The 114,821-nt window shown below is 61.0% G+C and carries 99 protein-coding genes and 6 pseudogenes (2 of these 105 running past the window's edge); 56 read left to right on the forward strand and 49 right to left on the reverse strand.

Features of this window, described 5'->3' with window-relative positions:
• The 7 genes from BFP99_RS29615 to BFP99_RS29645 form a co-directional block, all read left to right on the forward strand.
• On the forward strand, positions 1 to 854 hold the 3' portion of the coding sequence (locus BFP99_RS29615; RefSeq protein ID WP_065926495.1) for a gamma-aminobutyraldehyde dehydrogenase. It extends 604 nt beyond the left edge of the window; the window shows 854 of its 1,458 coding nt (coding positions 605-1,458); its start codon lies beyond the left edge, outside the window; it ends in the stop codon at positions 852 to 854.
• Positions 855 to 925: 71 nt separating this feature from the next.
• Entirely contained in the window at positions 926 to 2,077 is a 1,152-nt protein-coding gene (gene ydcS / locus BFP99_RS29620; RefSeq protein ID WP_065926496.1) for a putative ABC transporter substrate-binding protein YdcS, read from the forward strand.
• Positions 2,078 to 2,259: 182 nt separating this feature from the next.
• Entirely contained in the window at positions 2,260 to 3,294 is a 1,035-nt protein-coding gene (locus tag BFP99_RS29625) for an ABC transporter ATP-binding protein (protein WP_065948860.1), read from the forward strand.
• Position 3,295: 1 nt separating this feature from the next.
• The gene (locus BFP99_RS29630; RefSeq protein WP_027604529.1) at positions 3,296 to 4,225 is read left to right on the forward strand and encodes an ABC transporter permease; all 930 of its coding nucleotides are present in this window, start codon (positions 3,296 to 3,298) and stop codon (positions 4,223 to 4,225) included.
• Positions 4,215 to 5,024: an ABC transporter permease gene (locus BFP99_RS29635; protein WP_025856826.1), complete on the forward strand. Its 810-nt coding sequence runs from the start codon at positions 4,215 to 4,217 to the stop codon at positions 5,022 to 5,024. Before BFP99_RS29630 ends, BFP99_RS29635 begins: the two co-directional genes overlap by 11 nt.
• An 86-nt stretch (positions 5,025 to 5,110) precedes the next feature.
• Positions 5,111 to 6,535: a gamma-aminobutyraldehyde dehydrogenase gene (locus tag BFP99_RS29640; RefSeq protein WP_065948861.1), complete on the forward strand. Its 1,425-nt coding sequence runs from the start codon at positions 5,111 to 5,113 to the stop codon at positions 6,533 to 6,535.
• Between the two features lie 361 nt (positions 6,536 to 6,896).
• Positions 6,897 to 8,522 carry a glucan biosynthesis protein D gene (locus tag BFP99_RS29645; RefSeq protein WP_065948862.1) on the forward strand — a complete coding sequence of 542 codons (1,626 nt, stop codon included), beginning with the start codon at positions 6,897 to 6,899 and terminating at the stop codon, positions 8,520 to 8,522.
• Positions 8,523 to 8,569: 47 nt separating this feature from the next.
• Here the strand turns inward: BFP99_RS29645 and BFP99_RS29650 are convergent, their stop codons facing one another.
• The 3 genes from BFP99_RS29650 to BFP99_RS29660 all read right to left on the reverse strand — a co-directional run bounded on the left by BFP99_RS29650 (position 8,570) and on the right by BFP99_RS29660 (position 12,270).
• Positions 8,570 to 8,755 (reverse strand): hypothetical protein, encoded by a 186-nt coding sequence (locus BFP99_RS29650; protein ID WP_065926501.1) that lies wholly within the window; start codon positions 8,753 to 8,755, stop codon positions 8,570 to 8,572.
• 270 nt (positions 8,756 to 9,025) lie between these two features.
• Positions 9,026 to 10,132, reverse strand: a complete 1,107-nt coding sequence (locus tag BFP99_RS29655) for an NADH:flavin oxidoreductase/NADH oxidase (protein ID WP_065948863.1) — start codon at positions 10,130 to 10,132, stop codon at positions 9,026 to 9,028.
• A gap of 236 nt (positions 10,133 to 10,368) precedes the next feature.
• A complete protein-coding gene (locus BFP99_RS29660) occupies positions 10,369 to 12,270 on the reverse strand; it encodes a potassium transporter Kup (RefSeq protein WP_027604535.1) in 1,902 nt (633 codons plus the stop codon).
• A 367-nt stretch (positions 12,271 to 12,637) separates the two neighbouring features.
• Here BFP99_RS29660 and BFP99_RS29665 point away from each other — a divergent pair, with 367 nt between their 5' ends.
• The 7 genes from BFP99_RS29665 (at position 12,638) to tsaA (ending at position 17,369) form a co-directional block, all read left to right on the forward strand.
• Entirely contained in the window at positions 12,638 to 12,928 is a 291-nt protein-coding gene (locus tag BFP99_RS29665) for a type II toxin-antitoxin system RelB/DinJ family antitoxin (RefSeq protein WP_065948864.1), read from the forward strand.
• A 75-nt stretch (positions 12,929 to 13,003) separates the two neighbouring features.
• On the forward strand, positions 13,004 to 13,207 hold the full coding sequence (locus BFP99_RS29670) for a type II toxin-antitoxin system YafQ family toxin (RefSeq protein ID WP_065926504.1): 204 nt from the start codon (positions 13,004 to 13,006) through the stop codon (positions 13,205 to 13,207).
• 169 nt (positions 13,208 to 13,376) lie between these two features.
• Complete coding sequence (gene rimO / locus BFP99_RS29675; RefSeq protein ID WP_065926505.1) at positions 13,377 to 14,717, forward strand: 30S ribosomal protein S12 methylthiotransferase RimO; 1,341 nt, start codon at positions 13,377 to 13,379, stop codon at positions 14,715 to 14,717.
• A gap of 99 nt (positions 14,718 to 14,816) precedes the next feature.
• Positions 14,817 to 15,290, forward strand: coding sequence for a GNAT family N-acetyltransferase (locus BFP99_RS29680; RefSeq protein WP_065926506.1), 474 nt, complete (start codon positions 14,817 to 14,819; stop codon positions 15,288 to 15,290).
• A 71-nt stretch (positions 15,291 to 15,361) separates the two neighbouring features.
• Complete coding sequence (locus BFP99_RS29685; protein ID WP_027604539.1) at positions 15,362 to 16,072, forward strand: rRNA pseudouridine synthase; 711 nt, start codon at positions 15,362 to 15,364, stop codon at positions 16,070 to 16,072.
• Between the two features lie 69 nt (positions 16,073 to 16,141).
• On the forward strand, positions 16,142 to 16,603 hold the full coding sequence (locus BFP99_RS29690; protein ID WP_065926507.1) for a DUF1456 family protein: 462 nt from the start codon (positions 16,142 to 16,144) through the stop codon (positions 16,601 to 16,603).
• 70 nt (positions 16,604 to 16,673) lie between these two features.
• Entirely contained in the window at positions 16,674 to 17,369 is a 696-nt protein-coding gene (gene tsaA, locus BFP99_RS29695; RefSeq protein WP_065926508.1) for a tRNA (N6-threonylcarbamoyladenosine(37)-N6)-methyltransferase TrmO, read from the forward strand.
• A gap of 115 nt (positions 17,370 to 17,484) precedes the next feature.
• Here tsaA and fpr read toward each other — a convergent pair whose 3' ends face one another.
• Positions 17,485 to 18,264: a ferredoxin-NADP reductase gene (gene fpr, locus BFP99_RS29700; protein WP_003172178.1), complete on the reverse strand. Its 780-nt coding sequence runs from the start codon at positions 18,262 to 18,264 to the stop codon at positions 17,485 to 17,487.
• A gap of 124 nt (positions 18,265 to 18,388) precedes the next feature.
• Here fpr and BFP99_RS29705 point away from each other — a divergent pair, with 124 nt between their 5' ends.
• Positions 18,389 to 19,315 carry a LysR family transcriptional regulator gene (locus tag BFP99_RS29705; protein ID WP_027604543.1) on the forward strand — a complete coding sequence of 309 codons (927 nt, stop codon included), beginning with the start codon at positions 18,389 to 18,391 and terminating at the stop codon, positions 19,313 to 19,315.
• Between the two features lie 3 nt (positions 19,316 to 19,318).
• On the opposite strand, the gene BFP99_RS29710 is transcribed toward BFP99_RS29705, so the two are convergent.
• From BFP99_RS29710 to BFP99_RS29725, 3 genes are all read right to left on the reverse strand, one after another.
• Positions 19,319 to 19,681 carry a diacylglycerol kinase gene (locus BFP99_RS29710; protein ID WP_065926509.1) on the reverse strand — a complete coding sequence of 121 codons (363 nt, stop codon included), beginning with the start codon at positions 19,679 to 19,681 and terminating at the stop codon, positions 19,319 to 19,321.
• Between the two features lie 75 nt (positions 19,682 to 19,756).
• Positions 19,757 to 20,407, reverse strand: coding sequence for a response regulator transcription factor ErdR (gene erdR / locus BFP99_RS29715; RefSeq protein WP_065926510.1), 651 nt, complete (start codon positions 20,405 to 20,407; stop codon positions 19,757 to 19,759).
• Between the two features lie 252 nt (positions 20,408 to 20,659).
• Positions 20,660 to 21,379: a tRNA-uridine aminocarboxypropyltransferase gene (locus tag BFP99_RS29725; protein ID WP_065926512.1), complete on the reverse strand. Its 720-nt coding sequence runs from the start codon at positions 21,377 to 21,379 to the stop codon at positions 20,660 to 20,662.
• Positions 21,380 to 21,558: 179 nt separating this feature from the next.
• Here BFP99_RS29725 and BFP99_RS29730 point away from each other — a divergent pair, with 179 nt between their 5' ends.
• Complete coding sequence (locus tag BFP99_RS29730) at positions 21,559 to 21,999, forward strand: PA3611 family quorum-sensing-regulated virulence factor (RefSeq protein ID WP_027604548.1); 441 nt, start codon at positions 21,559 to 21,561, stop codon at positions 21,997 to 21,999.
• Positions 22,000 to 22,375: 376 nt separating this feature from the next.
• Complete coding sequence (locus tag BFP99_RS29735) at positions 22,376 to 23,488, forward strand: LOG family protein (RefSeq protein WP_065926513.1); 1,113 nt, start codon at positions 22,376 to 22,378, stop codon at positions 23,486 to 23,488.
• Between the two features lie 205 nt (positions 23,489 to 23,693).
• On the opposite strand, the gene recX is transcribed toward BFP99_RS29735, so the two are convergent.
• The 15 genes and pseudogenes from recX to BFP99_RS29795 form a co-directional block, all read right to left on the reverse strand.
• On the reverse strand, positions 23,694 to 24,161 hold the full coding sequence (gene recX, locus BFP99_RS29740; RefSeq protein ID WP_012722522.1) for a recombination regulator RecX: 468 nt from the start codon (positions 24,159 to 24,161) through the stop codon (positions 23,694 to 23,696).
• An 8-nt stretch (positions 24,162 to 24,169) separates the two neighbouring features.
• Positions 24,170 to 25,228, reverse strand: a complete 1,059-nt coding sequence (recA, locus tag BFP99_RS29745; RefSeq protein WP_065926514.1) for a recombinase RecA — start codon at positions 25,226 to 25,228, stop codon at positions 24,170 to 24,172.
• Positions 25,229 to 25,311: 83 nt separating this feature from the next.
• Positions 25,312 to 25,812, reverse strand: coding sequence for a CinA family protein (locus BFP99_RS29750; protein ID WP_065926515.1), 501 nt, complete (start codon positions 25,810 to 25,812; stop codon positions 25,312 to 25,314).
• Positions 25,813 to 25,893: 81 nt separating this feature from the next.
• Positions 25,894 to 26,394: a lysis system i-spanin subunit Rz gene (locus BFP99_RS29755; RefSeq protein ID WP_065948865.1), complete on the reverse strand. Its 501-nt coding sequence runs from the start codon at positions 26,392 to 26,394 to the stop codon at positions 25,894 to 25,896.
• Positions 26,382 to 26,939, reverse strand: coding sequence for a glycoside hydrolase family 19 protein (locus tag BFP99_RS29760; RefSeq protein WP_065926517.1), 558 nt, complete (start codon positions 26,937 to 26,939; stop codon positions 26,382 to 26,384). The genes BFP99_RS29755 and BFP99_RS29760 overlap by 13 nt, the downstream gene beginning before the upstream one ends.
• 22 nt (positions 26,940 to 26,961) lie before the next feature.
• Positions 26,962 to 27,360: pseudogene (locus tag BFP99_RS29765) on the reverse strand (phage late control D family protein); the annotation flags it as partial.
• Between the two features lie 273 nt (positions 27,361 to 27,633).
• A pseudogene (locus tag BFP99_RS32550) lies at positions 27,634 to 27,752 on the reverse strand (chemotaxis protein); the annotation flags it as partial.
• 196 nt (positions 27,753 to 27,948) lie between these two features.
• The gene (locus tag BFP99_RS29770) at positions 27,949 to 28,272 is read right to left on the reverse strand and encodes a hypothetical protein (RefSeq protein WP_065949013.1); all 324 of its coding nucleotides are present in this window, start codon (positions 28,270 to 28,272) and stop codon (positions 27,949 to 27,951) included.
• Positions 28,273 to 28,280: 8 nt separating this feature from the next.
• Positions 28,281 to 28,466: a Com family DNA-binding transcriptional regulator gene (locus BFP99_RS32555; RefSeq protein ID WP_083221280.1), complete on the reverse strand. Its 186-nt coding sequence runs from the start codon at positions 28,464 to 28,466 to the stop codon at positions 28,281 to 28,283.
• A 373-nt stretch (positions 28,467 to 28,839) separates the two neighbouring features.
• Positions 28,840 to 29,025, reverse strand: a pseudogene (locus tag BFP99_RS29775) (baseplate J protein); the annotation flags it as partial.
• Positions 29,022 to 29,237 (reverse strand): annotated as a pseudogene (locus tag BFP99_RS33400) (phage baseplate protein); the annotation flags it as partial. The pseudogenes BFP99_RS33400 and BFP99_RS29775, both read right to left, overlap by 4 nt.
• Positions 29,235 to 29,663, reverse strand: a pseudogene (locus tag BFP99_RS29780) (phage baseplate assembly protein V); the annotation flags it as partial. The pseudogenes BFP99_RS33400 and BFP99_RS29780, both read right to left, overlap by 3 nt.
• Before the next feature lie 3 nt (positions 29,664 to 29,666).
• Positions 29,667 to 30,182 (reverse strand): hypothetical protein, encoded by a 516-nt coding sequence (locus tag BFP99_RS29785; protein ID WP_065948866.1) that lies wholly within the window; start codon positions 30,180 to 30,182, stop codon positions 29,667 to 29,669.
• A gap of 20 nt (positions 30,183 to 30,202) precedes the next feature.
• Entirely contained in the window at positions 30,203 to 30,547 is a 345-nt protein-coding gene (locus BFP99_RS29790; protein WP_027604569.1) for a phage holin family protein, read from the reverse strand.
• 596 nt (positions 30,548 to 31,143) lie between these two features.
• Positions 31,144 to 31,878 (reverse strand): LexA family transcriptional regulator, encoded by a 735-nt coding sequence (locus tag BFP99_RS29795; RefSeq protein ID WP_083221282.1) that lies wholly within the window; start codon positions 31,876 to 31,878, stop codon positions 31,144 to 31,146.
• Between the two features lie 213 nt (positions 31,879 to 32,091).
• On the opposite strand from BFP99_RS29795, the gene BFP99_RS29800 reads away from it, so the two are divergent.
• From BFP99_RS29800 to fdxA, 3 genes are all read left to right on the forward strand, one after another.
• Entirely contained in the window at positions 32,092 to 32,418 is a 327-nt protein-coding gene (locus tag BFP99_RS29800; protein WP_065926521.1) for a DUF2388 domain-containing protein, read from the forward strand.
• Between the two features lie 203 nt (positions 32,419 to 32,621).
• Positions 32,622 to 35,213: a DNA mismatch repair protein MutS gene (gene mutS, locus BFP99_RS29805; RefSeq protein WP_065926522.1), complete on the forward strand. Its 2,592-nt coding sequence runs from the start codon at positions 32,622 to 32,624 to the stop codon at positions 35,211 to 35,213.
• A gap of 142 nt (positions 35,214 to 35,355) precedes the next feature.
• On the forward strand, positions 35,356 to 35,679 hold the full coding sequence (gene fdxA, locus BFP99_RS29810) for a ferredoxin FdxA (RefSeq protein WP_053137462.1): 324 nt from the start codon (positions 35,356 to 35,358) through the stop codon (positions 35,677 to 35,679).
• A gap of 494 nt (positions 35,680 to 36,173) precedes the next feature.
• On the opposite strand, the gene apbC is transcribed toward fdxA, so the two are convergent.
• Positions 36,174 to 37,268: an iron-sulfur cluster carrier protein ApbC gene (apbC, locus tag BFP99_RS29815; RefSeq protein ID WP_065948867.1), complete on the reverse strand. Its 1,095-nt coding sequence runs from the start codon at positions 37,266 to 37,268 to the stop codon at positions 36,174 to 36,176.
• Between the two features lie 172 nt (positions 37,269 to 37,440).
• Here apbC and metG point away from each other — a divergent pair, with 172 nt between their 5' ends.
• The 4 genes from metG to BFP99_RS29835 all read left to right on the forward strand — a co-directional run bounded on the left by metG (position 37,441) and on the right by BFP99_RS29835 (position 41,633).
• Positions 37,441 to 39,492, forward strand: a complete 2,052-nt coding sequence (metG, locus tag BFP99_RS29820; protein ID WP_065948868.1) for a methionine--tRNA ligase — start codon at positions 37,441 to 37,443, stop codon at positions 39,490 to 39,492.
• A gap of 114 nt (positions 39,493 to 39,606) precedes the next feature.
• Positions 39,607 to 40,569, forward strand: a complete 963-nt coding sequence (rsxB, locus tag BFP99_RS29825) for an electron transport complex subunit RsxB (protein ID WP_065948869.1) — start codon at positions 39,607 to 39,609, stop codon at positions 40,567 to 40,569.
• A gap of 135 nt (positions 40,570 to 40,704) precedes the next feature.
• Complete coding sequence (nth, locus tag BFP99_RS29830) at positions 40,705 to 41,343, forward strand: endonuclease III (protein WP_027604585.1); 639 nt, start codon at positions 40,705 to 40,707, stop codon at positions 41,341 to 41,343.
• Between the two features lie 107 nt (positions 41,344 to 41,450).
• Entirely contained in the window at positions 41,451 to 41,633 is a 183-nt protein-coding gene (locus BFP99_RS29835; protein ID WP_027604586.1) for a PA3496 family putative envelope integrity protein, read from the forward strand.
• 84 nt (positions 41,634 to 41,717) lie between these two features.
• Here the strand turns inward: BFP99_RS29835 and BFP99_RS29840 are convergent, their stop codons facing one another.
• The 3 genes from BFP99_RS29840 to BFP99_RS29850 all read right to left on the reverse strand — a co-directional run bounded on the left by BFP99_RS29840 (position 41,718) and on the right by BFP99_RS29850 (position 45,194).
• On the reverse strand, positions 41,718 to 42,350 hold the full coding sequence (locus BFP99_RS29840; RefSeq protein ID WP_027604587.1) for a response regulator transcription factor: 633 nt from the start codon (positions 42,348 to 42,350) through the stop codon (positions 41,718 to 41,720).
• Between the two features lie 588 nt (positions 42,351 to 42,938).
• A complete protein-coding gene (locus tag BFP99_RS29845; RefSeq protein ID WP_012722490.1) occupies positions 42,939 to 44,156 on the reverse strand; it encodes an argininosuccinate synthase in 1,218 nt (405 codons plus the stop codon).
• A 129-nt stretch (positions 44,157 to 44,285) separates the two neighbouring features.
• Positions 44,286 to 45,194, reverse strand: a complete 909-nt coding sequence (locus BFP99_RS29850) for a flagellar protein MotY (RefSeq protein WP_065948870.1) — start codon at positions 45,192 to 45,194, stop codon at positions 44,286 to 44,288.
• A 156-nt stretch (positions 45,195 to 45,350) separates the two neighbouring features.
• Between BFP99_RS29850 and pyrC the strand changes: the two genes are divergently transcribed.
• Complete coding sequence (gene pyrC / locus BFP99_RS29855) at positions 45,351 to 46,397, forward strand: dihydroorotase (RefSeq protein ID WP_027604589.1); 1,047 nt, start codon at positions 45,351 to 45,353, stop codon at positions 46,395 to 46,397.
• Positions 46,394 to 47,068: a ribonuclease T gene (rnt, locus tag BFP99_RS29860; RefSeq protein ID WP_027604590.1), complete on the forward strand. Its 675-nt coding sequence runs from the start codon at positions 46,394 to 46,396 to the stop codon at positions 47,066 to 47,068. The genes pyrC and rnt overlap by 4 nt, the downstream gene beginning before the upstream one ends.
• 65 nt (positions 47,069 to 47,133) lie before the next feature.
• Here rnt and BFP99_RS29865 read toward each other — a convergent pair whose 3' ends face one another.
• Positions 47,134 to 47,736 (reverse strand): peroxiredoxin, encoded by a 603-nt coding sequence (locus BFP99_RS29865; RefSeq protein WP_003172097.1) that lies wholly within the window; start codon positions 47,734 to 47,736, stop codon positions 47,134 to 47,136.
• A 244-nt stretch (positions 47,737 to 47,980) separates the two neighbouring features.
• Here BFP99_RS29865 and BFP99_RS32560 point away from each other — a divergent pair, with 244 nt between their 5' ends.
• The gene (locus tag BFP99_RS32560; protein WP_074844072.1) at positions 47,981 to 48,199 is read left to right on the forward strand and encodes a bacterioferritin-associated ferredoxin; all 219 of its coding nucleotides are present in this window, start codon (positions 47,981 to 47,983) and stop codon (positions 48,197 to 48,199) included.
• A gap of 201 nt (positions 48,200 to 48,400) precedes the next feature.
• Positions 48,401 to 48,871: a bacterioferritin gene (gene bfr / locus BFP99_RS29870; RefSeq protein ID WP_012722487.1), complete on the forward strand. Its 471-nt coding sequence runs from the start codon at positions 48,401 to 48,403 to the stop codon at positions 48,869 to 48,871.
• Between the two features lie 71 nt (positions 48,872 to 48,942).
• Here the strand turns inward: bfr and grxD are convergent, their stop codons facing one another.
• Both grxD and BFP99_RS29880 read right to left on the reverse strand, forming a co-directional pair.
• The gene (grxD, locus tag BFP99_RS29875; RefSeq protein ID WP_027604591.1) at positions 48,943 to 49,281 is read right to left on the reverse strand and encodes a Grx4 family monothiol glutaredoxin; all 339 of its coding nucleotides are present in this window, start codon (positions 49,279 to 49,281) and stop codon (positions 48,943 to 48,945) included.
• A gap of 86 nt (positions 49,282 to 49,367) precedes the next feature.
• Positions 49,368 to 51,476, reverse strand: a complete 2,109-nt coding sequence (locus BFP99_RS29880) for a molybdopterin oxidoreductase family protein (protein WP_065926526.1) — start codon at positions 51,474 to 51,476, stop codon at positions 49,368 to 49,370.
• Between the two features lie 431 nt (positions 51,477 to 51,907).
• On the opposite strand from BFP99_RS29880, the gene argF reads away from it, so the two are divergent.
• Positions 51,908 to 52,828 carry an ornithine carbamoyltransferase gene (argF, locus tag BFP99_RS29885; protein ID WP_027604593.1) on the forward strand — a complete coding sequence of 307 codons (921 nt, stop codon included), beginning with the start codon at positions 51,908 to 51,910 and terminating at the stop codon, positions 52,826 to 52,828.
• Positions 52,825 to 53,934 (forward strand): ABC transporter ATP-binding protein, encoded by a 1,110-nt coding sequence (locus BFP99_RS29890; protein WP_065926527.1) that lies wholly within the window; start codon positions 52,825 to 52,827, stop codon positions 53,932 to 53,934. The genes argF and BFP99_RS29890 overlap by 4 nt, the downstream gene beginning before the upstream one ends.
• A 63-nt stretch (positions 53,935 to 53,997) precedes the next feature.
• Here the strand turns inward: BFP99_RS29890 and ybaK are convergent, their stop codons facing one another.
• Positions 53,998 to 54,468 (reverse strand): Cys-tRNA(Pro) deacylase, encoded by a 471-nt coding sequence (gene ybaK / locus BFP99_RS29895; protein ID WP_065926528.1) that lies wholly within the window; start codon positions 54,466 to 54,468, stop codon positions 53,998 to 54,000.
• 325 nt (positions 54,469 to 54,793) lie between these two features.
• Between ybaK and BFP99_RS29900 the strand changes: the two genes are divergently transcribed.
• The 11 genes from BFP99_RS29900 (at position 54,794) to BFP99_RS29950 (ending at position 67,158) form a co-directional block, all read left to right on the forward strand.
• Positions 54,794 to 55,648 (forward strand): MIP/aquaporin family protein, encoded by an 855-nt coding sequence (locus tag BFP99_RS29900; RefSeq protein WP_065948871.1) that lies wholly within the window; start codon positions 54,794 to 54,796, stop codon positions 55,646 to 55,648.
• A 76-nt stretch (positions 55,649 to 55,724) separates the two neighbouring features.
• Positions 55,725 to 57,230, forward strand: coding sequence for a glycerol kinase GlpK (glpK, locus tag BFP99_RS29905; protein ID WP_065948872.1), 1,506 nt, complete (start codon positions 55,725 to 55,727; stop codon positions 57,228 to 57,230).
• 95 nt (positions 57,231 to 57,325) lie between these two features.
• Entirely contained in the window at positions 57,326 to 58,081 is a 756-nt protein-coding gene (locus tag BFP99_RS29910) for a DeoR/GlpR family transcriptional regulator (RefSeq protein WP_027604598.1), read from the forward strand.
• Positions 58,082 to 58,305: 224 nt separating this feature from the next.
• Entirely contained in the window at positions 58,306 to 59,844 is a 1,539-nt protein-coding gene (gene glpD, locus BFP99_RS29915) for a glycerol-3-phosphate dehydrogenase (protein ID WP_027604599.1), read from the forward strand.
• Positions 59,845 to 60,156: 312 nt separating this feature from the next.
• Positions 60,157 to 61,083, forward strand: a complete 927-nt coding sequence (locus tag BFP99_RS29920) for a glutamate/aspartate ABC transporter substrate-binding protein (protein ID WP_027604600.1) — start codon at positions 60,157 to 60,159, stop codon at positions 61,081 to 61,083.
• A 194-nt stretch (positions 61,084 to 61,277) separates the two neighbouring features.
• Positions 61,278 to 62,024: an amino acid ABC transporter permease gene (locus BFP99_RS29925; protein WP_024073702.1), complete on the forward strand. Its 747-nt coding sequence runs from the start codon at positions 61,278 to 61,280 to the stop codon at positions 62,022 to 62,024.
• The gene (locus BFP99_RS29930) at positions 62,024 to 62,695 is read left to right on the forward strand and encodes an amino acid ABC transporter permease (RefSeq protein WP_027604601.1); all 672 of its coding nucleotides are present in this window, start codon (positions 62,024 to 62,026) and stop codon (positions 62,693 to 62,695) included. Before BFP99_RS29925 ends, BFP99_RS29930 begins: the two co-directional genes overlap by 1 nt.
• Complete coding sequence (locus BFP99_RS29935; protein WP_065926530.1) at positions 62,692 to 63,426, forward strand: amino acid ABC transporter ATP-binding protein; 735 nt, start codon at positions 62,692 to 62,694, stop codon at positions 63,424 to 63,426. The genes BFP99_RS29930 and BFP99_RS29935 overlap by 4 nt, the downstream gene beginning before the upstream one ends.
• 158 nt (positions 63,427 to 63,584) lie before the next feature.
• On the forward strand, positions 63,585 to 65,486 hold the full coding sequence (locus BFP99_RS29940; RefSeq protein ID WP_065926531.1) for a sensor histidine kinase: 1,902 nt from the start codon (positions 63,585 to 63,587) through the stop codon (positions 65,484 to 65,486).
• Positions 65,483 to 66,820: a sigma-54-dependent transcriptional regulator gene (locus tag BFP99_RS29945; RefSeq protein WP_065926532.1), complete on the forward strand. Its 1,338-nt coding sequence runs from the start codon at positions 65,483 to 65,485 to the stop codon at positions 66,818 to 66,820. Before BFP99_RS29940 ends, BFP99_RS29945 begins: the two co-directional genes overlap by 4 nt.
• The gene (locus tag BFP99_RS29950) at positions 66,820 to 67,158 is read left to right on the forward strand and encodes a GlpM family protein (protein WP_065926533.1); all 339 of its coding nucleotides are present in this window, start codon (positions 66,820 to 66,822) and stop codon (positions 67,156 to 67,158) included. The genes BFP99_RS29945 and BFP99_RS29950 overlap by 1 nt, the downstream gene beginning before the upstream one ends.
• A 218-nt stretch (positions 67,159 to 67,376) precedes the next feature.
• Here BFP99_RS29950 and BFP99_RS29955 read toward each other — a convergent pair whose 3' ends face one another.
• The 6 genes from BFP99_RS29955 to BFP99_RS29980 form a co-directional block, all read right to left on the reverse strand.
• Complete coding sequence (locus BFP99_RS29955) at positions 67,377 to 68,774, reverse strand: sigma-54-dependent transcriptional regulator (RefSeq protein WP_065926534.1); 1,398 nt, start codon at positions 68,772 to 68,774, stop codon at positions 67,377 to 67,379.
• On the reverse strand, positions 68,764 to 70,533 hold the full coding sequence (locus tag BFP99_RS29960; RefSeq protein ID WP_065948873.1) for a sensor histidine kinase: 1,770 nt from the start codon (positions 70,531 to 70,533) through the stop codon (positions 68,764 to 68,766). The genes BFP99_RS29955 and BFP99_RS29960 overlap by 11 nt, the downstream gene beginning before the upstream one ends.
• Positions 70,533 to 71,657, reverse strand: coding sequence for a GNAT family N-acetyltransferase (locus BFP99_RS29965; protein WP_065926536.1), 1,125 nt, complete (start codon positions 71,655 to 71,657; stop codon positions 70,533 to 70,535). Before BFP99_RS29965 ends, BFP99_RS29960 begins: the two co-directional genes overlap by 1 nt.
• A gap of 119 nt (positions 71,658 to 71,776) precedes the next feature.
• On the reverse strand, positions 71,777 to 72,733 hold the full coding sequence (locus BFP99_RS29970; protein WP_065948874.1) for an alpha/beta hydrolase: 957 nt from the start codon (positions 72,731 to 72,733) through the stop codon (positions 71,777 to 71,779).
• On the reverse strand, positions 72,730 to 74,124 hold the full coding sequence (locus BFP99_RS29975; protein ID WP_027604609.1) for an aspartate aminotransferase family protein: 1,395 nt from the start codon (positions 74,122 to 74,124) through the stop codon (positions 72,730 to 72,732). Before BFP99_RS29975 ends, BFP99_RS29970 begins: the two co-directional genes overlap by 4 nt.
• Positions 74,117 to 74,821, reverse strand: coding sequence for an MtnX-like HAD-IB family phosphatase (locus BFP99_RS29980; protein WP_027604610.1), 705 nt, complete (start codon positions 74,819 to 74,821; stop codon positions 74,117 to 74,119). The genes BFP99_RS29975 and BFP99_RS29980 overlap by 8 nt, the downstream gene beginning before the upstream one ends.
• 226 nt (positions 74,822 to 75,047) lie before the next feature.
• On the opposite strand from BFP99_RS29980, the gene BFP99_RS29985 reads away from it, so the two are divergent.
• Positions 75,048 to 75,818 (forward strand): MipA/OmpV family protein, encoded by a 771-nt coding sequence (locus BFP99_RS29985; RefSeq protein WP_065926539.1) that lies wholly within the window; start codon positions 75,048 to 75,050, stop codon positions 75,816 to 75,818.
• Positions 75,819 to 75,871: 53 nt separating this feature from the next.
• Here BFP99_RS29985 and BFP99_RS29990 read toward each other — a convergent pair whose 3' ends face one another.
• From BFP99_RS29990 to BFP99_RS30010, 5 genes are all read right to left on the reverse strand, one after another.
• A complete protein-coding gene (locus tag BFP99_RS29990) occupies positions 75,872 to 76,276 on the reverse strand; it encodes an EamA family transporter (RefSeq protein ID WP_065926540.1) in 405 nt (134 codons plus the stop codon).
• On the reverse strand, positions 76,273 to 76,653 hold the full coding sequence (locus BFP99_RS29995; protein ID WP_065926541.1) for a transporter: 381 nt from the start codon (positions 76,651 to 76,653) through the stop codon (positions 76,273 to 76,275). The genes BFP99_RS29990 and BFP99_RS29995 overlap by 4 nt, the downstream gene beginning before the upstream one ends.
• Complete coding sequence (locus BFP99_RS30000) at positions 76,650 to 77,570, reverse strand: arginase (protein ID WP_065926599.1); 921 nt, start codon at positions 77,568 to 77,570, stop codon at positions 76,650 to 76,652. The genes BFP99_RS29995 and BFP99_RS30000 overlap by 4 nt, the downstream gene beginning before the upstream one ends.
• A gap of 126 nt (positions 77,571 to 77,696) precedes the next feature.
• Complete coding sequence (locus tag BFP99_RS30005) at positions 77,697 to 78,350, reverse strand: DsbA family oxidoreductase (RefSeq protein ID WP_065926542.1); 654 nt, start codon at positions 78,348 to 78,350, stop codon at positions 77,697 to 77,699.
• Between the two features lie 55 nt (positions 78,351 to 78,405).
• The gene (locus BFP99_RS30010) at positions 78,406 to 79,425 is read right to left on the reverse strand and encodes an alpha/beta fold hydrolase (protein WP_065926543.1); all 1,020 of its coding nucleotides are present in this window, start codon (positions 79,423 to 79,425) and stop codon (positions 78,406 to 78,408) included.
• 182 nt (positions 79,426 to 79,607) lie between these two features.
• On the opposite strand from BFP99_RS30010, the gene metR reads away from it, so the two are divergent.
• Positions 79,608 to 80,525 carry a transcriptional regulator MetR gene (metR, locus tag BFP99_RS30015; RefSeq protein WP_027604617.1) on the forward strand — a complete coding sequence of 306 codons (918 nt, stop codon included), beginning with the start codon at positions 79,608 to 79,610 and terminating at the stop codon, positions 80,523 to 80,525.
• Between the two features lie 50 nt (positions 80,526 to 80,575).
• Here metR and BFP99_RS30020 read toward each other — a convergent pair whose 3' ends face one another.
• Genes BFP99_RS30020 through BFP99_RS30030 form a run of 3 tightly spaced genes read right to left on the reverse strand, consistent with a single transcriptional unit; the run spans position 80,576 to position 82,850 of the window.
• Positions 80,576 to 81,082 carry a GNAT family N-acetyltransferase gene (locus tag BFP99_RS30020; RefSeq protein WP_065926544.1) on the reverse strand — a complete coding sequence of 169 codons (507 nt, stop codon included), beginning with the start codon at positions 81,080 to 81,082 and terminating at the stop codon, positions 80,576 to 80,578.
• Positions 81,083 to 81,087: 5 nt separating this feature from the next.
• The gene (locus tag BFP99_RS30025) at positions 81,088 to 81,501 is read right to left on the reverse strand and encodes an NUDIX hydrolase (RefSeq protein WP_065926545.1); all 414 of its coding nucleotides are present in this window, start codon (positions 81,499 to 81,501) and stop codon (positions 81,088 to 81,090) included.
• Between the two features lie 32 nt (positions 81,502 to 81,533).
• Positions 81,534 to 82,850: an HD domain-containing phosphohydrolase gene (locus tag BFP99_RS30030; RefSeq protein ID WP_065926546.1), complete on the reverse strand. Its 1,317-nt coding sequence runs from the start codon at positions 82,848 to 82,850 to the stop codon at positions 81,534 to 81,536.
• 219 nt (positions 82,851 to 83,069) lie between these two features.
• Between BFP99_RS30030 and BFP99_RS30035 the strand changes: the two genes are divergently transcribed.
• From BFP99_RS30035 to BFP99_RS30085, 12 genes and pseudogenes are all read left to right on the forward strand, one after another.
• Positions 83,070 to 84,944: a putative bifunctional diguanylate cyclase/phosphodiesterase gene (locus tag BFP99_RS30035; protein WP_065948875.1), complete on the forward strand. Its 1,875-nt coding sequence runs from the start codon at positions 83,070 to 83,072 to the stop codon at positions 84,942 to 84,944.
• Positions 84,945 to 84,969: 25 nt separating this feature from the next.
• On the forward strand, positions 84,970 to 85,938 hold the full coding sequence (locus BFP99_RS30040) for a cytochrome-c peroxidase (RefSeq protein WP_065948876.1): 969 nt from the start codon (positions 84,970 to 84,972) through the stop codon (positions 85,936 to 85,938).
• 10 nt (positions 85,939 to 85,948) lie between these two features.
• Positions 85,949 to 87,763 carry a DAHL domain-containing protein gene (locus tag BFP99_RS30045; protein WP_065948877.1) on the forward strand — a complete coding sequence of 605 codons (1,815 nt, stop codon included), beginning with the start codon at positions 85,949 to 85,951 and terminating at the stop codon, positions 87,761 to 87,763.
• Between the two features lie 569 nt (positions 87,764 to 88,332).
• Positions 88,333 to 88,416 (forward strand): annotated as a pseudogene (locus BFP99_RS34215) (hypothetical protein); the annotation flags it as partial.
• Positions 88,417 to 88,476: 60 nt separating this feature from the next.
• Positions 88,477 to 89,139, forward strand: coding sequence for a sensor histidine kinase (locus tag BFP99_RS34220; protein WP_370671269.1), 663 nt, complete (start codon positions 88,477 to 88,479; stop codon positions 89,137 to 89,139).
• 208 nt (positions 89,140 to 89,347) lie between these two features.
• Positions 89,348 to 90,928 carry a glucan biosynthesis protein gene (locus BFP99_RS30055; protein WP_256098276.1) on the forward strand — a complete coding sequence of 527 codons (1,581 nt, stop codon included), beginning with the start codon at positions 89,348 to 89,350 and terminating at the stop codon, positions 90,926 to 90,928.
• Entirely contained in the window at positions 90,925 to 93,189 is a 2,265-nt protein-coding gene (locus BFP99_RS30060) for a glycoside hydrolase family 3 N-terminal domain-containing protein (RefSeq protein ID WP_065948879.1), read from the forward strand. Before BFP99_RS30055 ends, BFP99_RS30060 begins: the two co-directional genes overlap by 4 nt.
• 81 nt (positions 93,190 to 93,270) lie before the next feature.
• Positions 93,271 to 94,890 (forward strand): FMN-binding glutamate synthase family protein, encoded by a 1,620-nt coding sequence (locus BFP99_RS30065; protein ID WP_065948880.1) that lies wholly within the window; start codon positions 93,271 to 93,273, stop codon positions 94,888 to 94,890.
• An 11-nt stretch (positions 94,891 to 94,901) separates the two neighbouring features.
• On the forward strand, positions 94,902 to 95,186 hold the full coding sequence (locus tag BFP99_RS30070; RefSeq protein ID WP_065926552.1) for a putative quinol monooxygenase: 285 nt from the start codon (positions 94,902 to 94,904) through the stop codon (positions 95,184 to 95,186).
• A 59-nt stretch (positions 95,187 to 95,245) separates the two neighbouring features.
• Positions 95,246 to 95,542, forward strand: a complete 297-nt coding sequence (locus BFP99_RS30075) for a cupin domain-containing protein (protein ID WP_065926553.1) — start codon at positions 95,246 to 95,248, stop codon at positions 95,540 to 95,542.
• 132 nt (positions 95,543 to 95,674) lie between these two features.
• Positions 95,675 to 96,808: an OpgC family protein gene (locus BFP99_RS30080; RefSeq protein ID WP_065948881.1), complete on the forward strand. Its 1,134-nt coding sequence runs from the start codon at positions 95,675 to 95,677 to the stop codon at positions 96,806 to 96,808.
• A gap of 66 nt (positions 96,809 to 96,874) precedes the next feature.
• Positions 96,875 to 103,366: an NEL-type E3 ubiquitin ligase domain-containing protein gene (locus tag BFP99_RS30085; protein ID WP_065948882.1), complete on the forward strand. Its 6,492-nt coding sequence runs from the start codon at positions 96,875 to 96,877 to the stop codon at positions 103,364 to 103,366.
• Positions 103,367 to 103,413: 47 nt separating this feature from the next.
• Here the strand turns inward: BFP99_RS30085 and BFP99_RS30090 are convergent, their stop codons facing one another.
• Both BFP99_RS30090 and BFP99_RS33850 read right to left on the reverse strand, forming a co-directional pair.
• Positions 103,414 to 104,832, reverse strand: a complete 1,419-nt coding sequence (locus BFP99_RS30090) for an amino acid permease (RefSeq protein ID WP_065926556.1) — start codon at positions 104,830 to 104,832, stop codon at positions 103,414 to 103,416.
• Positions 104,833 to 105,193: 361 nt separating this feature from the next.
• Complete coding sequence (locus BFP99_RS33850) at positions 105,194 to 109,825, reverse strand: hypothetical protein (protein ID WP_065948883.1); 4,632 nt, start codon at positions 109,823 to 109,825, stop codon at positions 105,194 to 105,196.
• 178 nt (positions 109,826 to 110,003) lie between these two features.
• Between BFP99_RS33850 and BFP99_RS30100 the strand changes: the two genes are divergently transcribed.
• Positions 110,004 to 113,099: a transglycosylase domain-containing protein gene (locus BFP99_RS30100; RefSeq protein WP_065948884.1), complete on the forward strand. Its 3,096-nt coding sequence runs from the start codon at positions 110,004 to 110,006 to the stop codon at positions 113,097 to 113,099.
• On the opposite strand, the gene BFP99_RS30105 is transcribed toward BFP99_RS30100, so the two are convergent.
• The 3 genes in view from BFP99_RS30105 to BFP99_RS30115 are tightly spaced (at most 20 nt apart) and all read right to left on the reverse strand, a layout consistent with a single transcriptional unit that may run on beyond the window.
• Positions 113,089 to 113,829 (reverse strand): pilus assembly protein, encoded by a 741-nt coding sequence (locus BFP99_RS30105; protein WP_065926559.1) that lies wholly within the window; start codon positions 113,827 to 113,829, stop codon positions 113,089 to 113,091. The genes BFP99_RS30100 and BFP99_RS30105 overlap by 11 nt on opposite strands.
• A gap of 20 nt (positions 113,830 to 113,849) precedes the next feature.
• A complete protein-coding gene (locus BFP99_RS30110; RefSeq protein WP_141690846.1) occupies positions 113,850 to 114,383 on the reverse strand; it encodes a CS1 type fimbrial major subunit in 534 nt (177 codons plus the stop codon).
• Positions 114,383 to 114,821, reverse strand: the 3' portion of a protein-coding gene (locus BFP99_RS30115; RefSeq protein WP_065926560.1) for a pilus assembly protein. 308 nt of this gene lie beyond the right edge of the window; the window shows 439 of its 747 coding nt (coding positions 309-747); the start codon falls outside the window, past its right edge; its stop codon occupies positions 114,383 to 114,385. Before BFP99_RS30115 ends, BFP99_RS30110 begins: the two co-directional genes overlap by 1 nt.

Here is a 114,821-nt window from a genome sequence, read left to right on the forward strand (position 1 = left end):
GGGTCATCAACATTCTGTGCGGTGGCGGTGAAGGCGTCGGCAGCCATTTGGTCAGCCACCCCAAGGTGCGCATGGTCTCGCTGACCGGCGACATCGTCACCGGCCAGAAAATCCTGCAGGCTGCCTCCAAGACCCTCAAACGCACACACCTGGAATTGGGCGGCAAGGCGCCGGTGATCGTGTGCAACGACGCCGATCTGCAAGCCGTGGTCGAAGGCGTACGTGCCTACGGTTACTACAACGCCGGCCAGGACTGCACCGCGGCGTGCCGCATCTATGCCCAGGCGGGCATCCACGACAAATTGGTCGCCGAGCTGGGCGCAGCCGTCAGCAGCCTGCGCTTCGCCGGCAAGCGCGATGCCGATAATGAACTCGGCCCGCTGATCAGCACACGCCAGCGCGACCGCGTGGCCAGCTTTGTCGAGCGCGCCCTGGGCCAGCCGCATATCGAGCGGGTCACCGGCGCGGCCGTGCATTCCGGGGCCGGCTTCTATTACCAGCCGACGCTGCTCGCCGGTTGCAAGCAGAACGATGAAATCGTCCAGCGCGAAGTGTTCGGCCCGGTGGTCACCGTGACCCGCTTCGACGAACTGGAACAGGCGGTGGACTGGGCCAACGATTCCGAATACGGCCTGGCCTCCTCCGTCTGGACCCAGAACCTGGACAAGGCCATGCAGGTCGCCGCGCGCCTGCAATACGGCTGCACCTGGATCAACAGCCATTTCATGCTGGTCAGCGAAATGCCCCACGGCGGCTTGAAGCGCTCGGGGTATGGGAAAGATCTGTCCAGCGATTCGCTACAGGACTACAGCGTGGTGCGCCACATCATGGCCCGCCACGGCCAGCATCTTTAAAACAACAACTAAGCTCATGCGTCACGGCTTCACACACTGCCCCGACCATAATTAAAGAAGAGGGAACCCCCATGTCTGCGCATAAGACCGCACTGCTCAGTGCCTTGACCACCGCGCTACTGGCCAGCGTCAGTATCCAGGCCGCCGAACCGCTCAAGGCGGTGGGCGCTGGTGAAGGCCAGTTGGATATCGTCGCCTGGCCCGGCTATATCGAACGTGGCGAAAGCGACAAGGCCTACGACTGGGTCACAGGTTTCGAGAAGGAAACCGGCTGCAAGGTCAACGTGAAAACCGCCGCCACCTCTGACGAAATGGTCAGTTTGATGGCCAAGGGCGGTTATGACCTGGTCACCGCGTCCGGGGATGCGTCGCTGCGGTTGATCGTTGGCAAGCGTGTGCAACCAATCAACACGGCGTTGATCCCCAACTGGAAGAACATCGACCCGCGCCTCAAGGATGCGCCGTGGTACGTGGTGGGCCAGCAGACCTACGGCACCCCGTACCAGTGGGGGCCGAACGTGCTGATGTACAACACCACCGTGTTCAAGACCGCGCCCACCAGCTGGAATGTGCTGTTCGATGCGCAGAACCTGCCGGACGGCAAGCCGAACAAAGGTCGCGTGCAGGCCTATGACGGTCCGATCTACATCGCCGATGCGGCGCTGTACCTCAAGAGCACCCAGCCGGAACTGGGGATCCAGAGCCCCTATGAACTGACCGAAACCCAGTACAAGGCCGTGCTCGACCTGTTGCGCGCGCAGCAGCCGTTGATCCACCGCTACTGGCATGACACCACCGTGCAAATGAGCGACTTCAAGAACGAAGGCGTGGTGGCCTCCAGCGCCTGGCCGTATCAGGTCAACGGCCTGCAGAACGAGAAGCAGCCGATTGCTTCGACCATTCCCAAGGAAGGCGCCACCGGCTGGGCCGACACCACCATGTTGCACAGCGAGGCCAAGCACCCGAATTGCGCCTACAAGTGGATGGACTGGTCGCTGCAGCCGAAAGTCCAGGGCGATGTCGCCGCCTGGTTCGGCTCGCTGCCGGCGGTGCCCGCAGCCTGCAAGGAAAGCGAACTGCTCGGCGCCGAGGGTTGCAAGACCAACGGCTTCGACCAGTTCGACAAGATCGCCTTCTGGAAAACCCCGCAGGCCGAGGGCGGCAAGTTCGTGCCGTACAGCCGCTGGACCCAGGACTACATCGCGATCATGGGCGGGCGCTAAGCCATCTGACCCTCAGGGGCCGCTTCGCGGCCCAACGCAGCCTCGTGCCTCGGCAGCTGCTACGGATCTTTACTGCTTCTACACCGTTGGTAGGAGCCGTCGAGTGAAACGAGGCTGCGATTTCTGAGCACCTCCTACGATTTTATTTTTATCCAAAACGCGCCTTTTTGGAGCACCGCACCATGACGCTTGCAGTCCAATTCACCCACGTTTCCCGTCAGTTCGGCGAAGTGAAGGCCGTTGACCGGGTTTCCATCGATATCCAGGACGGCGAGTTCTTTTCCATGCTCGGCCCATCCGGCTCGGGCAAGACCACCTGCCTGCGCCTGATCGCCGGTTTCGAGCAACCGAGCGCAGGCTCGATCCGCATTCATGGCGAGGAAGCCGCTGGCTTGCCGCCGTATCAGCGTGACGTAAACACGGTATTCCAGGATTACGCACTGTTCCCCCATATGAACGTGCGCGACAACGTCGCCTATGGCCTCAAGGTCAAAGGCGTGGGCAAGACCGAACGCCTCAACCGCGCCGAAGAAGCCTTGGGGATGGTCGCCCTCGGTGGCTACGGCGAGCGCAAGCCGGTACAGCTCTCCGGCGGCCAACGCCAACGAGTGGCCTTGGCCCGTGCCCTGGTCAATCGCCCCCGCGTGTTGCTGCTCGATGAACCCCTGGGCGCCCTCGACCTCAAGCTGCGCGAACAGATGCAAAGCGAGCTGAAGAAGCTGCAACGCCAGCTCGGCATCACCTTTATCTTCGTCACCCACGACCAGACCGAAGCGCTGTCGATGTCCGACCGTGTGGCGGTGTTCAACAAGGGCCGTATCGAACAGGTCGACACCCCGCGCAACCTGTATATGAAACCGGCCACCGCGTTCGTCGCCGAGTTCGTCGGCACCTCCAACGTGATTCGCGGCGAGTTGGCCCAGCGCCTCAGCGGCAGTGCGCAGCCGTTTTCGATTCGCCCGGAACACGTACGGTTTGCCGAGGGCCCGCTGGGCGCCGGCGAAGTGGAAATCAGCGGCCTGCTGCACGACATCCAGTACCAGGGCAGCGCCACCCGCTATGAACTGAAACTGGAAAACGGCCAGGCGCTGAACATCAGCCAGGCCAACAACCAGTGGCTGGACATCAGCAGCGGCCATCAGGTCGGCCAGTTCATCACCGCCCGCTGGGCGCGAGAAGCCATGACGCCGCTGACTGACCGCGCAGGCGAGGTGTGACATGAGCCTGGCCCTTTCCCAACCGCCGATGCGCAGGTTTTCCAACCTGCTGTACCGCAAGCCCAACCTGTACCTGGCGATGCTGCTGGTTCCGCCGCTGATCTGGTTCGGCGCGATCTACCTGGGTTCGTTGCTGACCCTGCTATGGCAAGGCTTCTATACCTTTGACGACTTCACCATGGCGGTCACCCCGGACCTGACCCTGGCCAACTTCGCCGCGCTGTTCCAGCCTTCGAACTTCGACATCATCCTGCGCACCCTGGGCATGGCGATCGTGGTGTCGATCGCCAGCGCCATCGTCGCCTTCCCGATCGCCTACTACATGGCGCGCTACACCACGGGCAAGACCAAGGCGTTCTTCTATATCGCGGTGATGATGCCGATGTGGGCCAGCTACATCGTCAAGGCGTATGCCTGGACGTTGCTGCTGGCCAAAGGTGGAGTGGCGCAGTGGTTCGTGCAGCACCTGGGCCTGGAACCGGTATTGCAGTTCGTGCTGGGCATTCCCGGCGTGGGCGGCAGCACCTTGAGCACCTCGCACCTGGGGCGTTTCATGGTGTTCGTCTATATCTGGCTGCCCTTTATGATCCTGCCGATCCAGGCGTCCCTGGAGCGCTTGCCGCCGTCGCTGCTGCAAGCCTCCGCCGACCTCGGCGCCAAGCCGCGCCAGACCTTCATGCAGGTGATCCTGCCACTGTCGGTGCCGGGGATTGCCGCCGGTTCGATCTTCACGTTTTCGCTGACCCTGGGCGATTTCATCGTGCCGCAACTGGTGGGTCCGCCGGGTTACTTCGTCGGCGGAATGGTCTACGCCCAGCAAGGCGCCATCGGCAATATGCCCATGGCGGCGGCGTTCACCCTGGTACCGATCGTGCTGATCGCGGTTTACCTGTCCATCGTCAAACGCCTGGGGGCCTTCGATGCACTCTGAGAAATCATCATTAGGCTTGAAGATCGCAGCCTGGGGCGGGTTGGTATTCCTGCACTTCCCGATCCTGATCATCTTCCTCTACGCCTTCAACACCGAGGAAGCCGCGTTCAGCTTTCCGCCCCAGGGCTTTACCCTGAAGTGGTTCAGCGTGGCCTTCGCCCGGCCGGATGTGCTGGAAGCGATCAAGCTGTCGTTGCAGATCGCCGCCATCGCCACCCTGATTGCCATGGTGCTGGGCACCCTGGCCTCGGCGGCGCTGTATCGCCGCGAGTTCTTTGGCAAGCAAGGTGTGTCGCTGATGTTGATCCTGCCGATTGCGCTGCCGGGGATCATCACCGGTATTGCACTGCTGGCGACGTTCAAGACATTAGGCATCGAGCCGGGGATGTTCACCATCATCGTCGGCCACGCGACGTTCTGCGTGGTGATCGTCTACAACAACGTCATTGCCCGCCTGCGCCGTACGTCCCACAGCCTGATCGAAGCCTCGATGGACCTGGGCGCCGACGGCTGGCAGACCTTCCGCTACATCATCATGCCCAACCTCGGCTCGGCGCTGCTGGCCGGCGGCATGCTGGCGTTTGCGCTGTCGTTCGACGAAATCATCGTCACCACTTTCACCGCCGGCCACGAGCGTACGTTGCCGCTGTGGTTGCTCAACCAATTGAGCCGGCCACGGGATGTGCCGGTGACCAATGTGGTCGCGATGCTGGTGATGCTGGTGACGATGTTCCCGATCCTGGGCGCCTATTACCTGACCCGCGGCGGTGAAAGCGTGGCCGGGAGTGGTGGTAAATAATTTTTTATTGAAGACACCGAGCCCTCTCCCACATTCAGAGCCGGTTTATTCAGTGACATAACGATCGCTTTTTGGAGGACTGAACCATGCAAACCAAACTCTTGATCAACGGCCACCTCGTCGAAGGCGAAGGCCCGGCGCAAGCGGTGTTCAACCCGGCATTGGGCCGCGTGCTGGTGGAAATCAAAGAAGCCAGCGAAGCCCAGGTCGACGCCGCCGTGCGCGCCGCCGATGCGGCCTTCGAAGGCTGGTCGCAAACCGCGCCCAAGGATCGCTCGCTGTTGCTGCTGAAACTGGCCGACGTGATCGAAGCCCACGGCGAAGAACTGGCCAAGCTGGAATCGGACAACTGCGGCAAGCCCTACAGCGCCGCGCTGAACGACGAGATCCCGGCGATTGCCGACGTGTTCCGCTTCTTCGCTGGCGCCAGCCGTTGCATGAGCGGTTCGGCCGGCGGTGAATACTTGCCCGGCCACACCTCGATGATCCGTCGCGACCCGGTGGGCGTGATCGCGTCCATCGCGCCGTGGAACTACCCACTGATGATGGTCGCCTGGAAAATCGCACCGGCCCTGGCCGCGGGCAATACCGTGGTGCTCAAGCCGTCGGAGCAAACCCCGCTGACCGCGTTGCGGATGGTCGAGTTGGCGTCGGAGATTTTCCCGGCCGGAGTACTCAACCTGGTGTTCGGCCGTGGGCCTACCGTGGGCAGTCCGCTGGTGAACCACCCGAAAGTGCGCATGGTGTCGCTGACCGGTTCCATCGCCACCGGTGCGAATATCATCTCCAGCACCGCCGACAGCGTGAAGCGCATGCATATGGAGCTGGGCGGCAAGGCGCCTGTGATCATCTTCAACGATGCGGATATCGATGCAGCGGTGGAAGGCATTCGTACCTTTGGCTTCTACAATGCCGGCCAGGACTGCACCGCAGCGTGCCGGATTTATGCGCAGGCGGACATCTACGACGCCTTTGTGGAGAAGCTCGGCGCGGCGGTCGCCAGCATCAAATACGGCTTGCAGGATGACCCGGCCACTGAGCTGGGCCCGTTGATCACCGCGCAACACCGCGACCGGGTTGCCGGGTTTGTCGAACGCGCCGTGGCGCAGCCGCATATCCGCCTGGTCACCGGTGGCAAGGCGGTGGAAGGCAATGGTTTCTTCTTTGAGCCGACCGTGCTCGCCGATGCGCAACAGGACGATGAAATCGTGCGCCGCGAGGTGTTCGGGCCGGTGGTGTCGGTAACCAAATTCACCGATGAGGCGCAGGTACTGGGCTGGGCCAATGATTCGGACTACGGGTTGGCGTCATCGGTATGGACCGCCGACGTAGGACGCGCCCACCGCCTGGCCGCGCGTTTGCAGTACGGCTGCACCTGGGTAAACACCCATTTCATGCTCGTCAGCGAAATGCCTCACGGTGGTCAGAAACTGTCGGGGTATGGCAAGGATATGTCCATGTATGGCTTGGAGGACTACACCACGGTTCGGCATGTGATGTTCAAGCACTGATCGCCCAAGTGCCGTAACGCTTTATTGTAGGAGCGAGCTTGCTCGCGAAGAACGCAAGCGCACCGCGGTTAGTCAGAATGTCCGCGTTATCGTTGACGTTCTTCGCGAGCAAGCTCGCTCCTACATTTGGATCTTCATAATTCGTGGGTAATGTGTTCGCTCACAGCGTCGGAAATGTCTTGTCGCATTTGCAATGCAATCACCCCGCCATCAATCAATTTTCCTACGTCATCGAACCGCTTAAGCTATCCGGCGTCTGTTTAATGTCCGTTGTGTTTGGCCGAAGGCATGTCCGAACCGTAATTTCTGATCCAGCACGTGCCAGGAACGGCGCGGGATTTGCTCACGACAGGTTGTCTCTATGCACCGCAGGAATTTGCTCAAAGCCTCCATGGCCATTGCGGCCTACACCGGTTTATCGGCCAGCGGCCTGCTTGCCGCGCAGGCCTGGGCCGGGAACCGTGCCGCCGATGGCAAGGCCGTGGCGTTCGATTTTGAAACGCTCAAGGCCCAAGCCAAACAACTCGCCGGAACCGCGTATAAAGACACCAAACAGGTGCTGCCGCCCACCCTGGCGACCATGACCCCGCAGAATTTCAACGCCATCGGCTACGACGGCAACCATTCGCTGTGGAAGGAATTGAACGGCCAACTCGACGTGCAGTTCTTCCACGTAGGCATGGGCTTCAAGACGCCGGTGCGCATGCACAGCGTCGACCCCAAGACCCGTGAAGCCCGGGAAGTGCATTTCCGCCCCTCACTGTTCAATTATGAAAAAACCACCGTCGACACTAAACAGCTGACCGGCGACCTGGGTTTCTCCGGCTTCAAGTTGTTCAAGGCGCCGGAACTGGATCGCCATGACGTGCTGTCGTTTCTCGGCGCCAGCTACTTCCGCGCGGTGGATTCCACCGGCCAGTACGGCCTTTCCGCACGCGGACTGGCGATTGATACCTACGCGAAGAAACGCGAGGAGTTCCCCGACTTCACGCAGTTCTGGTTCGAGACCCCGGACAAGAACGCGACCCGCTTTGTGGTCTACGCCCTGCTCGACTCGCCGAGCGCCACCGGCGCCTATCGCTTCGATATCGACTGCCAGGCCAACCAAGTGGTGATGGCCATCGACGCCCATATCAACGCACGTACCGCCATCGAACAGTTGGGCATCGCCGCCATGACCAGCATGTTCAGTTGCGGCACCCACGAACGCCGCATGTGCGACACCATCCACCCACAGATCCACGATTCGGACCGCCTGGCGATGTGGCGGGGTAATGGCGAGTGGATTTGCCGCCCGTTGAATAACCCGGCCAAGCTGCAGTTCAATGCGTTCGCCGACACCGACCCGAAAGGTTTCGGCCTGGTGCAGACCGACCATGAGTTCGCCAGCTACCAGGACACCGTCGACTGGTACAGCAAGCGTCCAAGCCTGTGGGTCGAACCGACCACCGCCTGGGGCGAAGGCTCGATCGACCTGTTGGAAATCCCCACCACCGGTGAGACCCTGGACAACATCGTGGCCTTCTGGACCCCGAAAAAGCCGGTGGCGGCCGGCGACTCACTCAACTATGGCTACAAGCTGTACTGGAGCGCCCTGCCCCCGGTCAGCACGCCGCTGGCGCAAGTCGACGCGACCCGTTCCGGCATGGGCGGTTTTACCGAAGGTTGGGCACCGGGCGAGCACTACCCGCCAGTGTGGGCGCGCCGGTTCGCCGTGGACTTCAAGGGCGGCGGCCTGGACCGTTTGCCGGCCGGCACCGGGATCGAGCCGGTGGTGACCTGCTCCCACGGCGAAGTGAAAGACTTCAGCGTGCTGGTGCTCGACAACATCAAGGGCTACCGCATCCTGTTCGACTGGTACCCGACCAGCGACAGCGTGGAGCCGGTGGAACTGCGGCTGTTTATTCGCACCCAGGACCGCACCCTGAGTGAAACCTGGTTGTATCAGTACTTCCCGCCGGCACCGGAGCAGCGCAAGTACACCTGATCCAGATCGTTCCCACGCTCGCGTGGGAACGATCCTCGCGCACAGCATCAGAACCGCGACACACTCTTCATCGCTCCAATCAGATACCGCATCGCCACCTGATCGCTTTCGGTCAGCGCGCGATACTGCGCCAGTAATTCGGCTTCGTCCGAACTCAACCTGCGGCCACGCAAGGACACCCTGCGGGTAAAAAAAGACACCACCGCACCCGCTACACCATAGGACTTGGCCATGGACTGTTTCTCCTGATATCGATCAAAAACTCCTGTGCCCACAAACCGTTTCCCGGGGAGCGCAATGCCTCGCTGTACAAACAGACTGACTCCCTGGGCCAGAAATCAGTCGTACCCTAAGCGTAGAAACAATCTCGTTACGTGTGGGATTTTTTTAGAGCATTCACTTAAAAAATCACTTCGGTAACAAATACCTACAACCCCATCCCACAGCAGCAGGCAAAAAAAACCCACCGGTTCAAGGTGGGTTTCGAGGGCGCCGACGCAGGATCAATCCCTCAAGTCAGACTCATGAATCGGTTGGTCCCGATGGGTCGCTCGTTGGTACTGAGCCGGCCAAATGGCCTTGCGCCCACCCAGATCATCATCGGCATGCAACGGCCAGTAAGGGTCACGCAGCAGTTCACGCGCCAGGAAGATGATGTCGGCCTGGCAGGTACGCAGGATGTGTTCGGCCTGAGCCGGCTCGGTGATCATGCCGACGGTGCCGGTGGCGATGCCCGATTCCTTGCGTACACGCTCGGCAAAGCGCGTCTGGTAACCGGGGCCGGTGGGGATTTCGGCGTTGGCGGCAGTGCCGCCGGAAGACACGTCGATCAGGTCCACGCCCAGGTCTTTGAGACGGCGCGCCAGTTCCACGGTTTCATCGGGGTTCCAGCCATCTTCCACCCAATCGGTGGCCGACACCCGCACGAACAGCGGCAGCTCCTGGGGCCAGGCTTCGCGCACGGCCTCGGTCACTTGCAGCACCAGGCGGATACGGTTCTCGAAGGAGCCGCCGTACTGGTCCTGACGCTGGTTGCTGATGGGCGAGAGGAATTGATGCAGCAGGTAACCATGGGCGGCGTGGATTTCCACCACTTCAAAACCGGCGGTCAGGGCGCGCCTGGCGGCGGCGACAAAGTCGGCGATCACTTGCTGGATCTGCGCCTCATCCAAAGGCTTGGGTTGGGTGTGCTGCGGGTCAAAGGCAATCGGCGACGGTCCCACCGGCACCCAGCCACCGTCTTGCGGCTTGACGCTGCCGTGCTTGCCGATCCATGGGCGGTGGGTGCTGGCCTTGCGCCCGGCATGGGCCAGCTGGATGCCCGCCACCGCGCCCTGGGCGGCGATAAACCGTGTGATGCGCCGCAGGGGTTCGATCTGTTCGTCGTTCCACAGGCCCAGGTCTTCGGCCGTGATGCGACCATCGGCGGTTACGGCGGTAGCTTCGGTGAATATCAGCCCGGCGCCACCGACCGCGCGGCTGCCGAGGTGGACGAGGTGCCAGTCGTTGGCCAGGCCATCGACACTTGAGTACTGACACATCGGCGACACGGCGATGCGGTTGAGCAGGGTCAATTGACGCAGGGTATAGGGTTCGAGCAGCTGACTCATGGCGCACCTCTTCTTGGCTTTTGGGCACTTTTGTAGGAACGAGCTTGCTCGCGAAGGCCTCATAGGCGCCGCGTTTATCCAGGATTAACGCGTTACCGTGACGTTTTTCGCGGGCAAGGACTAGGCGTCCCCCCCGCTCCTACACAACAGTGCTTAGAGCCTAGTCGACAACCGTGGATTGCACAGGGTTCAGACGTAAAGCGGGAGCCGATTGCCGGCTCCCGTACCGCGCAGGCTTACATTTCGACCTGGGTGCCCAATTCGATCACTCGGTTGACCGGGAGCTTGAAGAACCGCAGGTTGCCGTTGGCGTTCTTGAGCATGAATGCAAACAACGCTTCGCGCCAACGGGCCATGCCCTTGATGCGGGAGGCGATGACGGTTTCACGGCTGAGGAAGTACGTGGTGCGCATCGGACTGAAATCCAGGCCGTCCAAATGGCACAGCTTCAAGGCTTCGGGGACATCCGGCTCATCGGTAAAGCCGAAGTGCAGGATCACGCGAAAGAACCCCTCGCCGTAGGAATCCACCTCGAAGCGCCGTGAGGCCGGGACACGCGGGATGTCTTCGTAGACCACCGTCAGCAACACCACCTGTTCATGCAGCACCTGGTTATGCAACAGGTTGTGCAACAGCGCATGGGGCACGGCGTCCGGGCGCGCGGTAAGGAACACGGCGGTACCCTGCACGCGATGCGGCGGCTGCACGCGGATGCTGCTGATGAAGATCGGCAACGGCAGGCCACCTTCGTCGAGGCGGTCCACCAGCAATTGCTTGCCGCGCTTCCAGGTGGTCATCAGCACGAACAGCACAATCCCCGCCAATACCGGGAAGGCGCCACCCTGGATGATCTTCGGCACGTTGGCCGCGAAGTACAGCCCGTCCACCAACAGGCAGCAGACCAGGACCGGTACGGCCAGAATCGGTGGCCATTTCCACAGCAACAGCATGACTGCCGACACCAGGATGGTGGTCATCAGCATGGTCCCCGTCACCGCCACGCCGTAGGCCGACGCCAGTGCGTTGGAGGACTCGAAACCCAGCACCAGCAGGATCACGCCGACCATCAGCGACCAGTTCACCGCACCGATATAGATCTGGCCCTGTTCGGCGCTTGAGGTGTGCTGGATATGCATACGCGGGATATAACCCAACTGGATCGCCTGGCGCGTCAACGAAAACGCACCGGAAATCACCGCCTGGGACGCAATCACCGTGGCCAGGGTGGACAACACCACCAGCGGGATCAGCGCCCAACTTGGCGCCAGCAGGTAGAACGGGTTGCGTGCGGCTTCCGGGTCGCCCAGCAGCATGGCGCCCTGGCCGAAATAATTGAGCACCAACGCCGGCAACACCAGGATGAACCAGGCGCGGGCGATGGGTTTGCGGCCGAAGTGGCCCATGTCGGCATACAGCGCCTCGGCACCGGTCAACGCCAGCACTACCGCACCGAGGATCGCCACGCCAATGCCAGGGTGGGCCTCGAAGAAACGCACGCCCCACATCGGGTTCAGGGCATTGAGCACTTCAGGGTGCAGGGTAATGCCATACACACCGAGGCCACCCAGCACCAGGAACCAGGTCACCATCACCGGCCCGAACAGCTTGCCGATGCGGTCGGTACCGTGCTTCTGGATCAGGAACAGCGCCACCAGCACCACCAGGGCGATCGGCACCACCCATTTTTCCAGGCCGTCGAACGCCAGCTCCAGGCCTTCAATGGCCGACAGCACCGAAATCGCCGGAGTAATCATGCTGTCGCCATAGAACAACGCCGCACCGCACAGGCCGCACACCACGAGGAAACTGCGCAACTTCTTGCGCTCCCCCGCCGCCCTTCGCGCCAACGCGGTCAGGGCCATGATGCCGCCTTCGCCCTGGTTATCGGCGCGCAGCACGAACAGCATGTACTTGATCGACACCACCCAGATCAACGACCAGAAGATCAGCGCCAGGATCCCCAGCACACCGTCATGGTTGACCTGCACCCCATAACCGCCGTTGAACACCTCTTTGAGGGTATAGAGCGGGCTGGTCCCGATATCGCCGTAAACCACCCCGACCGCTGCCACCAGCATGCCGATCGGCTTTGCGTTGGAATGCTCGGCACCTGCTGCCTGACTACTTGCCTGACCCATCAACCACTCCTGCCCTTTGACCTGAGGTCTCTTATAAACAGCGCGTCTAAGCTGACCCTAGCATGCGCTGTTTTACTTCTCGTAACAGACGTTTTATTGACCCAAGGGTTTTCCCCGTGCGCAACGGCGCGAAGCATAGCGCAGCAGTCGTCGTATTTCCCTGCATAAAGCTGGAGTCTTTTTGCCTGCATTGACGTCATTTAGTTCCAACGCTAGGTTTTTCGCTTTTTACGGACTTCGCGATTTCCGACGCATGGGTTGCATAGCGGCGTGCTGGGAACAAAAAGCGTTTGATCAAATTTTATGGGCTGTCTCATACTCTGGCTGTAGCCACAACGTAGCTACAACTTTGAGAGGGAGTCATGATATGCCTGCATTACTGAAGACTACTGACGTGCGATGCCGCATCGATGAGGATTTGAAGGAGCGTGCCACTGCTGTGCTCAATGCCTGTGGGCTTAGCCTCAGTGACGCCATGCGTCTTTTCCTCCGCCAGGTCGTGACAACACAGGGAATACCGTTTGAGGTGCGGGTTCCTTCGCAGAAGACCGCTCGTGCCATGGCACAAGCGCATGCGATACGTCGCCAGTTTGACTCGATCGACGACATGCTAAGGGACACTGATGGCGTAACAGGAGAAGAAACAAAAGCGCGCTGACCTGCCAAACCAATGCGCGCAGACGCCTGAGTTTAAAAAGTCTGGGAACGCTACAAACGTGCCGGGCGTCGGGATATGAATGAGGTCCGGGTGGTGATGGTGATGCTTTTTTTAGGCGAACAACTACCCGCCGAGTATCGAGACCATGCGCTTACCGGGAATTGGGACGGTTTCAGAGAGTGCCACATCGGCGGTGATTTTCTGATGATTTATGAACAATCGCGGGCTGACCTGACCACCTTTGTGGACTTGGGGAGTCACGCGGAATTGTTCGCGTAGTGATTGGCGAATCGAATGACGCAGCACTCGTCGCATTTCCCTGCATAAAGCTGGTCAAGTGCGTTGCCCGTCGCTAGAATTGCGCACTTTTTGATCAGAGGCGCGGCAAGCGCCCGTCCGCAGCCCTGTCGTGCCCGACTGGCGGCGTCATTCAATACCGAGGTTAGACATGTCCACCACCATCGCAAAAGCCAACCCCAAGGTTGGCTTTGTTTCCCTGGGTTGCCCGAAGGCGCTCGTCGATTCCGAACGCATCCTCACGCAACTGCGCATGGAAGGCTATGACGTGGTGTCCACTTACCAGGACGCCGATGTGGTGGTGGTCAACACCTGCGGCTTTATCGACTCGGCCAAGGCAGAGTCCCTGGAAGTGATCGGCGAAGCCATCAAGGAAAACGGCAAGGTCATCGTGACCGGCTGCATGGGTGTGGAAGAAGGCAATATCCGCAACGTGCACCCCAGCGTACTGGCCGTGACCGGCCCGCAGCAGTACGAGCAAGTGGTCAATGCCGTGCACGACGTAGTGCCGCCGCGCCAGGATCACAACCCGCTGATCGACCTGGTACCGCCCCAAGGCATCAAGCTGACCCCGCGTCACTATGCGTACCTGAAGATTTCCGAAGGCTGCAACCACAGCTGCAGCTTCTGCATCATCCCGTCGATGCGCGGCAAGCTGGTCAGCCGTCCGGTGGGTGACGTACTCGACGAGGCCCAGCGCCTGGTCAAATCCGGCGTCAAGGAGCTGCTGGTGATCTCCCAGGACACCAGCGCCTACGGCGTCGACGTGAAATACCGCACCGGCTTCTGGAACGGCGCGCCGGTGAAAACCCGCATGACCGAACTCTGCGAAGCCCTCAGCAGCCTGGGCGTGTGGGTGCGCCTGCACTACGTCTACCCGTACCCGCACGTGGACGAGCTGATCCCGTTGATGGCCGCCGGCAAGATCCTGCCGTACCTGGACATCCCGTTCCAGCACGCCAGCCCGAAAGTGCTCAAGGCCATGAAACGCCCAGCCTTCGAAGACAAGACCCTGGCGCGCATCAAGAACTGGCGCGAGATCTGCCCCGAGCTGATCATCCGTTCGACCTTCATCGTCGGCTTCCCCGGCGAAACCGAAGAAGACTTCCAGTACCTGCTGGACTGGCTGACCGACGCGCAACTGGACCGTGTGGGTTGCTTCCAGTACTCGCCCGTGGAAGGTGCCCCGGCCAACCTGCTGGACCTGGCCGTGGTCCCGGATGACGTCAAGCAGGACCGTTGGGAGCGCTTCATGGCGCACCAACAGGCAATCAGCTCGGCGCGCCTGCAACTGCGTATCGGCAAGGAAATCGAAGTGCTGATCGACGAAGTCGACGAGCAAGGCGCAGTCGGCCGTTGCTTCTTCGATGCACCGGAAATCGACGGTAACGTGTTTATCGACGATGCCAGCGGCTTGAAGCCGGGTGACAAGGTCTGGTGCACCGTGACCGACGCTGATGAGTACGATCTGTGGGCTGAAAAGCGCGACTGATCGAAAAAACTTGAAAAACCCTGCTTCTGGACAAGATGCGGGGCTTTTTTAGGTCTATCTTTTGCCCATCAGCGCCAATCATCGCAAGGGGCAGCGGGCATGCGTCAGCATTCGGTTATCCACACACCTAAAGCCAGCGACTACGCGGAGTTGGCGCGCATCTGGGAGGCCTCGGTGCGGGCCACCCATGATTTTTTGCCGGACAGTTACATCATATTGCTGAAAAACCTGCTGCTGACCCGCTACCTGGATTCGGTGATGCTGATCTGCACCAAAGACGCACGCCAGCGTATTACCGGGTTTGCCGGGGTGGCGTGCGGTAAGGTGGAGATGCTGTTTATCGACCCGCAATACCGCGGGCAAGGCCTAGGCCGGCAGTTGCTGCGTTATGCAATCGAGCGCATGAACGCCGACGAACTCGACGTTAACGAGCAGAATCCCCAAGCCTTGGGGTTCTATTTCAAGCAGGGTTTCGAAGTGGTCGGACGCACCGAGCATGACGGCCTGGGCCAGCCCTATCCGTTGCTGCACCTGCGCCTGCGCCAGCAACAACAAAACGCCCGTCAGGGCTAAATGAAATGGGGCCGGGATTAACCGCGCCCACACAGGTACAATAGCCGCCCCCTTTTGTTACGGCCCTTGTCATGACTGACCCCATACGCCTCTCCAAACGCCTTATCGAACTGGTCGGTTGCTCCCGTCGGGAGGCTGAGCTGTTTATCGAAGGCGGCTGGGTCTCGGTGGACGGTGAAGTGATCGACGAGCCGCAATTCAAGATCACCACCCAGAAGGTCGAACTGGACCCGGAGGCCAAGGCCACTGCGCCAGAGCCGGTGACCATCCTGTTCCACGCCCCGGTTGGTGTCGATGCCGAGACGGCAATGGCCTCGATCAGCGCCGAAACCCTCTCGGAGGAACACCGCTTCAGCAAGCGTCCGCTCAAGGGCCACTTCCTGCGCCTGACCGCCAGCGCCGACCTGCAGGCCAAGGCCAGCGGCCTGCTGGTGTTTACCCAGGACTGGAAGATCCTGCGCAAGTTGACCGCCGATGCCGCCAAGATCGAGCAGGAATACGTGGTGGAGGTTGAAGGCGACATGGTTGCCCACGGCCTCAACCGCCTGAACCACGGCCTGACCTACAAAGGCAAAGAGCTGCCAGCCGTAAAAGCCAGCTGGCAGAACGAAAATCGCCTGCGATTTGCGATGAAAAACCCGCAACCAGGCGTGATCGCCCTGTTCTGCGAAGCCGTTGGCCTGAAAGTCGTCGCTATCCGCCGCATTCGCATCGGCGGCGTGTCCATCGGCAAAGTGCCGGTTGGCCAATGGCGTTATCTGTCCGGCAAAGAAAAGTTCTAAACAGCCTCCCCCTTTCCAGGCACCGCCCCACCCGGCGGCGCCCACCGTTGAAAACCAGGATTGCCCACCATGATTCACAACGACGTACTGCGCAGCGTGCGCTACATGCTCGACATCAGCGACAACAAGATGGTCGAGCTTATCAAGCTCGGCGGCATGGACGTGACCAAGGAAGACCTGCTGACCTACCTCAAGAAAGACGAGGAAGAAGGCTTTGTGTTCTGTCCGGATGAGGTCATGGCCCACTTCCTCGATGGCCTGGTGATCTTCAAGCGCGGCAAGGACGAAAGCCGTCCGCCGCAGCCGATCGAAACCCCGGTGACCAACAACATCATCCTCAAGAAACTGCGTGTGGCCTTCGAACTGAAGGAGGACGACATGCACGCCATCCTCAAGGCTGCCGAATTCCCGGTGTCCAAGCCTGAGCTGAGCGCGCTGTTCCGCAAGTTCGGCCACACCAACTACCGCACCTGTGGCGACCAGTTGCTGCGTAACTTCCTCAAGGGCCTGACGCTGCGCGTCAGAGCTTAAGAACAGCCATAAGCTTCAAGCTGCAAGTTAAAAGCTTGTGGCTTGCGGCTTGCAACTTGAGGCTCCAGTCATGGCCTACCAGGTCTCGCCCGTCGGTTTCGTACGCTCCTGCTTCAAGGAGAAGTTCGCCATTCCGCGCCAACCGCAACTGGCGCCTGCCGCGCGGGGCGTGCTGGAGTTGGTGGCGCCGTTCGACCAGGGCGAGGCGGTACAGGGCCTGGAGCAGGTCAGCCATGTGTGGCTGTTGTTTCTGTTCCACCAGGCCCTGGAGGACAAGCCCCGCCTGAAAGTGCGCCCGCCCCGCCTGGGCGGCAACACGTCCATGGGCGTGTTTGCGACCCGCGCGACTCATCGGCCCAACGGGATTGGCCAGTCAGTGGTCAAGCTGGACAAGGTGGAGCCGGGCCGGCTGTGGATCTCCGGGATCGATTTGCTCGATGGCACCCCGGTATTGGATATCAAGCCGTATGTGCCCTACGCCGACATCATCGACACAGCCACCAACAGCATCGCCAGTGGTGCGCCGCAGCTGATTCCCGTGCAGTGGCTGAAGAGCGCACTGCAGCAGGCACAAGGCCATGCCCAGCGCCTTGGGGAGCCGTTGGTGGAGTTGATCGATCAGTGTCTGGCACAGGATCCACGGCCGGCGTACCAGACGCCAGGGCCTGAACGCGAATACGGGGCGCAGTTCTGGGATGTGGATGTGCGCTGGCACTATCCAGAGGCCGGGATGATTTGTGTGTTGGAAGTGGTGCCAGCGGGATAAACCGGAACCCAATGTGGGAGGGGGCTTGCTCCCGATGGCGGTGGATCAGTCAACGTGTATATCGACTGACCCATCGCCATCGGGAGCAAGCCCCCTCCCACATTTTTTACCGCAGTTATTTCTCGACGAACGCGCGCTCGATCAAGTAATCACCCGGCTCACGCATGCGTGGCGAAACTTTCAGGCCGAAGCTGTTCAGTACTTCGCTGGTCTCGTCCAACATGCTTGGGCTGCCGCACAACATGGCGCGGTCGTCCTCGGGGTTGATCGGTGGCAGGCCGATGTCGCTGAACAGCTTGCCGCTGCGCATCAGGTCGGTCAGGCGGCCTTCGTTTTCGAACGGCTCGCGGGTCACGGTCGGGTAGTAGATCAGCTTCTCACGCAGGGCCTCGCCGAAGAACTCGTTCTGCGGCAGGTGCTCGGTGATGAATTCGCGGTAAGCGACTTCGTTGACGTAGCGCACGCCGTGGCACAGGATCACTTTTTCAAAGCGCTCGTAGGTTTCCGGGTCCTGGATCACGCTCATGAACGGAGCAAGGCCAGTACCGGTGCTGAGCAGGTAGAGGTGTTTGCCCGGCTTCAAATCGTCAAGCACCAGGGTGCCTGTCGGTTTTTTGCTGATGATGATCTCGTCGCCTTCCTTCAAGTGCTGCAATTGGGAAGTCAGCGGGCCATCCGGCACCTTGATGCTGAAGAACTCCAGATGCTCTTCCCAGTTCGGGCTGGCAATGGAGTAAGCGCGCATGAGCGGGCGGCCGTTGGGCTGTTGCAGGCCGATCATCACGAACTGACCGTTCTCGAAGCGCAGGCCCGGATCGCGGGTGCACTTGAAGCTGAACAGAGTGTCGTTCCAGTGATGAACACTGAGGACACGCTCGTGGTTCATGTTGCTCATGTACGGGGGACTCCTGGAAATGGGTCTGCGCCAAAGATGAAGTGCGCAATTGCACAGCATTCTAATGGCGGCGACAATATCTGTTAACTGGATTATTAAGATAAGGGTTATCGGTTATATCGATATGCGATTTACTCTCCGTCAACTGCAAGTCTTCGTCGCCGTCGCCCAGCAGGAAAGCGTCTCTCGCGCTGCTGGCCTTCTGGCCTTATCTCAATCCGCCGCCAGCACCTCGATTACCGAGCTGGAGCGCCAATCCAGCTGCCAATTATTCGACCGTGCCGGCAAGCGCCTGAGTCTCAACGCCTTGGGCCATCAGCTGTTGCCTCAAGCGGTGGCGCTGTTGGACCAGGCCAAGGAGATCGAAGACCTGCTCAACGGTAAGTCCGGCTTCGGCTCCCTGGCGGTCGGCGCTACCCTGACCATTGGCAATTACCTGGCCACCCTGCTGATCGGCAGCTTCATGCAGCAGCACCCCGAAAGCCAGGTGAAGCTGCATGTGCAGAACACTGCCAATATCGTGCACCAGGTTGCGCACTACGAAATTGACCTGGGTCTAATCGAAGGCGACTGCAGCCACCCGGATATCGAGGTGCAAACCTGGGTGGAAGATGAGCTGGTGGTGTTTTGCGCGCCTCAGCACCACTTGGCCAAACGCGGCGTGGCCACCCTGGAAGAGTTGACCCATGAGGCCTGGATCCTGCGGGAACAAGGCTCCGGCACGCGCCTGACCTTTGACCAGGCCATGCGCCATCACCGCAGCGCGCTGAATATCCGCCTGGAGCTGGAGCACACCGAGGCGATCAAACGGGCGGTGGAATCGGGTTTGGGCATTGGGTGTATTTCTCGGCTGGCGCTGCGCGATGCATTTCGCCGTGGCAGCCTGGTGCCGGTAGAAACCCCGGACCTGGACCTGGCCCGGCAGTTCTACTTCATCTGGCATAAACAGAAATACCAGACCTCCGCCATGCGCGAGTTCCTGGAGCTGTGCCGCGCCTTCACCGCCGGGGTTCAGCGCAGCGACGAGATCGTGCTGCCGAGCATTGCCTGATCGTCAGGTCAGAATCACGGCCCACACCAGGGTGATCATGGTCAGTGCCACAAATTGCGCGGCGCTGCCCATGTCCTTGGCGTTTTTCGACAGGGGGTGGCGGTCGAGGGAAATACGGTCGATCGCCGCTTCTACCGCCGAATTGAGCAATTCAACGATCAAGGCCAACAGGCACACCGCAATCAGCAGCGCGCGCTCAACACGGCTGACGTGCAGGAAAAAACTCAGCGGGATCAGGATGACGTTCAACAAGACCAGTTGACGGAACGCCGCCTCACCGGTGAAAGCCGCGCGCAGGCCATCCAGGGAATAGCCCCCTGCATTGAAGATACGTTTGAGACCGGTTTGACCCTTGAAAGGCGACATAGACGTAGGCAACTGAACCAAAGGAGTGGGGAAACTAGATCACGCAAAGTCAAAAAAGCGTGAATCGGTAACAACTTAATGCTGAGCAATTGACTCAAGTTGTTGCAAGAGCAGCGCCGCCTGGGTCCGCGTACGCACACCCAATTTGCGAAAGATTGCCGTGACATGAGCCTTGATGGTCGCTTCCGACACACTCAGCTCATAGGCGATCTGCTTGTTCAGCAAACCTTCGCAGACCATGGTCAGCACTCGAAACTGCTGGGGTGTCAGGCTGGCCAAGCCATCACGGGCGGCCTTGGCTTCGTCGGACACGTTGATGTGTTCAAACGCTTGCGGCGGCCAGGACACATCACCGTCCAACACTGCGCGCACGGCCTTCTGAATATCTTCCATCGCGCTGGACTTTGGAATGAAGCCGCTGGCGCCAAACTCCTTGGAACGCACCACCACGTCGGCATCTTCCTGGGCAGAGACCATCACCACGGGGATCTGCGGGTATTGCCCACGCAGGAGCACCAGCCCCGAAAAACCGTAGGCGCCGGGCATGTTCAGGTCGAGCAGCACCAGGTCCCAATCGGATTTTTCGGTAAGGCGGGCTTCCAGCTCGGCAATGCTGGCCACTTCAACCAGGCGCACGTCCGGGCCAAGGCCCAGGGTCACGGCCTGATGGAGCGCACTGCGAAACAGCGGGTGGTCATCGGCTATCAGGATTTCGTATGTGGCCATTGATTAAATGATCCTGTTTTTTATGGCAGCCCCGATGGGTTCGGGGTTCACCAATACACAAGGCGACGGCCAGGCAGCCATCGCCACAGGGTACGTTCAACGTCAAAAGCACTTGGAACGACGTCGAAAACTCACGGTTGCACCCCAATCGGCGCTCAGCATGCCCAGCGCAGCCTGGGGGGTCAAGCACTACGCCCATGGGCATTTTAGCGGCATGCAGGTTTACGGTGCCATCATGCAAACGTCGTCTGGCTATAGCGTGGCTATATAGGGTGCAAGACGAGTATGGACGCTGTCGGTCGGGTCCAATGGCAGCTGGAACTTGGCGGCCAGGTAATGGGTGCTGAATACGTCGAGGTAGGCGTCCAGCACTTCGCTGGCAGCGGTGTCATCGGCCAGTTCCAGGCACAGGGCGGCGACTTCGGCGGTGCAGAAATGGTCATCACGCTTGGAGCGGCGCAGTTTGTAGCGCGAAAGCTGCTCAGGCGCCAGGCTCAATACCGGCAGATACTCCAGATAGGGACTCTTGCGGAACATCTTGCGCGCTTCGCTCCAGGTGCCATCCAGCAGGATGAACAGCGGGCGCCTGCCTTCTGCCACCGTCACGGTACTGACGACACGCTCGGGCGCCACGAATTCGCCGGGGAACACGATGTAGGGCTGCCACTGCGGGTCAGCTAGCAGGGTGAGCAAATCCGGGTCGACTTCGGTGCGCGACCAGGCGAATGCCGTGGTGTCCTCGACCACGTCGGCGATCAGCCAGCCGGTGTTGCTGGGTTTCATCGGTTCGACATCGTGCATCAGCAGGCACATGGCGGACCTGGCCGCGACCTGGGGGCGCCAGGCGCACAGGCAATACTCGGGGATGACCCGGCAGCCGGGGCAGCGTTCAGCACGTGAGCCTCGATTGACGAAGGGCTTGATCGCGCGTGCCAGGCGCTGTGTGCGCAGGCGGGAGACGGCATGGCTCATCGGATGCGCCGTACAGAGGGGTAGATCGACACGGAGAAAACTCGTGGAAGGCTGAAGTGACCGCAGTTTACCAGCGATACGCCTGGCTGTAGTGGCAAGGGGTCACCTATAATTGCGCGCCACTGAACGCACAGCGCAGTGGCTGGTCTATGCACCAGTAACCGAATCAGGAGAGTTTCATGCTGCGTTCCATGCTGCGTCTTGCCGCCCCATCCATCGCACTTGCGCTGGTACTGCCCGTGGGCGCCCAGGCGGCCTCGCTGCTGGAGGCCCAAATGAACCGGAAGCTGCAAAGCGTCGCGACTGAAAGCAACAAGGACCTGCCCCGGGAAATCGACGAAAAAACCCTGGAAGTGGCCTACACCGTTGAGGGCATGCAACTGATTGATCACCTCAGCGTATTGCCTGATCGCGCCGAACAGATGCGCGCCAACCCCAAGGCGGTGTACTTCCAGCTGGGGCAAAGCGTGTGCCTGAACAAAGGTTATCGCGAGCTGATGGCCAAGGGCGCAGTGATGCGCTATGAAATCACCGAGAACAAGACCAATCGTCCTGTGGCATCGGTGAAATTCGTGGAAGCGGATTGCCCGGCACCGGCTGCCGCCAAGAAGAAAAAGTAATCTTCGCTTGCCCTTCGCGCGCTGCTGTCCAGTAGCGCGCACTCCCCTGCTTCATTTCCCTGCAGGCGGCTAAACTCCCTGCTGAGTGACCAATAAGCGGTTGCCAGCCAAGGGTTTTTCGGCCCATGATCAAGTCATCCCGACCGCCCGTTCATCACGGCTTCCACGCCGTTCTGTAACATTTCCAGGGCAAAAGAGGGTTGCCCTCCTGCGACGTGCAGTGCAAAGGTTTTTTAAATCACAAGGAATATACAGAGCCCGTTTGCTGCCTGGCGAACACGTGCAATGCCTTGGTATGCAGCGACACATGCAGTGTCGTGGCCCCCGGACGAATCTCTCGCCGTTGGCCCAGCCTCTGTGAAGAAGGAGAAGTTGAATGCCTTACGAACCGAATGACCGCCTGCTCCGGCATTTTGAAGAAAACGGGGCCGACCTTACGCAACAGGTTGAAGCTCAGCTCCAGCAGATCGCCCCCAACAGCCCGAATATCCCCCTGTATCGCGACATGATCCTGACCGTGCTGCGCATGGCCCAGGACGACCGCAACCGCTGGAACGCCAAGATCACCTTGCAAGCCATTCGCGAACTGGACCACGCCTTCCGCGTACTCGAACAGTTCAAGGGGCGCCGCAAGGTCACGGTGTTCGGCTCGGCACGCACCCCGGTGGAAAGCCCACTGTACGCCTTGGCCCGCGAGGTGGGTGCCGCACTGGCCCGTTCGGACCTGATGGTAATCACCGGTGGTGGCGGCGGCATCATGGCGGCGGCCCACGAAGGGGCAGGCCTGGAGCACAGCCTGGGGTTCAATATCACCCTGCCGTTTGAACAGCATGCCAACCCGACCATCGATGGCACCGAGAACCTGCTGTCCTTCCACTTCTTCTTTACCCGCAAGCTGTTCTTCGTCAAGGAAGCCGATGCGCTGGTGTTGTGCCCGGGTGGTTTCGGCACCCTGGATGAAGCCCTGGAAGTATTGACCCTGATCCAGACCGGCAAAAGCCCGCTGGTGCCGGTAGTGTTGCTGGATGCGCCCGGTGGCGGTTTCTGGCAAGGCGCCCTGGACTTTATCCGTAGCCAGCTGGAAGCCAATCGCTACATCCTGCCCACCGACCTCAAGCTGGTACGCCTGGTGTACAGCGCTGAAGAGGCAGTGGAAGAGATCAATCAGTTCTATGCCAACTTCCATTCCACGCGCTGGTTGAAACGTGAGTTTGTGGTGCGCATGAATCACCCGCTCAGCGATCGAGCGCTGGCTCATTTGCAGAGTGAATTTGCCAGCCTGCGGTTGAGCGGAGAATTCCAGCAGCTTGCCTATACCGGTGAGGAGCATGATGAGCCGAAGTTCAGCCATTTGACGCGGTTGGTGTTCAACTTCAATGGCCGTGACCAGGGCCGGTTGCGGGAGCTGGTGGATTACATCAACTTGCCGGAGAACTGGGCGCAGGCTCAGGGGAAGACGCAACAGCGGGTAGCGCCGCAGCCGGCGTGAAATCCAGAAACGCAGGATCCAGAAACGCAAAAAGGCCCGCTATTTTCATAGCGGGCCTTTTTTGGGGGCTTCAGGTTTGGTGTTTCAGGTTTAGATCGAAGGTGAGGTTATTGGGGCTGCTTCGCAGCCCAGCGCGGGGCAAGCCCGCTCACCACAAGCAAGCCCGCTCGCCATAACAAGGCCGTTCACCGCACAACAAGGTTGTTCAGTCGTCCATATCTCGACCGCTGAGTAAGCGGCTGATCATCTCCATAGAAAAACCGCGATAACTCAAGAAGCGTCCCTGCTTGGCGCGTTCCCTGGCATCAATGGGGAGATGACCCGAGAATTTGCGGCGCCAGGTGTCCTCCAACTGCGCCTGCCAACTGATACCGCACTCACGCAAGGCAAGGTCGATATCGGCGCGCTGTAAACCGCGCTGGCTCAGTTCTTCGCGAATACGCGCAGGACCATAGCCGGAACGGGCTCGGTAGGAGACAAAACTTTCGAGATAACGGGATTCCGAAAGCAGCCCCTCTTCCGTCAACCGGTCAAGGGCGGTTTCGATCATCTCAGGTTCCGCACCGCGCTGACGCAGTTTACGCGTCAGCTCGACTCGACCATGCTCGCGGCGAGCGAGCAGGTCCATTGCGGTGCGCCGAACAGCGACAAGTGTATCCAGTACAACGGTCATCGTTTATTTCAGATGTCAGTGTCGGCTTCTTCTACTTCTTCAACCGGCTCGCGGTTGGCGGCAGCTTTCACGTCTGGTGTTGGGGTCAGCAGTTTGTCGCGGATCTGCTTCTCAAGCGTGGCAGCGATGTCCGGGTTGTCCGCCAGGAACTTGGCCGAGTTGGCCTTGCCCTGACCGATCTTGCTGCCATTGTAGGCATACCAGGCACCGGACTTTTCGACGAAGCCGTGCAGCACGCCCAGGTCGATCATCTCGCCGTTCAGGTAGATACCCTTGCCGTAGAGAATCTGGAACTCAGCCTGGCGGAAAGGCGGAGCCACTTTGTTTTTCACGACCTTGACGCGGGTTTCGCTACCCACAACCTCGTCACCCTCTTTCACCGCGCCGGTACGGCGGATGTCCAGGCGGACCGACGCGTAGAACTTCAGCGCGTTACCACCGGTGGTGGTTTCCGGGCTGCCAAACATCACGCCGATCTTCATGCGGATCTGGTTGATGAAGATCACCAGGCAGTTGGCGTTCTTGATGTTACCGGTGATTTTACGCAGCGCCTGGGACATCAGGCGGGCTTGCAGGCCCACATGCATGTCGCCCATTTCGCCTTCGATTTCAGCCTTGGGTACCAGGGCTGCCACGGAGTCGACCACGATCACGTCGATGGCGTTGGAGCGCACCAGCATGTCGGTGATTTCCAGGGCTTGCTCACCGGTGTCCGGCTGGGACACCAGCAGGTCATCAACGTTGACGCCCAGCTTGCCGGCGTATTCAGGATCCAGGGCGTGCTCGGCGTCGACGAACGCGCAGGTGGCGCCCATTTTTTGCGCCTGGGCAATCACCGACAGGGTCAGGGTGGTTTTACCGGAAGATTCAGGACCGTAGATTTCAACGATACGACCTTTTGGCAGGCCGCCAATGCCGAGCGCGATGTCCAGACCCAGAGAGCCAGTGGAAATAGCCGGGATCGCCTGACGGTCGTGATCGCCCATACGCATTACGGCACCCTTGCCGAATTGACGTTCGATCTGACCCAGGGCCGCAGCCAAGGCTTTCTTCTTGTTGTCGTCCATTAAAGTCCTCACGTAATCAATAAGGCCTGACGGCCAACACCTGTATAAGTAGACAGTATTGTTCCACAAAGATCGGAGATCGCCTACCCCTGATTTTCTATTTCTGCTGCAGCTCGTCGCAACAAGCCCTCCAGCGCGGCCTTCACCGTTTGTCGGCGGACCTCATCGCGGTTGCCGGAGAAGTGCGCAAGCTCGGCCGTGACCTCCTCGCCAACGCCAAAGGCCAGCCACACGGTGCCCACCGGCTTGTCCACCGAACCACCATCGGGCCCCGCCACACCGCTGACCGCCACGGCAAAGCGCGCCAGGCTTTTCTCCTGGGCGCCGCGCACCATGGCCTCCACCACTTCCTGGCTGACCGCCCCAACCTTTGGAAACAAGGTTTCCGGCACATTCAACTGCCGGGTCTTCTGCCGATTGGAATAGGTGACATACCCCGCCTCGAACCAGGCCGAACTCCCCGGGATCCGCGTAATGGCCTCGGCGATACCGCCACCGGTACAGGATTCGGCCGTGGTGACGTGGGCATTGAGCATCTGCAGGCGGCGGCCCAGGTCAGCGGCAAGTTGAGTGATTTCCTTCACGACGGTCTCCAGAAGTGGGCGGGGGTTTGCCTACCCTACAGGAGCAAATCGCTCATGCAAGCGACAGACTGGAACAAGAGATTAGCGGGCGACAGCGTGCACATACGCCTGGCAAGCGCGCAAGGCGATCAGTCCTTGGTCGCCGGCATCGGTGATGCCGATAATTCGCTGAGCATGCGCCGGGTCAAGTCGGGCTCGTGCGGCTGCATGAACCAGGCCGCCGGTGGTGGTGGTACTTGGCACTGCGCAGCCATCGGCGGCTTCGGTGGCGTCGAGAAGGACTGACAACCGCACATCAGCAGTGGCCAGACGGTCGCGCAGAGCAGCCTGGTTACGTTGGGCATCGCTCAACTCCCGAGCATGGTGTTGGTCGCTGGCACTGAGCTGTTGCTCCAGGGCCAGCCGTTTGTCCTGTTCAGCCTGTTGTTGATGCAAGGCCGCCTGGCTTCGCTGGCTGAGCGCCTGTGCATGGGCAGAAGCCTGGCGCTCAAGCTGTACCCCCAAGCGCCAGGCCTGGACCTGCCAGGTCACCGCCACCAACAGGCAAGCACCGATCAGTTGGTAGGCCCCTAGGAAACGCATAACACCGCCTTCGCCCGCGCCCACAGCCGCAAGCGATCCTCCAGCCCATTCAGCCCGCCATTGATACGCCGTGTAATGGTGGTGAACTGGTCCTTGTCGGCCAGCTCATTCAGGCCATTGACCTGCCAGAACCAGGCGGCCGACTCAGCCGCCCCTTGGGGTTGCTCCAGCAACATCGGCTCCCGTAAAAGACGATCATCACCAAACAGCGCCTGGCTGCATGCCAGGTAATTGCGCCGACCGGTGATCTGGATCAGTCCTCGGCCACGGTACAACTGGCCATCGCCATCCGCTTCGGGGCTATTGCCCAGGCGCGCGGCCAGGCTGCCGGTGTCGTATTTGCTCAGGTAGTAATCGCTGCCCAGTTCACGGACGTAACGCAGTTCGGCGGATTCGTGGCCAATCTGGGCGAGGAAGGCGGCGATGCGCTTCGCACAGTTGATCTCGAAACGAACGAAAGCCGCATTCAAGGGCATTAAAAAAACGCCCGCTCTAAGGCGGGCATCCGGCATAACGTCAAGCAGCTGGGGGAGTGTTATCACCATTGGTTTTACTCTCGAAAAGTAGCTATATCGACAACCCACCGGCCGTGATCGAACTGCGGTATCCCGTCGCCGGATCGCCGACATGAACCACCTGCTTTATCGACCAGCGCCCCTGCATATAGGACGGCCAGCTCTCATCCAGCACTAACAGGCCTTCCGCGGCCAACAATGGATTGCCCGGGCAATCGATCAGCAACTTCAAATTTTCACGCCCCACACGACGCAGTTCACCTTCGGCAACGGCGCGGGCTTCGGCTTCGTTCTGGTAGCGTTGGCGCAAGGTTTTGAACGGTGCATTCCCCACCTGGACGACGCGCTGCTTGCCGGCGGAGACATCCCACCAACTGGCACGGCAGCCTTGGTATTTCGAGCGGGATTTTTCGTCGAGCTTGGCGGTGATAAAGCCTTGTTCACCGGGGCGGGGTTTACACCGGTGATCTGGATACTCGGGGCGAGGGTGACTTGCACGTTATCCGTGCGCGCCGCATTGAGTTCCTTGCTCACCGCATTGGGTGCAGGCAGGCGATCCGTTGAGCCGAACAGTTTGTCACCGAGCCAACTGCCTGCCTCGCTGCCGAGCAAACCACCGATTGCGCCACCGACAGCGGTGCTGAGGCCTGAGCCGACGGCGTTTACGCCACCGACAGCGGTGCTGAGGCCTGAGCCGACGGCGTTTACGCCACCGCTGCGTACGCCTTGAACCACATTGACTTGAAGAGAAATTTCTCAGCCATAACAGACCACCGAGCAGAACAGTGCCGGTACCGCCAAGCCACGCGAACGTGTGCCTGGCCCCAGGTCGTTAGGATCCATCGCCACTCCATAGAGAAAGGTGGCCGAAGTACGACCTGTACAAATGAGTTAGCCCCAGCAGCACTCCCAGCTTGGAGCAATGGGTGTGGTGGAGCCGAAAACGAAAAGGCCCCCCACGATGGCGGGGGTATTGGAAAGATTCACGTGGCTTACGTAACAAACAAGATGGCCGACTCTAGAGTCGGCCAGGTCTCGCTTATGGCAGCAGATCGTAGGTCAGGAACAGCGAGGATGAGCCCGAGTTAGTGGCGATCCAAAGCCCATACCCCGCCGGTAAAGTGACGGGGAACTGCAAGGCATTGTAGGTCGCCGCTACCGAAGCCAAAACAACAGGCTTCGTCTTGTCGGTGGCCCCGGTGACGGGGGTTGTGCCAGTTGCGAGGATCGAATACTGCGTACCGAGGAAAGAAGCCGTTCGAAGCACTGCTCCATTGGTGTTCATCGCAGGATTGATGACTTGAACTACGCTGGCACTGGATTCGCCAGAAAACAATTTAGAGCCGATTGGTTGTGCGTCCATGTTTTCACCTATTGAGTCGAATGATTTGTCGCGGAGGATTCCGCTTTCATGTCGCTCAAAGGCGATTGCTCGAGGCTCGTGGCCTTCCCATGATTCAACGTCCCGCATCGGGAACATTTGATCTGGAGCTCTGTAAACCCACCCGTACGGGCGAGAAGTCTTTTGCAGTTACCGCATCTGAGTTCTTTCAACATCTGCAAGTCCGTTTATTTATCTGCTAGGCTCCGTCCCGCTCGCGCGAGCAGTGAGGGCCCTGGCTGGCTTGCAGGCTAGATCTGCGATCTGGCGTCTCCTTAGGGTGTTAGTGCACCCTCTGGAGTCGCCCTCTCTTTTTTCGATCTCAACAAAAAGCCCTGAACTTGTCGGGGCTTTTTGCTTTCTTCCGGGCACAAAAAATCCGACACAATGGCCGTTTTTTGTGAATCATCATGATCGGCCTCAAGGGCTCGAGTATCTGCAGTTGCGCGCACCGGCGCTGTGGAACGCATAGTCGATCCAACTTGGGTTCACGCGGCCGTCCAAGCAAGGGCAGGAGTCGGCGTAGGTTTGCAGCAGTTGCTGCGCGGCCGCTTGGGTCAGCAGTCCGCTTTCGTTGTCGAGGCTGACCTTGAGTCTGGCCGCGCTCTGCGGCGCGCGGGTGGCGACGTAGTCGACGACAAACGCCTTGAACTCCGCCAGCAGTGGTTCGAACTCATCGACCGCGATAATCGCCGGCTCCGCCAGTTGGTTCTGGCCTGGGATCAGCATGCTCATGTCACAACCTCGAAGGATTGTTGGCGGTTTTTCCAGGTGCCGGCAAAACGCAGCAATAACCCGGCGCCCTGGCGGGTGGCGACGATGACCTGGGGCTGGAAGTCGACAATGCCGTTCTGGCTGTTGTAGAACGCTTGCGCGGCATGGCTTTGGGCGAGGATCAACAGGTCATCGCCAAGGTTCTGGCCGAGCAGTTGCGGGATCATCGAGCCGTTAATCCAGTTGAAGGTGTGGCTGGCATCGTCGTAGTCGCTTTGGGTGCCATCCTGATGGCGCCGCCGGGTCAGCGAGGCCACGCTGGACACCGGTGGAAACAGACTACTGTTCAGCCCGAACAGCGCCACAGACTGCATGCCCCCTTCCCCACCGCCGTAGTTGAGCAACAGGCATTGCTCGCCCACCGACGGAATACGGGTTTCGGTCTGCGCACCCGCGCTGGGGTTGAAGAACCGAATCGCCGGGGTAAGCAACTCACCATGGCTGACCTTGCAGGTATTGCTGGCAGCGTCGACCTCCTGGCACACGCCAATGCGGCAGAAACTGTCCGCGCGTCGATACAGGTCTTCGAGCTGGGCTTCCATTTCCGCCAGGCGCTCGACAATCGGCCCCAGTTGCATGCGTAACAACGCGTCGAACATGGACTACTCCTGCAGGGGCCGATATTGATCCGGATCGTCGATGTCCGAGACTTCCCAGGTGCGGGCAAACAGCGGTGTGCCGGTGGGGTCTTCGAGCAACGACGGGCCGAGATAGAGGGTTTGGGTGAAGGACACGGTCCAGGTGTCGTAGTCCGTTTCGGCGCTGGCGAGCCCAGAGGGCGCCGCGACGACGGCCGTGGGTAAATCGCACTGGTCCGACGGCAGGCCCCAGCGGTTATCCAGGGCCAGGTCCATCAATTGGCTGGCCAGGTCGCACGCGTCAAAAGGCGCCGCCGCGCTGGCGACCGTAACCCTGAGTGATACCGACAAGGCATGCGCCTTGCGCCCTTCACGGGAACGCACACCGGGGCCGTTGCGTTCCACGCTGATCAGCACGCCAGTGTGATCCCCGGCGCCGCCAACGTCCTGGTGGTTGCCTACCTGTAATTGTGGGAAGGCACGCTTCAGCGCCCCCTCAATGGCTACAGGCAGTTGGGAGGGTTTTTCGATAAGTGTCATCAGTTGCGTCCTTGCAGCCGTTACTGCTGATCCGAGCGGGATGTCGGCGCTTCGTTGACCCCGATGCGCTTGGCCGCCCAGCGTTCATAAAGGCCGATGGCGACGTCTGCGCCGGCCATGGCCGTCAGGCAACCAATGGCGCCGGCGGTCCAGATCGACATGCCGGCGGCGTAGCACAGCATCAATGCCGAAACCCCGCAGACCATGCACGCCCCGGACCGCAGGGCCAGACGCCGGACCAGCGACCAACCGCGGGCACCCTCCTTGTCGGCACGCCACATTTCGCCGGATACGCCGCCAATCAGCGCCAGTGCGATCACCAGCCAGATAGGCATTTCCGCTAACGCTTGCTGCTCGTTTGTCATGTCACGCCTCCTGGCTGAGCAATGCCGGCAACGCACCGGCTTTTGGGTAAATCCATGTATAGGTAGGCATTCCAAAAAGCCCGGTTGCCCAGGCTTTTCAGTAATGCGGTCCAGCGTCGATCTTTCGGCGCTACTGGCGCGGTACGGATCTTTCCTCGATGTTTTTCCGACCACGATCCCTGTCTGCCGGATAACTGCTTCTGGTGCTTTACGCTGCACACCCGGGTCAGTTGCCAACCCTCTGAACCGTTAAGGCCGGTTCATCGCTGCCTGTTGCTGAAGCGGTGTCACTAAAGAGCGTCGGCATCCTTGCCGGTGTTGCCTGGCATCCCTGCCATCGCTCTGATGGCGTCCTTGCCGATGTTGCGTGCCTTCCTTGTCTTCCTTGGCAGCATCCTTGCCGCCTCCACCAGGCCTTGTTGGCTGGCTTGAGATGAAGGATATGCATGTATGCATATACAGTCAATGCACAAATGCATTTATTTCACCATGATAATGCACTGATGCATTTCATGCCTTGCGGGCAAAGGGTTTGGCGATTTTCCACGGGCGAAAAAAAGCCCGCTCGATGGCGGGCTCTCTCTTACGCAAGGAGGTTAACGGGCGTACATCCCCCACCAGAACACATGACCGAGGATGCTGATCTGCTCATCCTGGATATCCTGGAAGCTGTAGTCCTCATCCGGGTGTTCATCGCGATTGAAACTGCGCAGGCGAATCCCGGAAGGCAGGCGATAGAGCTGTTTAACCCGCAGCTGGCCATTGTGATTGATGGCATACAAGTCGCCATCGACGATGTCGCCGATGCCACTTTTGCCAGCATTCACGCCGACCGTCGCGCCGTCGCGCAGTACCGGCAACATACTGTTGCCGCGCACCGTCACACACTTGGCCTGGTCGAACTGCACACCGTTATGTCGCAGGCTGCGCTTTCCAAAACGCAGGCTGGCCTTCTCGCTTTCCTCGATGACGAATCTTCCTGATCCAGCAGCCAATTCAACCTCGCGCAGAAAGGGGATCGACACCTCGTCATCATTAACGGGGGTGTCATCGTCCCACAGGCTTATATCCTTGAGTTCCGAATGCGTCGGGTCGCGCCCGTCATCGCGCAAAGCCCCCACCGCCGCACGCCCGCGCAGTTGATCGGTGCTGACGCGGAAGTACTCGGCGATACGCGAGATGTGTTTATCCGACGGATCAACGATCTTGCCGCTGAGAATCCGGGACAACGTGGATTGAGGCACGCCGGTACGCCGGTGAAGCTCCGTGGGGGAGATCCGGTCGCGGTCCAGCAGTTCTCTTAAGACGATAGAAACGTTGCGTTTTTGCATAGCGGCGATAGTGACGGGGGTTTTTGGGGTTGGCAAATGCTAATTTGCATCATTCATGCATTAATTATGCACTCGCAATACCTTTCAGTGGACCTGCTTCAATCGAAAGCGCATCTTCAGCGCCGGATTCATTGTGCTCGGCAGCGCCTTATATCTGCAAAGGGACCGCCTCTGCTATCGTGCGGCCTCTCACAGAAATGGAAGCATCGAAGAATGGGCTCATGGAAGACGCTGGCGATCGCTGCCGTGGCAGTGATCGGCAACCCGGTAGCGGCGGCTGAAAACGCCAACCCTTTCGATAAAGCGCTGATGTACACGACGTTCGTGCCCACCATCCTGATTGGGGGAGCCAGCGTTCTCACGACCGATGCGCCAAAGCTTTTCACATCCTCCAAAACCGATGCCCTCGCCTTTATCGGTTCGGACGGCGAGATCCGCGGTGCTGAGTTCGAACAGGCATCTCGGTACTATCGCGCGACCTACGCCTCGCCTCTTATGTCCGACATGCAACTGGCCAAGGCGATCGCCTCATCGTACTGAGGGAGGCATTTTCGGCTGCGCGCCAATAGCGACACGTCCCTGCGCATTTAAACAAATGCGCCATCCCACTTTGCGTTTTACCTATCCGTTTGCGACCTGCGAAGGGCCGACCTCGCGTGTTAACCTTGCAGCCATTGCAAAATCAGCAGGGCCGAGCGCCCCACCTTTGCCCCACTCCTTTCAACGAATTTGCCTATTATCCAATGAGTAAAAACACGTCCGATCTGTCCTCCCACACCCCGATGATGCAGCAGTACTGGCGCCTGAAAAACCAGCACCCTGATCAGTTGATGTTCTATCGCATGGGCGACTTCTACGAGATCTTCTATGAAGACGCGAAGAAGGCCGCCAAGTTGCTGGACATCACCTTGACCGCGCGCGGGCAGTCGGCGGGGCAGTCGATTCCGATGTGCGGGATTCCTTACCACTCGCTGGAGGGTTACCTGGTCAAGCTGGTGAAGCTGGGCGAATCGGTGGTGATCTGCGAGCAGATCGGCGATCCGGCCACCAGCAAGGGCCCGGTGGAACGCCAGGTGGTGCGCATTATTACGCCGGGGACGGTGAGCGATGAGGCGCTGCTGGATGAGCGTCGCGATAACCTGATCGCCGCGGTGCTGGGCGATGAGCGCTTGTTCGGGCTTTCGGTACTGGATATCACCAGCGGCAATTTCAGCGTGCTGGAGATCAAGGGCTGGGAAAACCTGCTGGCGGAGCTGGAGCGCATCAACCCGGTGGAGTTGTTGATCCCGGATGATTGGCCGAAGGATCTGCCTGCGGAAAAACGCCGTGGGACCAAGCGTCGCGCGCCGTGGGATTTCGAGCGTGACTCGGCACTGAAAAGTCTATGCCAGCAGTTCTCGGTGCAGGACCTTAAAGGCTTCGGTTGCGAAACCCTGACCCTGGCCATCGGCGCTGCGGGTTGCCTGCTCAGCTATGCCAAGGAAACCCAACGCACCGCCCTGCCGCATTTGCGCAGCCTGCGCCATGAGCGCCTGGACGACACCGTGGTGCTCGATGGCGCGAGCCGTCGCAACCTGGAACTGGACACCAACCTGTCCGGCGGGCGTGACAACACCCTGCAATCGGTGGTCGACCGCTGCCAAACCGCCATGGGCAGCCGTCTGTTGACCCGCTGGTTGAACCGTCCGTTGCGGGATTTGACGGTGCTGCAGGCGCGCCAGACGTCGATTACCTGCCTGCTGGACGGCTATCGCTTTGAAAAGCTGCAGCCGCAGCTGAAGGAAATCGGCGACATCGAGCGCATCCTGGCGCGGATCGGCCTGCGCAATGCGCGACCCCGTGACCTGGCGCGTCTGCGCGATGCCCTCAGCGCCCTGCCGCAACTGCAAGTGGCAATGACCGAACTGGATACGCCGCACCTGCAACAGCTCGCCGTAACGGCCGGTACCTACCCGGAACTGGCAGCGCTGTTGGAAAAGGCCATTATCGACAACCCGCCGGCGATCATCCGTGACGGCGGCGTGCTCAAGACCGGCTACGACAGCGAACTGGACGAACTGCAGTCCCTGAGCGAAAACGCCGGGCAGTTCCTGATCGACCTGGAAGCCCGCGAAAAAGCTCGCACCGGCCTGGCCAACCTGAAGGTGGGCTACAACCGCGTGCATGGCTACTTTATCGAGTTGCCGAGTAAGCAGGCCGAGTCGGCGCCCATCGACTATCAACGCCGCCAGACACTCAAAGGTGCCGAGCGTTTTATCACCCCGGAGCTGAAGGAGTTTGAAGACAAGGCGCTGTCGGCCAAGAGCCGTGCCCTGGCCCGGGAAAAGATGCTCTACGAGGCGTTGCTGGAAGACTTGATCAGCCAGTTGGCGCCGCTGCAGGACACCGCCGCCGCCCTGGCGGAGCTGGATGTGCTGAGCAACCTCGCCGAACGGGCGCTGAATCTCGACCTGAACTGCCCGCGGTTTGTCAGCGAGCCGTGCATGCGCATCGTGCAGGGGCGCCACCCGGTGGTGGAGCAGGTGCTGACCACGCCGTTCGTCGCCAACGACCTGTCGCTGGACGATGATACGCGCATGTTGGTGATCACCGGTCCGAATATGGGTGGTAAATCCACCTACATGCGTCAAACCGCGTTGATCGTACTGCTGGCGCATATCGGCAGTTTTGTGCCGGCAGCCAGTTGCGAGCTGTCTCTGGTGGATCGCATCTTCACCCGGATCGGCTCCAGCGATGACCTGGCCGGTGGCCGTTCGACCTTTATGGTGGAAATGAGCGAGACCGCGAATATCCTGCACAACGCCACCGAGCGCAGCCTGGTGCTGATGGACGAAGTGGGTCGCGGCACCAGTACGTTTGACGGCCTGTCCCTGGCATGGGCGGCGGCCGAACGGTTGGCGCATCTGCGTGCCTATACGCTATTTGCCACCCACTACTTCGAACTGACGGTGCTGCCGGAAAGCGAGCCGCTGGTGGCCAACGTGCATCTGAATGCCACCGAGCACAACGAGCGCATCGTATTCCTGCACCACGTGCTGCCAGGGCCGGCCAGCCAGAGTTACGGGCTGGCCGTGGCGCAATTGGCCGGCGTGCCGAACGACGTGATCACCCGTGCCCGCGAGCACCTCAGCCGCCTGGAAACCACGGCCCTGCCCCATGAAACCGTGGTGGCCAGCCCTGCCAAGGCCAGCCGCAAACCTGCTGCGCCGCACCAGAGCGATATGTTCGCCAGCCTGCCCCATCCGGTGCTGGATGAATTGGCAAAGCTTGACCTGGACGACTTGACGCCGCGAAAAGCGCTGGAAATGTTATATGCACTGAAGACTCGGATATAACGCTCACGCTTGCAAGCTGATAGACTCTCGCGCGGTTTGGGATGCTGCTGGCTCTTAGCCTGGCCTGCAGACTATCGCTCCCGAACCTCGCGAGCCCTACCACAAAGGGTTTCGCTGCCGCCGCCTGAGGAGAGAATTAGAAATGACCTTCGTCGTCACCGACAACTGCATCAAGTGCAAGTACACCGACTGCGTAGAAGTGTGTCCGGTGGACTGCTTCTACGAAGGCCCGAACTTCCTGGTCATCCACCCGGACGAGTGCATTGACTGCGCCCTGTGTGAACCTGAATGCCCGGCCGTCGCCATTTTCTCCGAGGACGAGGTCCCGGCGGATATGCAGGAATTTATTCAGTTGAACGTCGAGCTGGCGGAAATCTGGCCGAATATCACTGAGAAGAAAGAACCGCTTCCAGACGCGGAAGAGTGGGATGGCAAGAAGGGCAAAATCAAAGACCTTGAGCGCTAACGCGCTGCTGCCCTCCCAAAAAGGCCCCTTGCGGGCCTTTTTTGCATTTAGGGGCAGGCGTTCACTTTTCTACAGGCAAAAAAAGGGGCGGTATGACCCGCCCACATTTTTTCCCTAGTCCCTGTGTTCCTTTTCATCATCCTGATGAATCGCATCCTGCGACGTTCCTTCAACCATCGTTCCTTGATGGCTGTGTCAATCCGTGGACACAGGGCTGATGTTAGAGAGTTCCGAGGGAAGTTCAACGGGATCCAAACTTGGCACTGACAGTTTCCAGCGCCCAGACAAAGATAAATAATTGTTATATTTCAATTAGATAGAAAACTCCCTCAAGGATTAGAGACGCACACGCCCGGCAAAAAAACCAAACACTTACGAGAAAGTAAGCGAATGCTTACGCGCGCCATTGCGTAAAAGCGTAAAAGAAACCCATTGACCGATCTCCAGGCAAGAAAAAGCCCCGACAAGTCGAGGCTTCTTGTCCTTCAGCGAGTTCAGTCGTCGCTGACCGTAATGGTCGGCATTGCCGGGGCCGCCGCTTCCTGCAGGACGATCCGGGCGCCCACATGGCGAGCCAATTCCTGGTAGATCATGGCGATCTGGCCATCGGGCTCTGCCGCTACGGTGGGCTTGCCGCCGTCGGCCTGTTCACGAATGCCCATCGACAATGGCAACGAGGCCAGTAGTTCAACGCCGTACTGGGTCGCCAGCTTCTCGCCACCGCCTTCACCAAACAGATGCTCTGCGTGGCCGCAGTTGGAGCAGATGTGCACCGCCATGTTCTCCACCACACCCAGCACCGGAATGTTGACCTTGCGGAACATCTCCACGCCCTTCCTGGCGTCCAGCAACGCCAGGTCCTGGGGCGTGGTCACGATCACCGAGCCGGCCACCGGGACTTTCTGTGCCAGGGTCAGTTGGATATCGCCGGTGCCTGGCGGCATGTCGATCACCAGGTAATCCAGGTCGCCCCAGGCGGTCTGGGTGACCAACTGCAGCAACGCGCCGGACACCATCGGCCCGCGCCACACCATCGGCGTGTTGTCATCGGTCAGGAACGCCATGGACATGACCTCCACGCCCATGGACTCGATCGGCACGAACCACTTCTGGTCCTTGACCTTCGGCCGCGTGCCTTCGGCGATGCCGAACATCACGCCCTGGCTCGGGCCGTAGATATCGGCGTCGAGAATACCCACGCGCGCGCCTTCACGGGCCAGGGCCAGGGCCAGGTTGGCTGCGGTGGTGGATTTGCCCACGCCGCCCTTGCCGGAAGCGACTGCCACCACGTTCTTGACGTTGGCCAGGCCCGGGATCTGCGCCTGGGCCTTGTGCGGGGCGATCACGCACTGGACGTCGACCTTGGCCGCACGCACGCCGTCGAGGCCCTCGATGGCCATTTGCAGCATCTGCGCCCAACCGCTCTTGAACAGGCCGGCGGCATAACCCAGCTCCAGCTGGACCGAGACCTGGTCACCCTGGACCTCGATGGCGCGTACACAGCCGGCGCTGACCGGATCCTGGTTCAAATAGGGGTCGGTGTACTGGCGAAGAACGGCTTCCACCGCTGCGCGATTGACGGCGCTCATGGGCAACTCCCGAAAAAAGACTGACTGAAACAGGCGGCTATCCTAACCGTTCCAGCAGCGTTACGGCATGCTTTCGCAGGTGCGGAAGATTCTGAAACAGCACCACGGGGTGAAATAAATTTCCCGGCGCTTTATAGTGGCCGACCTCCGTTTCATCAAGTAGCCGAGCCCCATGTCCGAGCCACGCAAGATCCTCGTCACCAGCGCCCTGCCCTATGCCAATGGTTCCATCCATCTTGGCCATATGCTTGAGTACATCCAGACCGATATGTGGGTGCGCTTCCAGAAGCATCGCGGCAATCAATGCATCTATGTCTGCGCGGACGACGCCCACGGTTCGGCCATCATGCTGCGCGCCGAAAAGGAAGGCATCACCCCGGAACAGCTGATCGCCAATGTGCAGGCTGAACACAGCGCCGACTTTGCCGAGTTCCTGGTGGATTTCGACAACTTCCACTCGACCCACTCCGCCGAAAACCGTGAGCTGTCGAGCCAGATCTACCTGCGTTTGAAGGACGCCGGGCACATTGCCACGCGCTCGATCACGCAGTATTTCGACCCGGAAAAGAAAATGTTCCTGGCCGACCGCTTCATCAAGGGCACCTGCCCGAAATGCGGCACTGAAGACCAGTACGGCGACAACTGCGAAAAATGCGGTGCCACCTACGCACCGACTGACCTTAAGAACCCGCGCTCGGCTATCTCCGGCGCCATCCCGGTACTCAAGGATTCCCAGCACTTCTTCTTCAAGCTCCCGGATTTCCAGCAGATGCTGCAAACCTGGACCCGCAGCGGCACCCTGCAGGACGCCGTGGCCAACAAGATCGCCGAATGGCTGGATGCAGGCCTGCAACAGTGGGACATCTCCCGCGATGCGCCGTACTTCGGCTTCGAGATCCCAGGCGAGCCCGGCAAATACTTCTATGTATGGCTGGACGCGCCGATCGGCTACATGGCCAGCTTCAAGAACCTCTGCGACCGTACGCCGGAGCTGGACTTCGATGCGTTCTGGGGCAAGGACTCCACCGCCGAGCTGTACCACTTCATCGGCAAGGACATCGTCAACTTCCACGCCCTGTTCTGGCCAGCCATGCTCGAAGGTTCGGGCTACCGCAAGCCAACCGGCATCGCGGTACACGGCTACCTGACGGTCAATGGCCAGAAGATGTCCAAGTCCCGTGGCACCTTTATCAAGGCACGCACCTACCTGGACCACCTGTCGCCGGAATACCTGCGCTACTACTACGCCTCCAAGCTGGGCCGTGGCGTCGACGACCTGGACCTGAACCTGGAAGACTTCGTCCAGAAGGTCAACTCGGACCTGGTTGGCAAGGTGGTCAACATCGCCAGCCGCTGCGCCGGTTTTATCCACAAAGGCAACGCCGGCCTGCTGGTGGCCGAGAACGCCGCGCCGGAACTGACCGACGCGTTCCTGGCTGCCGCCCCAAGCATCGCCGACGCCTATGAAGCCCGCGACTTTGCCCGCGCCATGCGCGAGATCATGGGCCTGGCCGACCGCGCCAACGCCTGGATTGCCGACAAGGCGCCCTGGTCGCTGAACAAGCAGGAAGGCAAGCAGGACGAGGTCCAGGCGATCTGCGCCACCGGCGTCAACCTGTTCCGCCAGCTGGTGATCTTCCTCAAGCCCGTGCTGCCATTGCTGGCCGCCGACGCCGAGGCGTTCCTCAATGTCGCGCCGCTGACCTGGAACGACCACGCCACGTTGCTCAGCAACCATCAGTTGAATGAATTCAAGCCTCTGATGACCCGCATCGACCCGGTCAAGGTCCAGGCCATGACCGACTCATCGAAAGAAGACCTGGCTGCCAGCCAGACCGATACCGGCGAATCGAAACCGGCCGGTAACGGCGAGTTGGCCAAGGACCCGCTTTCCCCGGAAATCGACTTTGACGCCTTTGCTGCCGTGGACCTGCGCGTGGCGCTGATCATCAAGGCCGAAGCCGTGGAAGGGGCCGACAAACTGCTGCGCCTGACCCTGGATATTGGTGACGAACAACGCAACGTGTTCTCCGGAATCAAGAGCGCCTATCCGGACCCATCCAAGCTCAATGGTCGCCTGACCATGATGATTGCCAACCTCAAGCCGCGGAAAATGAAGTTCGGTATTTCCGAAGGCATGGTGATGGCGGCGGGCCCTGGCGGCGAAGAGATCTACCTGCTGAGCCCTGACAGCGGCGCCAAGCCGGGTCAACGTATCAAGTAAGCGCTGCAAAACAGCCCTGTCGTTTCGGCGACGGGGCTTTTCAACTAGTCCCCCCTTCTCGCTTGCCGGATAATCAAACCCTGTTTGTTCAATCGGCACGCCAATGATCACTCCATGAATCTGATTCAACGTATCGACGCGCTGCTGCCGCAGACACAATGCGGCAAATGTGGGCACCCGGGCTGCAAGCCTTACGCCGAGGGTATCGCCCGGGGCGAGGCAATCAACAAATGCCCGCCCGGAGGACAGGAGACGATCACCGGCCTTGCGCTATTACTGCGTGTACCCATTCTGGAGCTGGATACCAGCCGTGGGGACGCCCCGGCCCAGGTCGCCTACATCCGCGAGGCCGAGTGCATCGGCTGCACCAAATGCATCCAGGCCTGCCCGGTGGACGCGATTGTCGGCGCCGCCAAGTTGATGCACACCGTTATCATCGATGAGTGCACCGGTTGCGACCTGTGCGTCGCGCCCTGCCCCGTCGACTGCATTGAGTTACGCCCACTGGTCACAGGGCTGCCGATCGTCGGCGGCCTGGCAGCGAACGAAAACGAACGCCGTGAACGAGATTTCAAGCGCGACCGTGCCCGGCAACGCTTTGAACAACGCAATGCGCGCCTGCAACGGGAAGAAGAGCACAGGATTGCCCAACGTGTGGCGCGGCCTCAGCGTTCAGCACCAACTCCCCCTTTGCCACTTGACGCAGCGCGAGCCGCCCAGGATGCGGAGGTGAAAAAAGCCAAGATCAATGTGGCCATGAGCCGCGCCCAATTGCACAAATCCTTGCAGGCTTTTGGGCACCCGCCGACCTTTGAACAACAATCCCAACTGATCGCCCTGCAACAGCAGTTCGAGGCAGCGGAGCAGGCGTTGGCAGCCCTGGGCCTGCATCACACACCCGCGACACCGCTGCCTGCCGTCAACAACGCCGACCTCAGGCGCGCCAAAATCCAATTGGCGATGCGCCGGGCCGAGTTGAAGAAAGCCCTCGACCAACAGGCGGATCCGCAACAATTAGCCGACGCGCAACACAAGCTCGATGATGCGCAGCGCCAAGTAGACGCCCATGGCACATGACTGATAATACTGGGGGTTGTTACAGTCCATCGCCGACACCACATTGATATCGTCGGCTTGTCCTGCTCGCAGGACTCCAGGCCTGGGCCCACTATTCGAAACTACGCTGACTGCCCGAAAGGAACCTTCCGCCCCATGAACGCTGCAAAACGCCTGGAAATTTTTCGCAGGCTTCACGAAGACAATCCGGAACCCAAGACCGAACTGGCCTACTCCTCGCCGTTCGAGTTACTGATTGCAGTGATCCTGTCGGCCCAATCCACGGACGTCGGCGTCAACAAGGCCACGGCCAGGCTGTATCCCGTGGCAAACACGCCAGAGGCGATTTACGCCCTGGGCGTGGACGGGTTATCGGAGTACATCAAGACCATCGGCCTCTACAACAGCAAGGCCAAGAATGTCATCGAGACCTGCCGCTTGCTGATAGAACGGCACAATAGCGAAGTGCCAGAAACCCGCGAAGCACTGGAAGCCCTGCCGGGGGTGGGCCGTAAAACCGCTAACGTGGTGCTCAACACCGCATTCAGGCAACTCACCATGGCCGTGGATACCCATATTTTTCGGGTCAGTAATCGAACCGGAATAGCCCGCGGCAAGAACGTGGTCGAAGTGGAAAAGCAGCTCATGAAGTTCGTGCCCAAACCGTACCTGCTTGACTCCCACCATTGGCTGATCCTGCACGGACGCTATGTTTGCCAGGCCCGCAAGCCGCGCTGCGGCAGCTGCCGCATTGAAGACCTGTGCGAATACAAGGACAAGACGTCGGACGATTGAGGGTTCATTGGTTTTCTCGATCAGTCGATTGAAAAAATCTTTTTTACCCATTCATGGATTATCGTTATAAGGAGCGCCAACGGCAGTCTTACTCCGGAGTTAACGTTATGAGCACTGACAAAGAACAGTTGGATGTGGAAGACGACCTCGTTGAATCGGAGGACGATGGCGTGGAAGCACCTGTGGCGGAGGTCGCCAAGACCAATCTGAGCAAACGCCGTACTATCGACAACCTTCTGGAAGAACGACGCTTGCAAAAACAACTGGCCGACTACGACTTCGACCTCTGATCAAGCGGTCGACGGCCGGAAGCCTCCCTGTCGGAGGCTTTTTTCTGCCGGTTGTACGGCCTATGCGCAGTGCTGTGCCCTCACCTATACCAAGCCGTTACGCTGGGCCAGCTCGATCAAGTCCACGAGAGAGCGGGCATTGAGCTTGAGCAGCAGACGAGTCTTGTAGGTGCTGACGGTCTTGTTGCTGAGAAACATACCGTCGGCAATCTCCTTGTTGGTCCTGCCCCGGGCCAACTGCTGCAACACCATCATCTCCCGGCCGGACAGACGCTCGACCATATCGGCCTCACTGGCATTGCCCATGGTGGAGCGTACCGAGTTGAGTGCCTGGTTTGGGAAATAGCTGTAGCCCGACAACACCGCCTTGATCGCGCTGAGCAATTCAGTCAGGTCCTGTTGCTTGCACACATAGCCAGCAGCACCCGCCTGCATGCAACGCATCGAAAAGTGACCTGGAGCCTGGGAGGTGAGCACCAGGACCTTGAACGGGACAGCCTGCTTGGTAGACGAAAGTCGGCAAATAACTTCCAGGCCATCGAGCTTGGGAATCCCAATATCCAGTATGACAATGTCCGGCATATGCTCCCGCGCAAGTTGCAACGCATCGACACCGTTATTGGTCTCTGCAACGACCTCATAACCATGACGCTCCATTAGCATACGCACAGCAAGACGAATGACGGGATGATCATCTACGATCAGCACTTTATTCATGAGAAAGTCCAATTTCGCTGTTCGAATTATTTAGAGCAAACACAATAGCCTAGTCGTTTCCTAGTTGGCATAGCGTTCCCCCCCGAGCAACAGCAAGCAGAGACCCAACCCACAGAGATAAAGGAAACGCCCTACAAAAAAACACCGATACAGATGTTTCCAGTTTTATGAGGCCCTTCAGAACTTTCCGGGACCTCACATATTTTGAGTGAAATTTCCAGCCCCCCCAGGGGATAAGGTAAACGTGCCGCACGCAACTATCAGGAAATGCCCCTTGCCTGTCGACTGCAGGTAGCGGAGCTGGCAGAGAAAAATCGGTAGTTTCAGTTCCATTTAACATATTTACTTACATCCTTATTTCCTACAGAATTTTTGGCTTCTTACATACTCCTCGCACCTACATGAGTGAATTATCTGTAAGACTGGTTCCTACACAAATGATAAAAAACATTCCCCCGACAAAAAACCAGCGTCCCCATCATCAAAAACACTGATTAAACAAGTTTAAAGAAAGTGGACTTAATCAAGAATTCAAGACAAAAAAATGGCCCCTTGAACAAGGGGCCATTTTTACAACCGGCTTGACACTCAGAACAACGAACGACCTTTGTTGGCAGCAATGCGCATGCGCAATGCATTCAACTTGATAAAGCCCGCTGCGTCAGCCTGGTTGTAGGCGCCGCCATCTTCTTCGAAAGTGGCGATGTTGGCGTCGAACAGCGAGTCATCCGACTTACGGCCGGTAACGATCACATTGCCCTTGTACAACTTCAGACGCACAACGCCATTCACGTGGGCCTGGGAAGCATCGATCATCTGTTGCAGCATCAGACGCTCAGGGCTCCACCAGTAGCCGGTATAGATCAGGCTGGCGTACTTGGGCATCAGCTCGTCTTTGAGGTGAGCCACTTCACGGTCCAGGGTGATGGACTCGATGGCGCGGTGGGCACGCAGCATGATGGTGCCGCCCGGGGTTTCGTAGCAGCCACGGGACTTCATGCCCACATAGCGGTTCTCGACGATGTCGAGGCGACCGATGCCGTGTTCGCCACCGATACGGTTCAGCGTCGCCAATACGGTGGCCGGGGTCATTTCGACGCCGTCCAGCGCGACGATGTCGCCATTACGGTAGGTCAGTTCCAGGTATTGCGGCTTGTCTGGAGCGTTCTCCGGGGAGACGGTCCATTTCCACATGTCTTCTTCGTGCTCGGTCCAGGTGTCTTCCAGCACGCCGCCTTCATAGGAGATGTGCAGCAGGTTGGCGTCCATCGAGTACGGGGACTTTTTCTTGCCATGACGCTCGATCGGGATCGCGTGCTTTTCAGCGTAATCCATCAGCTTTTCACGGGACAGCAGGTCCCATTCACGCCAGGGGGCAATCACTTTCACGCCGGGCTTGAGCGCGTAGGCACCCAGTTCGAAACGCACCTGGTCGTTGCCCTTGCCGGTGGCGCCATGGGAAATGGCATCAGCGCCGGTTTCGTTGGCGATTTCGATCAGGCGCTTGGCGATCAGCGGACGTGCGATGGAAGTACCCAGCAGGTACTCGCCTTCGTAGACAGTGTTGGCGCGAAACATCGGGAAGACGAAATCGCGGACGAATTCTTCGCGCAGGTCGTCAATGTAGATCTCTTTCACGCCCATGGCTTGCGCCTTGGCACGTGCAGGTTCGACCTCTTCGCCCTGACCCAGGTCAGCGGTGAAGGTCACCACTTCACAGTTATAAGTATCCTGCAGCCACTTGAGGATCACCGAAGTGTCCAGGCCGCCGGAATACGCGAGAACGACCTTGTTTACGTCGGCCATGCCATCACTCCACGGGGTTGTACGGAAAGGCGTCGATTCTACCGATCAAAACCGTGGATTTACAGGGGCGCGACAGCAAATGAAGATAAAGCGACAGATTATGTCGAGCGAGCGACCGATGGTCGCACCTCAGGAGGTGTGTGCCGGGTTGCTCGGCCCCGTGGCCTGGGGGGCCGGTTTCTCAGGGGCAGCCACGCGTTCGAGCTGAATATTCACACGGCGGTTACGGGCCCGGTTGGCGGCAGTGGTGTTGGGCGCCAAGGGGTAGCTTTCACCATGGAACCGCAGGGTGATCTGAGACTCAGGAATACCGTTGGCCTTGAAGTAGTCCATCACCGCCAGCGCACGACGGCGTGAAACATCACGGTTGCTCAGGCGATTGCCGCTGTTGTCCGAGTGGCCGTTCAATTCGATATGGTTGACGGTAGGGTCCGCCTTCATGAATTCGAGAATCACCGCCAGCTTCTGCTTTGCCGCAGTGTCCAGCTCGATGCCGCCACCGGGGAAGCCCACTTCGGTCTGCTTGACCTGATCGTAATTCATCGGCAGCAACTTGGCGGTGCACAGTTGATAGTCGCTGTAGGCCTTGTTGAATTTCACCGGCAGCAGGCGAATCTCCGAATAGCCACCCTCGCGTCCATAGTGCCGCACAGTGGGCGAGCGTCCATCGAGCAAACCGTTGAAGAGACGCCCGGCCTGGGCCTGAGAGCTGTTGAACAGCACATCACCGCTGCCGGCACGTACGGCGCCGAGATTGATGTCACCCCGACCGGGCTGCCAGGGGGCTGCGGCGGCCAACAAGGTGGCCGACCCTGCGCCCAACGACCCGTTATAGGCTTTCAGACGAAACGTCGCCTGCTCGCCGGCCCGGCGCACGAACTCACCCGAACCGAAGTCGGTGATCGGTTGGCTCAGGCGGCACTCGAACTTGTCCCCCTCTACCTTCCACTCAATGTTCTCCAGACGTGTCTGGAACGTGAGGGCCATAGCAGGCAGGCTGGCGAACACACTGAGCAGGGCTAGATAATGCTGGCGCACGGGAGGCTCCACTGGTTTCTACAACACTTCAAAGCGTCATACATCGATAAGGCATACGAAAGGCTATCGGATGCATCCTGCAAAACTTGATAGCGAGTGCCTGCAAGAGTCTTTTCCGGTAGCATTCCCACCAGATTGACCCGCCTGGAATCCCCAATGTCCGACCGCCTGACCCTGCTGCGTCCCGACGACTGGCATATTCATCTTCGCGATGGTGCTGCGTTGCCCCAAACCGTGGCCGATGTAGCGCGTACGTTTGGCCGCGCCATCATCATGCCTAACCTGGTACCACCGGTGCGTAATGCCGCCGAAGCCGACGCCTATCGCCAGCGCATCCTCGCTGCACGGCCGGCCGGCAGCCGCTTCGAACCGTTGATGGTGCTCTACCTCACCGACCGTACCCAGCCCGAAGAAATTCGCCAGGCCAAGGCCAGCGGTTTCGTGCACGCCGCCAAGCTGTACCCGGCCGGTGCGACCACCAACTCCGATTCCGGCGTGACCAGCATCGACAAGATCCTGCCGGCCATCGAAGCCATGGCCGAAGTCGGCATGCCGCTGCTGATCCACGGTGAAGTCACCCGTGGCGACGTGGACGTGTTCGATCGCGAGAAAATCTTCATCGACGAGCACATGCGCCGCGTGGTCGAGCTGTTCCCGACCCTCAAGGTGGTGTTCGAGCACATCACCACGGCCGATGCCGTGCAGTTCGTCACCGAGGCCTCGGCCAACGTCGGCGCAACCATCACCGCCCATCACCTGCTGTACAACCGCAACCACATGCTGGTGGGCGGGATTCGGCCGCACTTCTATTGCCTGCCGATCCTCAAGCGCAACACCCACCAGGTGGCCTTGCTGGATGCCGCGACCAGCGGTAATCCGAAGTTCTTCCTCGGCACCGACTCTGCGCCCCACGCCCAGCACGCCAAGGAAGCCGCGTGCGGTTGTGCCGGTTGCTACACCGCGTTTGCCGCCATCGAGCTGTATGCCGAAGCGTTCGAACAGCGCAACGCCCTGGATAAACTCGAAGGTTTCGCCAGCCTCAATGGCCCGCGATTCTATGGCCTGCCGGCGAATACCGACCGTATCACCCTGGTCCGTGAAGACTGGACCGCCCCCGCCAGCCTGCCATTTGGCGAGCTGACCGTTATCCCGCTGCGCGCCGGTGAAACACTGCGCTGGCGCCTGCTGGAGGAAAGCAAGTGAGTGAAGACCATTACGATGACGACCAGGAACACGGTGGCGGTGGTGGTTCGCGCCACCCGATGGCCGAACGTTTCCGCGGCTACCTGCCTGTCGTTGTCGACGTAGAAACCGGCGGCTTCAATTGCGCCACCGATGCACTGCTGGAAATCGCCGCAACGACTATCGGCATGGACGAACAGGGCTTTGTGTATCCGGAGCACACCCACTTCTTCCGCGTCGAGCCGTTTGAAGGTGCCAATATCGAAGCGGCAGCCCTGGAGTTCACCGGGATCAAGCTGGATCACCCCCTGCGCATGGCCGTCAGCGAAGAGGCGGCACTCACCGATATCTTCCGTGGCGTACGCAAGGCCTTGAAGGCCAACGGCTGCAAGCGCGCGATCCTGGTCGGGCATAACAGCAGCTTCGACCTGGGCTTCCTCAACGCCGCCGTGACGCGGCTGGACATGAAGCGCAATCCGTTCCACCCGTTCTCCAGTTTCGACACCGCCACCCTTGCTGGCCTGGCCTATGGCCAGACCGTCTTGGCCAAGGCCTGCCAGGCGGCCGGCATCGACTTCGACGGTCGCGAAGCCCACTCGGCCCGCTACGACACCGAGAAGACCGCCGAGCTGTTCTGCGGCATCGTCAACCGCTGGAAGCAGATGGGCGGCTGGGAAGACTTCGGCGACTGAGGTCAAATCCCGCGCATGCAAAAACCGGCCTTCTCAGGCCGGTTTTTTTGTCCCGCGAATCCGGCTTACAGCTTGCCAGCGTTCTCGGTCAGGTAAGCCGCAACGCCTTCAGGCGAAGCGTTCATGCCTTTGTCGCCTTTTTTCCAGTTGGCAGGGCAGACTTCGCCGTGCTCTTCGTGGAATTGCAGGGCGTCGACCAGACGGATCAGCTCTTCCATGTTACGGCCCAGCGGCAGGTCGTTGATGATCTGGGAGCGCACAACGCCCTTGTCGTCGATCAGGAACGCGCCACGGAACGCCACGCCACCTTCGGACTCAACGTCGTAGGCCTTGGCGATGTCGTGCTTCATGTCGGCAGCCATGGTGTATTTGACTTTGCCGATGCCGCCATCGTTGATGGCCGTGTTGCGCCAGGCGTTGTGGGTGAAATGGGAGTCGATGGAAACGGCAACCACTTCAACGTTACGCGCCTTGAAATCGTCCATGCGGTGGTCCAGAGCGATCAGCTCCGAAGGGCAGACGAAGGTGAAGTCCAGCGGGTAGAAGAACACCAGGCCGTATTTGCCTTTGATGGCTTCAGACAGTTTGAAGCTGTCTACGATTTCGCCATTGCCGAGCACGGCAGGTACGTCGAAATCCGGGGCTTGTTTGCCGACGAGTACGCTCATTGGGTATCTCCTGATGTAAGGGTGACGATTGAAGTAAAAGGACCGGCCTTGAGTCTGCCGCATTCAAGCGACAGCCCTGTGACGCAGTCACGCTTCGTGAAGACCGACCATCATACACTGAAAAAACCGTTCGTCAGCGTGAGGGCGGTGCAGGCCAATACCCTACGAATCTACTTTGACAATCATTCTCGTTAACATTAAGATCCATCGCACTTAAGCCTTAAACCCGCGACGGTTCTCCCTTATGTATGTGTGCCTGTGTACCGGCGTCACCGACGGACAAATCCGCGAAGCAATCTATGAAGGTTGCTGCAGCTACAAGGAAGTGCGTGAAACCACCGGCGTTGCCAGTCAATGTGGTAAATGTGCTTGCCTCGCCAAGCAAGTGGTACGGGAAACCCTGACGCAGCTGCAAACAGCACAGGCCGCTGTTCCCTACTCAGCAGAATTTACACACGCCTAAATAGGCGTGTTTTGAAGAACCGGACCGAGTGTCCGGTTTTTTTATGCCTGTAATTCAACTAGTTAGCGCTAAGACGCGGAACACAAACATTCTTATTCCGATTAATTTTCATTTATTATTCAATAACTTAGGTTTGACACTAGGGTTTTCGCCGCTCAAACTCCGCCTTATACACAGCTACTACAGGGCAGGACCCCAGTCATGAAAGGCGACATCTCAGTCATCCAGCAACTCAACAAAATCCTTGCCAATGAACTGGTCGCGATCAATCAGTACTTCCTGCATGCGCGCATGTACGACGATTGGGGCCTGGAAAAGCTTGGCAAGCGTGAATACAAAGAATCCATCAAGGCCATGAAGGACGCCGACGCGCTGATCAAGCGCATCCTGTTCCTCGAAGGCCTGCCGAACGTACAGGACCTGGGCAAGCTGAACATCGGCGAGCACACCCAGGAAATGATCAGCAGCGACCTGGGCTTTGAACGCAAGAGCCACAGCGACCTCAAGGCCGCCATTGCACATTGCGAGACCAAGGGCGACTTCGGCAGCCGCGAACTGCTGGAAGACATCCTGGAAGACCAGGAAGAACATATCGACTGGCTGGAAACCCAACTGGGCCTGATCGATAAAGTCAGCCTGGAAAACTACCTGCAATCGCAGATGGGCGAATAATCCCGTCGCTCTCTCAGGTACAAAAAAGCCCCGCTCTCTCACGAGAAGCGGGGCTTTTTATCGCAGGCGAATCAAGCGTCGGTCTTGGCCGCCGCGTTTGCTGCTGCATCTTTGATCAACGCCTGCAACGAACCATCAGCTGCCATTTCGGTGATGATATCGCTACCGCCGACCAGCTCGCCGGCTACCCACAGTTGCGGGAAGGTAGGCCAGTTGGCGTACTTCGGCAGGTTGGCGCGGATTTCCGGGTTTTGCAGGATATCCACGTAAGCGAACTTCTCGCCACACTGCATAACAGCCTGGGAAGCCTTCGCGGAGAAACCGCACTGAGGAGCGTTAGGTGCGCCCTTCATGTAAAGCAGAATGGTGTTGTTGGCAATCTGCTCTTTGATCGTTTCGATGATATCCATGGAACACCTCGGCTGGAACTTTGCGACTCACAGGTCGGCACGGTGGCGCATTGTAACGCAAAATTCCAACGCGGTGCTCGGGCTCCTTATGCGGCAGCGACTTGGACAGGTACGCCATTCAAGGCCGCATTGCCCGACAACTCATCCAATTGCCGCTCGTCGGTCAAGTCATTCGCGCTCGCCCCGGGTTGCTCGCTGGCGATGGTCATCTGGACGCCAGGACGGCCGTGACCCCAACCATGGGGCAGGCTGACCACGCCGGGCATCATGTCCAGGCTGGCGACCACCTCCACCTCGATCATGCCGATACGTGAACTGACGCGCACCCACTGCCCATCTGCCAACTGGCGACTGGCCAGGTCATCGGGATGCATATGCAACTGGTGCCGAGGCTTGCCCTTCACCAGCCGGTGATAGTTATGCATCCAGGAATTATTACTGCGCACATGGCGACGGCCGATCAGCAGCAACTCGTCAGCCACAGGCATCGGCTGCGCCGCAAAGCGCGCCAGATCCGCCAGAATCACTGCCGGTGCCGCCTGCACCTTGCCATCCACGGTTTTCAACCGCGCGGCGAGATTTGGCTTGAGCGGCCCCAGGTCCATGCCATGGGGATGGTCCGCCAGCTTCGCCACCGACAACTGATGGCTCGACGCATCACCATAAGCGCCGGCGCGCAGGCCGAAGTCGATCATTTGCGCAGGCGGCATGGTGGGCTTGAGCGCCATACCGGTGTGCGCAGCGAATGCCGTGGCCAAGCCGACGAAGATCTCCCAGTCATGCAACGCACCCTCAGGCTTGGGCAGGATCGCGCGATTGAAACGGGTGACATTGCGCACGGCGAACATGTTGAACGTGGTGTCGTAGTGGTCGTTTTCCAGCGCCGAAGTGGACGGCAGGATCAGATCGGCATAACGCGTGGTCTCGTTGATATAGAGGTCGATGCTGACCATGAACTCCAAGCCGTCCAGGGCCTGCTCCAACTGGCGGCCATTGGGGGTCGACAACACCGGGTTGCCCGCCACCGTCACCAGCGCGCGGACCTGTCCTTCGCCGCCGGTGAGCATTTCTTCGGCCAATACAGACACTGGCAACTCGCCGCCGTACTCCGGGCGCCCGGACACGCGACTCTGCCAGCGATTGAAATGCCCGCCACCGGTGGACGCGACCAAGTCCACTGCCGGACTGGTGCATAACGCACCGCCTTCGCGGTCGAGGTTGCCAGTGACCAGGTTGATCAACTGCACCAGCCAATGACACAGCGTACCGAACGCCTGGGTCGACACCCCCATGCGCCCGTAGCACACCGCTTTATCCGCAGCAGCGAAATCCCGTGCCAACTGGCGAATCTGCCCGGCGGGTACGGCACACTGGCGGCTCATGGCTTCGGCGGTAAAGCCGAGGATCGCACGGCGCACATCCTCAAGGCCCTCTACCGGCAAATGACTGTCACGCGTCAGGTTCTCGGTGAACAGTGTGTTGAGTACCCCGAACAGCAACGCCGCATCCCCGCCAGGCCGCACGAACAGATGCTGATCAGCGATCGCCGCCGTCTCACTGCGCCGAGGATCGACCACCACCACCTTGCCACCCCGGGCCTGGATAGCCTTGAGACGCTTCTCCACATCGGGCACGGTCATGATGCTGCCGTTGGAGGCCAGCGGGTTGCCGCCCAGGATCAGCATGAAGTCGGTGTGGTCGATGTCCGGAATCGGCAGCAACAGGCCGTGGCCGTACATGAGGTGGCTGGTGAGGTGATGGGGCAACTGGTCTACGGAGGTGGCAGAAAATCGGTTGCGCGTCTTGAGCTGGCCGAGGAAGTAGTTGCTGTGGGTCATCAGCCCATAGTTGTGCACGCTGGGGTTGCCCTGATACACCGCCACTGCATTCTGTCCATGCCGCGCCTGGATGCCCGCCAGCCGCTCGGCGACCAGGGCAAACGCCTCATCCCACGGGATTGGCTGCCATTCGCTGCCCACCCGCAACATGGGCTGGTGCAGGCGGTCAGGATCATTCTGTATGTCCTGCAACGCCACGGCCTTGGGGCAGATATGGCCGCGACTGAAGCTGTCCAGCGTGTCGCCCTTGATCGAGGTGATCGCCAGGCTGCCGTCTTCGGCTTGGGTGGTTTCCAGGGTCAGGCCACAAATGGCTTCGCACAGGTGGCAGGCACGGTGGTGGAGAGTCTTGGTCATGGCCAGTCTCTTTATTGGGCTTTGGCCTGACTATGGGCCGTGACCATGACAGGCACCAGCATCGTTCGCCCTGTGAATCGATAGCCATCAGGCCAGGCCATGAGCAAACATGAGCAAATGTTACAGAGCCTGTAACCCACGTCTAAAACCGACACAGCCCGGCCTGGGCCCGCCCCTGCACATTGCAAATGGTTGCGAGGCCAGTGTACAAATGACCTGCTGCTGTCTGGAAACCGTCTTCGAATGCGCTCTTGCGCCCTTCTTGAACACCCATAAAACCGTAGCCCTATTGGTAAGACGCGACATTTAATTATAAGATCGCGCCTTCCCCTATTTCGTCGCCCCGTGCGGCTTTCGCCGCAGGTCTCGCCCGTTGTCACAATAAACAAGGCTTTGAGTATCTGCGGTCTGTTGCAAAAAGGTAGTTAATGATGAGCGCAAGGCACTTTCTCTCCCTGATGGATTGCACGCCCGAAGAGCTGGTCAGCGTGATCCGTCGAGGCATTGAGCTTAAAGACCTGCGTAACCGCGGCGTACTGTTCGAGCCTTTGAAAAACCGCGTGCTCGGGATGATTTTCGAGAAGTCGTCGACCCGCACTCGCCTGTCGTTCGAAGCGGGCATGATCCAGCTGGGTGGCCAGGCCATCTTCCTGTCGCCGCGTGACACCCAACTGGGCCGTGGCGAGCCGATCAGCGACTGCGCGATCGTCATGTCGCGCATGCTCGATGCGGTGATGATCCGTACCTTCGCCCACAGCACCCTGACCGAATTCGCCGCCAACTCGCGCGTGCCGGTAATCAACGGCCTGTCCGATGACCTGCACCCATGCCAGTTGCTGGCCGACATGCAGACCTTCCTTGAGCACCGTGGCTCGATCCAGGGCAAGACCGTGGCCTGGATCGGTGACGGCAACAACATGTGCAACAGCTATATAGAAGCGGCGATTCAGTTCGACTTCCACCTGCGCATCGCCTGCCCGGAAGGCTTCGAACCGGCCGCCGAGTTCCTGGCCAAGGCCGATGGCCGTGTGCAGATCCTGCGCGATCCAAAGGATGCAGCGATCGGCGCCCACCTGGTCAGCACCGACGTCTGGACCTCCATGGGCCAGGAAGACGAAACCGCCAAGCGCCTGGCCCTGTTCGCGCCCTTCCAGGTGACCCGCGCCCTGCTCGACATGGCCGCGCCGGACGTGCTGTTCATGCACTGCCTGCCCGCCCACCGGGGTGAAGAAATCAGCCTCGACCTGCTCGATGACCCACGCTCCGTGGCCTGGGACCAGGCAGAGAACCGCCTGCACGCGCAAAAAGCCCTGCTCGAATTCCTCGTCGAACCGGCGTACCACCACGCATGAGCCAGCCATTACTGCTGAACTTGCGCAATCTGGCATGCGGCTACCAGGATCAACGGGTGGTGCAGAACCTCAATCTGCACCTCAACGCGGGCGATATCGGTTGCCTGCTGGGTTCTTCGGGCTGTGGCAAAACCACGACCTTGCGCGCGATTGCCGGTTTTGAGCCGGTGCACGAAGGCGAAATCAGCCTCGCGGGCGAAGTGATCTCCAGCGCCGGTTTTACCCTGGCGCCGGAGAAACGTCGTATCGGCATGGTGTTCCAGGACTACGCACTGTTTCCCCACCTCAGCGTGGCCGACAACATCGCCTTCGGCATTCGCAAACACCCGCAAAAAGACCGTGTGGTCGCCGAACTGCTGGAGCTGGTCAACCTCAAGAACCTGGGCAAGCGTTTCCCCCACGAACTGTCGGGTGGCCAGCAACAACGCGTCGCCCTCGCCCGCGCCCTGGCGCCGGAGCCACAACTGTTGCTGCTGGACGAACCGTTCTCCAACCTCGACGGCGAACTGCGGCGCAAGCTCAGCCACGAGGTACGCGACATCCTCAAGGCACGGGGCACCAGTGCGATCCTGGTCACCCATGACCAGGAAGAGGCGTTCGCTGTGAGTGATCACGTCGGAGTGTTCAAGGAAGGGCGCCTGGAGCAGTGGGATACCCCCTACAACCTCTATCACGAACCCCTGACGCCGTATGTCGCCAGCTTTATCGGCCAGGGTTATTTCATTCGTGGCCAGTTGAGTTCGCCCGAGTCCGTCCACACCGAACTGGGCGACCTGCGCGGAAACCGCGCCTACACCTGGCCTACGGGGGGTGCCGTGGACGTCTTGCTGCGCCCGGACGACATCGTCTACGCGCCGGACAGTGCCTTGAAAGCGCGGATCGTCGGCAAGACCTTCCTCGGCGCATCAACCCTGTACCGCCTACAACTGCCGACGGGTGCGCAGTTGGAGTCGATTTTCCCCAGCCATGCCGACCATCAGGTGGGCGCACAAGTGGGCATTCGCGTGGCCGCGGAGCATCTGGTGCTGTTCCAGGCCTCAGGCAGCGTCGCGGCGCAGGTTCCTCACGCCGAATCCGGCGTACGGCGCTACAGCCCGGCTGGCTGAGTCAATGATCAACGTGTGGGAGAGGCAAGCCCCCTCCCACATTGATTCTCCAGCATATCGGGATTACACCCGGCCAATTTCTGCGAATTTGGCCTGGGTATGTTCCGCCAGCACCGCGGCGGACAACTCCACTTCCAGCCCGCGCCTCCCCGCACTCACAAAAATTGTCGCGAACGGCTGCGCCGTTACATCGATAAATGTGCGCAGCCGCTTCTTCTGCCCCAGTGGGCTGATGCCTCCCAGCAGGTAACCGGTGGAACGCTGCGCCGCTGCCGGATCAGCCATTTCGACTTTTTTCACACCCGCCGCATGAGCCAGGGCCTTGAGGTCCAGACTTCCGACGACCGGCACCACAGCCACCAATAATTCGCCTTTTTCACTGCTGGCCAACAAGGTCTTGAACACCTGCGCCGGGTCGAGGCCCAATTTCTCTGCGGCCTCCAGGCCATAGGAGGCCGCCTTGGGGTCGTGTTCATAACTGTGGACGCGATGTTCGGCGCGAACTTTTTTCAACAAATCCAATGCGGGGGTCATGACCTCTCCGAGCGTGGCAAACAGACGGCCAATTCTAGGCCAAGCCCGCATAAAACGCTCTAGTCCGCCCTCCCCGTCCACAATACTTAACGTGGCGAGCGTGATCATTCATCAAACCAATAGTTGGAAAGTGACTGACAGTTCACTTTCGACCTTTGACAGCCGTCATTCTTGTCTATATTTTTTCGTTTCCGAATACTGTAGGAATACACCTGCAGCGTTCCAGCAGTAAGCCGTGTCTTGGATGGGGATCCTGTCACGGTGAAAATCGCGCAACCGTCCGTTGAGGCAGTGCGCCAGACAAGAACAACAATCGAGGTTTTCCATGACAACTGCTCTTCAACAGCCTTCACTTTCAAGCCAATGCATGGCCGAGTTCCTGGGGACTGCGCTGCTGATCTTCTTCGGTACAGGCTGCGTTGCTGCGCTCAAGGTCGCGGGTGCCAGCTTCGGGTTGTGGGAAATCAGCATCATCTGGGGGATCGGCGTCAGCATGGCGATCTACCTGAGCGCCGGTATTTCCGGGGCCCACCTCAACCCGGCGGTCAGTATCGCCCTGTGTATTTTTGCCGACTTCGACAAGCGCAAACTGCCGTTCTACATCCTGGCCCAAATCGCCGGTGCCTTCTGCTCGGCGGCGCTGGTGTACATGCTCTATAGCAATCTCTTTTTCGATTACGAACAAACCCACCATCTGGTACGCGGCACCCAGGCCAGCCTGGAATTGGCCTCGGTGTTCTCCACCTACCCCCATGCACTGCTGAGCACGGCGCAGGCCTTCCTGGTGGAAATGATCATTACCGCAATCCTGATGGGCGTGATCATGGCCCTCACCGATGACAACAACGGCCTGCCGCGCGGCCCGCTGGCGCCACTGTTGATCGGCCTGCTGATTGCGGTCATCGGCAGTGCCATGGGCCCGCTGACCGGCTTTGCGATGAACCCGGCGCGGGATTTCGGGCCCAAGCTGATGACCTTTTTCGCTGGCTGGGGTGAAATGGCCTTTACTGGCGGCCGCGATATTCCTTACTTCCTGGTTCCGATTTTCGCGCCGATTGTCGGCGCATGCCTCGGTGCTGCGGCCTATCGCGGGCTGATTGCCCGCCACTTGCCGAGCGCCGCACCTGCTATAGCGGAAACAACTGACACGGCTGTCAACGGCAAGACTCGTATTTCCTGAAAGCGCCAGCCTGGTCCCCTGCCCTATGCGGCCCCGGCTGATTTCTGACTTCCTTATTTCGTCCAAGGCAATTGACATGACCGACATCGAGAATAAGAACTACATCATTGCCCTTGATCAGGGCACCACCAGTTCCCGGGCAATCATCTTCGATCGCGACGCCAACGTGGTCTGCACCGCCCAACGTGAATTCACCCAGCACTACCCGCAAGCCGGCTGGGTCGAACATGACCCGATGGAAATCTTCGCCACCCAGAGCGCGGTGATGGTCGAGGCCCTGGCACAGGCCGGCCTGCACCATGACCAGGTCGCCGCCATCGGCATCACCAACCAGCGTGAAACCACCGTGGTCTGGGATAAGGTCACCGGCCGCCCGATCTACAACGCCATCGTCTGGCAGTGCCGCCGCAGCACCGAAATCTGCCAGCAGCTCAAGCGCGACGGCCACGAGCAATACATTAACGACACCACCGGCCTGGTCACCGACCCGTACTTCTCCGGCACCAAGCTCAAGTGGATCCTCGATAACGTCGAAGGCAGCCGCGAGCGTGCGCGCAACGGCGAGTTGCTGTTCGGCACTGTCGACAGCTGGCTGATCTGGAAATTTACCGGCGGCAAAACCCACGTCACCGACTACACCAACGCCTCGCGCACCATGCTCTTCAACATCCACACCCTGGAGTGGGATGCGAAGATGCTGGAGATCCTCGACGTTCCACGGGAAATGCTGCCGGAAGTGAAGTCTTCCTCCGAGATCTACGGCCGCACCAAAAGCGGCATCGCCATCGGCGGTATCGCCGGTGACCAGCAAGCGGCACTGTTCGGCCAGATGTGCGTTGAGGCCGGCCAGGCCAAGAACACCTACGGCACCGGCTGCTTCCTGCTGATGAATACCGGCGACAAAGCGGTCAAGTCCAAGCACGGCATGCTCACCACCATCGCCTGCGGCCCCCGTGGCGAAGTGGCCTATGCGCTGGAAGGCGCGGTGTTCAACGGTGGCTCCACCGTGCAATGGCTGCGTGACGAGCTGAAAATCATCGCCGATGCCACCGACACCGAATACTTCGCCGGCAAGGTCAAGGACAGCAATGGCGTGTACCTGGTCCCGGCCTTCACCGGCCTGGGCGCCCCCTACTGGGACCCGTATGCCCGTGGCGCACTGTTTGGCCTGACCCGCGGCGTACGCGTGGATCACATTATTCGTGCCGCCCTGGAGTCGATTGCCTACCAGACCCGCGACGTGCTCGACGCCATGCAACAGGACTCGGGCGAACGCCTCAAGGCCCTGCGTGTGGACGGCGGTGCGGTGGCCAACAACTTCCTGATGCAATTCCAGGCCGACATCCTCGGCACCCAGGTCGAGCGCCCGCAAATGCGCGAAACCACCGCACTCGGCGCCGCCTACCTGGCCGGTCTGGCCTGCGGCTTCTGGGGCAGCCTCGACGAGCTGCGCGGCAAGGCCGTGATCGAGCGCGAATTCGAACCGCAGCTGGAAGAAGCCGCCAAGGAAAAACTCTACGCCGGCTGGCAAAAAGCGGTGAGCCGCACCCGCGACTGGGAACCCCACGAAGGCGCCGAATAAGCCATGCGCGGGCCCCATATCGGGTTGTAACTGGCAGGGAGCAGATTCCTGCGTCATCATGGGCCACTTTTGTATGGCAGCCCAAAGGACGCCCCATGAATCTGCCTCCCCGCCAGCAGCAAATCCTCGAACTGGTCCGCGAACGCGGCTACGTCAGTATCGAGGAAATGGCGCAGCTATTCGTTGTCACCCCGCAAACCATCCGCCGCGATATCAACCAACTGGCGGACGCCAATCTGCTGCGCCGCTACCACGGCGGCGCGGCCTATGACTCCAGTGTCGAGAACACCGCGTACGCCATGCGGGCCGACCAGATGCGCGATGAGAAACAACGCATCGGCGAAGCCATCGCGGCACAAATCCCCGATCACGCCTCGTTGTTCATCAATATCGGCACCACCACGGAATCCATTGCCCGTGCGCTGCTCAACCACAACCACCTGAAAATCATCACCAACAATCTCAACGTCGCCACCATGCTCAGCGCCAAGGACGACTTCGACGTGTTGCTGACCGGCGGCAATGTGCGTCGTGACGGCGGCGTGGTGGGCCAGGCCAGTGTCGACTTTATCAACCAGTTCAAGGTCGACTTCGCATTGGTGGGTATCAGTGGCATCGACGAGGACGGCAGCCTGCTGGACTTCGACTACCAGGAAGTCCGGGTTTCCCAGGCGATCATCGCCAATGCACGCCAGGTGATCCTGGCGGCGGACTCCAGCAAATTCGGGCGCAATGCCATGATTCGACTGGGGCCGATCAGCCTGGTGGACTGCCTGGTGACGGATCAGGAGCCGGTGCCGGCGCTGGTGCAGTTGCTGAACCAGCACAAGGTTCGCCTGGAAGTCGTATAGCGTCTGCATTGAAGCCATCGGGGGCAAGCCCCCGATGGCGATTTATCCAGCGCCTTTTTCTCGAGCCTTGCCCAGGCTTATGTTCACAAATTTTCCTTTTCCCGCCCTTCGATGAGTTTTTTCAATCGAAGTCGGCTGGCTGTGCCCACGTTTATCAGCTACCATTTTCGCAAATGAACATTAATGTTCGAATTCCAATACGAAAAAGCTCCCGAGGCCAGTCGATGAACCCTTCTACCTTGCCTGCTCCACCGCTTGCCGAAGTCTATGACGTTGCCGTAATCGGTGGCGGGATCAACGGCGTCGGCATTGCAGCAGACGCAGCCGGTCGCGGTTTGTCGGTATTCCTTTGCGAAAAGGACGACCTGGCCAGCCACACCTCCTCCGCCAGCAGCAAACTGATCCACGGCGGCCTGCGCTACCTCGAACATTACGAATTCCGCCTGGTACGCGAAGCCCTGGCTGAACGTGAAGTGCTGCTGGCCAAGGCCCCGCACATCGTCAAACAGATGCGCTTCGTCCTGCCACACCGCCCCCACCTGCGCCCGGCGTGGATGATCCGTGCCGGCCTGTTCCTCTATGACCACCTGGGCAAGCGCGAGAAACTCGCCGGCTCCAAGAGCCTCAAGTTCGGCCCTGACAGCCCGCTGAAAAGCGAAATCACCAAAGGCTTCGAATACTCCGACTGCTGGGTCGACGACGCCCGCCTGGTCGTCCTCAACGCCATGGCGGCCCGTGAAAAGGGTGCGCACATCCATACCCAGACCCGCTGCATCAGTGCCCATCGCAGCAATGGCATGTGGGACATGAACATGGAACGCGCCGATGGCAGCCTGTTCTCGATCCGTGCCCGCGCCCTGGTGAACGCCGCCGGCCCGTGGGTCGCCAAGTTCATCAAGGACGACCTGAAGCTGGACTCGCCCTACGGTATCCGCCTGATCCAGGGCAGCCACCTGATCGTGCCGAAGCTGTATGAAGGCGCCCACGCGCACATCCTGCAGAACGAAGACCAGCGCATCGTCTTCACCATTCCGTACCTGAACCACCTGACCATCATCGGCACCACCGACCGCGAATACACCGGCGACCCGGCGAAAGTGGCGATCACCGAAGGTGAAACCGACTACATGCTCAAGGTGGTCAACGCGCACTTCAAGAAACAGCTGAGCCGCGACGACATCGTCCACACCTACTCGGGTGTGCGCCCACTGTGCAACGACGAGTCGGACAACCCGTCGGCCATCACCCGTGACTACACCCTGTCGCTGTCCGGTGGTACGGGCGAGGCGCCGATCCTGTCGGTGTTCGGCGGCAAGCTGACCACCTACCGCAAGCTCGCCGAATCGGCGATGGCGCAACTGGCCCCGTACTTCACGCAGATGCGTCCCAGCTGGACCGCCACCGCCAGCCTGCCCGGCGGCGAGGACATGACCACCCCAGAAGCCCTGGCCGAGGCCATTGGCAGCAAGTTCGACTGGTTGCCGAGCGAGATCGCGCGCCGCTGGTCCACCACCTATGGCAGCCGCACCTGGCGCCTGCTCGAAGGCGTGCAGTCGCTGGCTGACCTGGGTGAACATTTGGGCGGCGGCCTCTACACCCGCGAGGTCGATTACCTGTGTGCCGAGGAATGGGTAACCCAGCCCCAGGACGTGCTATGGCGCCGGACCAAACTCGGCCTGTTCACCACCCCACAGGAACAGGATAACGTGCAACGCTACCTGTCCAAGGTTGAGCAGACCCGCAGCAAGATCGAAGCGGCCTGACAGGCCCATCGCACAAAAGCCCCTGCGCCGTAAGGCCCAGGGGCTTTTTTATACCGCCTGGCATTCGGTTTTCCGAACGCCACAGGCAAGCCTATTCGGTTTACCGGATCAAACGGTTACATATTTGTCGTCATACAAAATTAATCATCATATAAATCAACTTGTTAAGCTTTTATTTTCGGTCTGGCACGACTCATGCTCTACACTCCCAGACGATTGCCTGGGACGCTTCAGGAGCCGTCACGGGCATTCGCTGTACAAGAGAGCCGTCTAGCCGGCTTCATAAAAAAAACAAATGTCGAGGAAGTATTGATGCGCATCGTTCCCCATATCCTGGGCGCAGCTATCGCTGCTGCTCTGATCAGCACTCCAGTCTTTGCCGCCGAACTCACCGGCACACTGAAGAAAATCAACGACTCCGGCACCATCACCCTCGGGCACCGCGACAGTTCCATTCCGTTTTCCTACATTGCGGATGGTTCGGGCAAACCTGTGGGCTACTCCCACGACATTCAGCTGGCCATCGTCGAAGCCCTGAAAAAAGACCTGAACAAACCCGATCTGCAGGCCAAGTACAACCTGGTCACCTCGCAGACCCGTATTCCGCTGGTTCAGAACGGCACCGTCGACATCGAGTGCGGTTCCACCACCAACAACGCCGAACGCGCCCAGCAAGTCGCCTTCACCACCAACATCTTCGAAATCGGCACTCGCCTGCTGGTCAAGAAAGACAAGGAAGGCAAGCCTAGCTACGCCGACTTCGCCGACCTGAAAGGCAAGAACGTCGTGACCACCGCCGGCACCACGTCCGAGCGCATCATCAAGGCGATGAACGCTGACAAGCAGATGGGCATGAACGTCATCTCCGCCAAAGACCATGGCGAGTCCTTCCAGATGCTGGAAAGCGGCCGTGCCGTAGCCTTCATGATGGACGACGCCCTGCTGGCCGGTGAAGAAGCCAAGGCCAAGAAGCCGGATGACTGGGTCATCACCGGTACTCCACAGTCCTTCGAAGCCTACGCGTGCATGGTTCGCAAAGAAGATCCTGCCTTCAAGAAAGCGGTGGATGACGCCATCGTTGGCCTGTACAAGTCCGGCGAAATCAACAAGATCTACGCCAAGTGGTTCGAAAGCCCGATCCCACCAAAAAACCTGAACCTGAACTTCCCAATGAGCGACAAGGTTAAGGAACTGATCAAGAACCCGACCGACAAGCCGGCGCCTGAAGTAAAAATCTGATTCCTGACTAACCTTATCGCCTGAGGGAGCCAACCCTCCCTCAGGCGTCTGTTACTACCTGCTGGCTATACTTTGGAACACTCGACCGGGCGGTTTTCGAGCCGATCGCGTGTGCCTGGCGTTCATCGCCAGGCGGGAATGGACTTTCCCCAAGCGGGTGCTTGTACATCGATCGATCTCGAGGGGAGACCCTAATGAATTACAACTGGGACTGGGGCGTGTTCTTCAAGTCCACCGGCGTGGGCAGCGAGACTTATCTCGACTGGTACATCGCCGGCCTGGGCTGGACCATCGCCATCGCTGTCGTGGCATGGATTATCGCCTTGCTGCTGGGCTCCATTCTGGGGGTCATGCGCACTGTGCCAAACCGCCTCGTATCGGGCATCGCGACCTGCTACGTGGAACTGTTTCGTAACGTGCCGCTGCTGGTGCAGCTGTTCATCTGGTACTTCCTGATACCCGACCTGCTGCCGCAGAACCTGCAGGACTGGTACAAGCAGGACCTCAACCCGACCACCTCGGCCTACCTGAGCGTTGTCGTGTGCCTGGGCCTGTTCACCGCTGCCCGTGTGTGCGAGCAAGTGCGTACCGGTATCCAGGCGCTGCCACGGGGCCAAGAGGCCGCTGCACGTGCCATGGGCTTCAAGTTGCCGCAGATCTACTGGAACGTGCTGCTGCCCCAGGCCTACCGGATCATCATTCCGCCGCTTACCTCGGAATTCCTCAACGTCTTCAAGAACTCCTCCGTGGCGTCCTTGATCGGCCTGATGGAACTGCTGGCGCAAACCAAACAGACCGCCGAGTTCTCGGCCAACCTGTTTGAAGCCTTCACCCTGGCCACGCTGATCTACTTCACCCTGAACATGAGCCTGATGCTGCTGATGCGCGTGGTCGAGAAGAAAGTCGCAGTGCCCGGCCTGATCTCCGTGGGGGGTAAATAATGGAACTCGATTTCAGCGGCATCATCCCCGCCATCCCGGGCCTGTGGAACGGCATGGTCATGACCTTGAAGCTGATGGTCATGGGCGTGATCGGCGGTATCGCGCTGGGTACGATCCTGGCACTGATGCGCCTGTCGTCCAGCAAACTGCTGTCCCGGGTGGCCGGCGCCTATGTGAACTACTTCCGCTCGATCCCGCTGCTGCTGGTGATCACCTGGTTCTACCTGGCGGTGCCGTTCGTGTTGCGCTGGATCACCGGCGAAGACACGCCGATCGGTGCGTTCACCTCCTGCGTCGTGGCGTTCATGATGTTCGAAGCCGCGTACTTCTGTGAGATCGTGCGGGCCGGCGTGCAGTCGATCCCCAAGGGCCAGATGGCGGCGGCACAAGCGATGGGCATGACCTATGGCCAGACCATGCGCCTGATCATCCTGCCCCAGGCGTTCCGCAAGATGACCCCTTTGCTGCTGCAACAGTCGATCATCCTGTTCCAGGACACCTCGCTGGTCTACACCGTGGGCCTGGTGGACTTCCTCAACTCCGCCCGTTCCAACGGCGACATCATCGGGCGCTCCAATGAGTTCCTGATCTTCGCCGGTGTCGTCTACTTCATCATCAGCTTTTCCGCCTCGCTGCTGGTCAAGCGTCTGCAAAAAAGGTTTGCCGTATGATCTCTATCAAGAACATCAACAAGTGGTATGGCGACTTCCAGGTGCTGACCGATTGCAGCACCGAGGTTAAAAAAGGCGAAGTGATCGTGGTGTGCGGGCCATCGGGCTCGGGCAAGTCCACCCTGATCAAGTGCGTCAACGCGCTGGAACCGTTCCAGAAAGGTGACGTGATCGTCGACGGCACCTCCATCGCCGACCCGAAGACCAACCTGCCGAAACTGCGTTCGCGCGTGGGCATGGTGTTCCAGCACTTCGAGCTGTTCCCGCACCTGACCATCACCGAAAACCTGACCATCGCACAGATCAAGGTGCTCGGCCGCAGCAAGGAAGAAGCCACCAAGAAAGGCCTGCAACTGCTTGAGCGCGTCGGCCTGTCGGCGCACGCCCACAAGCACCCGGGCCAGCTTTCCGGTGGCCAGCAGCAACGTGTGGCGATTGCCCGCGCCCTGGCCATGGACCCGATCGTCATGCTGTTCGACGAACCGACCTCGGCCCTCGACCCGGAAATGGTCAACGAAGTACTGGACGTGATGGTGCAACTGGCCCAGGAAGGCATGACCATGATGTGCGTCACCCACGAAATGGGCTTTGCCCGCAAAGTGGCCGACCGCGTGATCTTCATGGACGCCGGCAAGATCATCGAAGACTGCCCGAAGGAAGAGTTCTTCGGCGACATCAGCGCCCGCTCCGAGCGCGCGCAGCACTTCCTTGAGAAAATCCTGCAGCACTAAAAACAGCCTCACTCCCACCCTGTAGGAGCGAGCTTGCTCGCGAAGAACCCAAGAGCACCGCGGACATCCAGGATGCACGCGTCATCGTTGACGTTTTTCGCGAGCAAGCTCGCTCCTACAGTTGGCCGGAGGGCGGTAGCTGACCCAAGGCATCTGTGATGAAATGCGACCCCAACCTCTATCGCGCCGCACCGCCATCACTTGCCGTGAAACCTCGTCTGATTCGCCAACTGTTCCTGCCGCCGTTGATCATCGCCCTGATGATCGGCCTGGGTTATATCGGCTTCTGGATCAGTGAGTACTACGGCATCCGCACCCTCAGCGACAACGGCGAACGCCAGCTGGAGCTGCATGCCCGCACCGTCGAAAGTGAAATCAGCAAATACACCTACCTGCCCAGCCTGCTGGAGCTGGAGTCGAGCGTCTCCAAGCTGCTGGCCGAGCCGAACCAGGAAACCCGCAAAACGGTCAACGACTACCTCGAAGGCCTGAACCGACGCAGTCGCAGTCGGGCCATCTACGTGATGGACACCACCGGCCGTGTGCTGGCCACCAGTAACTGGCGCGATGCCGACAGTTACCAGGGTGAAGACCTGTCCTTTCGTGCCTATTTCCAGAATGCCGTGCGCGGCCAGCCCGGGCGTTTCTACGGCATCGGCAGCACCAACGGCGAACCCGGCTACTACCTGGCCCATGGCCTGGAGGAACACGGCAAGATCATCGGCGTGGCGGTGGTCAAAGTGCGCCTCGAAGCCCTGGAAGAGCGCTGGCAACGCGCGCGCCTCGAAGCCTTTGTGAGCGACGAGAACGGCATCATCATTCTCTCCAGCGACCCGGCTCGACGCCTCAAGGCGGTGCGACCGCTGAGCGACGAGACCAAGGATCGCCTGGCCCACAGCCTGCAATATTACTGGGCCACGCTCAACGAACTGGAACCCCTGGCCCGTGAGCGCTTGAATGAACGCAGCGAGAAGCTGACTTTCCCGGCCAACACTGAAGTGGTCAACGACGAGCACGAAGTCAGCTACCTGGCGCAAACCCGCCCACTCAATGACACACCGTGGAATTTCACCCTGCTCACCCCGCTCAACGACCTGCGTCGCGCGGCGATCAACCAGGGCATCCTGGTGGCTGTCGCGTTTGGCCTCGTCGCGTTTTTGCTGATTGCCTGGAACGAGCGGCGCAAAGTCATCGCCACCCGCCTCGCGGCGCGGGAAGCCTTGCAGGAAGCCAACAGCCAGCTGGAACGGCGGATCGCCGAACGCACCGCCGACCTGCGCGCCAGCAACGAGCGGCTCAAGGGCCAGATCCGCGAACGGCGCCAGGCCGAAGAAACCCTGCGCCGCGCCCAGGATGAACTGGTACAGGCCGGCAAGCTGGCGGCCATCGGCCAGATGTCCACCAGCATCGCCCATGAACTGAACCAGCCGTTGGCCGCGCTGCGCACCTTGTCCGGCAACACCGTGCGCTTCCTCGAACGCGGCGCGCTGGACACCGCCAGCGCCAACCTCAAGACCATCAACGAACTGATCGACCGCATGGGCCGTATCACCGCCAGCCTGCGCTCCTTTGCCCGACGCGGCGATGACCAGGGCGAAGCCAGCCTGGCCAAGGCGGTGGACGCCGCGTTCCAGGTCCTGGGCCCACGCCTGGACAGCCTGCCGCTGAGCCTGCACCGCGACTTTGCCCCGGCCCAATTGCAGATCGACCAGACCCGCCTGGAACAGATCCTGGTCAACCTGATCGGCAACGCCCTCGACGCCATGCAGGCACAACCGGCTCCCGAGTTGTGGCTGGAAGGCAGCGCCGCCGAGGGCAAATACCGCCTGCTGGTGCGCGACAACGGCCACGGCATCGACGCCGAGGCGCGCAAGCATCTGTTCGAACCCTTCTTCACCACCAAACCCGGCGAGCAAGGCCTGGGCCTGGGCCTGACCCTCTCCGCCAGCCTCGCGGCAGCCACCGGCGGCACCCTCGCCGTGGAGCACCCGGCCGGCGGTGGCACTGCCTTTGTCCTGAGCCTGCCGCTGGTGGGCGCTCAACAAGCTGAGTCGACATGAATATTGATCCTCAAGACCTCACCGTGCTGATCGTCGAAGACGACCCCCATGTGCTGCTCGGCTGCCAACAGGCGCTGGCGCTGGAAGATATCCCAAGCGTGGGCGTGGGCAGTGCCGAGGAGGCATTGAAACGTATCGGCGAGAACTTCGCCGGCATTGTGATCAGCGACATTCGCCTGCCGGGCATTGACGGCCTGGAACTGCTCACCCGTCTCAAGGCCCTGGATAAAAGCCTGCCGGTGGTGCTGATCACCGGGCATGGCGACATCTCCATGGCGGTCGGCGCCATGCGCAATGGCGCCTACGACTTCATGGAGAAACCCTTCTCCCCCGAGCGCCTGGTCGACGTCGCCCGCCGCGCCCTGGAACAACGCGGGCTGGCGCGGGAAGTCTGGTCGCTGCGCCGTCAGTTGGCTGAGCGGGATTCGCTGGAAGGCCGCATCATCGGTCGCTCGCCGGCCATGCAGAACCTGCGCGAGCTGATCGCCAACGTCGCCGACACCTCGGCCAACGTGCTGATCGAAGGCGAGACCGGTACCGGCAAGGAGCTGGTCGCGCGTTGCCTGCATGATTTCAGCCGCCGGCACGCCCACCAGTTCGTCGCCCTCAACTGCGGCGGCCTGCCGGAAAACCTGTTCGAAAGCGAGATTTTCGGCCACGAAGCCAACGCCTTTACCGGCGCCGGCAAGCGCCGTATCGGCAAGATCGAACACGCCCATGAAGGCACGCTGTTCCTCGATGAAGTGGAAAGCATGCCGATCAACCTGCAGATCAAATTGCTGCGAGTGCTGCAGGAGCGCACCCTGGAACGCCTGGGCTCGAACCAGAGCGTGGCCGTGGATTGCCGGGTGATCGCCGCCACCAAGTCCGACCTCGACGAACTGAGCCGCGCCAGCCAGTTCCGCAGCGACCTGTACTACCGCCTCAACGTGGTGACCCTGGAACTGCCGCCCCTGCGCGAACGCCGCGAAGACATCCTGCAGCTGTTCGAACACTTCCTGCAGCAGTCGTCGCTGCGTTTTGACCGCACCGCGCCGGAACTGGACAACCAGACCCTCTCCAGTCTGATGAGCCACGACTGGCCCGGTAACGTACGCGAACTGCGCAACGTCGCCGAACGCTTCGCCCTCGGCCTGCCCGCCTTCAAGAAAAGCGGGGCCAGCAGCGGCAGCCAAGGCCTGGCGTTCACCGAAGCGGTGGAAGCCTTTGAACGCAACCTGCTCAGCGATGCCCTGCAACGCAGCGGCGGCAACCTGACCCAGGCCAGCCAGGAACTGGGCATGGCCAAGACCACCTTGTTCGACAAGGTCAAGAAATACGGGTTGAGCCACTGATGGATCTTTTTTTGAAAGCCGCCCTGGGCGCGGCGGTGGTGCTGATCCTGGCGGCGCTGGCCAAGACCAGGAACTACTACATCGCCGGGCTGGTGCCGCTGTTTCCGACCTTTGCGTTGATCGCCCATTACATCGTCGGCAAGGGCCGTTCGCTGGACGATTTGAAGACCACCATCCTGTTCGGGATGTGGTCGATCATTCCCTACTTTGTGTATTTGGCGACGTTGTATGTGATGGTGGACCGCATGCGGCTGGAGGCCTCTTTAGCCGTCGCAGCGGTAGCGTGGCTGATGGCAGCGACGATCCTGGTGAGTATCTGGGTACGCTTCCATACCTGACCCGACTCGGTCAAAAAATGTGGGAGGGGGCAAGCCCTAATGCCAGTCAGTTAAGGCTTTTTGTAGGAGCGAGCTTGCTCGCGAAAAACTCACAGGCGCCGCGTTCATTCAGGAAGCACGCGTTATCGTTGACGTTTTTCGCGAGCAAGCTCGCTCCTACAGGAGGCGATGTACGCTTAACTGACTGACATTAGGGCAAGCCCCCTCCCACATTTTAATCAGCGGACTATTTTGTCGACCTGGATGCCCAGTTTCTTCAGGCGATACCAAAAGCTCCTTTCGGAAATCCCGATCTTCGCCGCCGCCGCAGCCTGCACGCCATTGCTCTCCTGCAACGCCGCGAGGATATAGGCCTTCTCCACCTCCGCCAGCGCCGCGTCCAGGTCCTGGGGAATCCCCGGCCCGTCGCTGAGGATCGCGGTCACGCCGCCTTCGCTGGGTTTGGAAGCAAACAGATAGCCCGGCAAATCAATGTCTTCGATCACAGGCGTGGCGGCCACGATGGTCGCGCGCTCCACACAGTTTTGCAGCTCACGGATATTGCCCGGCCAGTGATACGCGGCCATGGCCTGCAACGCTTCAGGGCTGAAGCCGGTAATACGCTTGCCGGCAGTGGCGCTGAGGGTCCGGGCAAAGTGACGGGCCAGGGGCGCGATGTCTTCCACGCGTTCACGCAGGGCCGGCAGCGGGATCGGGAACACATTGAGGCGGTAATACAAGTCTTCGCGAAACTCCTTGTTGGCCACCGCCTCCAGCAGGTTCTTGTTGGTGGCGGCGATCACCCGCACATCCACCTTGCGCTCGCGGGGGTCGCCCACAGGCTCGATCACCCGCTCCTGCAAGGCGCGCAGGATCTTGGCCTGCAATGCCAGGGGCATATCGCCCACTTCATCGAGAAACAGCGTGCCCTTGTCGGCCTGCTGGAAGCGCCCGACCCGGTCAGACACGGCGCCAGTAAACGCGCCCTTGCGATGGCCGAACATTTCGCTTTCCAGCAGCCCTTCGGGGATCGCCGCGCAGTTGACCGCCACAAACGGCTTGTCGGCACGGCTGCCGTGCTTGTGGATGGCGCGGGCGACCATTTCCTTGCCGGTGCCGCTTTCGCCGGTCAGCAGGATGGTGGTGCTGCTGTCGCGTACCGAATCCACCGCCTGCAACACTTTGCGAAACGCCGGGCTGTCGCCCACCAGGCTGTCGAACTGCGCCTGCTCATCCAGCTCGGCGCGCAGGCGCGCGTTGTCGCGCATGATGTCGCGAAACTGCAGGGCCTTGGCCACGGTGATGTCCAGCTCGTCGATATCGAACGGTTTGGCAATGTAGTCGTAGGCACCGTTGCGCATCGACTGCACGGCGTTTTTCACCGTGCTGTAGGCGGTCATCACGATCACCGGCACGTGGGGATAACGCACCTTGATCTCGGCCAACAAGGCCGGCCCGTCCATGCCCGGCATGCGCCAGTCACTGATCACCAGGTCGATGTCTTCCTGTTCCAGCACCTTGAGCGCATGCAGGCCGTTGCCCGCAATGAACACTTGCACGCTGTTCTGGCCCAGGGCCGACGCCAGCAGGTCGCAGAGCTTGGGTTCGTCGTCGACTACCAGAATGTTATGCGTCATGACTGTCCTCGTCGTCTTCGCCTGTCGCTGGAATGTACAGGCTGAAGGTGGCGCCGGCATCGTTTTCGCTGGCGCATTCGATGCTGCCGTCGTGACTTTCCATGATCGAATAGACTTTGGCCAGGCCGAGGCCCGTGCCCGAGGCCTTGGTGGTGACGAATGGCGTAAAGATGCGCTCGATCATCTCCGGCGCGATGCCCTGGCCGGTGTCGGCGATGGTGATGACGGTGTTGTCGCCCTCGCTGCGAATCCCCAGGGTCAGGCGCCCGCCTTCAGGCATGGCATCGATGGCGTTGAGAATCAGGTTGAGGCAGGCCTGCTTGAGTTGCTTGGCGTCGGCGTAGATCGTCGCCCCCGGCGCCTGGTCGTCGATCTGCGCGTCGATGTTATGGCTGGCCAGTTCCGGCGCACAGAAGCCCAGGATCTCCTCCACCAATGGACGGGCCGGCTGCAGCACGCGCAACGGTGGGTTGGGTTTGGCAAAATCGAGGAACTCGGTGATCAAGTCGTTGATGCGGCTGACTTCGCTGATCACATATTCCAGGTGGCGCTTGTCGGCGTCCGGCAGATCAACGCGGCGGTGCAACAACTGGGTCGCCGTCTTGATGATGCCCAACGGGTTACGGATCTCGTGGGCCAGGCCCATGGCGACTTCGCCCAGGGCATGCAGGCGATCGCGCCGGCGCAGTTGGGCTTCGAGGTGGTGCAACTCGCCCAGGCGCTCGGTCATATGGTTGAAGGTGCTGCTCAATTGCGCCAGTTCATCGCCGCCGCTGACCAGCACGCGGTGCGCGTAGTTGCCTGAGATCACCGCGCTCACGCCTTCGGACAAGTCCCGCAACGGCTTGGTCAGGCGCCGTGACACCAGCACCCCGGCCGCGAGGGACAATGCCGAACTGAGCAGGAAAATCAGCACGAACAGGTTGCTTTGGTTCACCAGCCCCACCAGGCTGGTATGGCGCAACAGTCCGCTGAAAATCACGCCTTGGAGGTCACCGGCGTCGTTGAAAATCGGCCAGTACAACCCGCTGTAGCTGTTGGTGAACTGCTCGCTGGGCTGCTTGGTACTGCGCATCGCGGTCTCGACACTTTTCGGGATACGCGCCGGGTGATCCACGAAGCGCTGGGTCGAAAATATCTCCGAGAACCCCTCGGGGTTGGCCAGGTACAGGCGCAGGTCGAGGGAATGCACATCGGCCACGCTGGTGAGAAAGCTGCTGTCCAGGTAGGTCGCCACCAACAGGCGGTAGTCGACGCCGTCCTGGCTGGTTTCGAAGGTCGAGACCACAATCCCGGTACTCACCCCCGCCACTTGCACGGTCTGCAGCACCGCGTTGCTGGTCAGGCTGATCTGTTTGACGATGTCATCGGAGGCGGTGCTGAACACCACCTTTTGATCGCTGGTGCGGATCAGCGCCACCACGTCGATGTCGGTGGCATCGGCGATGTCCGCGGTCAGCCGGTCATGCTTGGCCGCCTGCCGGCTCGAGGGCGGGCTGGTGTAGCGCAGGAACAGCTTGGCCATGCGCGCGTTGTCGTGAAGGATGTCGCCGATCTCGTCCTTGACGATCTTGGTCGATTCCTGCAGCCAGATACGCACGTTGCTGTCGAAAATCTGCGACAGCGTGGTCGCCGCCAGCTCCGCCGCGATCATGGTGGGAATCACGCTGACCAGCCAGAACGCCAGCACCAGCTTGCGCTGGACGCTCCAGCGCGAAATGGCAAAGGGGCGGGCTTTCTGGCGGGTCTTGGTGATCATCAGGTTTCGCTTATCGCAGCAGCCATGGCAGGGTCGGAACGATCCGGTCGAATAAACAGTTTTACAAGCGTGAGCAGGCCGTTGACCAGCCGGTTGCGGTGGCGGAAAAACACACTGTTGCCCTGGAACTCGCAGCCCAGGCGCAGCTTACTGGCATACCCGGCCTGGCCGCACTCATACACCGCAATATTGTGTTGAATACAGTAGTCGACGTTGGTCAGCCAGCTGCGGAAGTACAGGTTGTAGTCACGGCTGAACGCAACGTCATGGGCGAAAAACTTGTCCACCAACCGGTGCTCGTCCAGCAGCAGCAGGTTGAACGCCACCAACTGCTCGTCGACCCAGTAAAGAACACAGACGGCGCGATCGCCAAGGCGTTCCAGCACGCCGGTGAAATAGCCGGCAGGCAGGTGTTCGAACTGCAACTCGGCGCGCTTCAATGTGGCTTCGTACAGGCCCATGACCTCGGGCAGCACGTCGTCGATATTGCCGCGCCATTCCACCCGTGGTCCAGGTGCACGCAGCTTGCGGCGCAAGTCCTTGCGGGTGGATTTGCCCAGCGAACCGAGGTAGGCGTCCACCGAACCGTACGGCAGCGGCAACACCCCGGTGGGCAAGCCCGGCATGCTTTGAAAACCCGCCACCCGGCAACTGTCGAGCCAATGGGGATCCTGGCTGGGTGCATCCTTGACCGCCAGCAGGCCGATACCGAAATCATCGGCATCCTGGCGCGCGGCTTCCAGCAAGTGTTTGAGCAACAACGGGCGACGCGACTCGGGCACGCCACTGGCAACCCCGGCGTCGCAACGCTCGGCCACCGGGGAGCCAATGGCATACAGGCCCAATTGCAAAACACCCGGCCACAGCCGCTCCACACGTTCGGCCAAACGCTTGCCGGCGCCCGACACCGTGGTGTCGAGGCGATAATGGGTGATGAAGGCGGCGGCCACGGCCACCAGCGTTCCATTGTCGTAAACCGCCAGGTAGCGCCATTGGAAGTCATCGATGGCGGCGTTTTCCACGGCGACGTAATAGTCCCAGTCTTCCAGGGCACCGGGAAAACAGTCGTTCCAGGCGCTACGCTGGAGGGCCCGGATGGTCGGGAAGGCTTGGGTGGTGATCACATCGTTTCCCTTGTTATGGCTGGCGAGCGACATCTTGTGGTGAGCGGGCTTGCTGTTGTGAGCGCGCTTGCTGTTGTGGTGAGCGGGCTTGCCCCGCGCCGGGTGGCGAAGCCGCCCCATCACTGACACTGCATGCGTCCAGTTAGAACTGAGGTGCCTGGGTTTGGGGCGGCTTCGCCGCCCGGCGCGGGGCAAGCCCGCTCACCACAACAAGCCCGCTCACCACAAAGTAAGCCGGCGTCCACAAACGCGGTGTGCCGCTCGACAAAGTCGGCACTCAACTCGATCACCCGGCGGTATTGCAGGTCGACGGTGATCATGTGGTAGCAGTTGTCCAGCAGGATCTTGGTCACCGGGCCGCCCAGGTGACGCTCCACGTAATCGGCGTTCCAGCGGCTGGTGATGTCGTCTTCGAGGGAGTGCAGCACCAGGGCCGGCACCTTGACCTTGGGCATGCGTTTCCTGACCACGGCATTCATGCGGTGCAACTCGCGCACCGTGATGCCTTCCATGGTCAGCAAACCGGCTTCGCTGCTCTGCCCTTCCTTCATCTGCCGCTCGACGATTGCCCGCAGGCGTTCGTTCTTGATGCCGTAGGGCGGCTTCTCTTCGAAGCGGCAGATATGCACGCCGAACGGAATCTTCATCAGCAACGGCGTGAGGAACGCCAGTTTGTTGATGCTCCAGCCGTCGTACTTGAGGGTGGTGGAATACATCAACAGCCCGGCAACTTGCCCAGGGTGCTCGGCAGCCACGTACATCGACATCACCGCACCCATGGACAAACCACCGACAAACACCTGCTCGTGGCGTTGCCTGACCTGCACGAAGGTCTTGCGCACGCCCTCGTACCAGTCCAGCCAGCCGGTGGCCTGCAGGTCGCTGTTGTCACCGCAGTGCCCGGCCAGGGTGGGCACGTACACCGTGCAGTTACCCGCCTTGACCAGGCCCTTGGCGACCTGGCGCAACTCCGTCGGGGTGCCGGTCAGGCCGTGGATCAACAGGATCCCGACCGGACCTTCACCGAGAACGAAACCGGCACTGCCTTCACCGAGGTCGATCCCGGCGGCGCTCACCGTTGGGTCGCCCGTACCAGCAGTTGCTCGAGCAGCTTCAGGCCCAGTTCGATTTCCGGGTAGCTGATTTCCAGGGACGGTGCCAGGGTGATCACGTTTTTGTAGTAGCCGCCCACGTCGAGGATCAGGCCGAGTTTGCGGCCATCGACGACCATGTCGCCTTTCATGCCTTCTTCGACCATGTAGTCCAGGGTCGCCTTGTCCGGCGTGAAGCCGTCCGGGCCGCAGATTTCGCAGCGCAGGGCCAGGCCCAGGCCGTCGACGTCGCCGATGATCGGGAACCGTTTCTGCAGGTCCTGCAGGCCTTCGAGGAAGAATTTGCCCTTGGCCATGACCATCGCGCCGTAGTCGACTTCGTTGGTCATCTTGAACATTTCCAGGCCCACCGCCGTGCCCAATGGGTTGGAGGCGAAAGTGGAGTGGGTCGAACCTGGCGGGAAGATCTTCGGGTTGATCAACTCTTCACGGGCCCAGATGCCGCCCAGTGGGTTGAGGCCGTTGGTCAGCGCCTTGCCGAACACGATCACGTCCGGTTGTACGTCAAAGTGCTCGATGGACCAGAGTTTGCCGGTGCGGTAGAAGCCCATCTGGATTTCGTCGGACACCATCAGGATGCCGTGCTGATCCAACACATGCTTGAGTTCGCGATAGAAGTTCATCGGCGGGATCACGTAGCCGCCGGTGCCCTGGATCGGCTCGACGTAGAACGCGGCGTATTCGCTCTGGCCGACTTTCGGGTCCCACACACCGTTGTATTCGGTCTCGAACAGGCGCGCGAATTGCTGCACGCAATGGCTGCCGTACTCTTCCTTGGTCATGCCCTTGGGGCCACGGAAGTGGTACGGGAACGGGATGAACTGCGCGCGCTCGCCGAAGTGGCCATAGCGACGACGGTAGCGGTAGCTGGAAGTGATCGACGAGGCGCCGAGGGTCCGGCCGTGATAGCCGCCTTCGAAGGCGAACATCAGGCTTTTGCCGTTGGTGGCGTTACGCACCACCTTGAGGGAGTCTTCGATCGACTGCGAACCGCCGACGTTGAAGTGCACGCGACCGTCGAGGCCGAATTTCTTCTTGGCGTCCACCGCGATCATTTCCGACAGCTCGATCTTGCCTTTGTGCAGGTACTGGCTGGCGATTTGCGGCAGGGTGTCGATCTGCTGTTTCAACGCATTGTTCAGGCGCGGGTTGGCGTAGCCGAAGTTGACGGCCGAGTACCACATTTGCAGGTCGAGGTAGGCCTGGTCTTCGGTGTCCCACACGTAGGAGCCTTCGCAACGGCTGAAAATACGCGGTGGCTCGATGTAGTGAACGGTGTCGCCGTAGGAGCAATACTTGGCTTCTTTATCCAGAAGGATCTGGTCTTCGGCGGTAGCGATGCGGATATCAGACATGATGGAAGAGTTCCTGATTGTCAGAAGAGGTGTTGAAGGTGGTGGCGTTGGCGGCGATGCCCTGAGGCAGGCGGGCCAGCAGCGCAGGCACTTCGGCGAAGGTGTCGAAGCGCGCGTGAGGGATGTTGTTGGCTGCGCAGTACTGGGCGAGGCTGCCTTTGGCAAATACGAAGTCGGCGGTGGAGGCCACGCACATGTCCGACTTGCCGTCGCCGATCACCAGCACGCGCTTGTTGCGCGGGGTGGATTTGCACTTGCAGTTGCCGGACGCCGCACGGCACGCATCGCTGGCATACGGGAAGTCGATGCGCCAGCTGTTCTGGTCGACCTGGCGCAGGCGGTTGGCAAGGATCGGCAGTAACGTCACGTAGTTGCGCGACAGGATCCGCGCAATCCCCTGTTCGATACCGTCGCTGACCACTTCGAGAGAAGCGCCCAGGCCGAGCACGTGATCGACGAAGTCGGGGAAATCCGGGTCGATCTCGACACTGTCGAAATACGCCAGCAGTTCACTTGGGGTGGCCTTGATCAGCGCCAGTTGGCGGCTCAGGCATTCGCGGGAACCGATATGCCCATCCAGCCATTCCTGTTCGATGGTTTCCCACTCGGGGCCGGCGAAGCGTTGGAGGACGTTGTCGATGACATCGGTGGGGGTAATGGTCCCGTCGAAGTCACACACGATATGCCAGTGGATCATCTGCGTTTACCTTGAGGAGCGCGCTGTGTGCGCTTGCCCAAGGGGTAGAGCAGGGAGTGTGCCAACTGGCTGAAGCCCAGCCGGGCTGGGGGTTCTGGCGTTAGCGGTGGAGATATGTGTCGTGCAAGCTACAATTTTTGTAGCTCGCTACAAACAAGATGAGTGCTTGCGCAAGGGATGCCCTTCGCGCGTTCATGCGCGCATGTCCAGATAAGGAACCTGCTCCATGCTCAAACTCACTTGCGCTGTATTCGCCGGTTTACTGGGGCTGTGGGGCATTGCCGACACCGCCCTGGCAGCCCCGGTCACCGGTGAAGCCGGCGCGGGCCTCAGTTATCAACCCCACGACCCCACCGGCAGCCGCTACGAAACCCGCCCCGTGCCCTACCTGGACCTGGACTGGGGCAACGTCAGCCTGAGCACCGATGACGGCCTGACCTGGAGCGCCCTGAACACCAACGGTTTTACCGCCGGCCCCTATATCAACTACCTGCAGGGGCGTACCTCCAACGGTGAGCTGCAAGGCCTGCGCAATGTGTCGGACATGGCGGAAGTGGGCGGCTTCATCCAATACGCGCCGGCCGACTTCTGGCGCGTGTACGCCCGGATGGGCCAGGCCGTGGGCGGCGGGCACTCGCAGAGCGGCGCGCTGGGCAAGGTCGGCGGCGAGCTGGGCTACCCCCTGGGTGGCGGGGTGATCGGCAGCAGCGGCCTGGCGGCGAATTTCGCCGATGCGCGCCAGACCCAGACTTATTTCGGGGTGGACGCCAATGAATCCGCGGCCTCTGGTATTCGTCCGTATAACGCCAACGGCGGCTTCCAGAACCTCACGTTGACCCAGAGTTTCGAATTCCCCCTGGCCTCCAATTGGTCACTGCTGACCAGCGCCAGCTGGGTGCACCTGGTGGGTTCGGCGGCCAACAGCAGCATCGTCAAGGAGACCGGCGACGTGAACCAGGGCCAGGTACAAACGGCGATCAGCTACAAGTTTGATTGATCACTTCGAACAAAATATGGGAGGGGCAAGCCCACTCCCCATGAATTCGTGTTTCAGTTTTCTTCGCCTTCGGCCAGCAGCGCTATACCGCCGATGATCACCGCCACGCCTACCCAATGCAGCGGGCTGATATGTTCCCCCAGCCCCAGCCACGAACCCAGCAACACCACCACAAACACCAGCGAACTCAACGGAAACGCCAGGGACAGGCTGCTGCGCCGCAGGATCAGCATCCACACGAAAAACGCGCCGATGTAACTGGCGATCGCCGCCAGGATCCCCGGGTTACGCGCCACCTCGGACAACCACTGCCAGTTGAAATCCATCTGCCCCAGTTGGTCCCCTGCAACTTTGGTAAACAGCTGCCCGGCACTCTCGGTGCAGATCAGCAAGGCCCACAGCACCACCGTGCCCAGGCGCCCATGCAACCAACCGGTATGCATCGTTTGCGTACTCATGCCTGACTCCCAGCAATCGCTACCAGCATCACACCCAAGGTAATCACCAGCGTGCCCAGCCAACGACGTCGGCTGACGGTTTCGCCCAGTACCACCTTGCCCGCCAGCACCACCCCGCAATAAGCCAGGGCCGCCGCCGGGAATAACAGGCTCAACGGCGCACGAGACAGCGCTTCGAGCCACACGAAAAACTCGATTACATAGGCACCGATCCCCGCCCACAGCAACGGCGCATTGAACACCTGGCCCCAGAACGCATTCAGGCGAAAACCGCCCTCCAGCTCCGGCAAGCGGTCCAGGCCGAGCTTGAAACACAGTTGGCCGATCACATCGAGCACGATGGAAAACGCCACGAGTAACACCACGGTCAGGCTCACGGGAACAGCTCCTCAAACAGGTCGATCAGGGCTTCATTGGTGGCGGCGTTGCGCTGCAGATCCTCCGGGCTCCAGCGCTCCGCGGGCGGCTGGTCGGACTTGGCTTCCCAACGCTTGAACGCGTTGCTGAACGCCGGCGTGGCGAACTCGCCGCACACGTCGATGCCGATGATGCGCTTGCGCGCCGCCAGCGCCCGCAGGGCTTGCAGCAGGTGGGTCAGGCGCATGCCGCCCTGGTCCCAGTTGGTGGCGGCGTCTTCACTGGCGAGCACGTCTTTGTCGATGGTGATCCAGATCGCTTCGGTGGGCAGGCTGCCGATCATCTGCTCGAGAAACGCCGGCCAGTCCAGCTCCGCCAGGTTGCGCCAGTGCAGGTGGTTTTCCTGCTGCTGGTGGCCGGCGCCATCGCCGACCCGGCCCCAGACTTTCGACGGCGGGTGCTGCCAGGGGAACAGTTGCAGGCGCCCGCGCTTGAGGGCACCGAGGTTGCCGCCACGCAGTTGCGGGTTATGCAGGTCATCGCTGCAGGGGCCGAGGGTGACGATGCGTTTGATCGCCGGCATGTTCAATGCGCGGTTGACCCACGAGCCACAGTGGCGCCTGGGCGCAAAGCGCACCCAGTCGGGGTGGTTGTCGAAGTGGATCAGGCTGATGGGTTCTTTCAGGTCGGCCAGAAACGCCGGCGTCAGGTGGTGATAATCGCCGGAACCGACGAACAGGATTTCCGGACGCGCATCCGTGGGCCGGGGCCGCCGGGCCAGGCGTTCGGCGAAGCGCTTCCAGGTTTTTTCGGTGGACCACAGGCGCAGCTTCGGGCCCAGGTCCAGCAGGTCGATACGCGTGGCACGGCCACTGGCCAGACGCCGGGCAATCGGTGCCTGACCGGTGAGGCTGTGGTCGAGGTCGAGAATGTTCAAGGTCATGTTTCCCCTATGGCTTTAGGGGGTCGATGCAAGGGGCGGGCCAGCGCTTACCTCAAGGACAGTGAGAAACAAATGTGGGAGGGGGCAAGCCCCCTCCCACATCTGGATCAGTGTTCGATTTTAGTTTTTAGCTTCGTTGATGATCTGGCGAATCGCGCCCACAAAGGCTTCCGCCGGCTGGCCACCGCTGACGGCGTACTGGTCGTTGAACACGATGGTCGGCACTGACGTCACCCCACGGGAGGTCCACAATTGCTCTTGCTCGCGGACTTCGGCGGCGTATTCATCGCTGGCGAGAATCTCGGCGGCGCGCTGGATATCCAGGCCGACGCTTTCGGCGATGATCGCCAGGGTGGCGTGATCGGAAGGGTCCTGGCCATCGCTGAAGTAGGCCTTGAACAACGCCTCCTTGAGGTTGTACTGCAAGCCCTCGAGCCCGGCCCAATGCAGCAGGCGGTGTGCGTCGAAGGTGTTGTAGATACGGCTCTGGCCGTCGGTGCGGAAGGCAAAGCCCAGCTCGGCGCCCATGTCGCGGATACGCGCACGGTTGGCCTGGGACTCTTCGGCGCTGGAGCCGTATTTCTCGGTGATGTGTTCGACGATATTTTGCCCTTCGGCGGGCATGTTCGGGTTCAGTTCGAACGGCTGGAAATGGATCTCGGCCTGCACCTCGGTGCCAAGCTGGTCGAGGGCTTCGGTCAGGCCGCGCAGGCCGATGATGCACCAGGGGCAGGACACGTCGCTGACGAAATCGATTTTCAGGGGAGTACTCATGACAGGCAACCTCGCAGGCTTCAATACGCCGTAAAGGGTGCACGATACACCAATGTCACAGCAGCTTCGAAGGCGCGACCGGGTCAATCTGCGCCCAATGTGCGGCATCTTCACGATGAGCCTGCAGGTACGGCAACACCGCCGTCAGCAGCGGCGCCTTGAACGCTTCCTGGAAACGATGGGCCATGCCGGGAATCAACTTCAACTGGCTGCCCTGGATATGCGCCGCCAGGTGCACGCCGTGCATCACCGGCAGCAACGGGTCGGCGGTGCCGTGGACCACCAGTGTCGGCACGCGCAGCTGGTTGAGCAGCGGCACACGGCTGGGTTCGGCGAGGATCGCCATGATCTGGCGCTTCACGCCGTCCGGGTTGAAGGCGCGGTCATAGGACAGCGCCGCCTGGTGCAGCAGCACCTGGCGATCGTCCTTCACAGTCGGGCTGCCCAGCGCCGCGAGCAAATCGGCCTGCTGCTCCAGCGCCACTTCACGATTCGGCGCACTGCGTCGCGACAATAATTGCACCAGCGCCGCATTCGGGGCCGGCAAGCCTTCGGCGCCGGAGCTGGTCATGACCAGGGTCAGGCTTTCCACGCGCTGGGGCGCCATCGCCGCCAGGTGCTGGGCGATCATGCCGCCCATGCTTGCGCCCAGTACGTGGAATTGCTGGACCTGCAAGGCGTCCATCAGGCCCAGGGCGTCATCGGCCATATCCGTCAGCGTGTACGGCGCCGATACCGGCAGGCCGAGCTTGTAGCGCAGCACTTCAAAGGTCAGGTTGGCGTTCGCCGGCGCCTGGCGCCAGGTGGAGAGGCCGACATCGCGGTTGTCGTAGCGGATCACCCGGAAACCCTGCTGACACAGGGCAACGACGACTTCGTCAGGCCAGTGAATCAGTTGCCCGCCCAAGCCCATCACCAGCAGCAAGGCCGGGTCGGACGCACGGCCGATACTCTGGTAGGCGATGCTCACCTGGGCCAGGTCGACCGTTTGGGTCGGGACATTGACATCACATCGAGACGCCGCAAAAGACGGCAGGCCGAACAGTAGAGCGGCCAGTAAAAACAACACGCGCATGAAAAACACCGAAACGCAGAACCCCAGTAGAGCGCGAGTCTGATGAAGTTTGTTCAAGGGCGCTGCCACAGTTCTATGACAGTTTGATGAAGAGTGCCCGGCGGTCATGGTCGACATGGATTGCAACATGAGACAAACTCACGCTATTCCGTTTCGTCACAAATTGTCTTCATGGAGAGCCCGTGCTCGAGATCCGTCACCTCAAGACCCTGCACGCCCTGCGCGAAGCCGACAGCCTGGTGGAGGCCGCCGAGCGTCTGCACCTGACGCAGTCGGCGCTGTCCCACCAGTTCAAGGAGCTGGAAGAGCGCCTGGGCATGCCGCTGTTCGTGCGCAAGACCAAACCCGTGCGCTTCACCAGCGCCGGCCTGCGCCTGCTGCAACTGGCCGACGCCACCCTGCCCCTGCTGCGTGGTGCCGAGCGCGATATTGCACGCCTGGCCGGGGGCACCGCCGGACGCCTGCACATGGCGATCGAGTGCCACAGTTGTTTCCAATGGCTGATGCCGACCATCGACCAATTCCGCGATGCCTGGCCGGAAGTCGAGCTGGACCTGGCCTCGGGCTTTGCGTTCGCGCCACTGCCGGCCCTGGCCCGTGGCGACCTGGACCTGGTGGTGACCTCCGACCCGCTGGAGCTGCCGGGCATCACCTATGTGCCGCTGTTCACCTACGAAGCCATGCTCGCCGTGGCCAACCAGCACGCGCTGGCGAACAAGGCGTACATCGTGCCCGAAGACCTGCTGAGCGAAACCCTGATCACCTACCCGGTGGAGCGTGACCGCCTGGACATCTTCACCCGCTTCCTGGAACCGGCCGATGTGGAACCGGCCCAGGTGCGCACCTCGGAACTGACGGTGATGATGATGCAACTGGTCGCCAGCGGCCGTGGCGTGTGCGGCATGCCCCATTGGGCGCTGCATGAATACAGCTCGCGCGGCTACGTGAAGGCCAAGCGCCTGGGCGAGAAAGGCTTGTTTGCGACGCTGTATGCGGGGATTCGTGCGGACATGCTGGATGCGCCGTATATGCGCGATTTTTTGCTGACGGCAAAAGATACGTCGTTTTCAACGCTGGATGGCGTGAGCGCGGTACGCTGAAACAACACAGTTCCAAATGTGAGAGGGGCAAGCCCCTCCTACATTGGATCTCAGTGAGCCGTGAGTTCGCGCCACATGTAGATTTTGTCGAAGTAGTCCACGCCCACTCGCACCGCCAACGGTTCCAGGCCGTACTGGATAAACCCGCAGCGGCGGTACAGCGCAAACGCTGCATCGTTGCCGGCGGTGACGGTCAGCTGGATCACTTTCAGCCGCGGATGTCGGCGCGCTTCATCCAGCGCTGCCTCGACCAATCGCCGGCCCAAGCCTTTCTGCTGGTAAGCCGCGTTCACGTACATGCCGAACAGGGTCACCTTGTGCCGCGCCTTCTCCCTAGGCTCGAAGGCCAGGCCGACGATGCCGGCCAGTACCCCGTCGACGTACGCGCCGAGCAAACGATCCAGCGGACTCTCCAGGCGCTTTTCCCACCAGCTCAACGGTATCGACGCACGCTCGGCCACACTGGAAGTGAACGCCTGGGGATAGGCGCCGTAAGCTTCCAGCATCAACGCCCGATAAGCCTCGGCATCGTTGGCCCCCAGCGCACGCACGCTCATTCGCGTCAGGCCGGCGTGGTCAGTGACGCGCGGTAAAACGGCAGGATCAGGTCACGGGTCAAGGGCGCCAGCACCAGGCCGCCATCACCGGCCGGGTCGATCCAGCGCACCTCTTCGATTTCAGCGGCCGGGCTGACCGGAGCATCGATCTGCACCTGGAACAATTCAGCGTCCACGGTAAACCCCGGTTCGTTGGCCGCAGGGGCCGAGAAGTGACCCAGGTAGACCGCGTCGCCGGGCTCGATGCGCAGGTTCAGCTCTTCGTACAGCTCGCGGGCCAGGGCCTCGACGGGCTGCTCACCGGCGTCGATCTTGCCACCGGGTTGCATAAAGGCCTGGGTACCGCGCTTGCGCACCAGCAAGGTGTGGCCGTCGCTGCCGATCAGCAGGGCAGCGGCGATACGGATAGTGCTAGGCATGAACTGAAAACCTTGAACTCAAAAAATGAAAATTAATGGAGCACCCCTTCGCTCTCGTCCGGCTCCTTGATGAACACGCTGTACTTGGCGCCTTCCATCGCCTCGAACGCAATCAGCTTGTCCACCAACGGCAGGTTCAGCACCTTGCCGGCGTTAAGCAGCAACATGCCGTTATCGGCGTTGAGGTTACGCGCCAGGACCATGCCGTCTTCCAGCTCACGGGTGGTGAGCACCTTGACGGTCGGATCGCCCAGGGTCACGTCACTGAGAAACGCAGCGCACGCCAGGATGAAGTCCTCGACCAGGTCCGGATCGTAGAGACGCCCGGCATACTTGCGGATATACAACAGCGCTTCATCGCTGTTCAGGTGCCGCTCAAGGATCAGGCCTTTCTGCAACTCGATGAAGTCCACCGCCAGTTTCAGCAGGCGTGAACCGAACGGAATCGCATCGCCCTTGAGGTGGTCGGGAAAACCACTGCCGTCCCAGCGTTCCTGGTGATGACGGATGATCCGCGCCGCATCCTTCATCGGCTCCAGGGTCATCAGCAGCGATTCGCTCTGGGCCGGATAGCCACGGTAGCGCTCGCGATCGGTGCTGTGCAGCTTGTCGGCCGGCTCGATCAACATGCTGTCGCTCCAGCTCAGCTTGCCGATGTTGTACAGCGCGGCGGCCATGGCCATGTCGCGGGCGCTGGCTTCGTCTATGGACTGGGCGGTGCAGTACACTCGCACCAGTTCGATCAGTGCGCGGTTGGTCTGTTTGTTCTTGGGCAGGCGCAGGTTGGCCAGCAACGAAAACACTTCGGTGCCGGTCACGTAGCTGCGCTTGAGCTCGTCGTAGGCCAGGTCGAGCATGTCGGCGGTCTGTTGCAACTCACTGGTGCGTGCTGCCACGCGTTTTTCCAAGGTGGCGTTCAACAGCTTGAGCTGGTCGTTCTGCTGATGGGCCAGGCGCTCCAGCCGCTGAAATTCCAGGGCCTGCTGCAGGATCAGCTTCAGTTCGTCGTCGTTCCAGGGTTTGCCGATATAGCGGTGGATCGCCCCTTCGTTGATCGCCTTGATGATCGTCGGCAGGTCGGCGTAGCCGGTGAGCAGGATGCGACTGGTGGCGGGATAAAGGCGATGAACCTCGGCCAGCAGCTGCGCGCCGTCCATGCCGGGCATGCGCGCATCGCTCATCACCAGGTCGATGGGCTGGGCGGCCATGATCTCCAGGGCCTGGGCGCCGCCGCCCGCGAGCACGACATCAAAGGGTTGGCCGCGCAACAGGCGGCGCAAGCTGTTGAGGATCGACTCTTCATCGTCGACCAGCAAAATAGTGGGTTTCGTCGCAAGTTGTTCATCCATGCCTGTTGCGCCTTCACATTGAACTGAATTGAGCTGATTTGAACCCCTGTGCCAAGCCATCTTCCCTCGCTTAAGGCGCGGAGTTGATTTGACGCCAACTGGCCGCCGAATTCAAGGGACCTCGACTACACTGTCACGGCAGGTCTGCGCCCCGCTCAGCCATGGAACCAAGGAAGGAATGGTTATGCCGTCGAACCGTTTGCAGATAAGGCGCGCACTATGAACCCGAACGCAGGGCGGGCCAACCGTCGCATCCTGATCGTCGATGATGCCACGTCCATCCACCTGGACTTTCGCAAGATCCTGTGCGCCGACGCCGACGCCGAGCCCTCCCTGGATACCCTTGAGCAGACCCTGTTCGGCACAACGGCCGTTGCTCGCCAGGCGTTTATCCTCGATTCCGCCTACCAGGGCCAGGAGGCCTTGGATCTGGTGAGTCGGGCCCTGGCAACCAACACCCCCTACGCCATGGCGTTCATCGACATGCGCATGCCGCCCGGCTGGGACGGCCTGCAAACCATCGAGCAGTTGTGGAACGTCGATCCCAACCTGCAGATCGCCCTGTGCACCGCCTATTCCGACTATTCCTTTGAAGCGATCGAGGCGCGATTGAAGTACAACGACCAGTTGCTGATCCTGAAAAAGCCCTTCGACCACCTGGAAATCCGCCAGATGGCCAGCGCCCTGACCTGGAAATGGCAGCTCGCCCAGGATGCCGCCCTCAAGGTGATCGGGCTCGAACGCACGATTGAGGAGCGCGTGCAGGAGTTGCTGAAAGTCTCGCACCTGCTGCAATACGACGCGCTCACGGAGCTGCCCAACAGCACGCTGCTGGGCGACCGCCTGACCCAGGCCATTGCCCTGGGCCGGCGCCATGATACGCAACTGGCGGTGATGTTTATCGGGCTCGACCGCTTCAAGCGCATCAACAACGCCCTGGGTTATCCGGTGGGGGATGAGGTGCTCCAGCAGGTCAGCCAAAGCCTGGTGGCGGCCGTGCGTGAGTCTGACTCGGTGTTTCGCTATGGTTCGGACGAGTTTGTGATCCTGCTCAATGATGTCCAGCATCCCCAGCAAACCCAGCACATCGCCCAGAAGGTGCTCCAGGCCATCAGCGTTACCCGGCATGTCGCGGGGCACGACCTGAGCGTTACCGCCAGCCTCGGCATCAGCATCTACCCGAATGACAGCAGCACTGCGGTGGAACTGATCAAGCACGCCGAAACCGCCATGCACACCACCAAGGAGCGTGGGCCGGACGACCTGAGTTTCTACACCGAAGACATGAACCTGCGCGCCCGGCATCAACAGAAGCTGGAAAGCGCGATCCGCCAGGCCCTGGAGCACGATGAGTTTGCGCTGCACTACCAGCCCAAGCTGGACCTGAAAACCGGGCGGATCCTCGGCGCAGAGGCGCTGATCCGCTGGTTTCAACCGCGCTCGGGCTGGGTCCACCCGGCCGACTTCATACCGGTGGCCGAAGACAGCGGGCTGATCGTCGCCTTGACCCAGTGGGTGCTGCGCCACGCCTGCGAACAGGCACAGGCCTGGCGCACCATGGGCCTGGCGCCGCTGCGCATCTCGGTGAACATCTCGGCCATCGACTTCCGCCAGCGGGAGTTTGTCGACAACCTGGCCGCCATCCTCAAGCAGACCGGCCTGCCGCCCAACCAGCTGGAGCTGGAAATCACCGAAAGCGTGCTGATGCAGAATGTCGACGAGACGGTCGATATCCTGAACCGGATCAAGGCCATGGGCGTGCGCCTGGCCCTGGATGATTTCGGCACCGGCTACTCCAGCCTCAGCTACCTGCGACGCTTTCCCATCGATGTGCTGAAGATCGACCAATCATTCGTGCGCGGGCTGCACGAAAATAGCCAGGACGCGCAGCTGATCAGCGCTATCATCGGGATGGGCAAGAGCCTGGAGCTGAACATCATCGCCGAAGGGGTAGAGACCGTCGAACAGCTGAACTTCCTGAGAGCCCAGCACTGTGAAGAAGGCCAGGGCTTTCTGTTCAGCAAGGCCGTGCCTGCGAAGGATTTCGCCCAGTTGCTGCAGGTGGGCAGCCCCACACTGATGCCCGACCAATAGCCCTATGCCTGCAAGGAGTGCTCGCTTGAGCGACGTTTCAACCTACCATTTCGGCTCCATCCTCGCGTTGGGGCTGTGCCTGGGGACGACCGTGACGGCCGCGCCGCTGGACGAAGCGCTCAAACCCCTGCCGCCGGTGCCGCACCTCGATGCGGCCAAGGTCGAGCTGGGCCGCCAGCTGTTCAATGAGCCGCGCTTGTCAGTGAACAACACGCTGTCTTGCGCCAGTTGCCATCACCTCGAATCCGGGGGCGCCGACACCAGGCCCTTCTCCCTGGGTTTCGACGGCAAACCCGTGGAGATCAATACGCCGTCGGTCTTCAACGCCAGCCTGAACTTCAAACAGTTCTGGAATGGCCGCGTGGACACCCTGGAAGCGCAGGTCGAGCAAGTGGTCATCAGCCCGGTGGAAATGGGCAGCGACTGGAACACCGTGGTGCAGAACCTGACCGCCCTGCCCGCCTACCAGGCGGCGTTCAAGCAGGCCTACCCCGATGGCGTCACCGCCGCCAATGTGCAAAACGCCCTGGCCACCTATGAACGCACGCTGCTGACGCCCAACTCACGGTTTGACCAGTACCTGCTGGGCAACACGGACATCCTCACGATCCAGGAAAAGTACGGCTACCAGCGCTTCAAGGATTACGGTTGCATCGCCTGTCACCAGGGCATCAACATCGGCGGCAACATGTTCCAGAAATTCGGCGTGATGGGCGACTACTTCAAGGTCCGCGGCAACCCCGTCGAGTCGGACCTGGGGCGCTACCTGCTGACCAAGGATGAGGAAGACCGGCACGTGTTCAAGGTCCCCAGCCTGCGTAACGTCGCGGTCACGGCCCCGTATTTTCACGATGCCTCGGCCAAGACCCTGGAAGAAGCCGTCGACGTCATGTTCAAGTTCCAACTGGGGCGCAATCCTTCACAGGAGGATAAAGACCTGATCATCCAGTTTCTCAAGACCCTGACCGGCGAATGGAAAGGCAAGCCTTTATGAGCAGACCGTCATGACCCTTTCTCGCCGCCGCACCAGCCAGTTGGCCTTGGGATTGATCACCCTGTTGCTGGCCTCGACCCTGATTTTTCTGTACATCAAGTCGTCCAGCGACCAGTCGTCTTCCTACACCCACTCCCGGGACCTGATCCGGCAGTTGCAGCAACTCAATGCCCAGTGGGACAGCGAAGTCCTCAAGGCCAGGATCGCCATCACCCACAACTACGACCCCCTGGTGACGCCCCTGACGGAAATGACCCGGTTGTGGGCCGAACTGGAAGCACGCGGCTCGTACCACAGCCCGCAAGACCTGCCCGCCTGGCAAGCCAGCCAACAGGCTTATCAGGCGGCCATCCAGGAAAAGGCCCGGCGCGTCGACCAGTTCAAGTCCCATAACGCGGTATTGCGCAACTCCCTGGCCTTCCTGCCGACCGCCGAAGACGATATCCAGGCGCAGTTCAACCAGGTGAACGACGATACAAAACCGCAACTGCAAAGCGTGGCCACCGACACCTACGACTTGCTGCTCAGCAGCCTTGAATTCGCCCAGGTCACCAGCGACGAGCGCGCCGCCGACATTCTCGTCGGCCTGGGCAAGCTGGCCGTCAACCAGGAACTGCTGCCCAGCGAATTCCGCGGCCCGGTGGAGATCCTGAGCAATCACATCGAACTGATCCTGCGCGAGCAGCCGGTGGTGAACACGTTGCTCGAACAGATCGCCGCCATTCCGGTAGCCGAACGCCTGGATGACCTGACCACCCACCTCAACCAGGACCAACAGGCCCTCGACCTGGTCGAGCAGCAATACCACCGTTACCTGCTGGTGTTCTCGACCCTGCTGGTGGCCCTGCTGCTGTTCCTGGCGGTTCGCCTGCTGCGTAGTTTCGCCGAGATCAACCGCGTCAACCGCGCCTTGCAGGCGGTGAACGAAACCCTGGAACAGCGTGTGGAACGACGTACCCGACAGCTCAAGGATGCCCAGAGCGAGCTGATGGACAGCGCGCGCCAGGCCGGCATGGCGGAGATCGCCACCAACGTGCTGCACAACGTCGGCAATGTGCTTAACAGCGTGAACATCTCCGCCGACCTGGTCACCCGCAAACTGCGCAGCAGCAAGGCAATGGGCCTGGGCAAGGCCATGCAGTTGATCAACGAACGCCAGGGCGACCTGGGCACTTTTATCACCGAGGATGAGAAGGGCAAGTTGCTGCCCGGCTACTTGAACCAATTGGTGGACGCCATTGCCGTCGAGCAGCAAGGCCTGATCGAGGAGCTGGGGCAACTGAGCAAGAGCGTGGACCATATCAAGGACATCGTCTCCACCCAACAATCCTATGCGGGCGCGCCCTCGATGAAGGAACCGGTGCAGATCAGCACCTTGATGGAAGACGCCCTGCGCATGAACGCGGGGGCACTGAGCCGGCACAATGTCACGGTGGTCAAGCACTATGGGCAGGTACCGGAAGTCCTCGGGGACAAACACCGCTTGCTGCTGATCATGGTCAACCTGATCAGCAACGCCAAGTACGCCATGTCCAACCTCACCGACCGGCCACGGCAGATGACCCTGACAGTCCAGTCGCTGGAGGGCAACAGGTTGCAGATCAGCGTGAAGGACGAAGGCGAAGGCATACCTGCCGAGAACATGACCCGGATATTTACCCACGGGTTTACCACCCGCAAGGAAGGTCACGGCTTCGGCCTGCACAGCTGCGCCCTGGCCGCCGTCGAAATGGACGGCCACCTCAGCGCCCACAGCGACGGGCCGGGCCTGGGCGCGCTATTCACCCTGACTATCCCCCTCATTCCTGCCGGAAGCCTCGTATGAACCAGCCTCCCAACCGGCGCATCCTGTTGATTGATGACACGCCGTCGATTCATGAGGATTTCCGCAAGATCCTGATGCCGCCCACTGAATCCAACCAGGAGCTGGATGACATGGAGTCGGCACTGTTCGGTGAAACCAGCAAACCCACGGCCCCCCCTTTCGACCTGCACTCGGCCTACGGCGGCGAAGAAGGCCTGCAGTTGCTCATCACCGCCATGGCGCACCAGCAGCCCTATGCCCTGGCGTTTGTCGACATGCGCATGCCCCAGGGCTGGGACGGCGCGAGGACCATAGAAGAGCTCTGGAAAGTCGCCCCCGACCTGCAAGTGGTGGTGTGCACCGCGTACTCGGACTATTCCTGGGAGGACCTGCTCGACCGCCTGCAAGGCCATGATCGCTTGCTGATCCTGAAAAAACCGTTCGATAACATCGAAGTCCAGCAGATGGCCAACACCCTGGCCAATAAATGGGACATGGCCCGTCGCGCCACCCTGCAAACCACTCATCTGGAACGGCTGGTGGAACAACGCACCCACGCGCTGCAGCTGGAAATCGAAGAGCGCAAGCACCTGGAAAGCCAACTGGTGCAGTCGGAAAAACTCGCCTCCCTGGGGCAACTCGCCGCGGGCGTGGCCCATGAGATCAATAACCCGGTAGGCTTTATCTCCTCCAACCTCAGCACCCTCGACGGCTACTTCAACCAGTTGCAACAGATGCTGGAGGCTTACCGGCAGGCCGAAGAAAGCCTCGCCACGGGTGAACAGCACGAGCAGCTCAAGGCCTTGCGCACCCGCCTGGAACTGGAGTTTCTACAGGAAGACATTCCGGTGTTGATCCGCGAGTCCAAGGAGGGCATCGGCCGCGTGGTGCAGATCGTCAAGGACCTGAAAAACTTCTCGCGGGTGGACAACGACCAGACCTGGCAATTCGCAAACCTGCAACAGGGCATCGATTCGACGCTGAACATCGTTGCCAGCGAACTCAAGTACAAGGCCGATGTGGTCAAGCACTACGCGCCGCTGCCAGAGATCGAATGCCTGGCCTCCCAGCTCAACCAGGTGGTGATGAACCTGGTGATCAATGCGGCGCAGGCCATGGGGCCGGAGCGCGGCATCATCACCATCAGCAACGGCGTGGAAGGCGAGAACGTGTGGCTGGAAGTGGCGGACAACGGCTGCGGGATTGCCCCCGAGGCGGTGCAGAAAATCTTCGACCCGTTTTTCACCACCAAGCCGGTAGGCGAAGGCACTGGCTTAGGGCTGTCACTCTCCTACGGCATCGTCAAGAAACACCATGGCGATATCTCTGTCAGCAGCGAACTGGGCAAGGGCACGAAGTTTCGCGTGGTATTGCCGATTCGGCAGACGGCGGCGTAGGACACGCCGCCGAATCATCCGCCCCTGCGCACCCTGTTATTTCTGACAGTAGACAGACCCTTTTCCCGACTCGAGACTCCACACAAGCAACACGGTTGCATGCCGGTGGCGTGCTGAACGTGAGGCCTGGACCCTCATCGTCGAAGGAAAGGACAGCATGTCTACGCGTCGCGAGTTCCTCACATACGCGTCACTGGGCGCCTTGCTCATGCCACTGGGCAGGGGCGCCCTGGCGGCCGATACAGCCGACCAGCCCAGCGCTTTTTCCTTCGAAGGCTTGATCGAACAGGCACAGGCCGATGCCTTGAAACCCTACACCTACCCCAGCACCGCATCGGCCGCGCTGCTGGCGCGACTCGACTACGCCGCCCATGGCCAGATCCGCTTCAAACCCGAGCACGCCCTGTTCGCCAAAGGCCCCGGCAAGTTCCCTGTGACATTTTTTCACTTGGGGTCGTTTTTTCGCACGCCCGTCAGGCTGTATGTGCTGGACAACGGCATCGCCCGCGAGATCGTCTACGACCCGGCGCACTTCGATATGCCGGGCGACAGCCCGGCCCATGGCCTGCCCCGTAACAGCGGGTTCGCCGGTTTTCGTATCCAGGAAAGCCGCCTGGGCGACCAGGCCAGGCTGGCGTGGCAACAGAACGACTGGGTGGCCTTTCTTGGCGCGTCGTACTTCCGGGCCATCGGCGAGTTGTACCAGTACGGCCTGTCGGCACGGGCGATTGCCCTGGATGTGGCACAAGCCGGCAAGGCCGAAGAATTCCCCGACTTCACCCACATCTGGTTCGAGCCGCCAAAGAACCAGCACACAAACACCATGACCCTCTACGCGCGGCTCGACGGCCCCAGTATCTGCGGCGCCTACCGTTTCGAGATCCACCGTACACAGGGCGTGGTCATGGACATCGACTGCACGTTTTTCCTGCGCAAGAACGTCAGCCGGCTGGGCATTGCGCCGCTGACCTCGATGTTCTGGTTCAGTGAAACCGCCAAGCGCACCGCCGCCGACTGGCGCCCCGAGGTCCACGACAGTGACGGCCTGGGGCTCTGGACCGGCAACGGAGAACGTATCTGGCGGCCCTTGAACAACCCGCCACGCACCCTGGTTTCGGCGTTCAGCGACCGGCAACCGAAGGGCTTCGGCCTGTTACAGCGCGACCGTAATTTCGACCACTACCTTGATGGGGTGAATTACCAACGGCGTCCCAGCCTGTGGGTCGAGCCATTGGGCGATTGGGGCGAAGGCAGCGTGCAACTGATGGAAAACGGCACCGACGACGAGATCCACGACAACATCGTCGCGATGTGGGTGCCCTCGGCCCCGGCGGAAGCGGGCAACCGCTATGCGCTGCGGTATCGCCTGCACTGGCTGGCCCGGGAGCCCTACGTTTCGCCACTGGCGGTGTGCGTGGCCACTCGCCTGGGCAAAGGCGGCTCACCGGGTGAGCCGCGCCCGCTGGGGGCACGTAAATTCGTGGTGGAATTCCAGGGCGCCCCATTGGAAAAACTCGCACCGGGGGTCAAGCCCGAGGCCGTGATCAGTTGCTCCAGGGGCGCCCTCAGCCGGGTCTTTACCGAAGCGGTGCCGGACGGCGTCGCCGGCCATTGGCGAGCACAGTTCGACCTGAACGTCGACGGCAAGGAGCCGGTGGAATTGCGCCTGTTCCTGCGCCTGGACGGCCAGCCGCTGTCAGAGACCTGGCTGTATCAGTACCATCCCTTCCATTCGGAATCGACGGCAATCGGTACCCCTTCAACGGCTGACACCGGCAATAGTCCATGAGGCTCGGCGGCCAATGGGCGCTGTTCTGCGTGGTGCTCAGTGTCAGCGGCAACGCTCTCCACGCCGGTGAGCAAGACCCCGTAGAGGCCTTGTTGCAGCAGATGACGCTGGAAGAAAAAGTCGGCCAACTCAGCCAGCTCGGCGTCCAGGACACACCTACCGGCCCGGTCATTGACCAAGGCGAGCTGGCGCAACTGCCCATGAACACCGTGGGCTCGGTCCTTGGCGCCTACGGCGTCGAACAGACCCGCCGGTTGCAGGAACACGTCGTCACCCGTTCTCGCCTGCATATACCGTTGTTGTTTGCCTTTGATGTGATCCACGGGTTTCGCACTGTATTTCCCGTGCCGTTGGCGCAAGCCGCTGCCTGGGACCCTGACCTGGCACAACGGACCGCTCGCGCGGCGGCCGTTGAAGCGACGGCCAGCGGCATACACTGGACCTTCGCGCCCATGGTCGACATTGCCCGCGACCCGCGCTGGGGCCGTGTGGTGGAAGGCACCGGCGAAGATCCGTTCCTGGGCGCAGCGCTGGCCAGCGCCAAGGTGCGGGGGTTCCACGGCGCCGGGCCTGCCGACCCGTCATTTATGCTGGCGACCGCGAAACACTTCGTGACCTACGGCGCGGCAGAAGGCGGGCGCGACTACAACGTCGCCGACGTGTCGGAACGCACGTTGCGGGAAGTGTACTTGCCGCCTTTCCAGGCGGCCGTGGCGGCTGGCGTCGATGGGATCATGCCCTCGTTCAACGAACTGGCCGGGACGCCCCTGCACAGCAACACCGCGCTGTTGACCGGTGTGCTGCGCAATCAGTGGCGGTTCCGTGGCCTCATTGTCAGTGACTTCAACGCCCTCTGGGAGCTGAGCCAGCACGGCATCGCCGGCGGTCCGGCCGACCGGGCACGGCTGGCGTTCAACGCCGGGGTGGACATCGACATGGTCAGCCAGACGTACCGCCAATACCTGCCCCCCCTGGTGCGCACTGGCCAGGTTCCCCTGACCGCCGTGGATAATGCGGTGCGCCGTGTACTCCAGGCCAAGCAGCGCCTGGGACTGCTTGACGATCCCTACCGCTACAGCGACGAGGCGCGGCAACGGGCCAATGTCCTGACACCGCAGCACCGGGCACTGGCACGCGAGGCCGCACAGAAGTCCATCGTATTGTTGCAAAACACCGACGCCCTGCTGCCGCTGTCCAAGCACCTGCGCAACGTGCTGGTGGTCGGCAGCCTGGCCACGGATGCCGAGGCCACGATAGGCCCCTGGGCCTTGGCGGCTCATCCCGAAGATTCGATCACGGTCTTGCAGGGCATACGCCGTGCCGTCGCCCCTGGCACCGAGGTGGTTTACCTGCCCGGCGCTTCGCCCATCAGCACCGAGACGCAGAACCTCAACGAGGTCCGGCAGGCCGCCCGCCGCGCCGAAGTGGTGGTCGCCGTGCTCGGCGAGCGCGCCGATCAGAGTGGCGAAGCCCGCAGTCGCGCGGACCTGGGCCTGCCGGGTGCCCAGGAGGCGCTGTTGCGTGCCCTGCTGGACAGCGGCAAACCCGTGGTCATCCTGTTGATGAATGGCCGCCCGCTGGTGCTCTCGCAGAACGTGCGCCAGGCGCCGGCGCTGCTGGAAACCTGGTTCCTGGGCAGTGAGATGGGCCATGCCGTGGCCGATATCCTGTTTGGTGACGTCAACCCCAGCGGCAAACTGCCGATCACGTTCCCGCGCAACGTGGGGCAGATCCCCCTCTACTACGCGCACAAAAGCACCGGGCGTCCGCCCAGCGGCGATGAAAGGTATACCTCCGGCTACATCGATGAACACTGGACGCCGCTGTATCCCTTCGGCTTCGGCCTGAGCTATACCTCGTTCAGTTACTCCGCACCGCGGCTCAGCACACAGCGGCTGGCGTCCACCCAAGTGCTGAGCGTGGCGGTCACCGTCACCAATACCGGAGCGCGCCCAGGCGAAGAAATCGTGCAGTTGTACCTGCGCGATGATGTCGCCAGCGTGACCCGCCCGGTTCGCCAACTACGCGGTTTCCGCAAAGTGCAGCTGGCGCCCGGCGAGGCGCGGGAGCTGACCTTCACCCTTGACCAGGCGGACTTTGCCCTGCTGGACAGCAACTTTTCGCCGGTGATTGAGGCCGGCACGTTCACCGTCTTCGTCGGGGCAGATTCGACCACCGAAAACCAGGCCCGGTTTGAACTGACCGATAGCCGCGCCTTGTCTATTTCGGGCCAGTCCGTCCCATCACCGGGATCAAACTGAGTACACCTGCAGGTTGTCTGGCGTTTCGTTACTGGCGCAGAATGCCGGATCGACCTGAGAGTCCGAACCCAAGGAAACCGTATGAGCCTGTCCTTGCTAAGCCGTTACGCCTTCTTTGCCGTGTGCGTCATGTTCACCCTCGCCAGCCTGCCGTTTATCCACCACGAATGGTTGTGGCCCATCACCCTGGTCACCGGCGTGTTGAGCCTGATCGGTATTTTCGACCTGTTGCAAAGCCCCCATGCGGTGCGCCGCAACTACCCGATCCTGGGCAATATCCGTTACCTGGTGGAAGCTATCCGCCCGGAAATCCGCCAGTACCTGCTGGAGTCCGACAGCGACGCCCTGCCCTTCTCGCGCTCGCAACGATCCCTGGTGTACTCGCGGGCCAAGAACGAAACCGCCGACAAACCCTTCGGCACCCTGATCGATGTGTACCAGCTGGGTTTCGAATTTATCGGCCACTCCATGCGCCCCGCGCCCCTGAGCGACCCCAGCGCCTTTCGCGTGATGGTCGGCGGCCCGCAATGCACCCAGCCGTATTCGGCGTCGGTGTTCAATATCTCGGCGATGAGCTTTGGCTCGTTGAGCGCCAATGCGATCCGCGCGCTCAACCAAGGCGCCAAGCTTGGCAATTTTGCCCATGACACCGGCGAAGGCAGCATCAGCCCCTATCACCGCGAAAACGGCGGCGACCTGACCTGGGAATTGGGCAGCGGCTACTTCGGCTGCCGCACCAGCGACGGCCGCTTCGACCCGGAGCGCTTCGCCGCGCAGGCGCAGAACCCGCAGGTGCGCATGATCGAAATCAAGATGAGCCAGGGCGCCAAACCCGGCCACGGCGGCATCCTGCCCAAGCACAAGGTGACTCGAGAGATCGCCGAAACCCGCGGCATCCTGATGGGCGAAGACTGCATCTCGCCGTCACGTCACAGCGCGTTCTCTACCCCCATCGAGTTGATGCAATTCATCGCCCAATTGCGTGAACTGTCCGGCGGCAAGCCGGTGGGCTTCAAGTTCTGCCTGGGCCATCCGTGGGAGTTCATGGGCATTGCCAAGGCCATGCTCGAAACCGGCATCCTCCCGGACTTTATCGTCGTCGACGGCAAGGAAGGCGGCACCGGCGCCGCGCCCGTGGAGTTCACCGACCATATCGGCGTGCCGCTGCGCGAAGGCCTGCTGTTCGTGCACAACACCCTGGTAGGCCTGAACCTGCGGGACAAGATCAAGCTGGGGGCCAGTGGCAAGATCGTCAGCGCCTTCGATATCGCCAGCGTGTTGGCCATCGGCGCCGACTGGGCCAACTCGGCGCGCGGCTTCATGTTCGCCATCGGTTGCATCCAGTCCCAAAGCTGCCACACCAATAAGTGCCCGACCGGCGTCGCCACCCAAGACCCATTGCGCCAACGTGCACTGGTGGTGCCGGACAAGGCTCAGCGGGTGTTCAACTTCCACCGCAACACCCTCAAGGCCCTGGCCGAAATGCTCGCGGCGGCAGGCCTGGATCATCCGTCGCAGCTGTCGGCCAAGCATCTGGTACGACGCATGTCGGCCACCGAGATCAAGCTGTTCTCGCAGTTGCATGTGTTCCTCAAGCCTGGCGAGTTGCTCACCGGCGAAGTGAATGGCGAGTTCTATTCGCGCATGTGGCAGATGGCGCGGGCGGACAGTTTTGAGCCCCATGAAGTCGCCGCTGCTTAAGGACCCAGATCGTGTTGAAAGTCATCGCCGAAGATTTCATCAAACCCGAATACCTCGACACCGTACGTCCCTGGTACGCCGAACTGGTGGAAAAAACCCGCCAGGAACCGCTGTGCATCGCCTACGATCTGTTTGTCGATCAGAAAGACCCAGGGCACTTCATTTTCATCGAGCAATGGCCCGACCAGGCCGCGCTCGACACCCATTGCCAGACCGAACACTTCACCCGGCTGGTGCCGCAGATCAATGAGCACCAGGCCAAGCCGTGCAAAGTGCTGCTGATGGATGCGTTCTGACCCACCTCTTCCCCGCTGAACCGGACCACCGACGGCATCGTAGAAACAAGGAGATTCACATGCCGTTACTGGACTTCGCTGCACTCGCCGGGCAACTGCCTGACAGCTGGAAATCGATACGCCTGGGCCAGGTCGGCCCGGCGCGGATCAAGGTGTTGCGCATGGATGAGCAGGCTTACGAAGAAGAGGTGCACGACTACAACGAAGGGCTACTGGTGATCAGCGGCCATTTGCGCCTGAGCATCGCTGATGAAGAGATCCACGTAGAGACCGGCCAGATGTACCTCGTGGAAGCAGGCACCGCTCATGCCGTACTTCCAGGTAGCCAGGGCACCCTGGTGATCATTGACGCCTAGAGACATTCAGTAATACCCAACCTTTGCAATTGCTTACAAATACCGCCAACCTGCGCCCGCCCGACGTGCGGCGTACGACAACCTGCGCGCTCACCGGTCATTACTAAACCTTTTGTTCAAGAGCCCGCTGCCATGCTGAACGGACGCGACCCGCGCATCGATTTTTTTCGGGGCCTGGCGTTGATCTTCATTTTCTGGGATCACGTCCCCCACAACCCCCTCGGCCAGATCACCCTGCGCAACTTCGGCTTCAGCGATGCTGCGGAAGTCTTTGTGTTTCTGGCCGGCTACGCCTCGGTACTGGCCTACAGCAAGGTCTTGCAACGCGAAGGCTACTGGATGGCCTGCCTGAAGATCCTGCGCCGCGCCTGGGTGCTGTACGTGGTGCATATCTTTTTGCTGGCGATGCTGATGGGCATCGTGTTCTTCGCCAACAGCAAGGTGGAAACCCGCGACCTCGTCCAGGAAATGGGCCTGACGCACTTCATCACCAACCCGCAACAAGCCTTGACCGACGAGTTGCTGCTGCGCTTCAAGCCCAACCTGATGGACCCGCTGCCGTTGTATATCGTGCTGCTGGCGGGGTTGCCGCTGGTGTTGCCGCTGCTGCTGCGCCACACCTGGCTGGTGGTGGCCGCGTCGGCGACGGTGTATCTGCTGGCGCCGTGGATGGGCTGGAACCTGCGGGCGATTGCCGACGGCGTGTGGTACTTCAACCCGGTGACCTGGCAGTTCCTGTTTATCCTCGGTGGCGCGGCGGCGCTGCAGGCCAGTCAGGCGCGCCCGCCGGAACAGCGCCCGCTCAAGCGCCAGCCGTTGTTCATGGCGGCGGCGGTGTACACCGTGGTGGCGTGTGTGCTGACCCTGTCATGGCGCTGGCCCGAGGTGCATGACGCGCTGATGCCGTCGTGGCTCAGCGACCTGATCTACCCCATCAGCAAGACCGACCTGTCGCCGCTGCGCCTGCTGCACTTCCTGGCCCTGGCCTATGTCACCGCCAAGCTGTTGCCGGGTCGCGGCTGGACGCAAACCTGGTGGGCGCAACAAAGCTGTCGCATGGGCCGCTACTCCCTGGAGGTGTTCTGCCTCGGCGTGCTGCTGGCGCCGCTGGCGGACATGCTCAACGCCCAGGTCGAGGATGCCTGGCCGATGCAGGTTTTCAGCGCGTTGCTGGGCCTGGCGCTGATGGCCGGGCTGGCGGCGTGGCTGGAGTTCAACAAGCGCCTGGACCTGGCGCTGCGCGGCGAAGCGCCGGCCCTTAAATAGATAGCCCCAGCGCCGGCATGCGCGGTGCTTCCATCTGCCCTCCACTTATCGTGAAAGGTAGAGCGCATGCCGACTCAACAATTACTCAACGGCCTGTCCGGCAATCTGCAATCGAGTACCTCCTGGACCCAGCAACAGGCACTGGAGCTGATCCAGCGCAACGTGATCCAAGCCTTGGATGGCCTGGACGACGAGGAAAAGCGACGTTTCGTAAACCTGCAACGCCAGGCCCTCGCGGCCTTGACGGCAGTCGAGACCGAGAAAGAACGGGTCGTAAGTGCCTTCAAGACCAAGGGCCTGGCGCAATTGCGCGACAGGATCGGCGGGCGCGACCCGGAACAGTACCGCTTCGAAACCACCTACCTGGAAAAAGTGGAACAACCCTTGCCATGGGAGCGGCGAACCGGCAGCCACATCCGAGTGCCGCGTCGTTCGGATATGGACCTGCGCCATATCGAACACGTCAAGAGCCTGTCGCTGTGGGAGGCAGCTTGCGTGAACTTCGGCTTCACCGCGTACGCTCGCACGGATTCCGGCTATACCCTGATTGATGCCAGCCGCGTGGTCGGTCCCGACGGCGACCGAAGCCTGAGTGCCCGCGAGTTCATCGGCATCGCCCGCGAGCTGGACCTGGGTCACCAACTGCACGTTACGATCCGAGCCACGCTGGGCGAGCATGGCACGCTGCGTCAATTGATGAATGACGCCGCGCAGGCCCTGCTGCAGTTCGATGTATTAGACGCCTGGCGCAACCGCGCCCACAACGGTTTGACTCGCACGATGTATGAGCGCCTCAGGGCATCGATCGACGGCAGCGGGACGCAGCTGTCGATCGAGAGCCTGAGCCTGACCTCAGGCGTCACGCCCATTGTCTCCGTGCCGTTCGTGGCGTGGGAGAGTTACATTCCCGTGCCCTTGATGCTGATCAAGATTGCCAGCCTCGGGGTGCTGTCCTATTTTCCCTTCCGCCCTGGCGGCGCGTTTCGCTACCACGACGATGCCCGCTCGGCAGAAGCCGACTTTCGTCAGCAACTGCTGGACAGTCACCAGCAAGGCGACCTCGGCTGGTTTTCCCGGCAGTTGCCCTTGGTGGGCTTGTCGGCCTTCCAGTCATTGCTGACCCAGGAAAAACGCCCCGAGGGCATGAACTGGCTGGCGGGCACACTGTACGACGGGTTTCACAACGCCTTCCCGGAACGCACACTCAACGATATCCGCTTCGCCACCGACCCGCATGCCGGCCCCGCCGAGACATTGCGCCAAGCCCTGGCATATCGTCAGTTGCAGCGTTGCCAGGCCGACATGGACACCCTCGCCAGCAGCCGCTCCGAAGCCGATTGGCAAGCCGTCAAGGATGCCGCCGCCGCCATTGCATCCGAAGTCCTGCAACTGCTGCTGACCCCCCTGCCCGGTGGCGTCACGGGCATGAACCGAATCATGCAACTGGCGGTGCTGGGCAGCATGACCTACAGCGTCAGCGTCGGCCTGAATGAAGCCGCCAAGGGCGACGCCAGCGGCTTTGCCTCGACCCTGACCGACGTCGCCGACCTGGCAATCAGCGGACGCCTGATCAATGTCGCGGGTAAAGCCCATCGCCAACGCATGCTCGAACACCTGCAACGGCTGGGCAACCCCCGCAAGGTCACGCGCCCCGACGGCGTGGATGAACTGTGGAAGGCCGACCCAGGCCCTTATGCCCATGATCGGCAATACCTACTGGATGGCAAAAGCGCCGATGCCCTGGGCGTGTTCACCGTACACGGCAAGCAATACGTCAAGCTGCATCATGAAGGCCAGACCCTGGTAGCCGAAGTGAGCCACGACGTGCCGGGCCTGCGCTACGTGCTCAAGAATGGTCGCAGCAGCTACAAGCCACCCATTGTGTTCGAGCCCGCGCTGCAGGCCTGGACCTTCGACCTGCACAACGCTCATACCCTCTCGGATATCCAATTGCTGCAACGGATGCTGCCCAACGGTTCGTCGGTCATCCATCAGCTCGACCTGGAACGCATGCTGCGCAGCACCGCAACCACCCGCACCACCCTGGATCGGGTCTGGCGTGGCGAACCGGCACCGTTGAACCTGATCGAGGGCGTACGGCGCCTGCAGGCTGACCAGGTGATCCAGCAGATCATCGAACGTTTCCCTGAGCCCGGTTACCTGCCGCCCTACGGTGACAGCCTGGTGCTGTGCCTGCTGACCCAACTGCCGGACTGGCCCGCCAGCCTGCTGCTGAGCATCAGCGACCCGCAACGCAGCGTGATCGAAACCTTCGGCAACCTCGAGCACACGGTGGCCGAGTCAAAGACCCTGACCCTCATCCGCAGTGAAGACAGTGGCTACCAGGTCGAAGGGGATCGTGGCCAGCCGCCCTATCGGGCCGAGCCGCTGTTGAGCCTGATCATCAGCCTGCAACCGGCCCACTCACGGCTGGGCCTGGCGGATCAGGCCGACGCCTCGCCCGAACAGCGGATCATGAGCGTTCGCCAGGACGTGGCCGCGCTGGCGAGCCGTGAGCGGATGGCGTTGTTCGCGGCAATCTTCAGCTATGCCGGGTATGAAAAAAGTGAACCACTCCCGCCCATCAATGCCCGACGCTTCTTGCCCATCCAGGCATCGGCCCCGCTGGTGGCGGTCACGCCGCTGCTCAAGAAACTGCGCGATCTCAATCGCCCCTTGTCCCCAGCCCTGCTGGAACGCCTGCTGCAGCAGCACCCTCTGACACCGCGCCAACAGCAGGCCTACTTGCAGGAGGGGGCGCTGCCCAGCCACTTTCATGAAGAACTGGAAAACCACCGCATCGCCCTGCGTATCGACGCGGCAATCGACGGGCTTTATCACCCAAGGCCCTACAACACTGACGCCGACCAATGGGCCAGGGAGTTCGCATCGGCGCTGGTACGCCATCGGCTCAAGCGCGACTTCGTGATCACAGAAGTGCATGCCGGAGCCATCGCCACCCCCTATCGCTCCAGCGGCCCAGACGACCGAACCGTAGAGCTGCGGCACTCAGGCGACGGCGCCTATGAGGCCTACGACATGCGCAATGCCGGCACGATTGCCGTGTCCCCGGTCGTCGACAGTTTCTACCTGGCCATCGGCTCGGTACTGCAACCCCACGAGCACCAGGCGCTGGGCATGCACAGTGCGACCGATGCGCTGGGCCTGCGCCACACCCTGGGCGACTACATGAGCAGCCAACGCACCCCCGAAGGTTTTGTGAGCCTGGTCAACGGGTCACTGGCGCAGTACGAACACACATTGCCCTTGCCGCCCGCCCTGCAACCGGATGCCCAAGGTATTTTCCCCCTGGAAGGCCGCCACTACCTGCCGTTGTTCGGTTCTCTGTACCGCATCATCTATGACAAACGCAGCTTTAAATGGCGGCTCAAGCACCCGCAGAAGGTCGGCGTCGACACCCCGACCCTGGAGCACAACGGTCACGGTGCCTGGCGCCTGTCCAGCGAGAACCCGATGAGCTGGGACGACCATAGCCTGCTCTATCGCCTGGGGGGCGATCACCACAGCTTCACCCAGGACATGTCCAAAAACATCCTCGCCCTGACCGACACCCCTGCCCACCTATTGCGCCAGGTTCACCGCTGCGGCCGTGCAGCGCCGCCATTGCTGGTCGACACCTGCAAACGCTTTCGGATCGACCAGGAAATCGACCAGTTCATCGACGCGATGTACGAAACCCCCATCGCCTCCAACGCCCGACCGGACTTGCAATTACTGGTGCTCTCCAGCCTGCCGGAATGGCCCGACAGCCACGTACTGCAAATTGTCGATGACAACCACCAGGTCACCCATCAATACCCGCAACGCAGCAGCCCGGACGACCTGACGGTGAAGATCACCGAATCCGACTTCAAAAACGCCAGGCTGCTGGAAAACATTATCACCCACGATGACGTGACCCTGGCCCTGCTCGGTGAATTGCCGACGACTCACGAGCAGCGCTTGTTCCAGTTGATCACCCGGATCGTCGAGTACACCGACCGGGAAAAGGCGCAGATCCTGCACTCGCTGTACCAACGCAGCGAGTCCGGGGGCAGCGAGTCGGTGCGACGGTTCAAGGCCAAGCATCCCGATCTGCCAACCAGTTCCGTCACGGCGATTCTTGGCCACGCCTCGCCACGCGAACTCAAGCAACTGCATGAAAACAACCAATTGAGCCTGCGACTCGCGGAACAGGCGCGCTTGAGTAGCCACGACCTGCGACTGAACCGCGCCTATGAGGGCTTGCATGTGTCTGCCTGCGCCAATGCCGACAGCGACCGGATTATCCTGCATTTGCTCAAACTCCTGCCCACCTGGCCGAGGCATGTGCGCATCGATATTCGTGAACGGGACGAACAGGGGCGCCTGCTCAAAACGGCCGGTCATTTGGTAGGCACCTCGCGCAAGACCGTGGCCAAGACCCATCGTGGCTATCAGGCTTATGACGCCAACAGCGTGCCCCTTGGCCAACCTTCGAACGACTTGCTGAGGGTGATTCTCAGCACCTTGTCGGCGAGCGAGCAAACGGTCCTGGGCGTTACCGATGAAACCGGCATCACCGAACTGCGCCAGCAACTCGCCGATATCGCCCTGTCCCGCCGCGTAGAGATCAAGGGCCTGCTGGATATCCCGCACCTGCAACCCTGGATGCAACCGGCGATGGGCCTGGAGCGTTCGTTCCTGGTGTACCCGCTCTGGTCACGTTTCTGGCCGTTCAACGGCCCCAGGCCGCCGGACCTGGTGGCCAAGGTCCAAGAGATTTATCCGCGTTTCACCCGCGACGACGCGCGCCAATTGATCCAGTCGCTGAACCTCACTGAGCCGGCGGTGTTGATTGAGCTCGAACGTCGCAAGGCCGAGTACCAGGCCATGGACCTGGAGTTGCGGCGCTGGAGCGAAACCGTGCTGGATGAAGACAACGTGATCGACGACCCCATCGGGCAGCGCCAGGCCCGGCGCCGCTACATTGCCGAGCAATTGCGCCAGGCATGGCGGCGGGACAACAGGGCGGTCTACATCGCCGGGCTGTTCCACGTGTACTCCCTGGAGTTGCAACTGGACGATGGTGGCCTGCCACCCGCCTCGTTCATCACAGGTACCAGCGGTTTCAGCCATATTGAACACCTGCGGATTTCCGGCAATGCCTTCCCGTCTTCGGCGGTTGAATTCCTCGCTAAATTCAACCAGCTCAAGGCATTGCACCTCGATTGCCGGATGACCGAACTGCCCAGTGCAATCACGGACATGACCTCGCTCACCTACCTGGACCTGAACGACAACGACATCCGCTTGACCGAAGAGGCGGTACAACGCCTGGCAACCATGGTCAACTTGCGCGACGTGGACTTCAGCGACAACCCGGACCTGGCACTCGCCCCGGATGTCAGTCAAATGACCCAACTGCGCATCCTGCACCTGGGTAACACCGGCATCACGCAATGGCCCCGTGGCGCCAGTGCGCTGCCGTACCTGATGGAGTTGCACCTGCAGGAAAACCAGATCTCCACCATTCCAGAAGAAGTCTTCACCAACCCCTGGCTGCAAGCCGCCAATCGCAACACGCTCCTGCATGAAAACCCGCTGTCGGCACCGACCCTGGCGAGTATCGAAGCGTACCGACTGGATACCGGCATTCGCCTGGGTGGCCAACTGCGTACGCCTCGGCATACGGCTGTGGCCGTCGACGACCTCAGCCAATGGCTGATGGGCGTGCCGCTCCAGGATGTACCGGCACGCAGAGCGCTGTGGGAGGGTTTGAAAACCAATGAGACGGCGAGGGCCGATGATGTGTTCCGGGTCTTGCAGGACCTGACGCGGACCTACGCCTACATCCACGGCGACACCCCAAGGAGAGCATTGACCCACAGAGTCTGGACCTTACTGAGCGCCATGGGCGAGTCGAGGCAACTGCGCGACACGGTATGCCTCAACACCTACGGCTCAGGCGACTGCGGCGACAGTGTGCTGCTGGCGTTCACCAACATGGAGTTGCATCACCGTATCCACCAGGCCAAGCAGCAACCCCGCAGTTACATGGCCGACAGGGCCTTGCTGGCGCTGGCCAAGAGTTGCTTCTACCTCAATCAGCTGGATCACTTTGCCGATCAGTTCATTCTTGAGCGTGAACGGGCCAACCTGACGGTCGACCCAGCCGAGGTAACGGTGTACCTGCGCGAAAAACTGGCCCGTGAGTTCGACCTGCCGTTTTATCCGCTGGAACTGCTCTACACCGTGAATGACTACGTCACGGACGAGGTGGTCAACACTGCGCGCAACACCCTGCTCCGGCTTGGCGAGTCGCCCGCCTTGCAGGAGTGGATCTTGATGAGCGAATTCTGGATCGAATATTTGGCAAGTAGCGAGCCGGAGCCGTTTCTGACCATCAAGGACACCATGAGCTACAAAGTCAGCGTGCTCGAGCAGCAACTGCCGGACAAGCGTTCGGATGCGTACCTGGAGCGCCGCCAGTCACTGGCCGAGGAAGAACGAAGTGAACATAACCGCCTGGTGCGGCAACTGACAGAAGGCACCCAACTGACCCTGCAACACGTCTGACCTGTGGCCTGCCTGTCGCAAGGGCAGGCAGGCCATCGCTCAGGGGGTCATGCCGAACGCGGCGAACCCTGGCCAGCCTGGGCCGGCTGCAGCTTGAACACATAGAACAACACGGTCAGCAGCACCAGGAACGCCGGGCCGATGTACAGCGCGATCCGGGTGTCCGGGAAGTAGGCCATCAAGCCGACCACCAGCACCAGGAACGCCAGCGCCAGGTAGGAACTGACCGGGTACAGCCACATGCGGTACTTGAGCCCGGCGCGCTCATCCGGGCTCAGGCCGCGACGGAACTTGAGCTGCGCCAGCAGGATCATCACCCAGGTCCATATCGCGCCGAAGGTGGCGATGGACGTCACCCACACAAAGACTTTTTCCGGCACCAGGTAGTTGAGCAACACGCCCAACAGCAACGCGCCTATCGACAACAACAGGGCGCGACGCGGCACGCCATTGCTGGAAGTGGTGGCGAACGTCGCCGGAGCCTGGCCGTTCTGTGCCAGGCTGTAGAGCATGCGACCGGTGCTGAAGATGCCGCCGTTGCACGACGACAGCGCAGCGGTGATCACCACGAAGTTGATAATGCCGGCGGCGGTCTTGATGCCCAACCGCTCGAACGTCATCACGAAGGGGCTGCCCTGGGTGCCGATTTCATTCCACGGGTAAATCGACAGGATCACGAACAACGCGCCGACATAGAACAGCAGAATCCGCCAGAACACCGAGCCGATGGCATTGGGGATGGTCTTCTGCGGGTTCTTCGCCTCACCGGCGGTCAGGCCGATCATCTCCACGCCCAAATAGGCGAACATCACCATCTGCAGCGACATCAACACACCCTGCACGCCGTTGGGCAGGAAGCCGCCGTGGGCCCACAGGTTGGAAATACCCAGGGCAACACCGTCATTGCCGAAACCGAAGGCAATGATGCCGACACCGCCGATGACCATCGCGATGATGGTGACGATCTTGATCAGGGCGAACCAGAACTCGAACTCACCGAAGGCCTTGACGGCGATCAGGTTGATGGTGCCCATGCTCACCAGGGCCGCCAGGGCCCAGATCCAGCGCGGTACATCGGGGAACCACACGCCCATGTACACCGCCACGGCGGTGATCTCGGCGACGCAGGTCACCAGCCACAGGAACCAGTAGTTCCAGCCGGTCAGGAAGCCCGCCAACGGGCCAAGGTAGTCTTGGGCATAACGGCTGAACGAACCGGCGACCGGGTTATGCACGGCCATCTCGCCGAGGGCGCGCATGATCACCAGGATCGCCAGGCCGCCAATGATGTAGGAGAGCATGATCGCCGGGCCGGCCATCTCGATGGCCTTGGCCGAACCGAGGAACAGGCCGACACCGATACAGGCGCCGAGGGCCATCAGGCGGATATGCCGCTCACCGAGTTCGCGTTTGAGCGGGCCGCCAGAAGCGGTCTCGCCATGGGGCAGGTGGTTGCCAGCTGGCATGGGGATACAACCTCATTTTGTTATTGGATTGAACCACCGAGTGTTCAGCGCCACAGCGGGTCGCCGTGACGCTGTCCTAGCGGGCTCACCTCGTGGGTAAACCCGTCCGGCCGACACACCGGCCAGCTCAGGGGGCGTGCAGTATAGAAAGCCGCAAGCAGGGCTTTTCACTCAATAAGCAACAAAATTCAGCGAGATTCCTCGGCAAATGCCGCTTCTGCGGAGGGGCATCACCTGGGAACTGTAGGAATAGTCTGGCGCAAACGGCGGCGAGTATTGCACAGCATCGGTGCACCGTCATTCCCCTGCCCTGGTCGTATTTACCGGAGCTGGAGCGCTCTAGCCCGAGGGTCCGTATCGATCACCAGTCGCCGGTCCACTGCGGCGCATCGAAAAACAACCTGCGCGCCATCCTGAGGTTGATTTCGCCCCGATGGATCTCCAGAGTTTGCGTCACACGCCCGCTTTGCCCCGCCTGCATGCTGGCGAATGCCTGGGCACGGGCCTGGGCCTGGGACTGTTTGCCCATTCGATGTTGCGCGGGTGTCTTGAGGTGCGCAGCGGTGAAATGGTCGTCCGGCCCGGTCGGCCGTTCGTAGTGAAAATGCCCGTAGCACAGGGCCTGACGCGTTTGCGCGTCCATCACCACGTACGCTTGCAACCAGTCATTGGACCGTCCGGCGAGTTCGACCCGCGCCCCCTGGCGAAAGATGCGCGCTTCGTGATGACTGACCAGCACCTCCACCCCGGCCTGGGTCGGCAGGCGCGCCTTGATTGCAGCCAGGCGTGCCTGCAAACCTTGCTCGGACAAGCGGCTGGCGGCCGCGCGCAACTCATCGGCCTCGGTTGTGGCCCGGGCACGCTGCGTCGCGGCCAGGCGCTCCGGCACGCTGTGCAGCAACCGCTGCTGGATCGCCTCGGCGCACTGGCGCAACTTGTCGGCGCGCTGCTCCAGCAGGTCCTGCAACGACTGAGGCTCATTGGCCCGACTGGCCATTTTGAGTACCTCGGCGATGGCCTTTTCCACCGGTGCGCGTAACGCCTGCCCCTGTTCGACCAGCCGGCCCAGGTTGGGCAGCGGCCCAGGAAGCGCCGGGGCGGGTGCCTTGACCGGCTCCCAAATGCCATCGTCGGCCTGGGTAAACGTGGCGATCACCGCGTCCTGGGCATCCGTGACTTCGGCCACTTCCTGGGGATGCTCGCCGGTTGTCACTTTGACCTGGGCGACGTACATGTCCTGGTTGCGCACGCGAATGATTTTTTTCTGCCGAACCCGCGCACGTCCCACAGCAGGCGTCGCGGCGGCTGTCGGAACCAGCACCGCTGCCAGCTCACGCTGAACCTCCTTGTGCAATTGCGCGAGCAACTGTTGCAGCTTCTCCAGGTACTTGAGATCGAATCGCTCCGGGGCCATAGCGCGCCAGAACTCAATCCGATCATCGCTCAAGGCGTAGACACGGTCGAAACTCTCCAGCAACTCGGTACGCAGCTCCGCACTTTGCGGCGCCAGCTCGTCCAAGTGGGCCTGCGAGCCACTGGCCCAACGGGCGCGGTGAATGGTGTCGTCCAGGCTTTGAAAAAAACCTTCCTCCAGCGTCGGCCCTTCGGTATTGATCGCCACGGCCCACAAGGCGGTGACCTGCAGCGATTGCAGTTCGAGCACCGTCGGCGCGGACAACTCGCTCTCGCGCAAGGCTTGGGCCTTGTCCCGCCCATACTTGGGCACCTGACTCAGTTCATCCAGCAAACCCAGTTGCAGGCCGCGCCAGTCAATGGCTTGCTCATTACTGTCGGCCAACTGCCGCAGCCCCTCCATGATCTGCCGGTGGGGCTGCTGATAGATATCCAAAAGTGCCTCCTGCGCGCTCAACGATTGCACCAGCTCCAGCAGCGGCACCAACCTGCGGTGGATCGCGACGGTCTGTTGGCGGGCGTGCTGGAGCAATAGCTGCAACGTGAGCGCCGTCCCTTCCAGCAACGTGGACAACTCTCTCGCATAACCGGGTCGGCGCCTGATGACCTGCAGCGCCCTGAGGCACTCCAGCTCAAGCAATGAGGCCTCGAGTTTGTTCTGAAGCTCCTGCACATAGCGAGCGCCCGCCGTGGCGCGATGCTGTTCGGTGACGCGCGTATCCTCACTGTCTCTAAGCATGCGGGCCGTGGTCAGGGCACGGTCTGCGGTTTCCCGGCGCTCGGTGGATTGGCGGTAATCCTGCTCCAGTTGCTGACGGCGTGACTCACTGTCAACCAGGCCGGTCGGGGTATCCGATTGCCCGCCGCGCAGGCGCAAGCCCAAGTCCACATCCCATGCACCGCCCCCCAGCGACTTGAGCCACGGCCCGTTCGCGCTACCGTCGGCGCTGACCACTCGCACGCGGTCACGGGCCACTTGCACGCGGTACACATGACCGCGCACCAACGCCTGCCAGTGGACCGGGTTCGACGCCGTATCCAGTAGCAAGCCTTCGTGTATCCCCGAAGCCTGTGCGCCTGGCAGCCGTGATGGCCAAGGTTGGGGCAAGGCCTTAAGACTCATACCCTCCAGCCGGGCGCGCAAGGACGGTGTGAGCGTATCGCGCGAATTACTCCAACTGAAGGGAGGCTGCAACTGCACGGTGGCAGGGCCAGGTATCACTGCGGGAGGACGCTGCATCGACGCTGGCGAAGCAAACGTTGAGGCTTGCTGGTCCAGCATCGCCGGCCACTCATGAGGCGAGGCCCGATGGGCCAGGATCATCACCAGATTGGTCAACAGGTCTATCACACCTTGGGTCTGCATGACCGAGTCGTTACTGGCCAATGCCGCCACATCCCGTTGGACACTGTCCATCACCTGCACCATCCAGCCCGCCAGCAGTGCCGGCCCCCGGACAAACGGCAGCAGTGTATTGAACAGCAACCAACCGCCGGCCTTTAACGTCCGCCAGCGTTGCTGAGCATTGGACACCGACTGGGCCTGGGCCAGGCTGACCAACGCCTGGGCAGTCGAGACAAACAGGCCAGGCAACGGGTCGCCTTCCTCCAGCCGTTTACTGAGCTGTGCCGGCGCTGGCCGATCCGGCACGCTGAACTCATCACCGGCCAGAAAGTGCGCGACATGCGGTTCCTGGAAACCACCGTTGGCATACACCGGCTGGCGGGCCGGGGCCATCCAGGCGAGGACACTGTCGTGCAATTCCCCTGGCGCCTTGATGGCCTCCAACAACGCCTGCTGCGACTCGAACTCACGCAGGCTTGGGGTCGACAACGGCCGGTACAACAGATGCGGCCCGTGCTCGGTGTCACGTGGGCCGATCACGTAAAAACCGACCACCTCGTCCGCCGTCGCAGCTGGCGTGGCCTTGAATGCCAGCGACCACATACCCGCCGCGCGTCCATCCGCACTGGCCTGGACGGCCGCCTCCACCAACCGGTAACCGGCCTGGCTCAAGCCGCCCTCGCGTTTGAGCTTCAGCTCCAGCGCCAGCAGCGGCAGTTGCGCCCGCAGTTGCCGACTGAACAGCTTCTCGCGGCGGGCCGATTCAATCGGGTCGTCGATCAGTTTTTTGCGCAACAGGTCGGGGTACGCCTGGCCGACGTCCGTCTCGGTCACGCAGCCGGTCAACAAAGAGGCGCTCAACCAAGCGGGCGCCACGTCGCCGTTGAGTTTTATCCGGGACGGCGCATGGGGGAAACCGCCGAGGTTTTCCAGGGCCAGCTCCGTCAGCGTGAGTGTCACCCGGTGGGCATCACCACTGGTAAAACCGCCTGGCAACATCACCGCCGTGACAAGGCTGTAGGTCAGTTCAATGTGATCCGGGCTGATCGCCTTGGCGCGGGGCTCCTTCTCCAGGCAGTGCGTCAGGGCCTGGGCGGTGAACGTGCGAATCGGCGCGATACCGTCGAGAAAGGTGTGCCCCGCCGCCGCTGTTTGCGCAGCGACCAGCCCCTGTAGCAGGCGAGCATAGGCCAGGCTGTCGTCCGGCGAAGCATGGATGAGCCAGAGCGGTAATCGATCTTGCAAGCGTTGCTGTTCAGGTGTGAGGGCCGACTCGAACCAACGACGGGGGTCAGTCACGTAGTCCAGCATTGCCTGGCACTGCTCGGGCGTACGTGATACTGAGCGGTCGATTGCCATGACTTCGGCGCTCTGCTGTTGGGCAAAGCAGGCCGCCAACGCATCGAACGGGTCGCCGGGTAGTTCCTCGACAAACCACTCCACGGCCCCGTGTGCCAGCGAGGCGCTCACGAACCCGGGGATCAGGGGTTCGATATCCTCCAACTGTTGCAACGGATGAATCCCCGTGGCGGGACTGAACACGAGCAGCGTGCGCAGTTCGGCCCCCAGCAGCCGGTGATCAAGGATCAATACAGGCACCATGTCAGGGGGTTGCGTGCTCTGGCCACGGCGCACCGACAGCGTACGTACCGTCAACGTCTCACCCTGCGAACGCCACGTACGATCAGGTCGGCTGGGGTGCAGCGCCTGACGTGGAAACAGCCGTGAAAAGTGCTCTGCACTCATGCCCGCAGGCATCTGGCATTCATACAGCAACCCCAGTAATTCATCGGACAACTCAGCCCAGCGGCTCGTCCCCTCCCCTCGCGGCGCCCCCCACCAATCCCGCAAACGTGCGAGCCAGGCATCCAACAACTCGCCTCCCGCGTGGTTGACCAGCCGTTCCAGATCGACCAGCCCCGGCCCGCCCTGCACGTAGACCTCCCGTTGATGCTGCATCACCTGGTGAAAGTCTTCGACATACCGAACCGGTCGCGCACGGGCCAGGCGCGCCAGCACTTCGTCGGCCAGCGCACTGTAGCGATAACCCTGACCTACCGGTATGCCAATGGCGAGGTGTGCGGCGGCATAGTGCAAGGAAGGGTACTGCCGATCCAGTGCCGCCTGGATCTGGGCCTGCGCTACCGTACGCAAGCTCGGCACAGAGGAAAACGTATTGACGATCCGCTCGATGCGCGCACGCCGCAACGTGGGCACAGGGGGGGTTTGAGACATGAGGGAGCTCCTGGTAACGGACACCGGAAATCGGTCCGATTGACCTCGCAGGCTATGGCTTGCCTTCCACGCACCTGCGGTAGCCCGCTAGGGGTTTGCGACAAATCCCTTGTCTGCCTCAATCAACGTCTACGCTTGAATCAAGTCCGATCAATCTGCGTGAATGGATCAATCGACTATGGGCGCTTTATGGCAAACCGATTCACCCAAGGCTGCTGGCCCCGCCGACAGCCTGGATGAACAGCCATTGCCGCAAAGCCCCCGCAAGCGGCGGTATGCGTGGCGAATGGTCTGGTTACTGCTGCTGATCGGCCTGATCGCGCTGGGGTTTGCCGCCCATCGGGAAATGCGCACGGCCCACTGGCAAGCCCGAGAGTCAAGCCGTCTCGCCCACGCGTTGAGCTATACGGTACAACCCGGTGCCAGTGACGCCATTGTCTATCCCGGCGACGGTCCGTTCGACCGGCGCCTGGGCTACAGCGCACTGGGTGAGTTCCTGCCGCGCCTGCTCAAACGCAACTACCTGATCGAACGTCAGGCACGCTTCTCCACGGCGCTGATCGACTACAGCGATCACGGCCTGTTCATTCCCTACCGCGAGAAAATCCAGGCTGGTCTGACGATTACCGATTGCCGGGCCGCCCCGGTGTACCGCTTCAATTACCCGCAACAGGCGTACCCGCGTTTCAGCGCCATCCCGCCCGTGATCGTCAGTAGCCTGCTGTTTATCGAGAACCGCGACCTGCTCGACCCCGACCAACCCCAAGCCAACCCCGCCGTGGATTGGCCACGTTTTGCCAAGGCCGCGTGGTCGCAGGTCGCACGCTTGCTGCACCTGCCGGGCCAAAGTGCCGGTGGCAGCACCCTGGCCACGCAATTGGAAAAATACCGCCACTCACCCGATGGGCTGACCCTGAGCGGTGGTGAGAAAATCCGCCAGATGATTTCCGCCAGTGTACGGGCGTATCAGGGCGGGCCGGACAGCCTGCAAGCACGTCAGGATGTGGTGCGCGACTACCTCAACAGCGTGCCGCTGTCGGCGGTGCCCGGCCACGGCGAGGTGCATGGCCTGGCAGAAGGACTGCGGGTCTGGTATGGCGCCGACTTCAACCAGACCAACGCCCTGCTCGCCAGTGACGACCCGCAAACGCTCAAGCAAAAAGGCCTGGCCCTGCGCGAAGTGTTGTCCCTGATGATTGCCCAGCGCCGCCCGTCTTACTACCTCGCCAAGGGCCGTGCCGACCTGGAGCAACTGACCGACAGTCATCTGCGTTTGCTGGCGCAGAACGGGGTGATTGAGCCAGGGCTGTCCGAGGCCGCACTCGCCAGCCGGGTCACGTACCGGGACTGGCAGCAGCAGCCCACGGTCCAGCCCATCGAAAGCAACAAAGGCATCAACGTTGCCCGCAGCCGCCTGGGTTCCCTGCTCAACCGGCCGCTGTATGACCTGGACCGCCTCGACCTGTCCGCCACCAGCACCCTGCACAGCGACCTGCAAACCCAGGCCACCGACTACCTCAAACGCCTGGCAGACCCGGCCTTCGCCGGCCAACTGGGGCTACTCGGCCCGCGCCTGCTGACGCCCAGCAGCACCGCCCAAGTGCGCTACAGCTTCACCCTGTATGAGATGACGCCCGACGGTGCCCGCGTACGGGTGCAGACCGACAACACCGACCAACCGTTCGACATCAACGAAAGCAGCAAGCTGGAACTGGGCTCCACCGCCAAGCTGCGGGTACTGACCACCTACCTGCAAATCATCAGCGAGTTGCATGATCGATACGCCGGCCAGCCGCCCGCTGCGCTGAAAAAAATCGAGATCGATGACCAGGATCGCCTGTCCCGCTGGGCCCTGGATTACCTGGCGCAGAACAGCGACCAGAGCCTGCCGAAGATGCTCGACGCAGCCCTTGATCGGCAATATTCGGCCAGCCCCGGCGAAAGCTTTTTCACCGGTGGCGGCCTGCATCACTTCCACAACTTTCGCAACGAAGACAACGGCCGCAGCCCGACCCTGCGTGACGCCCTGCGCGAGTCGATCAACCTGCCCTTCATCCGCCTGATGCGCGACCTGGTGCGCTACAGCACCTACCAGGCCCCGGGCAACAGCGCGCAATTACTCAAGGACGACAGCGACCCACGGCGCCAGGAATACCTGGCCCAGTTCGCCGACCGCGAGGGCACGACGTTTTTGCTGCGCTTCTGGAAAAAATACCGCAACAAGGACACCCAGGCCCGGCTCAACACCTTCCTCGACGGCCTGCACCCCACTGCCATCCGTCTGGCGGCCGTGCATCGCTACCTGCTGCCCCAGGCCAGCCAAGAGAGTTTCGACCGTTTCATCCGCTCCCACCTGAGCGGCAGCAAGACCAGCGAAAAACTCAGCGACGAGCGCCTGCAAAAACTCTACCTGAGCTACGGCCCCGGCGCCTACGACCTGCCGGACCAAGGCTATATCGCCAAGGTTCACCCACTGGACCTATGGCTGCTCGGTTACCTGCTCAACCATCCCGACGCGACCTTTACCCAGGCGGTCGCGGCCAGCGAGCATGAACGCCAGGAAGTCTATGGCTGGCTATTCAAGAGCCGGCACAAAAGCGCCCGCGACAGCCGCATCCGCACCATGCTGGAGATCGAAGCGTTCCTGGATATTCATCAGCGCTGGAAAGCCGTCGGCTACCCCTTCGATCACTTGGTGCCGTCCCTGGCCACGGCCATCGGCAGTTCTGGCGACAAGCCCGCGGCCCTCGCCGAACTGGTGGGCACGATCCTCAATGACGGTGTGCGCCAACCGACCCTGCGCATCGACAGCCTGCACTTTGCCGCCGGCACACCTTATGAAACCCGCCTGATCAATGACCCGAATCGCGGCAAACGGGTGATGCCCAGCGAAGTGGCCACCGCCTTGCGTGGGGCCTTGTCACAAGTGGTGGACGCAGGCACCGCCAAACGTGTCTCCGGCAGTTTCAAGTTGGCCGATGGCAGCCCCTTGGCGATGGGCGGCAAGACCGGCACCGGGGATAACCGCATTGAGGCGATTGGCGCGGGTGGGCGGGTCCTGAGTTCCAAGGCGATCAACCGCACCGCGACCTTTGTGTTTTACATCGGTGAACACCACTTCGGCACCCTGACTGCCTTTGTTCCCGGCAGCGGCGCGCAGAATTTCACCTTTACCTCAGCGCTGCCGGTGCAGGTGCTCAAGGGCATGGCGCCGGTGCTGATGCCCTATCTGCAACCGGGCAGCCATACCTTGTGCACCGCTGCTAGCCACTGATTTCGACGATTCTTTGGGTAGTGCCCTCTACCAGATAGAACCGATAAGTACGCCCGGCCTGTTTTTCAAAGCTGAACACCCGCCCCGGAAAAATATGATTCTTGGTGGTGGGGGCGCACGACGTTCGGTCATTGGCCGCGCAATCTTTGAACTCATCCACCACAACCACCGTATTCCCCGCATTGCGCAAGGTGTAACGCTGCCCGCCATTTTCGACCCGCGTATCGAAGCGGCTGTCCTTGGGCCGCACGAAGAACACGGTGCCGTAGCCAGCCATCACCTGCACACCGCCCACCAAGGTCTCTTCATAGGCTTTGCGCTCCTCATCGGTGACACCAAAGCCGTCGTCTTTCTCGGGCGCCACTGGCAGGTAACGTACCCGGAAATAGCGCTCGCTATCGCGCTCACCGATGAATACAAAACGTGTGCTCTGCATGCCATCGGCCGGCACGATCAGCCGCGCTGGGCTGGCGACCAGACCATTGCGCACGCTGCCGTCGGCTTCGAGCTTGAGCGGCACTTCGTCATAGCTGCCGTCGGGTTTGTAGAGCATTTCGGTGACGTTGACCTTGACGAAGGCGGTCTTGGTGCCACCGTTGAAGACACGCTTGAGGTAGGTGCTTTTATCGCCACGCAAATAGTCGTAAAAGTCGCCAATGTTGATGTTCGGCCCGGCCTGGGCACTCAACGAACACACCATCAAGCCCAGCATTGCCGCTACACGTTTCATAACCCCTCCTTTAAAAATCGTCATGGGCGTACCGCGTCGAACAGCAACTCGACGCTGCCGTAATACTCGCCGGGGGTAAACCCATCCGCCGGCTCGACCGCCGAGATGTCCAGCAGCACACGTTTGCCCTGGCGCGCTTCGTCCTGGGGCACCACCAGGGTGTCGTCGAGGCTCAGCGCCTGGCCATTGAACGTGACACTCAAGTCGATATAGGTACGCCCGCCGTTGAACAACATGGGCACCGCGCCCAGCCGCGCGTTGATCCCGCCCGCCGAACTCTTCACGTCGAAGTGTTCGCGCAGCGGACGCAGGCGACCCGGCACCAGGTCCCAGACCATCTGTTGCTCACGCTCCAGGAACCCTGGGGTGATCGGCAGTACGTAAAAGTCCGAGGTCGGGATGGTCACCGACACATCGAACACCCGCGCTTCGCGAACCGCCAGCGCCGATGAACTGAACAGCACGGCGACCAACAACACCGCCCCCGCGAGGCCTTTGTACAGCGTCTCCGACAGGCGCCAGCGCCAGCCGACGTGGGTTGTTTCACTGCTCATCATCCTTTGACCTCATAAGGTTTTTTGTCACCGCCTTCGATCAGAGTGAAGCGGTAAGTCCGCCCGGCCTGCTTGTCAAAGTCAAACGCGCGGCCTGGCAAAATGTGGTGCTTGGTGGTGGGCTGGCAGTCCTGGGGCGCGGCGGTGGAACAGTCCTTGAACTCATCGATCACCACCACGCTATTGCCGTCGTTACGCAGACGGTAGCTCCCGGCACTGTCATCGGTGCCCGTCGCAAAGCGCGTCACCTTGGGCCTCACGAAAAACACCGTGCCGAACCCTGCCAATACCGTGACCCCGGCTGACAAGGACGTTTTGTAGGCTTCGCGTTCCTCATTCGAAACCGCAAACTCGTCGTCCTTTTCTGGCATCACCGGCACGAAGCGCACGCGGAAATAACGCTCTTTTTCGCGCTCGCCGAGGTACAACAGGCGCGTG

The organism is Pseudomonas sp. 1 R 17 (assembly GCF_900067035.1).
Taxonomy (GTDB): domain Bacteria; phylum Pseudomonadota; class Gammaproteobacteria; order Pseudomonadales; family Pseudomonadaceae; genus Aquipseudomonas; species Aquipseudomonas marginalis.

Excerpts from the sequence above, each read along its gene's own strand:
- BFP99_RS30060 (WP_065948879.1), top strand. The coding sequence starts at position 90,925 with ATGAGGCTCGGCGGCCAATGGGCGCTGTTCTGCGTGGTGCTCAGTGTC.
- BFP99_RS30055 (WP_256098276.1), top strand. The coding sequence starts at position 89,348 with ATGCCACTGGGCAGGGGCGCCCTGGCGGCCGATACAGCCGACCAGCCC.
- recA (WP_065926514.1), bottom strand. The coding sequence starts at position 25,228 with ATGGACGACAACAAGAAGAAAGCCTTGGCTGCGGCCCTGGGTCAGATC.
- BFP99_RS30100 (WP_065948884.1), top strand. The coding sequence starts at position 110,004 with ATGGGCGCTTTATGGCAAACCGATTCACCCAAGGCTGCTGGCCCCGCC.
- BFP99_RS29845 (WP_012722490.1), bottom strand. The coding sequence starts at position 44,156 with ATGGCCGACGTAAACAAGGTCGTTCTCGCGTATTCCGGCGGCCTGGAC.
- metG (WP_065948868.1), top strand. The coding sequence starts at position 37,441 with ATGTCCGAGCCACGCAAGATCCTCGTCACCAGCGCCCTGCCCTATGCC.
- BFP99_RS29685 (WP_027604539.1), top strand. The coding sequence starts at position 15,362 with ATGACTGACCCCATACGCCTCTCCAAACGCCTTATCGAACTGGTCGGT.
- BFP99_RS29880 (WP_065926526.1), bottom strand. The coding sequence starts at position 51,476 with ATGACCAAGACTCTCCACCACCGTGCCTGCCACCTGTGCGAAGCCATT.
- BFP99_RS32555 (WP_083221280.1), bottom strand. The coding sequence starts at position 28,466 with ATGTTGAAAGAACTCAGATGCGGTAACTGCAAAAGACTTCTCGCCCGT.
- BFP99_RS29625 (WP_065948860.1), top strand. The coding sequence starts at position 2,260 with ATGACGCTTGCAGTCCAATTCACCCACGTTTCCCGTCAGTTCGGCGAA.
- BFP99_RS30020 (WP_065926544.1), bottom strand. The coding sequence starts at position 81,082 with ATGAGCGTGCGTGCGCTGGGGGCCAACGATGCCGAGGCTTATCGGGCG.
- BFP99_RS29940 (WP_065926531.1), top strand. The coding sequence starts at position 63,585 with ATGAAATGCGACCCCAACCTCTATCGCGCCGCACCGCCATCACTTGCC.
- BFP99_RS29945 (WP_065926532.1), top strand. The coding sequence starts at position 65,483 with ATGAATATTGATCCTCAAGACCTCACCGTGCTGATCGTCGAAGACGAC.
- glpD (WP_027604599.1), top strand. The coding sequence starts at position 58,306 with ATGAACCCTTCTACCTTGCCTGCTCCACCGCTTGCCGAAGTCTATGAC.
- BFP99_RS34220 (WP_370671269.1), top strand. The coding sequence starts at position 88,477 with ATGCTGGAGGCTTACCGGCAGGCCGAAGAAAGCCTCGCCACGGGTGAA.
- BFP99_RS30030 (WP_065926546.1), bottom strand. The coding sequence starts at position 82,850 with ATGGATGAACAACTTGCGACGAAACCCACTATTTTGCTGGTCGACGAT.
- BFP99_RS29795 (WP_083221282.1), bottom strand. The coding sequence starts at position 31,878 with ATGCAAAAACGCAACGTTTCTATCGTCTTAAGAGAACTGCTGGACCGC.
- BFP99_RS29670 (WP_065926504.1), top strand. The coding sequence starts at position 13,004 with ATGAATGAGGTCCGGGTGGTGATGGTGATGCTTTTTTTAGGCGAACAA.
- BFP99_RS29710 (WP_065926509.1), bottom strand. The coding sequence starts at position 19,681 with ATGTCGCCTTTCAAGGGTCAAACCGGTCTCAAACGTATCTTCAATGCA.
- BFP99_RS29770 (WP_065949013.1), bottom strand. The coding sequence starts at position 28,272 with ATGGACGCACAACCAATCGGCTCTAAATTGTTTTCTGGCGAATCCAGT.
- BFP99_RS30110 (WP_141690846.1), bottom strand. The coding sequence starts at position 114,383 with ATGAGCAGTGAAACAACCCACGTCGGCTGGCGCTGGCGCCTGTCGGAG.
- BFP99_RS29910 (WP_027604598.1), top strand. The coding sequence starts at position 57,326 with ATGAATCTGCCTCCCCGCCAGCAGCAAATCCTCGAACTGGTCCGCGAA.
- pyrC (WP_027604589.1), top strand. The coding sequence starts at position 45,351 with ATGTCCGACCGCCTGACCCTGCTGCGTCCCGACGACTGGCATATTCAT.
- recX (WP_012722522.1), bottom strand. The coding sequence starts at position 24,161 with ATGACCGTTGTACTGGATACACTTGTCGCTGTTCGGCGCACCGCAATG.
- fpr (WP_003172178.1), bottom strand. The coding sequence starts at position 18,264 with ATGAGCAACATGAACCACGAGCGTGTCCTCAGTGTTCATCACTGGAAC.
- ydcS (WP_065926496.1), top strand. The coding sequence starts at position 926 with ATGTCTGCGCATAAGACCGCACTGCTCAGTGCCTTGACCACCGCGCTA.
- BFP99_RS30065 (WP_065948880.1), top strand. The coding sequence starts at position 93,271 with ATGAGCCTGTCCTTGCTAAGCCGTTACGCCTTCTTTGCCGTGTGCGTC.
- BFP99_RS30075 (WP_065926553.1), top strand. The coding sequence starts at position 95,246 with ATGCCGTTACTGGACTTCGCTGCACTCGCCGGGCAACTGCCTGACAGC.
- BFP99_RS29925 (WP_024073702.1), top strand. The coding sequence starts at position 61,278 with ATGAATTACAACTGGGACTGGGGCGTGTTCTTCAAGTCCACCGGCGTG.
- BFP99_RS30005 (WP_065926542.1), bottom strand. The coding sequence starts at position 78,350 with ATGAGTACTCCCCTGAAAATCGATTTCGTCAGCGACGTGTCCTGCCCC.
- tsaA (WP_065926508.1), top strand. The coding sequence starts at position 16,674 with ATGGCCTACCAGGTCTCGCCCGTCGGTTTCGTACGCTCCTGCTTCAAG.
- glpK (WP_065948872.1), top strand. The coding sequence starts at position 55,725 with ATGACCGACATCGAGAATAAGAACTACATCATTGCCCTTGATCAGGGC.
- BFP99_RS29680 (WP_065926506.1), top strand. The coding sequence starts at position 14,817 with ATGCGTCAGCATTCGGTTATCCACACACCTAAAGCCAGCGACTACGCG.
- BFP99_RS29665 (WP_065948864.1), top strand. The coding sequence starts at position 12,638 with ATGCCTGCATTACTGAAGACTACTGACGTGCGATGCCGCATCGATGAG.
- BFP99_RS29955 (WP_065926534.1), bottom strand. The coding sequence starts at position 68,774 with ATGACGCATAACATTCTGGTAGTCGACGACGAACCCAAGCTCTGCGAC.
- erdR (WP_065926510.1), bottom strand. The coding sequence starts at position 20,407 with ATGGCCACATACGAAATCCTGATAGCCGATGACCACCCGCTGTTTCGC.
- BFP99_RS29760 (WP_065926517.1), bottom strand. The coding sequence starts at position 26,939 with ATGGTGATAACACTCCCCCAGCTGCTTGACGTTATGCCGGATGCCCGC.
- BFP99_RS29790 (WP_027604569.1), bottom strand. The coding sequence starts at position 30,547 with ATGACAAACGAGCAGCAAGCGTTAGCGGAAATGCCTATCTGGCTGGTG.
- BFP99_RS29990 (WP_065926540.1), bottom strand. The coding sequence starts at position 76,276 with ATGAGTACGCAAACGATGCATACCGGTTGGTTGCATGGGCGCCTGGGC.
- BFP99_RS29800 (WP_065926521.1), top strand. The coding sequence starts at position 32,092 with ATGGGCTCATGGAAGACGCTGGCGATCGCTGCCGTGGCAGTGATCGGC.
- BFP99_RS29865 (WP_003172097.1), bottom strand. The coding sequence starts at position 47,736 with ATGAGCGTACTCGTCGGCAAACAAGCCCCGGATTTCGACGTACCTGCC.
- BFP99_RS29975 (WP_027604609.1), bottom strand. The coding sequence starts at position 74,124 with ATGTCTGATATCCGCATCGCTACCGCCGAAGACCAGATCCTTCTGGAT.
- BFP99_RS29835 (WP_027604586.1), top strand. The coding sequence starts at position 41,451 with ATGAGCACTGACAAAGAACAGTTGGATGTGGAAGACGACCTCGTTGAA.
- BFP99_RS29705 (WP_027604543.1), top strand. The coding sequence starts at position 18,389 with ATGCGATTTACTCTCCGTCAACTGCAAGTCTTCGTCGCCGTCGCCCAG.
- BFP99_RS29890 (WP_065926527.1), top strand. The coding sequence starts at position 52,825 with ATGAGCCAGCCATTACTGCTGAACTTGCGCAATCTGGCATGCGGCTAC.
- BFP99_RS30025 (WP_065926545.1), bottom strand. The coding sequence starts at position 81,501 with ATGCCTAGCACTATCCGTATCGCCGCTGCCCTGCTGATCGGCAGCGAC.
- BFP99_RS29725 (WP_065926512.1), bottom strand. The coding sequence starts at position 21,379 with ATGAGCCATGCCGTCTCCCGCCTGCGCACACAGCGCCTGGCACGCGCG.
- BFP99_RS29635 (WP_025856826.1), top strand. The coding sequence starts at position 4,215 with ATGCACTCTGAGAAATCATCATTAGGCTTGAAGATCGCAGCCTGGGGC.
- rsxB (WP_065948869.1), top strand. The coding sequence starts at position 39,607 with ATGAATCTGATTCAACGTATCGACGCGCTGCTGCCGCAGACACAATGC.
- rimO (WP_065926505.1), top strand. The coding sequence starts at position 13,377 with ATGTCCACCACCATCGCAAAAGCCAACCCCAAGGTTGGCTTTGTTTCC.
- BFP99_RS30035 (WP_065948875.1), top strand. The coding sequence starts at position 83,070 with ATGAACCCGAACGCAGGGCGGGCCAACCGTCGCATCCTGATCGTCGAT.
- BFP99_RS30090 (WP_065926556.1), bottom strand. The coding sequence starts at position 104,832 with ATGCCAGCTGGCAACCACCTGCCCCATGGCGAGACCGCTTCTGGCGGC.
- BFP99_RS32560 (WP_074844072.1), top strand. The coding sequence starts at position 47,981 with ATGTATGTGTGCCTGTGTACCGGCGTCACCGACGGACAAATCCGCGAA.
- BFP99_RS29755 (WP_065948865.1), bottom strand. The coding sequence starts at position 26,394 with ATGCGTTTCCTAGGGGCCTACCAACTGATCGGTGCTTGCCTGTTGGTG.
- BFP99_RS29900 (WP_065948871.1), top strand. The coding sequence starts at position 54,794 with ATGACAACTGCTCTTCAACAGCCTTCACTTTCAAGCCAATGCATGGCC.
- grxD (WP_027604591.1), bottom strand. The coding sequence starts at position 49,281 with ATGGATATCATCGAAACGATCAAAGAGCAGATTGCCAACAACACCATT.
- BFP99_RS33850 (WP_065948883.1), bottom strand. The coding sequence starts at position 109,825 with ATGTCTCAAACCCCCCCTGTGCCCACGTTGCGGCGTGCGCGCATCGAG.
- BFP99_RS29920 (WP_027604600.1), top strand. The coding sequence starts at position 60,157 with ATGCGCATCGTTCCCCATATCCTGGGCGCAGCTATCGCTGCTGCTCTG.
- BFP99_RS29640 (WP_065948861.1), top strand. The coding sequence starts at position 5,111 with ATGCAAACCAAACTCTTGATCAACGGCCACCTCGTCGAAGGCGAAGGC.
- BFP99_RS29630 (WP_027604529.1), top strand. The coding sequence starts at position 3,296 with ATGAGCCTGGCCCTTTCCCAACCGCCGATGCGCAGGTTTTCCAACCTG.
- BFP99_RS29650 (WP_065926501.1), bottom strand. The coding sequence starts at position 8,755 with ATGGCCAAGTCCTATGGTGTAGCGGGTGCGGTGGTGTCTTTTTTTACC.
- BFP99_RS29730 (WP_027604548.1), top strand. The coding sequence starts at position 21,559 with ATGCTGCGTTCCATGCTGCGTCTTGCCGCCCCATCCATCGCACTTGCG.
- bfr (WP_012722487.1), top strand. The coding sequence starts at position 48,401 with ATGAAAGGCGACATCTCAGTCATCCAGCAACTCAACAAAATCCTTGCC.
- argF (WP_027604593.1), top strand. The coding sequence starts at position 51,908 with ATGAGCGCAAGGCACTTTCTCTCCCTGATGGATTGCACGCCCGAAGAG.
- BFP99_RS29985 (WP_065926539.1), top strand. The coding sequence starts at position 75,048 with ATGCTCAAACTCACTTGCGCTGTATTCGCCGGTTTACTGGGGCTGTGG.
- BFP99_RS29930 (WP_027604601.1), top strand. The coding sequence starts at position 62,024 with ATGGAACTCGATTTCAGCGGCATCATCCCCGCCATCCCGGGCCTGTGG.
- BFP99_RS29645 (WP_065948862.1), top strand. The coding sequence starts at position 6,897 with ATGCACCGCAGGAATTTGCTCAAAGCCTCCATGGCCATTGCGGCCTAC.
- BFP99_RS30045 (WP_065948877.1), top strand. The coding sequence starts at position 85,949 with ATGACCCTTTCTCGCCGCCGCACCAGCCAGTTGGCCTTGGGATTGATC.
- nth (WP_027604585.1), top strand. The coding sequence starts at position 40,705 with ATGAACGCTGCAAAACGCCTGGAAATTTTTCGCAGGCTTCACGAAGAC.
- BFP99_RS30010 (WP_065926543.1), bottom strand. The coding sequence starts at position 79,425 with ATGCGCGTGTTGTTTTTACTGGCCGCTCTACTGTTCGGCCTGCCGTCT.
- BFP99_RS30080 (WP_065948881.1), top strand. The coding sequence starts at position 95,675 with ATGCTGAACGGACGCGACCCGCGCATCGATTTTTTTCGGGGCCTGGCG.
- BFP99_RS29950 (WP_065926533.1), top strand. The coding sequence starts at position 66,820 with ATGGATCTTTTTTTGAAAGCCGCCCTGGGCGCGGCGGTGGTGCTGATC.
- BFP99_RS30105 (WP_065926559.1), bottom strand. The coding sequence starts at position 113,829 with ATGAAACGTGTAGCGGCAATGCTGGGCTTGATGGTGTGTTCGTTGAGT.
- ybaK (WP_065926528.1), bottom strand. The coding sequence starts at position 54,468 with ATGACCCCCGCATTGGATTTGTTGAAAAAAGTTCGCGCCGAACATCGC.
- BFP99_RS29735 (WP_065926513.1), top strand. The coding sequence starts at position 22,376 with ATGCCTTACGAACCGAATGACCGCCTGCTCCGGCATTTTGAAGAAAAC.
- BFP99_RS29690 (WP_065926507.1), top strand. The coding sequence starts at position 16,142 with ATGATTCACAACGACGTACTGCGCAGCGTGCGCTACATGCTCGACATC.
- BFP99_RS29785 (WP_065948866.1), bottom strand. The coding sequence starts at position 30,182 with ATGACACTTATCGAAAAACCCTCCCAACTGCCTGTAGCCATTGAGGGG.
- apbC (WP_065948867.1), bottom strand. The coding sequence starts at position 37,268 with ATGAGCGCCGTCAATCGCGCAGCGGTGGAAGCCGTTCTTCGCCAGTAC.
- BFP99_RS29935 (WP_065926530.1), top strand. The coding sequence starts at position 62,692 with ATGATCTCTATCAAGAACATCAACAAGTGGTATGGCGACTTCCAGGTG.
- fdxA (WP_053137462.1), top strand. The coding sequence starts at position 35,356 with ATGACCTTCGTCGTCACCGACAACTGCATCAAGTGCAAGTACACCGAC.
- BFP99_RS29840 (WP_027604587.1), bottom strand. The coding sequence starts at position 42,350 with ATGAATAAAGTGCTGATCGTAGATGATCATCCCGTCATTCGTCTTGCT.
- BFP99_RS29980 (WP_027604610.1), bottom strand. The coding sequence starts at position 74,821 with ATGATCCACTGGCATATCGTGTGTGACTTCGACGGGACCATTACCCCC.
- BFP99_RS29660 (WP_027604535.1), bottom strand. The coding sequence starts at position 12,270 with ATGGGTCAGGCAAGTAGTCAGGCAGCAGGTGCCGAGCATTCCAACGCA.
- BFP99_RS29960 (WP_065948873.1), bottom strand. The coding sequence starts at position 70,533 with ATGATCACCAAGACCCGCCAGAAAGCCCGCCCCTTTGCCATTTCGCGC.
- BFP99_RS29655 (WP_065948863.1), bottom strand. The coding sequence starts at position 10,132 with ATGAGTCAGCTGCTCGAACCCTATACCCTGCGTCAATTGACCCTGCTC.
- BFP99_RS30085 (WP_065948882.1), top strand. The coding sequence starts at position 96,875 with ATGCCGACTCAACAATTACTCAACGGCCTGTCCGGCAATCTGCAATCG.
- mutS (WP_065926522.1), top strand. The coding sequence starts at position 32,622 with ATGAGTAAAAACACGTCCGATCTGTCCTCCCACACCCCGATGATGCAG.